The sequence below is a fragment of the Staphylococcus piscifermentans genome (assembly GCF_900186985.1).
Classification (GTDB): domain Bacteria; phylum Bacillota; class Bacilli; order Staphylococcales; family Staphylococcaceae; genus Staphylococcus; species Staphylococcus piscifermentans.
In genome coordinates this window covers 1095758-1211100 of the sequence record NZ_LT906447.1, presented here as the reverse complement: position 1 = coordinate 1211100, position 115343 = coordinate 1095758, and the positions used below count along the sequence as shown (strand labels likewise).

General features: G+C 36.3%; 102 protein-coding genes, 28 tRNA genes, 3 rRNA genes and 1 pseudogene (1 of these 134 cut by a window edge). 27 read left to right on the top strand and 107 right to left on the bottom strand.

All coding sequences use genetic code 11. From position 1 onward, the window contains the following. The 3 genes in view from CKV71_RS05580 to nadA are tightly spaced (each overlapping or abutting the next) and all read left to right on the top strand, a layout consistent with a single transcriptional unit that may run on beyond the window. On the top strand, positions 1-787 hold the end of the coding sequence (locus CKV71_RS05580; protein ID WP_095104624.1) for an L-aspartate oxidase. 788 nt of this gene lie to the left of the window's left edge; the window shows 787 of its 1575 coding nt (coding positions 789-1575); its start codon lies beyond the left edge, outside the window; the stop codon is at positions 785-787. Beyond that, the gene (gene nadC, locus CKV71_RS05575; RefSeq protein ID WP_095104622.1) at positions 738-1571 is read left to right on the top strand and encodes a carboxylating nicotinate-nucleotide diphosphorylase; all 834 of its coding nucleotides are present in this window, start codon (positions 738-740) and stop codon (positions 1569-1571) included. Before CKV71_RS05580 ends, nadC begins: the two co-directional genes overlap by 50 nt. Beyond that, positions 1572-2672: a quinolinate synthase NadA gene (gene nadA / locus CKV71_RS05570; protein WP_095104620.1), complete on the top strand. Its 1101-nt coding sequence runs from the start codon at positions 1572-1574 to the stop codon at positions 2670-2672. It abuts the gene before it with no gap. Between the two features lie 219 nt (positions 2673-2891). Here the strand turns inward: nadA and CKV71_RS05565 are convergent, their stop codons facing one another. From CKV71_RS05565 to hemE, 4 genes are all read right to left on the bottom strand, one after another. After that, a complete protein-coding gene (locus CKV71_RS05565) occupies positions 2892-3449 on the bottom strand; it encodes an RBBP9/YdeN family alpha/beta hydrolase (protein ID WP_095104618.1) in 558 nt (185 codons plus the stop codon). 215 nt (positions 3450-3664) lie between these two features. Further along, complete coding sequence (gene hemY / locus CKV71_RS05560) at positions 3665-5065, bottom strand: protoporphyrinogen oxidase (RefSeq protein WP_186824466.1); 1401 nt, start codon at positions 5063-5065, stop codon at positions 3665-3667. After that, a complete protein-coding gene (hemH, locus tag CKV71_RS05555; RefSeq protein WP_095104614.1) occupies positions 5058-6014 on the bottom strand; it encodes a ferrochelatase in 957 nt (318 codons plus the stop codon). The genes hemY and hemH overlap by 8 nt, the downstream gene beginning before the upstream one ends. 30 nt (positions 6015-6044) lie before the next feature. Then, a complete protein-coding gene (gene hemE / locus CKV71_RS05550; RefSeq protein ID WP_095104612.1) occupies positions 6045-7109 on the bottom strand; it encodes a uroporphyrinogen decarboxylase in 1065 nt (354 codons plus the stop codon). A gap of 301 nt (positions 7110-7410) precedes the next feature. Between hemE and CKV71_RS05545 the strand changes: the two genes are divergently transcribed. Continuing rightward, positions 7411-7914, top strand: a complete 504-nt coding sequence (locus CKV71_RS05545) for a signal transduction protein TRAP (protein ID WP_095104610.1) — start codon at positions 7411-7413, stop codon at positions 7912-7914. Between the two features lie 60 nt (positions 7915-7974). Here the strand turns inward: CKV71_RS05545 and ecsB are convergent, their stop codons facing one another. Then, complete coding sequence (ecsB, locus tag CKV71_RS05540) at positions 7975-9201, bottom strand: ABC transporter permease EcsB (protein WP_095104608.1); 1227 nt, start codon at positions 9199-9201, stop codon at positions 7975-7977. Further along, entirely contained in the window at positions 9198-9935 is a 738-nt protein-coding gene (ecsA, locus tag CKV71_RS05535; protein ID WP_095104606.1) for an ABC transporter ATP-binding protein EcsA, read from the bottom strand. The genes ecsB and ecsA overlap by 4 nt, the downstream gene beginning before the upstream one ends. 136 nt (positions 9936-10071) lie before the next feature. On the opposite strand from ecsA, the gene CKV71_RS05530 reads away from it, so the two are divergent. The 4 genes from CKV71_RS05530 to prsA all read left to right on the top strand — a co-directional run bounded on the left by CKV71_RS05530 (position 10072) and on the right by prsA (position 13053). Further along, positions 10072-10497 carry an HIT family protein gene (locus CKV71_RS05530; RefSeq protein ID WP_095104604.1) on the top strand — a complete coding sequence of 142 codons (426 nt, stop codon included), beginning with the start codon at positions 10072-10074 and terminating at the stop codon, positions 10495-10497. A 73-nt stretch (positions 10498-10570) separates the two neighbouring features. Then, the gene (locus CKV71_RS05525; protein WP_095104602.1) at positions 10571-11053 is read left to right on the top strand and encodes a hypothetical protein; all 483 of its coding nucleotides are present in this window, start codon (positions 10571-10573) and stop codon (positions 11051-11053) included. Positions 11054-11283: 230 nt separating this feature from the next. Continuing rightward, positions 11284-11850 (top strand): DUF3267 domain-containing protein, encoded by a 567-nt coding sequence (locus tag CKV71_RS05520; protein ID WP_095104600.1) that lies wholly within the window; start codon positions 11284-11286, stop codon positions 11848-11850. Positions 11851-12063: 213 nt separating this feature from the next. Further along, the gene (prsA, locus tag CKV71_RS05515; RefSeq protein ID WP_095104598.1) at positions 12064-13053 is read left to right on the top strand and encodes a peptidylprolyl isomerase PrsA; all 990 of its coding nucleotides are present in this window, start codon (positions 12064-12066) and stop codon (positions 13051-13053) included. Positions 13054-13140: 87 nt separating this feature from the next. Here the strand turns inward: prsA and yhaM are convergent, their stop codons facing one another. The 9 genes from yhaM to CKV71_RS05470 form a co-directional block, all read right to left on the bottom strand. Beyond that, on the bottom strand, positions 13141-14082 hold the full coding sequence (gene yhaM / locus CKV71_RS05510) for a 3'-5' exoribonuclease YhaM (RefSeq protein WP_095104596.1): 942 nt from the start codon (positions 14080-14082) through the stop codon (positions 13141-13143). Further along, positions 14079-17015, bottom strand: coding sequence for an ATP-binding protein (locus CKV71_RS05505; RefSeq protein WP_095104594.1), 2937 nt, complete (start codon positions 17013-17015; stop codon positions 14079-14081). Before CKV71_RS05505 ends, yhaM begins: the two co-directional genes overlap by 4 nt. Beyond that, positions 17012-18202, bottom strand: a complete 1191-nt coding sequence (locus CKV71_RS05500) for a metallophosphoesterase family protein (protein ID WP_095104592.1) — start codon at positions 18200-18202, stop codon at positions 17012-17014. The genes CKV71_RS05505 and CKV71_RS05500 overlap by 4 nt, the downstream gene beginning before the upstream one ends. Before the next feature lie 203 nt (positions 18203-18405). Next, positions 18406-18750, bottom strand: a complete 345-nt coding sequence (locus CKV71_RS05495) for a YlbF/YmcA family competence regulator (protein WP_095104590.1) — start codon at positions 18748-18750, stop codon at positions 18406-18408. Between the two features lie 163 nt (positions 18751-18913). Continuing rightward, positions 18914-20044, bottom strand: coding sequence for a DUF445 domain-containing protein (locus CKV71_RS05490; RefSeq protein ID WP_095104588.1), 1131 nt, complete (start codon positions 20042-20044; stop codon positions 18914-18916). A 189-nt stretch (positions 20045-20233) separates the two neighbouring features. After that, a complete protein-coding gene (xdrA, locus tag CKV71_RS05485; protein WP_095104586.1) occupies positions 20234-20698 on the bottom strand; it encodes an XRE family transcriptional regulator XdrA in 465 nt (154 codons plus the stop codon). A 421-nt stretch (positions 20699-21119) separates the two neighbouring features. After that, positions 21120-22400, bottom strand: a complete 1281-nt coding sequence (locus tag CKV71_RS05480; protein WP_095104584.1) for a dicarboxylate/amino acid:cation symporter — start codon at positions 22398-22400, stop codon at positions 21120-21122. A gap of 145 nt (positions 22401-22545) precedes the next feature. Next, positions 22546-23175, bottom strand: coding sequence for a response regulator (locus CKV71_RS05475; protein ID WP_095104582.1), 630 nt, complete (start codon positions 23173-23175; stop codon positions 22546-22548). After that, on the bottom strand, positions 23175-24305 hold the full coding sequence (locus CKV71_RS05470) for a GAF domain-containing sensor histidine kinase (protein ID WP_095104580.1): 1131 nt from the start codon (positions 24303-24305) through the stop codon (positions 23175-23177). Before CKV71_RS05470 ends, CKV71_RS05475 begins: the two co-directional genes overlap by 1 nt. A gap of 424 nt (positions 24306-24729) precedes the next feature. Between CKV71_RS05470 and CKV71_RS05465 the strand changes: the two genes are divergently transcribed. Continuing rightward, positions 24730-25839, top strand: a complete 1110-nt coding sequence (locus tag CKV71_RS05465) for an RNA-guided endonuclease InsQ/TnpB family protein (RefSeq protein ID WP_095104578.1) — start codon at positions 24730-24732, stop codon at positions 25837-25839. Between the two features lie 195 nt (positions 25840-26034). Beyond that, complete coding sequence (locus tag CKV71_RS05460) at positions 26035-26859, top strand: RluA family pseudouridine synthase (RefSeq protein ID WP_095104576.1); 825 nt, start codon at positions 26035-26037, stop codon at positions 26857-26859. Positions 26860-27039: 180 nt separating this feature from the next. Here CKV71_RS05460 and fumC read toward each other — a convergent pair whose 3' ends face one another. From fumC to bcp, 42 genes are all read right to left on the bottom strand, one after another. Next, a complete protein-coding gene (gene fumC, locus CKV71_RS05455) occupies positions 27040-28428 on the bottom strand; it encodes a class II fumarate hydratase (protein WP_095104574.1) in 1389 nt (462 codons plus the stop codon). Positions 28429-28600: 172 nt separating this feature from the next. Beyond that, positions 28601-29017 carry a hypothetical protein gene (locus CKV71_RS05450; RefSeq protein WP_095107256.1) on the bottom strand — a complete coding sequence of 139 codons (417 nt, stop codon included), beginning with the start codon at positions 29015-29017 and terminating at the stop codon, positions 28601-28603. 137 nt (positions 29018-29154) lie between these two features. After that, positions 29155-29754, bottom strand: coding sequence for a 6-phosphogluconolactonase (locus CKV71_RS05445; RefSeq protein WP_095104572.1), 600 nt, complete (start codon positions 29752-29754; stop codon positions 29155-29157). Positions 29755-29996: 242 nt separating this feature from the next. Continuing rightward, positions 29997-30467, bottom strand: coding sequence for a tRNA (uridine(34)/cytosine(34)/5-carboxymethylaminomethyluridine(34)-2'-O)-methyltransferase TrmL (trmL, locus tag CKV71_RS05440; protein WP_095104570.1), 471 nt, complete (start codon positions 30465-30467; stop codon positions 29997-29999). A gap of 6 nt (positions 30468-30473) precedes the next feature. Continuing rightward, positions 30474-31598, bottom strand: coding sequence for a tRNA epoxyqueuosine(34) reductase QueG (queG, locus tag CKV71_RS05435; protein WP_095107254.1), 1125 nt, complete (start codon positions 31596-31598; stop codon positions 30474-30476). A 130-nt stretch (positions 31599-31728) separates the two neighbouring features. Then, positions 31729-32454, bottom strand: coding sequence for an amino acid ABC transporter ATP-binding protein (locus CKV71_RS05430; protein WP_095104568.1), 726 nt, complete (start codon positions 32452-32454; stop codon positions 31729-31731). After that, entirely contained in the window at positions 32447-33922 is a 1476-nt protein-coding gene (locus CKV71_RS05425) for an ABC transporter substrate-binding protein/permease (protein ID WP_186824469.1), read from the bottom strand. Before CKV71_RS05425 ends, CKV71_RS05430 begins: the two co-directional genes overlap by 8 nt. A 186-nt stretch (positions 33923-34108) precedes the next feature. Beyond that, positions 34109-35167, bottom strand: coding sequence for a PTS sugar transporter subunit IIC (locus tag CKV71_RS05420; RefSeq protein WP_095104566.1), 1059 nt, complete (start codon positions 35165-35167; stop codon positions 34109-34111). A 436-nt stretch (positions 35168-35603) separates the two neighbouring features. After that, positions 35604-35688: transfer RNA gene (locus CKV71_RS05415), tRNA-Leu, on the bottom strand. Positions 35689-35693: 5 nt separating this feature from the next. Continuing rightward, positions 35694-35768, bottom strand: a tRNA-Gly gene (locus tag CKV71_RS12425). 10 nt (positions 35769-35778) lie between these two features. Next, a tRNA-Gly gene (locus tag CKV71_RS12420) sits at positions 35779-35853 on the bottom strand. Between the two features lie 10 nt (positions 35854-35863). After that, positions 35864-35938: transfer RNA gene (locus CKV71_RS12415), tRNA-Gly, on the bottom strand. A 10-nt stretch (positions 35939-35948) separates the two neighbouring features. Further along, positions 35949-36023 (bottom strand) — tRNA-Gly (locus CKV71_RS05410). An 11-nt stretch (positions 36024-36034) separates the two neighbouring features. After that, a tRNA-Cys gene (locus CKV71_RS05405) sits at positions 36035-36106 on the bottom strand. Between the two features lie 7 nt (positions 36107-36113). Continuing rightward, a tRNA-Gln gene (locus CKV71_RS05400) sits at positions 36114-36185 on the bottom strand. 11 nt (positions 36186-36196) lie between these two features. After that, positions 36197-36269 (bottom strand) — tRNA-His (locus tag CKV71_RS05395). Between the two features lie 2 nt (positions 36270-36271). Beyond that, positions 36272-36345 (bottom strand) — tRNA-Trp (locus CKV71_RS05390). Between the two features lie 15 nt (positions 36346-36360). Further along, positions 36361-36444 (bottom strand) — tRNA-Tyr (locus CKV71_RS05385). A gap of 4 nt (positions 36445-36448) precedes the next feature. Further along, positions 36449-36524 (bottom strand) — tRNA-Thr (locus CKV71_RS05380). A 3-nt stretch (positions 36525-36527) separates the two neighbouring features. After that, a tRNA-Phe gene (locus CKV71_RS05375) sits at positions 36528-36603 on the bottom strand. A 17-nt stretch (positions 36604-36620) separates the two neighbouring features. Continuing rightward, a tRNA-Asp gene (locus CKV71_RS05370) sits at positions 36621-36696 on the bottom strand. Between the two features lie 13 nt (positions 36697-36709). Then, a tRNA-Met gene (locus CKV71_RS05365) sits at positions 36710-36783 on the bottom strand. 16 nt (positions 36784-36799) lie between these two features. Beyond that, a tRNA-Ser gene (locus CKV71_RS05360) sits at positions 36800-36892 on the bottom strand. Between the two features lie 12 nt (positions 36893-36904). After that, positions 36905-36978: transfer RNA gene (locus CKV71_RS05355), tRNA-Ile, on the bottom strand. 28 nt (positions 36979-37006) lie between these two features. Next, positions 37007-37080: transfer RNA gene (locus tag CKV71_RS05350), tRNA-Met, on the bottom strand. 30 nt (positions 37081-37110) lie between these two features. Continuing rightward, positions 37111-37186 (bottom strand) — tRNA-Ala (locus tag CKV71_RS05345). 16 nt (positions 37187-37202) lie between these two features. After that, a tRNA-Pro gene (locus CKV71_RS05340) sits at positions 37203-37276 on the bottom strand. Between the two features lie 12 nt (positions 37277-37288). Continuing rightward, positions 37289-37362: transfer RNA gene (locus CKV71_RS05335), tRNA-Arg, on the bottom strand. Positions 37363-37372: 10 nt separating this feature from the next. Beyond that, positions 37373-37461: transfer RNA gene (locus tag CKV71_RS05330), tRNA-Leu, on the bottom strand. Between the two features lie 7 nt (positions 37462-37468). Then, positions 37469-37543, bottom strand: a tRNA-Gly gene (locus CKV71_RS05325). Between the two features lie 3 nt (positions 37544-37546). Beyond that, a tRNA-Leu gene (locus tag CKV71_RS05320) sits at positions 37547-37628 on the bottom strand. An 8-nt stretch (positions 37629-37636) separates the two neighbouring features. Next, positions 37637-37712 (bottom strand) — tRNA-Lys (locus CKV71_RS05315). Positions 37713-37717: 5 nt separating this feature from the next. Next, positions 37718-37793 (bottom strand) — tRNA-Thr (locus CKV71_RS05310). An 8-nt stretch (positions 37794-37801) separates the two neighbouring features. Further along, positions 37802-37877, bottom strand: a tRNA-Val gene (locus CKV71_RS05305). An 11-nt stretch (positions 37878-37888) separates the two neighbouring features. Continuing rightward, positions 37889-38003: ribosomal RNA gene (rrf, locus tag CKV71_RS05300) — 5S ribosomal RNA — on the bottom strand. 68 nt (positions 38004-38071) lie between these two features. Further along, positions 38072-40996 (bottom strand): 23S ribosomal RNA (locus CKV71_RS05295). Positions 40997-41161: 165 nt separating this feature from the next. Then, positions 41162-41237: transfer RNA gene (locus CKV71_RS05290), tRNA-Ala, on the bottom strand. Between the two features lie 20 nt (positions 41238-41257). Beyond that, a tRNA-Ile gene (locus CKV71_RS05285) sits at positions 41258-41334 on the bottom strand. 94 nt (positions 41335-41428) lie between these two features. Further along, positions 41429-42980 (bottom strand): 16S ribosomal RNA (locus tag CKV71_RS05280). Together the 16S, 23S and 5S rRNA genes with 28 tRNA genes alongside form the textbook arrangement of a ribosomal RNA operon. A 766-nt stretch (positions 42981-43746) precedes the next feature. Continuing rightward, positions 43747-44202 (bottom strand): peroxide-responsive transcriptional repressor PerR, encoded by a 456-nt coding sequence (perR, locus tag CKV71_RS05275; RefSeq protein ID WP_095104564.1) that lies wholly within the window; start codon positions 44200-44202, stop codon positions 43747-43749. Between the two features lie 93 nt (positions 44203-44295). After that, entirely contained in the window at positions 44296-45246 is a 951-nt protein-coding gene (locus CKV71_RS05270; RefSeq protein WP_095104563.1) for a phosphoglycerate dehydrogenase, read from the bottom strand. 5 nt (positions 45247-45251) lie between these two features. Further along, positions 45252-45707 (bottom strand): thioredoxin-dependent thiol peroxidase, encoded by a 456-nt coding sequence (gene bcp / locus CKV71_RS05265; protein WP_095104562.1) that lies wholly within the window; start codon positions 45705-45707, stop codon positions 45252-45254. A gap of 82 nt (positions 45708-45789) precedes the next feature. On the opposite strand from bcp, the gene CKV71_RS05260 reads away from it, so the two are divergent. Further along, positions 45790-47079 carry a glutamate-1-semialdehyde 2,1-aminomutase gene (locus tag CKV71_RS05260; protein WP_095104560.1) on the top strand — a complete coding sequence of 430 codons (1290 nt, stop codon included), beginning with the start codon at positions 45790-45792 and terminating at the stop codon, positions 47077-47079. Positions 47080-47188: 109 nt separating this feature from the next. Then, entirely contained in the window at positions 47189-48289 is a 1101-nt protein-coding gene (locus CKV71_RS05255) for an FUSC family protein (RefSeq protein ID WP_095104559.1), read from the top strand. 50 nt (positions 48290-48339) lie between these two features. Here the strand turns inward: CKV71_RS05255 and CKV71_RS05250 are convergent, their stop codons facing one another. The 3 genes from CKV71_RS05250 to mutY form a co-directional block, all read right to left on the bottom strand. Next, positions 48340-50076 (bottom strand): ABC transporter ATP-binding protein, encoded by a 1737-nt coding sequence (locus CKV71_RS05250; RefSeq protein ID WP_095104557.1) that lies wholly within the window; start codon positions 50074-50076, stop codon positions 48340-48342. A 170-nt stretch (positions 50077-50246) separates the two neighbouring features. After that, positions 50247-50792: a nucleoside tri-diphosphate phosphatase gene (gene ntdP, locus CKV71_RS05245; RefSeq protein ID WP_095104555.1), complete on the bottom strand. Its 546-nt coding sequence runs from the start codon at positions 50790-50792 to the stop codon at positions 50247-50249. Between the two features lie 62 nt (positions 50793-50854). After that, positions 50855-51913 carry an A/G-specific adenine glycosylase gene (gene mutY / locus CKV71_RS05240; RefSeq protein WP_095104553.1) on the bottom strand — a complete coding sequence of 353 codons (1059 nt, stop codon included), beginning with the start codon at positions 51911-51913 and terminating at the stop codon, positions 50855-50857. 101 nt (positions 51914-52014) lie between these two features. Here mutY and CKV71_RS05235 point away from each other — a divergent pair, with 101 nt between their 5' ends. Further along, the gene (locus tag CKV71_RS05235) at positions 52015-52998 is read left to right on the top strand and encodes a metal-dependent hydrolase (protein ID WP_095104551.1); all 984 of its coding nucleotides are present in this window, start codon (positions 52015-52017) and stop codon (positions 52996-52998) included. 49 nt (positions 52999-53047) lie between these two features. On the opposite strand, the gene CKV71_RS05230 is transcribed toward CKV71_RS05235, so the two are convergent. From CKV71_RS05230 to CKV71_RS12525, 7 genes are all read right to left on the bottom strand, one after another. After that, positions 53048-53899 carry a hypothetical protein gene (locus CKV71_RS05230; protein ID WP_095104549.1) on the bottom strand — a complete coding sequence of 284 codons (852 nt, stop codon included), beginning with the start codon at positions 53897-53899 and terminating at the stop codon, positions 53048-53050. A gap of 10 nt (positions 53900-53909) precedes the next feature. Then, the gene (locus CKV71_RS05225; protein WP_095104547.1) at positions 53910-55436 is read right to left on the bottom strand and encodes an ATP-binding cassette domain-containing protein; all 1527 of its coding nucleotides are present in this window, start codon (positions 55434-55436) and stop codon (positions 53910-53912) included. A 16-nt stretch (positions 55437-55452) separates the two neighbouring features. Then, positions 55453-55767, bottom strand: coding sequence for a DUF1811 family protein (locus CKV71_RS05220; protein ID WP_095104545.1), 315 nt, complete (start codon positions 55765-55767; stop codon positions 55453-55455). Then, positions 55760-56563, bottom strand: coding sequence for a recombination regulator RecX (recX, locus tag CKV71_RS05215; RefSeq protein ID WP_095104543.1), 804 nt, complete (start codon positions 56561-56563; stop codon positions 55760-55762). Before recX ends, CKV71_RS05220 begins: the two co-directional genes overlap by 8 nt. Positions 56564-56804: 241 nt before the next feature. Continuing rightward, complete coding sequence (gene sgtB / locus CKV71_RS05210; RefSeq protein WP_095104541.1) at positions 56805-57617, bottom strand: monofunctional peptidoglycan glycosyltransferase SgtB; 813 nt, start codon at positions 57615-57617, stop codon at positions 56805-56807. A 213-nt stretch (positions 57618-57830) separates the two neighbouring features. Further along, entirely contained in the window at positions 57831-58358 is a 528-nt protein-coding gene (locus CKV71_RS05205) for a type 1 glutamine amidotransferase domain-containing protein (RefSeq protein ID WP_095104539.1), read from the bottom strand. Between the two features lie 127 nt (positions 58359-58485). Continuing rightward, positions 58486-58653, bottom strand: coding sequence for an SE1561 family protein (locus tag CKV71_RS12525; protein ID WP_231917570.1), 168 nt, complete (start codon positions 58651-58653; stop codon positions 58486-58488). A gap of 226 nt (positions 58654-58879) precedes the next feature. On the opposite strand from CKV71_RS12525, the gene yfkAB reads away from it, so the two are divergent. Then, complete coding sequence (gene yfkAB / locus CKV71_RS05195; protein ID WP_095104534.1) at positions 58880-60028, top strand: radical SAM/CxCxxxxC motif protein YfkAB; 1149 nt, start codon at positions 58880-58882, stop codon at positions 60026-60028. A gap of 44 nt (positions 60029-60072) precedes the next feature. On the opposite strand, the gene CKV71_RS05190 is transcribed toward yfkAB, so the two are convergent. The 3 genes from CKV71_RS05190 to CKV71_RS05180 are packed head-to-tail and all read right to left on the bottom strand — an operon-like array spanning position 60073 to position 62113. Next, positions 60073-60570, bottom strand: a complete 498-nt coding sequence (locus CKV71_RS05190) for an acyl-CoA thioesterase (protein ID WP_164711996.1) — start codon at positions 60568-60570, stop codon at positions 60073-60075. 59 nt (positions 60571-60629) lie between these two features. Continuing rightward, a complete protein-coding gene (locus tag CKV71_RS05185; RefSeq protein ID WP_095104532.1) occupies positions 60630-61868 on the bottom strand; it encodes an aminopeptidase in 1239 nt (412 codons plus the stop codon). A 38-nt stretch (positions 61869-61906) separates the two neighbouring features. Continuing rightward, positions 61907-62113, bottom strand: a complete 207-nt coding sequence (locus CKV71_RS05180; RefSeq protein ID WP_095104530.1) for a DUF1128 family protein — start codon at positions 62111-62113, stop codon at positions 61907-61909. 235 nt (positions 62114-62348) lie between these two features. On the opposite strand from CKV71_RS05180, the gene CKV71_RS05175 reads away from it, so the two are divergent. The 4 genes from CKV71_RS05175 to CKV71_RS05160 all read left to right on the top strand — a co-directional run bounded on the left by CKV71_RS05175 (position 62349) and on the right by CKV71_RS05160 (position 65144). Beyond that, positions 62349-62813 carry a low molecular weight protein-tyrosine-phosphatase gene (locus tag CKV71_RS05175; RefSeq protein ID WP_095104528.1) on the top strand — a complete coding sequence of 155 codons (465 nt, stop codon included), beginning with the start codon at positions 62349-62351 and terminating at the stop codon, positions 62811-62813. Between the two features lie 7 nt (positions 62814-62820). Beyond that, positions 62821-63111, top strand: a complete 291-nt coding sequence (locus tag CKV71_RS05170; RefSeq protein ID WP_095104526.1) for a YtxH domain-containing protein — start codon at positions 62821-62823, stop codon at positions 63109-63111. 118 nt (positions 63112-63229) lie between these two features. After that, positions 63230-64306 (top strand): YihY/virulence factor BrkB family protein, encoded by a 1077-nt coding sequence (locus tag CKV71_RS05165; RefSeq protein ID WP_095104524.1) that lies wholly within the window; start codon positions 63230-63232, stop codon positions 64304-64306. Positions 64307-64565: 259 nt separating this feature from the next. Then, on the top strand, positions 64566-65144 hold the full coding sequence (locus CKV71_RS05160) for a beta-class carbonic anhydrase (RefSeq protein WP_095104522.1): 579 nt from the start codon (positions 64566-64568) through the stop codon (positions 65142-65144). Positions 65145-65204: 60 nt separating this feature from the next. Here the strand turns inward: CKV71_RS05160 and vraR are convergent, their stop codons facing one another. The 5 genes from vraR to map form a co-directional block, all read right to left on the bottom strand. Beyond that, positions 65205-65834: a response regulator transcription factor VraR gene (vraR, locus tag CKV71_RS05155; RefSeq protein ID WP_095104520.1), complete on the bottom strand. Its 630-nt coding sequence runs from the start codon at positions 65832-65834 to the stop codon at positions 65205-65207. After that, on the bottom strand, positions 65824-66867 hold the full coding sequence (gene vraS, locus CKV71_RS05150; protein WP_095104518.1) for a sensor histidine kinase VraS: 1044 nt from the start codon (positions 66865-66867) through the stop codon (positions 65824-65826). The genes vraR and vraS overlap by 11 nt, the downstream gene beginning before the upstream one ends. After that, entirely contained in the window at positions 66864-67565 is a 702-nt protein-coding gene (vraT, locus tag CKV71_RS05145) for a cell wall-active antibiotics response protein VraT (protein ID WP_095104516.1), read from the bottom strand. Before vraT ends, vraS begins: the two co-directional genes overlap by 4 nt. Before the next feature lie 15 nt (positions 67566-67580). Next, on the bottom strand, positions 67581-67976 hold the full coding sequence (locus CKV71_RS05140; protein WP_095104514.1) for a hypothetical protein: 396 nt from the start codon (positions 67974-67976) through the stop codon (positions 67581-67583). 133 nt (positions 67977-68109) lie between these two features. Beyond that, the gene (gene map, locus CKV71_RS05135) at positions 68110-68877 is read right to left on the bottom strand and encodes a type I methionyl aminopeptidase (RefSeq protein ID WP_095104512.1); all 768 of its coding nucleotides are present in this window, start codon (positions 68875-68877) and stop codon (positions 68110-68112) included. 256 nt (positions 68878-69133) lie between these two features. Here map and CKV71_RS05130 point away from each other — a divergent pair, with 256 nt between their 5' ends. Then, positions 69134-70120, top strand: a complete 987-nt coding sequence (locus tag CKV71_RS05130; RefSeq protein WP_095104510.1) for an FUSC family protein — start codon at positions 69134-69136, stop codon at positions 70118-70120. A gap of 48 nt (positions 70121-70168) precedes the next feature. Here CKV71_RS05130 and gatD read toward each other — a convergent pair whose 3' ends face one another. Continuing rightward, the gene (gene gatD / locus CKV71_RS05125; RefSeq protein ID WP_095104508.1) at positions 70169-70894 is read right to left on the bottom strand and encodes a lipid II isoglutaminyl synthase subunit GatD; all 726 of its coding nucleotides are present in this window, start codon (positions 70892-70894) and stop codon (positions 70169-70171) included. Continuing rightward, the gene (gene murT / locus CKV71_RS05120) at positions 70891-72207 is read right to left on the bottom strand and encodes a lipid II isoglutaminyl synthase subunit MurT (RefSeq protein ID WP_095104506.1); all 1317 of its coding nucleotides are present in this window, start codon (positions 72205-72207) and stop codon (positions 70891-70893) included. Before murT ends, gatD begins: the two co-directional genes overlap by 4 nt. Positions 72208-72374: 167 nt before the next feature. Here murT and CKV71_RS05115 point away from each other — a divergent pair, with 167 nt between their 5' ends. Further along, complete coding sequence (locus CKV71_RS05115; protein WP_095104504.1) at positions 72375-72932, top strand: 3'-5' exonuclease; 558 nt, start codon at positions 72375-72377, stop codon at positions 72930-72932. Between the two features lie 52 nt (positions 72933-72984). On the opposite strand, the gene dinB is transcribed toward CKV71_RS05115, so the two are convergent. Further along, entirely contained in the window at positions 72985-74055 is a 1071-nt protein-coding gene (gene dinB, locus CKV71_RS05110) for a DNA polymerase IV (RefSeq protein ID WP_095104502.1), read from the bottom strand. Between the two features lie 275 nt (positions 74056-74330). Here dinB and CKV71_RS05105 point away from each other — a divergent pair, with 275 nt between their 5' ends. Then, the gene (locus CKV71_RS05105) at positions 74331-74651 is read left to right on the top strand and encodes a general stress protein (protein ID WP_095104500.1); all 321 of its coding nucleotides are present in this window, start codon (positions 74331-74333) and stop codon (positions 74649-74651) included. Between the two features lie 130 nt (positions 74652-74781). Here the strand turns inward: CKV71_RS05105 and rlmD are convergent, their stop codons facing one another. The 8 genes and pseudogenes from rlmD to CKV71_RS12665 all read right to left on the bottom strand — a co-directional run bounded on the left by rlmD (position 74782) and on the right by CKV71_RS12665 (position 82071). Continuing rightward, positions 74782-76143, bottom strand: a complete 1362-nt coding sequence (gene rlmD, locus CKV71_RS05100; protein WP_095104498.1) for a 23S rRNA (uracil(1939)-C(5))-methyltransferase RlmD — start codon at positions 76141-76143, stop codon at positions 74782-74784. A gap of 59 nt (positions 76144-76202) precedes the next feature. Continuing rightward, positions 76203-77122: pseudogene (locus CKV71_RS05095) on the bottom strand (diacylglycerol kinase). A 223-nt stretch (positions 77123-77345) separates the two neighbouring features. Next, positions 77346-78773, bottom strand: coding sequence for an Asp-tRNA(Asn)/Glu-tRNA(Gln) amidotransferase subunit GatB (gene gatB, locus CKV71_RS05090; protein ID WP_095104494.1), 1428 nt, complete (start codon positions 78771-78773; stop codon positions 77346-77348). Between the two features lie 16 nt (positions 78774-78789). Beyond that, positions 78790-80247 carry an Asp-tRNA(Asn)/Glu-tRNA(Gln) amidotransferase subunit GatA gene (gatA, locus tag CKV71_RS05085; RefSeq protein ID WP_095104492.1) on the bottom strand — a complete coding sequence of 486 codons (1458 nt, stop codon included), beginning with the start codon at positions 80245-80247 and terminating at the stop codon, positions 78790-78792. Further along, complete coding sequence (gene gatC, locus CKV71_RS05080) at positions 80247-80549, bottom strand: Asp-tRNA(Asn)/Glu-tRNA(Gln) amidotransferase subunit GatC (RefSeq protein ID WP_095107250.1); 303 nt, start codon at positions 80547-80549, stop codon at positions 80247-80249. Before gatC ends, gatA begins: the two co-directional genes overlap by 1 nt. Positions 80550-80749: 200 nt before the next feature. Continuing rightward, the gene (locus CKV71_RS12750; protein WP_257213595.1) at positions 80750-81037 is read right to left on the bottom strand and encodes a transposase; all 288 of its coding nucleotides are present in this window, start codon (positions 81035-81037) and stop codon (positions 80750-80752) included. Between the two features lie 2 nt (positions 81038-81039). Next, complete coding sequence (locus CKV71_RS05070) at positions 81040-81858, bottom strand: RNA-guided endonuclease InsQ/TnpB family protein (RefSeq protein WP_095104488.1); 819 nt, start codon at positions 81856-81858, stop codon at positions 81040-81042. Between the two features lie 48 nt (positions 81859-81906). Continuing rightward, complete coding sequence (locus CKV71_RS12665; RefSeq protein ID WP_157738592.1) at positions 81907-82071, bottom strand: hypothetical protein; 165 nt, start codon at positions 82069-82071, stop codon at positions 81907-81909. A 457-nt stretch (positions 82072-82528) separates the two neighbouring features. Here CKV71_RS12665 and putP point away from each other — a divergent pair, with 457 nt between their 5' ends. After that, the gene (gene putP, locus CKV71_RS05065; RefSeq protein ID WP_095104486.1) at positions 82529-84070 is read left to right on the top strand and encodes a sodium/proline symporter PutP; all 1542 of its coding nucleotides are present in this window, start codon (positions 82529-82531) and stop codon (positions 84068-84070) included. Positions 84071-84135: 65 nt separating this feature from the next. On the opposite strand, the gene CKV71_RS05060 is transcribed toward putP, so the two are convergent. The 11 genes from CKV71_RS05060 to CKV71_RS05010 form a co-directional block, all read right to left on the bottom strand. Then, positions 84136-85173 (bottom strand): NAD-dependent formate dehydrogenase, encoded by a 1038-nt coding sequence (locus CKV71_RS05060; protein ID WP_095104484.1) that lies wholly within the window; start codon positions 85171-85173, stop codon positions 84136-84138. A gap of 159 nt (positions 85174-85332) precedes the next feature. Next, positions 85333-86535, bottom strand: a complete 1203-nt coding sequence (locus tag CKV71_RS05055; RefSeq protein WP_095104482.1) for a CamS family sex pheromone protein — start codon at positions 86533-86535, stop codon at positions 85333-85335. 20 nt (positions 86536-86555) lie between these two features. After that, positions 86556-88562 (bottom strand): NAD-dependent DNA ligase LigA, encoded by a 2007-nt coding sequence (gene ligA, locus CKV71_RS05050; RefSeq protein WP_095104480.1) that lies wholly within the window; start codon positions 88560-88562, stop codon positions 86556-86558. A gap of 3 nt (positions 88563-88565) precedes the next feature. Beyond that, positions 88566-90761 carry a DNA helicase PcrA gene (gene pcrA, locus CKV71_RS05045; protein WP_095104478.1) on the bottom strand — a complete coding sequence of 732 codons (2196 nt, stop codon included), beginning with the start codon at positions 90759-90761 and terminating at the stop codon, positions 88566-88568. 3 nt (positions 90762-90764) lie between these two features. After that, entirely contained in the window at positions 90765-91451 is a 687-nt protein-coding gene (gene pcrB / locus CKV71_RS05040) for a heptaprenylglyceryl phosphate synthase (protein WP_095104476.1), read from the bottom strand. 215 nt (positions 91452-91666) lie between these two features. Continuing rightward, positions 91667-91969 (bottom strand): YerC/YecD family TrpR-related protein, encoded by a 303-nt coding sequence (locus CKV71_RS05035; RefSeq protein WP_095104475.1) that lies wholly within the window; start codon positions 91967-91969, stop codon positions 91667-91669. A 118-nt stretch (positions 91970-92087) separates the two neighbouring features. Continuing rightward, positions 92088-93386, bottom strand: a complete 1299-nt coding sequence (gene purB, locus CKV71_RS05030) for an adenylosuccinate lyase (protein WP_095104474.1) — start codon at positions 93384-93386, stop codon at positions 92088-92090. A gap of 218 nt (positions 93387-93604) precedes the next feature. After that, positions 93605-93781, bottom strand: coding sequence for an NETI motif-containing protein (locus CKV71_RS05025; RefSeq protein ID WP_095104472.1), 177 nt, complete (start codon positions 93779-93781; stop codon positions 93605-93607). After that, positions 93771-94310: a DUF2179 domain-containing protein gene (locus CKV71_RS05020; RefSeq protein WP_371685342.1), complete on the bottom strand. Its 540-nt coding sequence runs from the start codon at positions 94308-94310 to the stop codon at positions 93771-93773. Before CKV71_RS05020 ends, CKV71_RS05025 begins: the two co-directional genes overlap by 11 nt. Positions 94311-94400: 90 nt before the next feature. Then, a complete protein-coding gene (gene nadE, locus CKV71_RS05015; protein WP_095104469.1) occupies positions 94401-95243 on the bottom strand; it encodes an NAD(+) synthase in 843 nt (280 codons plus the stop codon). After that, a complete protein-coding gene (locus CKV71_RS05010) occupies positions 95236-96705 on the bottom strand; it encodes a nicotinate phosphoribosyltransferase (protein WP_095104467.1) in 1470 nt (489 codons plus the stop codon). Before CKV71_RS05010 ends, nadE begins: the two co-directional genes overlap by 8 nt. A 247-nt stretch (positions 96706-96952) precedes the next feature. Here CKV71_RS05010 and CKV71_RS05005 point away from each other — a divergent pair, with 247 nt between their 5' ends. From CKV71_RS05005 to CKV71_RS04995, 3 genes are all read left to right on the top strand, one after another. Next, a complete protein-coding gene (locus tag CKV71_RS05005; RefSeq protein ID WP_095104464.1) occupies positions 96953-98026 on the top strand; it encodes a nitric oxide synthase oxygenase in 1074 nt (357 codons plus the stop codon). 33 nt (positions 98027-98059) lie between these two features. After that, positions 98060-98869: a prephenate dehydratase gene (locus CKV71_RS05000; protein ID WP_095104459.1), complete on the top strand. Its 810-nt coding sequence runs from the start codon at positions 98060-98062 to the stop codon at positions 98867-98869. A 128-nt stretch (positions 98870-98997) separates the two neighbouring features. Continuing rightward, positions 98998-101265, top strand: coding sequence for an ATP-binding cassette domain-containing protein (locus CKV71_RS04995; protein ID WP_095107248.1), 2268 nt, complete (start codon positions 98998-99000; stop codon positions 101263-101265). 75 nt (positions 101266-101340) lie between these two features. On the opposite strand, the gene CKV71_RS04990 is transcribed toward CKV71_RS04995, so the two are convergent. The 3 genes from CKV71_RS04990 to CKV71_RS04980 all read right to left on the bottom strand — a co-directional run bounded on the left by CKV71_RS04990 (position 101341) and on the right by CKV71_RS04980 (position 104482). Then, entirely contained in the window at positions 101341-102717 is a 1377-nt protein-coding gene (locus tag CKV71_RS04990; RefSeq protein ID WP_095104454.1) for an aldehyde dehydrogenase, read from the bottom strand. A 211-nt stretch (positions 102718-102928) separates the two neighbouring features. After that, entirely contained in the window at positions 102929-103855 is a 927-nt protein-coding gene (locus CKV71_RS04985; protein WP_095104451.1) for a manganese-dependent inorganic pyrophosphatase, read from the bottom strand. Positions 103856-103930: 75 nt separating this feature from the next. After that, the gene (locus tag CKV71_RS04980) at positions 103931-104482 is read right to left on the bottom strand and encodes a cysteine hydrolase family protein (protein ID WP_095104449.1); all 552 of its coding nucleotides are present in this window, start codon (positions 104480-104482) and stop codon (positions 103931-103933) included. A gap of 136 nt (positions 104483-104618) precedes the next feature. On the opposite strand from CKV71_RS04980, the gene CKV71_RS04975 reads away from it, so the two are divergent. After that, on the top strand, positions 104619-105731 hold the full coding sequence (locus tag CKV71_RS04975; protein WP_095104447.1) for a glycosyl hydrolase family 28-related protein: 1113 nt from the start codon (positions 104619-104621) through the stop codon (positions 105729-105731). A gap of 76 nt (positions 105732-105807) precedes the next feature. Here CKV71_RS04975 and CKV71_RS04970 read toward each other — a convergent pair whose 3' ends face one another. From CKV71_RS04970 to pglS, 6 genes are all read right to left on the bottom strand, one after another. Beyond that, a complete protein-coding gene (locus CKV71_RS04970; protein WP_095104445.1) occupies positions 105808-107370 on the bottom strand; it encodes an SLC13 family permease in 1563 nt (520 codons plus the stop codon). A 450-nt stretch (positions 107371-107820) separates the two neighbouring features. Then, complete coding sequence (locus CKV71_RS04965) at positions 107821-108159, bottom strand: winged helix-turn-helix transcriptional regulator (protein WP_095104443.1); 339 nt, start codon at positions 108157-108159, stop codon at positions 107821-107823. Positions 108160-108457: 298 nt separating this feature from the next. Continuing rightward, positions 108458-109930, bottom strand: a complete 1473-nt coding sequence (gene zwf, locus CKV71_RS04960) for a glucose-6-phosphate dehydrogenase (RefSeq protein ID WP_095104441.1) — start codon at positions 109928-109930, stop codon at positions 108458-108460. Between the two features lie 216 nt (positions 109931-110146). Next, positions 110147-111550, bottom strand: a complete 1404-nt coding sequence (gndA, locus tag CKV71_RS04955; protein WP_095104439.1) for an NADP-dependent phosphogluconate dehydrogenase — start codon at positions 111548-111550, stop codon at positions 110147-110149. A 22-nt stretch (positions 111551-111572) separates the two neighbouring features. Continuing rightward, positions 111573-112904 carry a glucose-6-phosphate isomerase gene (locus CKV71_RS04950; protein ID WP_095104437.1) on the bottom strand — a complete coding sequence of 444 codons (1332 nt, stop codon included), beginning with the start codon at positions 112902-112904 and terminating at the stop codon, positions 111573-111575. A 396-nt stretch (positions 112905-113300) separates the two neighbouring features. Beyond that, positions 113301-114335: a 6-phosphogluconolactonase gene (pglS, locus tag CKV71_RS04945; protein WP_095104435.1), complete on the bottom strand. Its 1035-nt coding sequence runs from the start codon at positions 114333-114335 to the stop codon at positions 113301-113303. 173 nt (positions 114336-114508) lie between these two features. On the opposite strand from pglS, the gene CKV71_RS04940 reads away from it, so the two are divergent. Next, entirely contained in the window at positions 114509-114910 is a 402-nt protein-coding gene (locus CKV71_RS04940) for a YolD-like family protein (RefSeq protein ID WP_231917568.1), read from the top strand. Between the two features lie 53 nt (positions 114911-114963). Here CKV71_RS04940 and CKV71_RS04935 read toward each other — a convergent pair whose 3' ends face one another. Further along, a complete protein-coding gene (locus tag CKV71_RS04935) occupies positions 114964-115137 on the bottom strand; it encodes a hypothetical protein (protein WP_095107244.1) in 174 nt (57 codons plus the stop codon). Between the last annotated feature and the right edge of the window lie 206 nt (positions 115138-115343).

Genomic DNA, 115343 nt, shown 5'->3' with positions numbered 1-115343 from the left:
ATTGCACCCTATGAAAAGTTTAGCCCCTCGCGATGTTACAAGCAGAGCGTTATACCATCAGCAACAAGAGGGACATGAATGTTTCTTAAATATCCAGGCAATTCCTCATTTCCCTGAACGTTTCCCTACTATTTATGCAGCAGTGCAAAAACATTATCCAGGAGCAATGTTGAAACAACTTATACCTGTGACACCTGGTGCGCATTATACGGTTGGAGGTATTCAAACTAAAGTCGATGGGTCAACAGCTTATGAAAATCTTTATGCTGTCGGAGAAGCAGCTTGTACCAACTTCCATGGTGCAAATCGTTTAGCAAGCAACTCGCTGCTCGAAGGACTCGTTATGGGTGCTTTAGCAGCGGATAAAGTCAACCGAACTATCCGTCCTATTGACCCGATACATTTCCAACACAGTATTCAAATACCTGTAATTACCGAAGCAGATGCTCAAACTTTGCAACATCAAAGCTTTGACGTCTTAGGTGTTGAAAGAAATGCAGTTCAAATGAAAACTTACTTGGAAAAAATTCAAGACGTTCTGACGGATGCACCTATTACAGAAAATATTACCAAATCAGCTTGGCAGCGTTACTGTACGGTTAAAATGCTGCAATTGATTTGTACATCAGCCATTGAACGTAACGAATCTAGAGGCGTGCATTATAGAACAGATTTTCCAACTCAAAATAACAGTTGGCAAAAGCAAGTTGTAGAACTTAAATCAGGAGGCAAGGAAAATGTTAAATCCATTACTCGTACGCGAGAAAATCACTCAATTCTACATTGAGGATAACCAATACGGGGACTTAGCAACACACATCTTTGATCAGACACAAATTGGTACACTCACACTAAAATCTAAAGATACCGGGATTTTTTGTGGTGAGGCTATTATCAATGAATCTTTTAAATTATTAGATTCAACGGTTGAAATTTCACTAAAAGTAAAAGATGGAGATAGCATCCATCCTGAAGATATTATTGCTCACATCAAAGGTCCGGTCTATGTCCTATTAACAATGGAACGTATTGTATTGAACTTGATTCAGCGTATGTCAGGTATTGCTACTAAAATAAGACGCATTGCCGATAAAATTGCACATACTTCTACGCGTCTTGTAGATACACGTAAAACAACTCCTGGACTTGGTATCTTTGAAAAATTTGCAGTTACTGTTGGCGGCGGATTCAATCATCGTCGTTCGCTTAATGACGGTTTAATGTTAAAAGATAATCATATCGCCTTCAGCAAATCAATGGATGCAGCCATTGAAAATGCCAAAAAAGTTGTAGGACCAATGGATAAAATAGAAGTTGAAATTGAAAATGAAGACATGTTGCAAACTGCCATTTCGAATAATGTAGATATTATTATGTTCGATAACCAAAAACCTGAATGGATTGCTGAACATATCAGTCTAGTGCCTGAAGCCATTCAAACAGAAGCATCTGGAAACATCAATGAATCAAACATAGTTGAATATGCTGAAACAGGTGTCGACTATATCTCAATGGGTTCCCTATTCTATGCGCAAAACGCGCTCGATATTTCTGCAAAGGTTGTGATTTAAATGTTTAACCCTATGTTGTCTGTGTCAAAATCTATTCCTGAAAAATATTTACAAATGTCACAAGAGGAATTAGAGAATCATATTCAAAATATTAAAGACGAGCTCGGCGATCGTTTATTTATGCCGACGCATCATTATCAAAAAGATGAAGTAGTACAATTTGCTGATATCACAGGAGATTCTTTAGAATTAGCAAGAATCTGTAAAGAAAATACAGCTGCTGAATACTTTGTTTTCAACGGTGTGCATTTCATGGCTGAAACAGCTGATATCTTAACAAGCGACTCACAAGATATCTATCTTCCAGACTTATCAGCAGGTTGTTCTATGGCAGATATGGCCAATATCACACAAGCTTTACATGGTTATGATGTCTTAACTGAACAGTTCAATTTAGATATCTTGCCATTAACATATGTAAACTCTACAGCAGCAATTAAGAAATTTGTCGGTGAACACGGCGGCTCTTGTGTTACCAGCGGAAATGCAAAATCAGTAGTAGACTGGGCCTTGAAGCAAGGTAAAGTCATTCTCTTCTTGCCTGACCAACATTTAGGAAGAAATACTGCTTATGATTTAGGTATTCCACTAGAACAAATGGCTGTCTGGGATCCGATTGCAAAAGAACTAATTTATGAAGGCAATTTAGAAGACTTACGTATTGTTTTATGGAAAGGCCACTGCTCAGTCCATGAAAAATTCCATAAAGGACATATTGATTTAGCACGTGAACGCGACCCTGAAATCAATGTTATTGTTCATCCAGAATGTGAATTCGAAGTCGTTCAAGCTGCTGATTATGCTGGTTCTACACGTTATATCATCGAAACAATTAAAAACGCGCCTAAAGGGTCACGCTGGTTAGTCGGCACGGAAATGAATTTAGTCAATCGTTTGAAAGAAACCTACCAAGATATTACTATCGATTCACTTAATCCGTTGATGTGCTCTTGTTTGACTATGAATCGAATCGACTTGCCTCACCTAGCTTGGTGTTTAGATAAAATTTTAGATGGCAACAAAGATAATATTATTAATGTTGATGCAGAAACAGCTAAATATGCGAAAGAAAGTTTAGATCGTATGTTGAGCATCACATAAAGAAGAAGGATTGGGACTTCCATAGAGGTCTCAATCCTTTTTCTTTGGATAATATATAACGAACAATTTTGTAGTGATAGTTGGTGAAGGTGAGAGTCTGGGCAAAGTATATAGGCAACCAACCCGAGTCTCGACAGTTTTACTTTAAACTCATCGTACGAAAAGAAGCGGGACAACGAAATAACATTATTTAAAGTTATTTCTGTCCCGCTTCTCTCTCTATCTCGATATTCTTTTCATCATATTATTTTTAAGTGCTAAAAATGTATCATATCCGTCATCTGTAGTAAAATGTCCGCCATTCTTGATGACACGGCTTTTTCCTCCGAGTTTGTCAATCAATTCCTCAGTATCTTTATACGGAACATAAGGGTCATCAGTTGAACATAAACCGTAGAAGTAGTCGATTCTATCTTTCAAACTTTCATAATCTAATGTCACATCATTTGCTTGAAGACTCTGAGCCACATCTTTAGCTTCTGGACCATATCCAGCAATACTGAAAAAACCTTCTATACGTTTTTCTGTATGGACATCAAGATATTTCAAACCTGCTAAAGTTCCGAATCCGTGGGTAACAAAGTACGTATCATGCTTTTCAATGTCAATTTGTTCATTGAGTTGGTCTAACCACTCATCCATATTGACAGGAGTTGAATGTTTGATATTACAAATATTCATATCATACCCTTCTAATTTCAAGGATTGTTCTAACCATTCATACCAATTGGAATGCGCATCTGCGCCTTGTGCATGAATCAAAATAATTTTAGTCATTGTGCTCACCTCTCACTCAATAGGAAAAGACCTGAATCCTCAGGTTCATCTTGTTGCATCTCTACAATGAACCTGTTTTCAGGTCATTTTTGGTTATCTATTTTTATTACAAGATACTATTCTCAAACAAGATTGAATTTCTAATAGCAATAGATTAAGCTCATAACTTTCAAAGGTCAATACAATTTTCAGAACATTCACAAATTGTATTTATTTTACTTAATCGTTTGAGCCAACTCTTCTACTGCATCTTTTCCTTGTTGAATACAATCCGGTAATCCAACTGCTTCAAAGCCTGCTCCTGTAATGCGTAAATGCGGATACGTTTGACGTATATGTTCTTGGATTTGACGAATATGGTCTATATGCCCTACATGATATTGTGGCATGCTTTTAGGCAAACGATTTACAATCGTAAATTCAGGATTGCCTTTAATAGTCATCATTTGACTTAAATCTTTTCTCACTGTAGAAACAATTTCTTCATCCGTCATTTCTTCTAAGATATGGTCTCCTGGTTTACCTACATACGCTCTGAGCAGCACTTTGCCTTCAGGTGTAGTAAACGGCCATTTCTTACTTGTCCAAGTACAAGCAGTAATGCGTGTATCCGATGTTCTAGCAATTACGAATCCAGTTCCATCATAAGTATTTTCAACATCTTTTTCATCAAAAGCCAATACTACTGTGGCAACTGAAGTACTGTCCATCGTTTTGAAGTAATCTAGTGCTGGATCTTCACTGAACCATTGCATAAAAGTTTGATGCGGAACAGTCACTAATACGCCATCATAGGAATGTTTTTCACCATTATAAACAATATCATAGCCGCGTTGAGAACCGATAATGTCTTCTACTTTAGTGTTGAATTTAATTTCAGTTCCTTGCTCAGATACAGCTTTTTCTAATGCTTCGATGAATGACGTCAAACCGTGTCTGAACTGTTTGAATTGGCCTTTCGGTGCACCAGGATATAATTTCTTCTGATTCTGTCTGAGTTGTTTCTCATAGCGCATTCCCTTAATCAAACTGCCGTATTGTTCTTCACGTTCTTTAAAGTTTGGAAATGTACTCATTAAACTCAAATCATCAATGTTTGTGCCATAAATACCGCCCATCAGAGGTTCAATTAGGTTTTCAAGCACTTCATCACCTAATCGTTCTCTGAAAAAGTCACCGACAGAGATATCCCCTTTCGGCATCTCAACCGGTTTCTTAACAAGATCCATAGCTGCTCGAATTTTGCCTTTAACAGAAATCAATTTGGTACTGATAAATGGTTTAACATCAGTAGGAATCCCCATGATAGAACCGCCTGGAATTGGATACAAACGATTGTTGGCATAGATATAAGATTGTCCTGTTTGATTAGTTATTAAATCATTACCTAAACCAATTGCTTCTGCTAGCTCAGTCATAATCTTTTTTCTGCCTAGATACGATTCTGGACCTAACTCAATAGTATATCCATCTTTACGATAAGTTTGTATTTTCCCGCCGGCACGATTCGTTGCTTCTAGCACGTCTACAGTGTACTCGGGATATTCTTTTTTTAGATAGTATGCTGCTGACAAGCCTGTGATGCCTGCCCCAATAATTGCAACTCGCTTAGTCATGCTTATCCTCTTCTTTCACTGAAAAAACTGAATAGACTTCGTCTGCCATAGCACCGATAAATAAATCATCAGTATTCGGCATAGGTGGTCGATGGTAAACTGCGCCGATTTCATCACACACTACTTTACACTCATAATCGTTATCGTAAAGCACCTCTAAATGGTTGCACACAAAGCCCACTGGTGTGTAGATAAAATGTTTATAGCCATATTCTTTATATAATTCGCGTGTTAAATCTTGAACATCAGGCCCTAACCATGGTGTACCTGTGTTTCCTTCTGACTGCCAACCTTGTGCAGTATGTTCAATATTCGATAACTCTGCTAACAAGTTTTTAGTATCTGTGAGTTGATCAGGATATGGATCGTGTGATTCCATAATCATTTTTTCAGGCAAGCTGTGAGCTGAAACAACTAGAACCGTCTCGTCATGTTCTTCTTCAGGTATCTCAGTCAAAGTTTGATTAATTTTTTTCACCCAATATTGAATGAATTTCGGTTGTTGGTAAAAGCTTTTTACGTGTGTCAGCTGAATACCGTATTTTTCCGCTTCTTCATTAGCTCTTTTATCGTAAGAACCCACTGAAAAATTAGAGAAGTGCGGAGCAAGCACAATTGTAACTGCTTCTTTAATACCGTCTTCGTTCATTTGTTTCAATGCATCTTCGATATAAGGATGAATATGTTTTAATCCAATATACAATTTAAATTCTATGTCTTGGTCTTTATACATGACATTCAATTTATCTCTTAACGCTTCAGCTTGAGCATCTGTAATTTTGGCTAAAGGAGAAATGCCCCCAATAAATTTATAACGGTCTTTTAAATCTTGTACTTCTTCAGGTGAAGGTTTTTTGCCGTGACGTATATCTGTATAGTACGCCTCTATATCACTTTCTTTATATGGCGTTCCATAAGCCATCACTAATAGACCAACTGTTTTAGTCATTTTAAACCCTTCCTTTACCATTCATTTTTCTTACTTTCTTTGAGTATAGTCATGAACATAAGCAGTCACTTTTTTCAAAGTAGCTGGATCTACTTCAGGAAATACCCCATGTCCTAAATTAAAAATATGTTTTCCGTGCTGCATACCTTCATCTAATATTTTATCTAAACGTGGTTGTATAACATCCCAAGGTGCTAATAATAAAGAAGGATCTAAGTTGCCTTGTATTGTCTTAGATACGCCTGAATCTGAAGTTTCTTTGATTGTAGTGCGCCAATCAATTCCTAAGACATCAATCGGCAATTTATTCCATTCTTCAATAAGATGTGTTGCATTCACTCCAAATAAAATAATCGGTACATCGTGTTGCGCTTTAATGCCTTTAATCAAGCGTTCCATTGATGGTTTAATATAATATTTGAAATCTGTTGCGTTTAATGCCCCAATCCATGAATCAAAGATTTGAATGAGTTCAGCACCCGCTTCTATTTGTGCACTTGCATAAGCAATCGACATATCTACTAAATGATCCATTAAAGCGAACCAAGTTGCTTCGTCTCTATACATCATTGCTTTAGTAAAGTGATAATTTTTAGAAGGTCCGCCTTCAATCATGTAGCTGGCTAAAGTAAACGGTGCGCCGACAAAACCGATTAATGGCACATTTAATTTTTCTTTTGTTAACAGTTTGATTGTATCTAATACATAAGGGACGTCACGTTTAGGATCAATCTGTCCCAACTTTTCAACGTCTTGAACTGTTTTAATGGTATTACTGATGACAGGGCCGATTCCAGATTTAATTTCGACATCTACTCCAATAGGTTGAAGCGGCGTCATAATATCTTTATAAAGTATCGCTGCATCAGTTTGATAGTTATCAACAGGCAAATGTGTAACATAGGCACATAATTCAGGTTGATGTGTAATTTCAAATAACGAGTATTTCTCTTTTAAGGCGCGGTATTCCGGTTGAGATCTGCCGGCTTGACGCATGAACCACACGGGTGTATGCGCTACCTCTTCTCCCTTAATCATTTTTAAAATTGTATTATTTTTACTATGCACCTCGGTATCCTCCCACAATAAAATCATTCTAATCTATCATAGCATATCACTAGAATATACGTATTTTAAACCTTTTAAATGTCATAAAAATGACATACTGAAAATTCATTTCGTTTCATTTTAAAACATACATTCTTCATTATGACATACTTAAGCGTTACTCTCATTCTACATACTCAGGAAATCTTCAGTTTATATTTATGAAACTCATTTGTTTTTATATCATTATTCTGTGGTATTAAGATATAATATACATACTAGCAAATATGTATGCGCTAGCATTAAAGACGTATTCGTCGTATAATTAAGAGAAAAGGGGGAATTTACCATGAAATTTTATGCATCTTATGGTACTTTCGGATACCTCAATCAAATCAGACTTAACCATCCAGACCATCATTTATATTTATATTCAGCAAAAGACACATCATTAATTTTCGAAGAAACGGATATGCCAAGCGCTTTGAAAGAACCGCTCACATATGAAATTCTTTCCAGCGTTAATGATTTGGAAGAAGATGGCTTCTTCGCTGTAGTGTTTATTCCTACTGCAGAAAATCATGCTTATCAATTAGAGAAACGTTTGCAAAGTTTATCCTTAAACTTTGATAAGTTTCCAGGTTTCAAATGCTATCGTTTCTTAAAACCGGATAAAGGCACAACTTATAAAATTTATTTCGGTTTTTCAGAGCGTCAAGCATATGAAGACTTTAAAGAATCATCTGTTTATCAAGAGAATTTCTCTAAAGCAGCTCTATCTCAATTCTTCGGCTCAAGTGGACAACATTCAAGTTACTTTGAACGTTATCTCTATCCCGTTGATGATCAATAATATTAATTAATATTCTAAAAAACGCCAATTAACTTTAGAAAGTTAATTTGGCGTTATTTTTTAATCGCGTAATAATGTTTCTTGATATTTCAGCTTTTTAACTATATTTCGGATAGTAAGCCACCCTATTATAAAGAAAATAAGTGCCGCATATAATTGTGCCGGGAATAAAATAATATATACGATACCTAATATAATTCCTATAGCGAACATAATGTGATATAAGAACTGTGCATATCCTTTTATGACATTTTCTTCAGGTACCGGCCAAACTTGCGGCCATAAGCCATAAGCTTGTTGCGTATAGAATTGAGCGGTTTGCAGCAAGATAATGTACATGAATAAACCGCCTACAATAAGCGAAATCCATACTTGCGACAACCACACCATTAATATGACCGCTATCACTACTAATCTCAAGATAATATTAAAGGCATCTTTTCCACGCAAGAAACTGCGTTTAAAAAGAAACAAATACATATGCTCAGAGTTGTAGTGCTTAGCACTCGGTCTCGTTAAGATAAAGTCTAAATAGCGACGGCGTACCGCTTGTGAACGTAAATGCTTCACATCTGTAAACATATTGACGAACTTGTAATAGTTCATGTGATGCTGCTCTTCTATTGAGATGAGCTTTTCCCATGCAAAGAGTTTCTGATGGTTTGCCTTTTTCAAAACCAAAGCTCCTGCCGCAAAAATAACCAATAGTAATACCCCTGCTATTTGATGTAAACCTAAAATCAATTCATAAGTTGCTGCAAAAATAATCCATTCTAGTAACAGGATAATCCAACTAGGCAGTTTTGCATGTATCCATTCAAGTTTTGCATGTAATCCAAGATAAGGATAAATTAGAGCTGTAATAGCGAAAATTATAAAATAAAGTATATTGCTAGAATCTAATTTGCTAAATAAAGGAAATAAAATAATTAACGCTGCAACTTGAATAAGGATTCTGCCTAAGTAGCTATAGATTAAACTATAACGGATATAAATATTCATATGACGTTCAAACGGCAATAAGAAGAGTCGATCGGCTTCTTTCAGCAACGTACGTAGTGGAAATAGAGATGTTGCTGCCACTGCCATACTTGCTAATAAGGCATAAGGAATACCGCTTGGAATATGTTTGAGCCAATTACCATAACCCATGATAAAAGCGCCAAGTAATATTAATAGGAATATTGAAAAATGCCCATTAAATATAAATTTATTATAATACGATTTTTCTTTGCTGATTGCTTGGCGTCTTTGATTGAATAATGCAATCGCACGATGATCTGTCATACTTTTTGACCACCTCGTGTCACATGGATGTAGATATCATCTAAAGTTTGGCCATGCAACCCAGTTTGTTCGCGCAACTCATCAAGATTTCCAAAGGCTACAATCTTGCCTTCATCTAAAATGATGAAACGATCGCAATAGCGTTCTGCTGTTGCTAAGATATGCGTACTCATCAAAACAGTTCTGCCCTCATTCTTCTTGTCTACCATTAAATCCAACATAGATTGGATACCTAGCGGATCTAAACCAAGAAATGGTTCATCAATGATGTATAACTCGGGATTGACGATAAAGGCGCAAATAATCATGACCTTTTGTTTCATTCCTTTGGAAAAATGACTTGGGAAAACCTTCAGTTCATTTTCTAAGCGAAACGTTTTGAGAAGCGGATTTGCCCGTTCCATCGCTGTATCTTTATCTATTCCATAAGCCATTGCCGTCATATCAATATGCTCTTGCAAGGTTAATTCTTCATAAATAACGGGTGCCTCTGGAATATATGATAATTTATGTCGATATGCTTCAATATTATCTTTAATATTTGTTCCTGAAATAGAGAGCTCTCCAGAACTTGGCGTTAATAAACCAAGCATATGTTTAATTGTGGTACTTTTGCCAGCACCATTCAAACCAATCAAGCCTACTATTTCTCCATTCTTCAATTCGAAGTTAATATCTTTAATTACAGGCTTTTTACCATAGCCGCCTGTCAGGTGTTCTACTTTTACAGTCATATCTTAAACCTCCAACTGTGTTTTATTGTACCAAAAAGTCTTTGAAAAAACCCAAAGTTTTACCCCTCTGCATGACGGTTGTTCCTATTGAATGCTATAATTAAAACTAAGTATAAAAATTAAGGAGTGAATTGTGATGTCAAAAACAATTTTCAGCAAAATCATTGATGGCGAAATTCCAAGTTTCAAAGTTTATGAAGATGAGTACGTTTATGCCTTTTTAGATATTTCGCAAGTTACTAAGGGCCACACTTTGCTTGTTCCTAAAAAACCATCACCTAATATTTTTGAAACAGATCCAGAAACCATGAAACATATTGGCGTAGCCTTGCCTAAAGTTGCGAATGCAATTAAAAAAGCTTTCAATCCAGATGGTTTAAATATTATTCAAAATAATGACGAATACGCAGACCAATCTGTGTTCCACTTACATTTCCACTTCTTACCTCGATACAAAGACGACATCGATGGATTTGGATATAAATGGATTACACACGAAGAAGAAATTGATGATGATCAAAAAGCTGAAATTGCTCAACAGATTCAAGCTCAATTTGAATGATTGTGTGAAAAAAGGGTATCATCATACTATATCAATTTTGAACATTAAACTAATTATACGAGGAGAATAACATATGAGAGTACTACGTGTATTAGCCGGATTAGCTGCTGGAACTGCTGCTGGGCTTGCTGTCACTGCTTTTAATAAAAATGAGTCTAACGTGAATCAAACTGAATTCGACAACAGTACTCGTGAATTAAAGCAGTCTACTAATAATATTTCTAATTACGTGAATCAAATTAAAGTCGAATCTAAACAAGTTAAAACGATTGTAGATGAAGTTAAGACTTTAATCAGCGACTTTATGAAGGATATTAAACCGAATATTAATCATATTCAGGAAAATATTGAAGACTTGCAAAAACGTGGAGAAGTGATTACTGAAGTGATGCAAGAACCTACTAAGAGTCCAGCTAAAAGAAATATTACACCGTATACACCGAAAACGACAGCTATAGGTTATGGCAAACAAGAAACAATTCATCATCAGCAGTCATCTCAAGCAGCAGAAGAAACAACATCACAACAGCAAACAGATAAAGCTGAAACTAAATAGATAATTCCACATTCGGTCAAGCTATTATTGCTTTGACCGAATTTTTTAGCTCTTCTGAAACAACGCTCCCTCCCCTTTTTTCTGGATGATTTGTCACCTTTTCATTTTTTTACATATTTTTATAAATTTAAGGCTTGACTCTTTACATTTAAAGATAGATAATACGTAGGTATGTTATAAGAACGGTAAATAAAACCCTTTTTATATGACTATTGTGAGGAGGTATCGTTATGTTTTTATGTGCTCGCCGAATCGACATTAAAACAAGATTCGGATTACCGCGTATTATTTTTATGGCGATAGTTACAACGATTATTACATTTTTAGTTAGTTACGAAATTATGATTTACTTTTCGGATAAACAAATCACTGACCGTTACTTTTTCGTATTTTTATTAGTAGCCATCTTGCTTTATCCAATTCACAAATTAATTCATTTAATTATCTTAGCACCTTATTATAAACATTTCAGAAAGAAACGTTTGTCTAAACGTGCTTGGATTCCAATATATAATTTGTATGTGAATAATCCTATTAATAAATATTATTTCTGCATATGCTTAGTGTCGCCGCTTATTATCATTACAGCAGCTTGTATTTATTTAGGACAAGCCTTTCCGGAATATGGTCATTACTTCATGTTCTTGCTTGCTTTGAATGCTGGTTTCTCAGTAATGGATATCATGTATTTAAAACTGATTTTGTTTTCTAATGAAGGCAGATATATTGAAGAACATTGTACCGGCTTTAATATTTTGAATAAATATGAGGATACTACAGGCAGACACTTTAATTAATCATAGCCTAGGGGGCTGGAACATTTGTTGATGTTTCAGTCCCTTCATTTTATTAAAAACCAAACAAATTTTAGAGGTATTTTTCATGTCCCCCCTCTTTCCAAATCTTTCTTTTCCAGTAGTACTTTGGTTGTAGTGGGTATGAGATTGATTTGTATAAGCCGTATAGTATGGTATATTAACATTGTTATATTTTAAAGAAGGAGTTTAGAGATGAAATCATTTAAGAAAATTATGATTCCTGTAACAGCAAGCGCTGTATTGCTTGGCGCATGTGGAAATCATGCAACTGACTCGAAGGAAGATGTATTAATTTCTTCTAAGGCCGGAGATGTCAAAGTCGCAGATGTAATGAAAAAAATTGGTAATGAACAAATTGCGAATAGTTCGTTTGAAATTCTGCTTGGTAAGTTATTAGAGAAGAAATACTCTGATAAAGTGGATACTAAAGATATTGATCAGCAGATTAAAGATGAGCAAAAGCAATATGGTGGCAAAGACCAGTTTGAAAGTGCGTTAAAACAACAAGGTATGTCATTAAATGACTATAAAGAGCAGAAGAAACTTCAGGCTTATCAAAAACAATTGTTGATGGATAAAGTTAAAGTTTCGGATAAAGATTTAAAAGATGATACGAAAAAGGCTTCTCATATTCTAATTAAAGTTAAGTCTGATGATAAAGATAAAGAAGGCTTGAGTGATAAAGAAGCTAAGAAAAAAGCGGAAGAAATCCATAAAGAAGTTGAGAAAAATCCAGATAAATTCGGTGAAATTGCTAAGAAAGAGTCTATGGATAAAGCCAGCGCTAAGAAAGACGGCAGCTTAGGTTATGTTATTAAGGGTCAAATGGTGAAACCTTTTGATAAAGAATTGTTCAAGTTGAAAGATGGACAAATTTCTGATGTTGTGAAGACTGACTATGGTTATCATATCATTAAAGCTGATAAACCGACTGATTTCTCTTCTGAGCGCAGTAAATTGAAATCTCAAATTATCCAAAATAAAGTTCAAAAAGATCCGCAAATTCTAGTAGATGCTTATAAAGATTTACTTAAAGAATACAAAGTAGACTTTAAAGACAGAGATATTAAAAAAGCTGTGGACGATTCTATCTTAAATGCTGATAAATTGAAACAGCAATCTCAAGGCGGTGCTGAAGGTGGCGCTGAAGGCAGTTCTGGCGACGGCATTTCTACACCTTAATCTAACTTAAAATTAAAACTGGAACAACGAAAAACAGGAGTTGGAACACTATCAAGTTCCAACTCCTGTTTATTTAATATATACAGTCTAATCAAGATTTTCTGGATTATAGAATTGTCGATGTTCCATTGCGAATATTTTTTCAGTAAATTGGCCTTTACTTGTCTTTTTAAAGGCTTTATCAAACATATTCATTCGAGCATCGATATTATCGATATAGCATAGAATCTCCGCTTCTTTCAACATCGGTAATTTAGGCGAACCGTATTCCAACTTGCCGTGATGAGAAAGAATCATATGTTTCAACAACATCACTTCTTCCCCTTCAATTCCTAACTCTTCAGCAGTTTGTGACACTTCTTCGCTGGCTAACGATATGTGTCCAAGCAAATTACCTTCTACTGTGTAGGAAGTTGCCACTGGTCCGCTCAGTTCTTTAACTTTCCCAATATCATGCAAGATGACACCGCTATACAGTAAGCTGCGGTTTAATAATGGGTAGATATCACATAAACTTTTAGCGATTTTCAACATAGTAAGCACGTGATAGCTCAAGCCGCTCGCGAAGTTATGATGGATTGAACTTGCTGCTGGATATACAAAGAACGCGTTGTTATATTTCTTCAATAAATGTCTTGTAATTCTTTGTAATTTGCTATTTTCAATATCCAATAAGAAATAATCAATCTGCTCTTTGATTTCATCTGGTGTTAAAGGTGCACCATCTATAAAATCTTTAGCTGCTAAATTATCTGCAGGTTCAGCAAGTTTAAACTGATTGACTTTCATTTGTTTGCGACCTCGGTAATTAATTACATCACCTTTCGCACGAATGATAGTTTCAGGTTTCAGCACTTCCATATCTTGCTTGGACACTGTCCAAAGTTTCGCTTCTATTTCACCGCTTTTATCTTGCAAAAACAATGTCATGTAGTCTTTACCTTGTGCTGTAACGCCTTGTGTTGCTCGGTGAATCAAGAAGAAATGATCGACTGAGTCGCCGGGTTGAAGCTTTTCAACATTTCTCATTTTTTGCCTCCTTCTTCTAATTTTTCTAGGATTACTTTTTGTTTAGTTGGTATAAAGTTATCTTTAGTACATGTAAAGTACAATACTTGATAAGTTTGTGCCATTTCTTTGAGATATTCCATCATAGCAGTTTTACGTTGTTTATCAAAATGAACAAACGCATCATCTATAATAATCGGCATTGAATAATAAGGTCGCAGAATTTTAATCAGACTCAAGCGTAACGCAATATATAAGAGTTCTTTTGTAGATTGACTGATTTCACTTGGTTGATACATTTGACCATTTTCATGTTTCACCATGACATTATCATTAGTATAGGTAACTTGTGTATAACGTCCTTGTGTCAAACGGCTGAAAATGCTTGTCGCTTCATCAATCACTTGTGGTAGACGTTTATCCTTGATTTGTTGAATATGAGCATCTACTAAGGATTCTAGATAGCTGAGACTCGCCCAATCTTTCGCATTTTCGTTAAATTGATTTTTCAGCATATGATAACGATGTCTTAACTGAGTTAAAGTTTCATCTGTTTCCATATGTTTGATTTGTGCATTTAAGTCACTTACTTCGCTTTGCAAAGTTAAGAATTGTTGGTTATAGTCATCAACTTGTTGTGCAAGCAAGTTATTTTCATCTTCTAATTGTACTTGTGTTTTTTCGCTTAATTTCGAAGCATCATCATACATAAAGTTTTGATTTTCCAAATACTTGTTTAAATCATGATAACGCGCATGGTTGCTGCGATATGTTTGATAACGTTGATGATAGCGATAATAAGCTTCTTCATTATCAACTTTAACATGATTAAACAACTTTTCAATCAGCGCTGTATTTTCACCTAAACGTGTCTGTAGTTGATTTAATTCATTTGAAAGTAAATCAATATTCTCTTTATTACGTGCCCATTTAGCATGATTTTCTTCTGCTTGATTTAACCAACGTCTGACATCATGAAATAGTGACAGCTGATTATAGTCTGTTACTTGATTTTCAGTTACACGCTTCGCATGTGCATAAAAAGATTCAATTTCACTATTCAAGTTGTGTTGTTGCTGTTTCAATTCTTCTATATGATGTGTTAATGTTTGAACACGTTCAATTGTTTTAATAGCATCTAAAATTAAGCTGTCTGTCATCTTAGATGAAACATGTAAATCAGATTTGATTTCTAAAATATTATCTTCTAATTGCTGATATTTGATTTCGGCTTCGTCTAGTTTTTCTTGAGTTAAAGCAAGTTTATTATCCAACACTTCCCGTGTTTTATTAATATTATGATTTTGTTCACGTAAACGATGCTGCTCATCTAGATCAAAGTTTAAATCATATTTATTTTCAAGTTCAGCATTTTGCTTTTCTAATTGTGCTATTTCTGAAGTAAAGGCTTCACTATGACCAACTTCAGTTGATTTCACCATCACAGCGCCAATAATAAAACCTATAGCTGCAATCGCAAAGATAATTGCAAACACCATAGTTTGAGTCACAAAAGAAAAGACTGCTAAGCCTGCACCGATAAGAGCTAAGATGGCAAAAGTGATACGTAGCATTTTCTGTTTACGATCTCTCTCTTGTTGCTCAATATCAAAAGCATCTTTCATTTTTTGGTATAAATTCTTTTTCTCTTTGAGTTCAAATGCCTGTTGATTATATTGCTTTTTCTTTTCAAATACTTCATCAGGAACTAAGGCGTTTTTCACTACTTCTTGCTCTTCTTGAACATTTGCTTGCTCAATCTCTTGTTCTTCTAAAGTACGTTTAAGTTGAGTAATATATGAGGCTTGTTCGTTTTTCTCTGCGATTTGATGACTAGCATAGCTTTTTACACTTTCAGAAACATCCACATCTGCATGAAATTCTTTCCACCCGATATTGGATTTTAAACTTTGCACTTCACGCTCTTTATCATTTATTTCTTTATTAATACTTTTTAAGTCATTTTCTTGTTGTCTTACTGCGTTTTCTTGTTTCGCAATTTGGTTCAGAGCATCTATGTCCGTAGTTTTAGGAACGTCAATTTGTTCGTTTTCACTCTTTAGTTGATTTAATTTTTCTTGACGCAAACCAATATCTTTCTTCAATTGATCGCTTTGTTGTTTTGAAGTCTCATATCTTTCAATTCCTTGTTCAGGAAAATCAAGCGGTTCTATATTCAATTCATGTTCGAGTGCTTTCCATTCTTGTGACTGATCATGCAAAGCGAGCTCCTTTTGTTTGGCTTCATGCATTTTAGAAAGCTGAAGTAAATTTTGATGCAAATGATTCAAGCGACGCTCTGCTTTATCTTTATCATCTACGAGTCGATGATAAGATTCGAGATGACTTTCTTGTTCGCGAATTTGATTTTCCAGTTCATTTAATTGCTTGATTTGCTGATTGATGATCGGATTCTTCCCAGAGCGTTTATAGAGTTCGTTCTTACGTTCATCCAACTGTGTGCGCATAGTTGTAAATTGAGTGGAGCCTAGCGCACCTGCTTGCAATAAATATTCTTGCAATTGGTTTTCATCCATATTGCGGTTGATATTTTGCAGACCTAATACATCAAATGAATAGATGCCTTTGTAGGTAGATTTATCAATATAATTCAATTTCTTCTGCAGCCAAGCTTCATCACGAATGCCGCCGTTTTCTAAATAAACTTTAACATCACCTTGGGCTGCACCTTTTACACGTTCAACTTCAATTTCTTGGCCATCATCTAGAACTAAATAGAGTTTACCGCCATATTGATTCCCTAGTCTCGGTTCAAATCTCGGCTCGCTTTCACGCTTTGTGGGAAATCCAAATAATATTGAGTGAATAAATGCTTGGACTGTTGATTTACCCGCTTCATTTTCACCAAACACTTCTGTTAACGATGTATTAAACTGAATTTTTCTTTCGACGAATTTACCATAGCCATAAATATCTAATGCTTTGATTCTCACTGCTTCTCACCTCTTAAGTCCGACTTCAATAAAGATTCTGCACGATTTATTAATTGCGTTTTATCAAAATCATTGTAATTGTCTAGATATTTTGATGCCTTCGGATTAAGATACAAATCACTCATCGCGTTATCAAAAACTGTTTCATCATTTTTTAATTCAGTTGAAAATTCTTGTTCAATAGGTCGCGATTCGTCATCTTTATAAGTAACAATTAAATCTTCCACATAGATAAATTGAGTTTCGTTTTCTTCATATTCACGTATCATTTCTTCTACTTGCACAATATCTTGCGCAGCCACAGGTGCATCGCTATCAATTTCTAAATGAATACGGTAGAAAGCTTTCCCTTGGTTTCTAACACTGTCTTTAAATTTTTGAATCACTTCATAAATGCCTTGCTTTGAAGTCGCTTTGGTTTCAATTTTCACTTCGTCAAATCGAATATATTGGGTTGGAATAAATTTAACATCTAATTTCAATTCGTCGCCTTCTACAAGCAAGCAGCCCTTTTCTCCTTGTTCATTAAAGTGGCGGCCTTGAATGTTACCAGGATAATAGATTGGAGGCATATCACTTAATTGCGAACGTTCATGAATATGACCCAAAGCCCAATAGTGATACAACTTTGTATTCAAATCCTCTAAGAGAAACTCTGTATAACGGTGATTGTCTGATGATTTGCTATATGTACCATGTAATACACCAATATGCAGTCCTTTTTCTCCTTGACTGGACGGGTATTCATCTAATTTATTTTCATAGCTTTCATCATTTTGATAACTGAAACCATGTAACAGTATTTTCTCTCCATGCTTCGTAATCGTTTGATATGTTTCTACATTTTTATTAAAAACAGAAACATTAGTCGGCCATTCAGAAGTAATCATTTCAGACAAAGGATCATGGTTTCCATGACAGAGATACACAAATATTTGTTCTTTTTCTAATCTTTTAAATTGTTCTTTTAAAAAGACTTCTGCTCTTAATGAACGATTTTCTTTATCAAATAAATCGCCGGCAATAACAATAAAATCGACTTCTTCACGCAAAGCATAGTCGATAATTGATTTAAAACTTTCGTATGTACTTTTTTTAACATCTTCATAAATATTAGGACTTAAATGATTATGTGATTTGAACGGACTATCTAAATGCAAGTCTGCACAATGAATAAATTTCACCATATATCGGAAGACTCCTTTTTGAGATAAAACTCTTATTTTTTTACAGAACTTTTATGTAAGAACCGATAAATTGAGTATAAAAGTATCACTTCATTTTACCATATTTCGAACTCTGTCGTCTAAAGAACATTACCTGTAAAATACCATAAAAAAACTGCTGAATATCACTATTCAGCAGTTTTGATACAACCTAATTGTCAGAATTAGTCAGCATAAACTTCGTCTAATGGTTTAACAATAATTTGGTTGATTTCTTGGAATACTTGGCTCATTTGTTGTTCTGCAGCCATTAATTCTGCAATGTTTTCGTCTTTTTCAATTGCTTGAGCTTGTTCTTGGGCTTTTTTCAAATCTTCTTCTTCGATTTGTTCGCCTTGCATTTGCATTTGTTGGAATTTCAATTGAGTTTCACGGAACTCATCGAATAATTTTTTAGATTCTTCATGCGCTTTAACTTTGTCGTAAGCATCTTTGATTGCTTTGTATTCTTCGCTGTTTCTTAACGCTTCTTCTAATTTGTGTGCATGATCATGTAAATTTACTGCCATTTAAATTCACTCCTCTTAATATTTGTGTAACTACGCCGTCATTACAATAACATAAATAAAGACCGGTGTCGAAACATTTAGTCATTGCTCAATCGCCGCTTAATTCTTGCATCTATATTTGTAACTAACTCTACCTTTTATTACATTCCTTAATTTACGAACTTTAAACAAATAATGCAATAATCCCTTGGAAACAACCAATAATTCCGCCTAATAAGAATCCAAGCAACATAATTAATTTCAATTCTTTATTAGCTATTTCAATAATCAAACTTTCGATATAATCTAAATCAAATGAATTAATTTGTTCTTCAACAATACCGCTTAAGTTAACTTGTTGCATAATTGCAGAAAGGTGCTCAGCTGCTTTCTCTACAATAAGGTTCGTAGTCCAGCTCGCTGCGTGTTGCTCAACATACTCCATTAAGTTTGGTGCTAATTCTTTTAACGGTTGATGAACACGCCCTGAAATATCAGCATAAGATAAAATCAACGGAGTAAACTTATCTTTAATATTGTTGTATTGTTCTGAGTCGATAACTTCGCCGAAAGGTTTGTTTTTCAAGGTTTCATATTCATTACTAATCAGTTGGGCCGCAATTTTACGTGCTTTCGGGTGGTTGGTTAAACGAATCAATTCCAGCTGAATACGTTCTGCGATACTTTCTTTTGTCATAAACATCTGTAGTAAGCCGACTATCTTACCTTTTTCAGTGAAAAATGTATCTAACATATTATAGATGTCTTGCTCCCCTTTTGCTGAGGACAAATAAATACGTGCGCGATCACAAAGCAACGGGGTAAGCGCTTCTACCTTTTCATCTAATTCTGCTTCTAATTCTTTAGGAATTAAATGCTTCAACGCTTCTTGTTGATGCTCGCTATAATATTGACTTAATTTATTATCAATAACCGTGCGTAACTTATCTTCAGCGGTTTGAGCTAAATCAATATCAAAATAGCGGGCAAAATTTTGCAATGTTGCATCGTCACTTTTCAATTTCTGTATTTGCTGTGAAATAAAATTCTCAATCGCTTGGCGTGCACTTAATGAACTGATTTTTTCTTTGATTAACGATTCAGTGATTAAATGCTCTTCAATTACATTCCCGATTTTATAGGCAATTTCTTCTCTGCGTTTAGGTACTAAACCTGGAGTAAATGGTATGCGCCATTTACCGATATGGTAAGCGCGCTGTGGATGAAACAACATCTTAATTGCAATAATATTAGTCACTCCACCGATTAACGCACCAATGACAATCATAAATAATATCACTAATAAAGCGTGCATTTTGGTATCTCCTTTTATTTAACACTCGTGCAATGTATTTTACAGTATTTTTGAATTTAAGACTAATTTTAAAATCGTAAAAAAAGATTGATGACCTTCTGCAGTCACCAATCTTTTTATTACTCATCTATAGTTTAAGTATATTAATCTCATTAAGAGATTCCGTTTTCACTTATGTCCTACCAAGTTTTAAGCATGTACTAATTCATCTTTAGAAATTCTTCCAAAGTAAGTTTCAGCTTCTCTTAACTTAGATGTACCGAAAATAGGTTGTTTATCTTGATTCAAGACGCGGTAGATTTCACTTACTTTATTTCCTTGTAAGATATAACCGTTGCGAGAGTCTTTTGTATCCCAGTAGATGTCGCTAGTAGTTGGGTGCTTAGGATACGCACAATGATTTCTTGAAATTGTTTGTACTATTTCTAATGGATCACAACCGAATGTGCTGTTCAAAACATCTGAATCTCTGAATAAAGCACAAATTGAAACACAAGTTGTCCAGTTCGGCAACACACGTTCTTTTTCAATTTGAACAAGTGTTTTCTTTGATAAGCCGATTGTTTGAGCCATTGTATCTTGTGTATAACCTGCTTCTATTCTAACCATCTTGAACTTTGTTTGAATTAAATCTGTAAAACTTTGTCTATCCATTATCTTATCTACCTTTCTATTGTGAAATTTCACCGGACACAAGAAATTGCAATTATACACATTTCTTGAAACACAAATTACATCTTAATACAAAATCAACAAAATTAAAAGAGTGAAAATGTAATTTTTAACGTATTTCATTAAAGCCGAAATTGTCTAAATTATCAAACATAATCACTACATTAAGAGTTGCATTTGCAATTGCCGGTGTTTCCAAACATTTTATTTATTTTTTATCGTTAAAGGGGTAAGGCTTCATACTCTATTATGGCGAATCTGTATGTTTTTTCAAGTCATTTTTTTATTTTAAGTTAATTTTACCTTAAAAAGAAACTTTTAAACCCAAGTAAGTGATTAACTCAAAAAAAGAGCGGGGTAGAAATAATAATTTAAATTATTTCGTCGCCCACTCTCTTAATATTTAATTTGCTTTTTTAGCCAACTTTTTATCTTCTTGTTTAGAAATCATAAAGGCACAAGCTGCATCCCCTGTAATATTTACTGCAGTTCTGGTCATATCCAGCAATCTATCTATACCGATAATAATACCGATAGCTGCAGGGTTTAAATCTACCGCAGTCAGTACCATTGCCAGCATGATCAGTCCTACTCCTGGAACCCCTGCTGTACCAATACTTGCGATAACTGCAATAACAATAACAGTTAAAATTTGAACAATTGTAAGATTCGCTCCTGAAATTTGAGCAATAAAGATAGTAGCCACACCTTGCATGATTGCTGTGCCATCCATATTAATCGTTGCACCTAAAGGTTGAACAAACGAAGCGATTTCTGGCCGTACGCCCATTTTTTTCGTACATTCCATAGAGACAGGCAGTGCCGCATTTGAACTTGAACCGCCGAAACCAATTGTAATAGCTGGAATGAACCCTTTAAAGAATTTAATAGGACTATCTTTAGCTATGAATTTGATGGTTCCACCATAAATGAGGAAGAAATGTAAAATTAGCGCTATCAGTACGACTATGAAATACAAACCTAACTGTTTAATAGCACCAAATCCAGCTCCAGTAAATGCATGTGCAACTAAACAGAACGTTCCTATTGGCGCAAACACTGTCATTATCATTGAAATAATATACATCAGAACGTCATTAAATTGTTCAAAGAATTGTCGAACAATTAGTGCCTTTTCCCCTATTACCATAATTCCAATTCCAATAAAAATTGAGAACGTAATGACTTGAAGCATATTACCTTGTGTCATTGCTTCAAGCGGATTTTTCGGGAAGAGGTTAATCAAGGTCTGATCGAACGTTTGCTTGGCAGGTGCCTCTGTTCCTTCATTTTGTTTATCTAATGTTTTTTGATAGGAAGCTACATCTGCGCTTTTTAATAAATCTGAATGACCAGCGCCAGGTTTGATAGCTAACGCTAGGAGAATAGCGATTGTGATAGCAATGGCCGTGGTGCACAAGAAGTAGACCAGTGTCTTTAAACCAATTCCTCCTAATAATTTCGGATCACCGACTCCCACTACCCCTAAGACGATTGATACAAATACAACAGGTACGACGAGCATAAAGATTAAATTTAAGAAGATTTGACCCACAGTATTAAAGAAATATTGGTCAACAAACTTTACCGTATTTGATTGCGCAAAAATATCACAAATAGAACCAATTACAATACCTAAAATCAGTGCAACCACAATGTTTATTGTTAAATGTTTACTTTTCATTTTGCATACCCCCTGATCCCTTTACATCTATTATAATCAGATTTTTCAGAAAAAGGAAATATTATTTTAATTGTGATGATTTTCACTAAAAATAAATAGTGGTGAAATCGCTGTCAATTAAGCTTTTCACCACTATAAAATAATATTAAATTAATTTATTTTCCATTGCATAAATAGCTGCTTGTGTTCTATCTGTGACTTGTAATTTTGAAAAGATATGACTGACATGCGTTTTTACTGTTTTTTCAGATACAAAGAGTGTTTCAGCAATTTCTTTGTTTGTCTTACCTTTAGCCATTTCTTTTAAAACCTCGGTCTCTCGGTTTGAAAGTTTATTTATATAATGCGGTTTTTTAGCCACATCATCGATTACTTTTTGTATTTCCGGATGAATCATTTTAGATCCTTGCAATACCTTATGTATTGATTGAATAAGCGCATCAGGTTCAACATCTTTCATCTCATAACCATCTGCCCCTTTATTAATTGCTGAGATGACATGTTCATCGTCTGCATAGCTTGTGAGAACTAATATTTTAATAGACGGATATTCTTTTTTTAATTTTTCAGTGACTTCGATTCCATTCATTTCCGGCATTACTAAGTCTAGTAAGACAACATCAGGAAGCTGTTGTGCGGACTCTAACGCTTCAAAGAATTCTTTTCCGTTTGAAAAACTTCCATCCACGGATAAATCATCAATGGTGGAGATTAAAAATTCTAATCCTTGCCGGACAATATAATGATCATCTACTAAAGTGACACGATACGTCATCATTCATGCTCCTTATCTCTACTGGTAACTGGTATTTGTAATTGTATGCTTGTACCTTGATTAATTATAGAATTTATTTCAATCTGTCCATGTATTTGTTTAATACGTTGTTTCATATTATGAATACCATGTGAAGTTTCACCGATTAAGTCAGAGTTAAATCCTTTTCCTTCATCCGCAATGGTTACGTTAAAATGATGTTCAGTTTGCGTCAAGCTGAGACGAACTTGGTGAGTATTGGTGTGCTTTTTAATATTATTTACCGCTTCTTGCACAATTCTATACACATGTTCTTCAATACTGCTGGACAAATCAATTAAACCCTCTACTTGTATTTCAGGTTCGATGCCAATCAACTCACAATAACGTTTAATGGCATTTACAAGTCCATGTTCCAGACCTACAGGCTTTAATTGCCATATCAAGGCACGCATTTCATTCACCGCTTGCTGACTGGTCGTTTCAATGGTTTGAAAAGCTTTTTTAGACACTGGTTCTTTAGTCATACCATATGCCGCATGAGCAGTCAGTTTTAATGAAAAAAGCATTTGGTTGACCGAATCATGTAAGTCGCGTGCTAAGCGATTACGTTCGTTAAGTCTGGCAGCTTCTTTCTCTTGGTTCGTAAGCTCGATACGCTTAATCGTTGAACCTATTTGAAAGGCTACAGATTCTAACAACTCTAAATCTTCTTCTGAATATTTTACTGTCTTAGGAGAAGCTACATTCAATAACCCGAACTTTTCAGATCCTGAGCGCAGCGGCACCGTAGCATGATGCGTAATATCTGCAGATTCGTCCTGATACTTCTGATTAGCCGCACTGATTCTGGAACAATGAATAATGTTCGAAGCTTTGGTCAATCGCTCGCTATTATAGGCTTGTACACACCAACAAGTCCCTTCGTTCATATTCTTGCAATCTTCTTTCATTAAAGATGGCGGAAGATGATAATCTGCTACCATTTCTTGAATGCCGTCCTCATTAATAAAGAAAATCCAACCTGTAGAAAATGAACTGCCTTCAATCAAACGCTTTAAAGCACCGTGCATCATGGCATAAATTTCAGTTTCTTCATTCAAATATTCAGCTATTTCTTTTAATAAAGCTAAGCGTGTAGGTTGGACCATGCGTACACTCCTTATCATCAATACTTTACTTTATTATACATTCTCATCACAATGAACGATAGCATTCTACTTATTTCCAAGCGTTTTTATGCCCTAATTATGTTATGATTAGTATTAATGATTGAGGGAGGAGTAGGACAGTTACTAAAAATATAATCAAACGTTTATAGACATACCCAAACCTATTTATAATTGAATTGAGGCGACAATCATGTATAAGACTAAAGAAATAAATGGAAAATTAGGAAGTGCAGTTTCCTACCCATCTAATCGTATATATATAGCATACAGTCGGACTACGAACCCATCGCAACCTATTACATTACAAAATCAATTGGAAGTTTTAACACAACACCGTAACTATCCTTGTTTTTAGCGGTTGTATCTATGGTTTTGGTCCATTGAAAAAAGAGGGTGGCAGAATATGCTGAGAGCATATAAAACCGAAATCAATCCTTCTTTTGAACAACGTCAGACCATCAACCAAACCATCGGCACATGCTGTTGGATTTACAATAAATTTATCGAAACTAACCAAAATTTCCATAAAACGGGACAATCATACATGAACGGTTTTGCCTTCAGCAAATGGATGAACAATGTATATCTTCCAAGTCATCCGGATAAACATTGGATTAAACAAAGTGCCAGCAAAGCTGTCAAACAATCTATTATGAATGCACATCGTGCTTATCAGACGTTTTTCAAAAAACAAAAAGGTTATCCGAAGTTCAATAAGAAATCGGGTGTCGGAAGCTATTATTTGATCGGTACCATTCATATACAACGACATCGAATCCAATTGCCGAAGCTGGGATGGATTAAATTAAAAGAAAAAGGATACATTCCCACAAATAATATAAAATCTGCCACCATTGTTAAAGAATATGACAGATATTATGTGTCGGTATTAGTTGATCAACCGCCTCCCCCTATTTTCAAACCGAAACAGACAGAGGGAATCGGTATTGATCTAGGGTTGAAAGAAGCTGTATTCACACCCTCCGGTGTAAAAATCAGAAGCTTCAAAACGAATCAAATTATCATCAAACTTGATAAATCTTTGAAACGACAGCAGCGAAAATTATCCAGAAAGAAAAAAGGTTCTCGCAATTGGTATAAACAGTTGTTGAAAGTACAAAGATTATATAAACGTATTAAAAATATTAAAAAAGATATCAAACGCAAAGGCATACTCTCTATTGTTCGCACCAATCCGCAATTTATTACCGTTGAAAATTTGAACATCAAAGGCATGATGAGAAACAAAAGATTGGCCAATAGTTTTCAACAGATTGGATTGGGTTATATCATTGAATGGTTGAAAATCAAATGTCGAGATTATGGTATTGAATTACGCCAAGTCGACAGATTTTATCCATCCAGTCAAATATGTTCTGATTGCGATCACATACAACCTATGCCTTTGAATCAAAGAAAGTATTATTGTAATCATTGCGGAATGAAGAAGGACAGAGATATCAATGCCAGTATAAATTTGAAACAAGCAACAGATTACACCGTGATAGTGTAATAAAACAATGAAAGGAAAACTACTAAAAGGTTATCACACAATTTAAATGTATAGATAAAGTTTCAAACTACGGTGGGCTACATCGGAAGTAACGCTCTGGGAGAGGTTCATAGACCTGATTTCAAATGAAATCAACCTCAGTGAAAAGAGAAATTCTCTAATGACGTTTGAATATGTTTTTAGTAGCAGGAAACTATGGAATTTAAAGTACCTGAACAATATAATGATTATTCTTTAAGAGAAATTTTTCAAGATGTTAAATTACCGAAAAAAGAATTGCATCAACTGAATATGTCTAAAGAAATTAAAATTAATAATAACGAAGCTAAATTAACGGATAAAGTGCATAAAGATGATCTTGTTTTCATTCCGACTCCTGATGAAAAAAGCAATTATTTGCCAAGTTACCGTTATGCTGAAGTGTTTTATGAAGATAATGATCTTGCCATTATTAAGAAACCTAAAGGTGTCAAAACCCATCCTAATGACTTAAAAGAAAGTAATACCTTGATGAATCATGTGATTTACACTCTCGACAGCGACTATGCTGAACCGATTCATCGTTTGGACCAAGAAACTGTCGGCTTGTTGATAGTTGCTAAAAATCCATTGATGAAAAAATTACTCGATCGGATGTTGGAAGAGAACCAAATTTCTAGAATTTACAAAGCACGTGTTAAAAGCCAACTACCGTTGAAGCCTCAAACGATTGATCAACCTATAGGCAAAGATAAATTTCACGCTAATCGCAGACGTGTTTCGTCAACTGGTCAACGCGCAATCACTCATATTTTAGATTCTAAAATGATAAAAGAGAATGAATGTGAGCTAGATATTAAACTTGATACAGGACGCACACACCAGATTCGTGTACACTTGGCAGCGATTGGCCATCCTGTATTAGGAGATCCACTGTATGGTGATTCTAAATTAAGACAATTACAATTGCACAGTCACCAAATTGAATTCACACATCCGCTTACTAAAGAAAAAATTTCCGTTTCTTTAGATGATAAGTAAAAAGGGAGCAGAACAGAAATAACATAGTCTAAAATTATTTCGTTGTTCTGCCCCGGCAAGGCTAACTAGGATAGAAAAAAGCTTGGAACAAGCGCATTTTCTATTCAGATAGCTACTGCCAATTCAGAAAAAAAAGGGAGTCTTGGACAAAATAATATCCAAGACTCCCTTTAATGTATCCTATTCTTTAGGTTCAACCATGTTTTCCGGTTTGATCCATTCGTCAAATTGTTCTTCTGTTAAATAGCCAGAATCAATTGCAGATTGTTTCAATGTAATGCCTTTTTTATGTGCATTTTTAGCAATTGAAGCTGCTTTCTCATAACCGATATGTGGATTTAAAGCAGTGACTAACATCAGTGAACGATTTAAGTATTGATCAATATTTTCTTCAATAGGTTCAATACCTTGTGCACAGTTTTGATCAAATGTTCTCATTCCATCTGCTAAAAGATAAATAGATTGTAATGTATTATCCATAATGACTGGTTTGAATACATTCAATTCAAAGTTACCTTGTGAAGCAGCGATTCCGACAACTGTGTCGTTACCCATCACTTGTACAGCAACCATTGTCAACATTTCACATTGTGTCGGATTGACTTTACCTGGCATAATAGATGAACCTGGTTCGTTTTCTGGAATGCTGATTTCTGCAAGCCCAGCACGTGGACCAGAAGCTAACCAACGTACATCATTGCCAATTTTCATTAAGTCAGCAGCAAGTGCTTTTAATGAACCATGTAATTGCACAACTTCATCATGTGAAGTTAATGCGTGGAATTTGTTTTCTGAAGAAACAAATGGATAACCTGTATTTTCTTTGATTTTTTCAGCAACACGATCACCGAATTCAGGATGCGCATTAATACCTGTCCCTACTGCAGTTCCGCCGATTGCTAAATTTAATAAATGTGCTTTGGATTCTTTTAATAATTCATCACATTTATCTAACATATAGCGCCATCCGCTGATTTCTTGGCCTAAACGAATCGGTGTCGCATCTTGCAAGTGCGTACGTCCGATTTTGATGATATCGTGGAAGTCTTTTTCTTTTTTCTCAAAAGTATCGCGTAGTTGCTTCAATGCTGGCTCAAGATTTGATTCAATTTCATGATACAAAGCAACGTGCATTGCTGTTGGGAAAGTATCGTTTGAACTTTGAGATTTATTCACATCATCATTTGGATGTACAGTTTCGTCACTGCCGTGTTTTTTCAAATAGTCATTCGCAACGTAACTTACAACTTCATTCACGTTCATATTGCTTTGTGTACCGCTTCCTGTTTGCCATACAACTAACGGGAAGTGTTCATCTAATTCCCCTTTAATTACTCGGTCACATGCAAATACAATCGCATCTTTTTTTGCTTCGCTAAGTTTGCCTAAATCAAAATTGGCTAAAGCTGCTGCGCGTTTTAATTGTGCAAATCCATAAACAACCTCAATAGGCATACGTTCTTTACCTACTGGGAAATTACGTTTGCTTCGTTCTGTTTGTGCACCCCAGAATTTATCTCCAGGTACTTCAATTTCTCCAAAAGTATCATGTTCAATTCTTACTGACATTTGACTTTTCTCCCCTTTATGAGTGGTGTTTAACCTCAGTATAGCATTAAATTATTTTAAATAAAATCTCTATTGCGTTAACGCTTTCATATATGGTTCAAAATGCTCTGAAAATTGCATTTTGTAACAAAAAACTGAGCCGAAACCTGTAAGTTTCAAACTCAGTTGATCATTATTCTACATTCTGTGCATTGGCAAAATGAATTTTCACTGCTTGTATTACAGCTATTGCAGAGATAATATATAAGATAATACTAATCGCCAGAGTTACAGGACTGATAGCAACTAAAGCACCTAAAAATCCAGTCAGACCAGCGTAAAAATCACTTATCGCTTTCATCAAAATATAGGTAATTGCAATGCAGCACACGACACTGATAACAACCCCTTTTTGGTTACTTTTAATAAAAATTTTCGGATCTCTTTCATTAATCAATCCTTTAGATAAATTCATTTGTAGTTTCACTACTCGGAATAAAACAGGCAAGTAGAGTGCGCCTAATGCTATTGGAAAACCTTTGATAGAGATCAAACCTAATATCACAGTCAATATCATTAAAAGTTTCCAATATCTATGTAAGTTTTGCATTACTTTCATAATTCCTTTCTCTAAATAATCACTTCTTAAAATATAAACGAAAAATGTAATGAACACAAATAAAAATCCGGCAATTGCTTAGATGGGTTCATCAAACAACTGTCGGATAATTACCGTTAAATCTAATATTATGCGAAACGTTCAGTGAAATATTGACGTACATCTTCAGGTAAACCTTCTGCTGCCGCTTCATCTAAAAGTACATTAACCATACGATGTGCTTTTAAGTCTGAAGGTACATAGCTTGAGTTACCATTTTCTCCATATAACTTTTTAACAAGTTCTGCCTTTTCAGCACCTGTCACAACAAGCACAATTTCTCTAGCAGGCATTAAACCTGTTTTAACAGATACATCTAATTTACCTTTGGTATTGATAGAAACCACTTGCATAGTGAATTTAGCTTTATTTTCTTTAGATTTAATATCTTCTTCAATTTTTTCAACCGGATTATCATTATATGATAATTCATAAATTTGAGTTGCAGGAACACCTAAAGTTTCATAATATGACTTGTTGTCATCATAATCAAAAATATTAATTTGACTGAAATCTACTGGATGACGTAAAACATTTTGTTTTAAATCTTCAAGTACAGGTGCATGGTCGTCTGCTAAATGTACACCCATAATAGTAGTAGGATTGTTATTGAATTGTTTTCTAATTATATCTGCAGCATAACGTGCAGTTGTATCTGCTGTTGGAAATACTTTAAAGTTCATTGCCATAAATGTACACTCCTCTAATTGTTCTCGGTTAGTTGATAGATTCTATCTAATGATTATCATAACGGCGAACGGCATCATACCGATACTCCAATGATTAATAACGCGAGAGTGAGTCTCGCAAGTATATTCATTGATATTTCATTTACCCTATCAGAATTATATATAAACTCCTAACGTACTTAACACGTTCCTCTTAATTATAACGATAACACTCTAATATTGCATTAGATTCAGTGTTTTTATTATTGCATATTTGGATAATGCTGTTGTCTTAACGCTTCATAAACTAAAATTGCTGCTGTATTAGATAAATTTAAAGAACGTATATGATCATTCATTGGAATTCTTAAAGCAGTGTCGTGATACTTTTCCTTCACCCAATCAGGTAAGCCAGTTGTTTCGCGACCGAATACAAAATAATGTTCCTCATCTGGATTTGAATAATCAAAATCTGTGAATGTAGTTGATCCAAATTTCGTAATTAAATAATAATGACCTTCAGTCTGTTCAAAGAATTCTTCAATATTTTCATAATAAGTAATATTAACGTGTTCCCAATAGTCTAATCCTGCACGTTTCAACATTTTGTCATCTGTACTGAAACCTAATGGCTTGATCAGGTGCAGATGCGTATCTGTTCCTGCACACGTTCTTGCTATATTTCCTGTATTCGCAGGAATTTCCGGTTGAAATAATACAACATGATTTGTCATTCTTACTTAATTCCTCTTTTCTAATCCTTTTAGCATTTCTGCTCGTACTTCTTCAATTTCTGTTTCAAGCTGTGCTTCTATAAATTCACGTTCTGCCTCACCAGCAATTTGTCCAATTGCCCAATAAGCTGTTCCCCTAATCATCGGCCTTGCATCATTCAAGGCTACTTCTTTCAACTCTGGAACTGCAGCTTCTTCTTTAAAGTGTGCTAAGGCAATAATCGCATTACGTTGTATCGGTTTTTTGCCACGCCAAGCTCCTGCCAAATGACCATAGGTGTTTTTAAATTCTTTATTACTCATTTGCAATAGAGGAATCAGTCGTGGTTTCAAAATTTCAGGTTCCAATACAATATCATCATGCTCTGTGTTGATACCTCGATTTCTAGGACATACTTGCTGACAAGTATCACAGCCGTAGAGTCGATTACCTATTTTAGAACGATACTCGTCAGGAAGGTAACCCTTTGTCTGTGTTAAAAAACTGATGCACTTCTGGCTGTTCAGTTGACCATCGCCTACTAATGCTCCCGTTGGACATCTGTCTACACAAATGGTGCAATCACCGCAACTGTCTAGCAATGGGTCATCCGGTTCAAAAGGAATACTGACAAGCATTTCTCCTAAATAAGTCCATGTTCCTAAATCAGGATTAATGACGAAACCGTTTCTGCCTGTATAACCAAGTCCTGCTCTTTCAGCTACAGCTCTATCTGATAGCACACCCGTATCTACCATCGACATCATTTCAACGTCCGGCACACGTTCTTGTATATATTCAGAAAGTTTGTCCAAGCGTTTACGCATTATCGTATGATAATCTTGACCCCATGAAGCTCTTGCAAACATTCCTCTGCGGTCTCCTCGGGTACTACGCGGCGCACCTTTCAATTTATTCGGATACCCTACTGCAATTGCAATAATAGAGCGTGCAGTCGGCATAGATAGTTTAGGGTCTACACGTAAATCGATATCAGACTCTTCAAAACCTGAAGCATAACCTTTAGCGTGATACTCTACTAACTTTTGCTTTAATTCATCAAATGGATCTGCTGTTGTGAATCCTATGCTGTCAATTCCAATCTGATAGGCATATTCAATAATATCTTTTTTTAATTGTTTATAGTCCAACATAGTGCCTCCATTTAAATCGTCCATTTTGTATTTTAACACATCTTGCAATACTTCGAGGAATTAATTCAAAAACAAACTGAGACATTTATTTTATGTCTCAGTCTTTATGAAAAATTATTTTATAAACTTAATTAAGTACGCGTTGCAAAAATTGCTTTGTTCTTTCGTGTGTAGGATGCTCAAAGATTTCTGATGGTGATCCTGATTCTGCAACTACCCCATCTGCCATAAATACTACCTTGTTACTGACATCGTGAGCGAATCCCATTTCATGTGTTACAACTACCATGGTCATTCCCTCTTTAGCTAATTCTTTCATAACTTGTAATACATCACCAACTACCTCTGGATCTAATGCTGAAGTAGGTTCATCAAATAGTAAGACCTCTGGATGCATTGCTAAAGCTCTGGCGATTGCAACCCTTTGTTTCTGTCCACCAGATAACTGAGATGGATAACTGTCGCCTTTATCTTCCAGACCTACTTTTTTCAATAGTTCCAAAGCTTCTTTTTTCAGATTTGCAGTTGAGTCCTTTTTTAATAAATGAGGAGCTAGCATCACATTTTCAATTACTGTTTTATGTGGAAAAAGATTAAAGTTTTGAAATACCATTCCCATTTTTTGACGTAAATCATTGAGTTTAACATCTTTATTCAAAATATTATTGCCTTCAAAGATAATCTCTCCATCGTCTGGTTGTTCAAGCAAATTAATACATCTTAATAATGTACTCTTACCGCCTCCAGAAGGTCCAATGATAGCCACAACCTCACCATTGTCGACCTCTAAATCAATTCCTTTTAATACTTCATTGGTGCCATAACTTTTTTTGAGTTTCTTAATATTAATCACTGACTTTCATTCTCCCTTCAAAGAAATACATCACTCTAGACAATACAAATGTCAAAATGAAGTATAAGATTGCTGCAACTAACAAAGGTGTAAATGGATCGAAAGATGCTCCTTGAACCACTTGCGCATTGAACATAATTTCACTTACACCAATAACAGATACAATTGACGATTCTTTAATTACAGTTACAAATTCATTACCTAAAGCCGGCAAGATGTTCTTAATAGCTTGAGGCAAAATAATAGTTTTCATAGTTTGACCATAACTTAATCCTAAGCTTCTTGCCGCTTCGGTTTGCCCTTTATCAACAGCATTAATACCCGCTCTTATAATCTCAGCGATATAAGCTGCACAGTTAACTACCATCGCTATCATCCCGCATATCATCGCAGATATATTCAATCCAAGAGCTGCTGTTGTTCCGAAGAAGACTAAGAATACTTGTACCAGCAACGGTGTACCTCTGATAAACTCAATATAAATAGTTGCTAACCATTTTAAAGGTTTGAAGGAGCTTAATTTCATTAAAGCTAGTAAAGCACCAAAGAATGCCCCTAAAACTACTCCCACAATCGAAATCAATATCGTGTTTTTAATACCAGTTATAAAGAAAGAACTATATTTAGTGAAGAAATTCCCGTCCTCATCCATAGCTTGTGCCGCTGTATCTTTATATTTTTCAATCAATCCTTGATCTTTAATATTCTTAATTGAAGTATTCAAATGATCTAGAAAAACCGGTGAGTCTTTTGCTACAGCTATACAAGTATCTTTGTCAGGTTCTGAAAACTTAACTTTAGCAAACCCTAATTCAGGATTTTGCTTTAAGTAAGCTTCGGCAACCGGTCCCTCGATAATAGCTCCGTCAATTTTATTGCTTTTCAGTGATAATATGACTTCTGGCAGACGGGTCATTGATTGAACATCTGCATTTTCAATTTCGGTTTTAGCCAGTTGTTCTTGCGTCGTTTGTTTTTGAGCGCCGATTCGTTTATTTGCAAAGTCCTTTAAAGATTTGTACTTATCGATATCTGTTTTTTTCACGACCATTGTTTGCGAAGATTTTAAATATGAATCAGAAAAGTCTACTTCTTTTTTACGATCAGGTGTCGGTGTCATTCCTGAAATAATCATATCTATTTTCCCAGTCTTTAAAGCACCTAACAAACTGTCAAAGTTCATATTTTCAATTTTTAATTTCAAACCGTTATCTTTTGCGATTTTCTTAGCAATTTCGATATCAATACCTGCATATTCACGTTTACCATTCTTATGACTTTCAAATTCTAATGGTGCATAATCAGCAGAAAGCCCTACTCTTAAAACTCCTCTTTCCTTAATTTTGTCCCAATTCTTATCCTGCTCTGCAGCGTTTGCTTTCACTCCAAATGTTGAAAAAACAATTGTAAATATCAAAAGCAAACTCGTTACAATTTTCAATGTGTACATTACTTGTTTACTTCCCATAGTTGCAAGCCTCCTTGTTCTTGGAATTATTATACATTTATGCGTATTATTATGCAATACTATTTTTAAAATTTTCTGACAAATAATTGTGATGACCTTTCCGTAAAAAGAAAATAAGCTAGAATTAATAATAGACAGACAACATAAAAAGCCGAGACATTGATATAATGCCTCAGCTTCCAAGCTCTAATTTTTAGGTAATTCAAATTTATAAATTTCATCACTATAGCCAGGAATTACTTTTTTGCAAATTTGGTGTACTACAAAGCCAAGTACAAATGGAATAATGAAGTAACCGAACGCTAATAAAATAATATTCATTGTAGGGTCACCTTTCATTCTGGCAAATGCATTAATAGGTCCTACTAAACCAGTGTAGCCAAATCCAGCCGACATTGGTGTTCCCTGTACTTTAAGTAAGTACGCAATGATACCGGTAATCAAACCATTTATCGCTAACGGCACCGCAATAATCAAATGCTTGAAATAAACAGGTATCATCATTTTAGCAGCCCCAATAATTAATATGAGATTCACTCCTAATTTGTTAACACGTAATGATCCCCATAAGAATGTGATACAGGCAGCAACAATACCTAAGTTAGCTGCACCACTTCCAAGACCAGTCAATCCAATCGCCGTTGCAATAGCCACTAATGAAATTGGAGTTACCATCAATAATGAATATGTAATTGAAATTAAAATACTCATTAATAATGGATTTAATTCTGTAAATGAATTAATTAAACTACCAATCGCTTTAGTAATATGAGAAATATAAGGTAACGTTACTAATCCTATAAATCCAGAAACTACAGGTATAATAACTGGTAGTAAAATCATTTCAAGTGACCCTAATCTGCCAGAGAAAATTAAAAACAATAGACAAGCAATCATAACTACAAGAATGATGTTAATAATATCTCCAATACCTTTAAGCGCAACTCCTTGTTTGCTGATAACTACTGCACCGGATCCAATCATAGCAGAAGTCCCAATCATTGCTGCTCCAGCTCCATTAAACTTAAATTGATGTGCAGCTAATATCCCAATTATAAACGCCATAAATGATTGAATCGTAATTACAATTTGATAAATCGTTTCTAAATATTCATTTCCATCTTTAAAAAACTTCAAAAGTTCACCTAATAAAGCGTTAGGCAGTAATGCAATCACCACACCCGCTCCAACGGCATTTAAAATATTACTAAAAAATACTTTCACATTCATTTCTGATTTAGCCATAAGTTGTTAATATATCCTCCGTTCTTAAACTATGTATAATATTCTATAACAAAGTAACCTCAGCTACAATGTAAATTTTCATTATTGTACTTGATTAAATTGGGCCTAAAAGAAAACTGAGAATACTAAGAAACAATGATAGTAGACGCATATTTGTAAAAAGAATAAAGAATGTGTTAACAAAATGAAGGAGTGTTGTAAGAAATTAATGATAAAAGATTATTGTCATTTATAAAAGAAACGCATTAAATCGACAAAAAATCCCAAAAAGTATTAGCCAAATATGACCAAAATTGTGGCCAAAGTACACTTTTAAATGTGTCCAATGTGACCACCGTGTGGCCAAAAAGTTTCTTCTTTATGCGCATAAAAAAAGTAGAAACCTTGATTTAACAAGATTCCTACTTTTAAAACACTCTAAATGTTTTTATCAAAATACCGGCGGTCGGGGTCGAACCGACACTCCATTGACTGGAACGGGATTTTGAGTCCCGCGCGTCTGCCAATTCCGCCACGCCGGCTAAATTGGAGCGGAAGATAGGATTTACACCTATACCTCGTTCCGGGAAGGAACGTGTTCTGAAAGTTGAACTACTCCCGCAAAATTTTAATGGAGCGGAAGATAGGATTTACACCTATATCTCATTCCGGGAAGGAATGTGTTCTGAGAGTTGAACTACTCCCGCATATTATATATGGAGCGGAAAATAGGATTTACACCTATACCTCGTTCCGGGAAGGAACGTGTTCTGAAAGTTGAACTATTCCCGCAAAATTTTAATGGAGCGGAAGATAGGATTTGCACCTATATCTCATTCCGGGAAGGAATGTATTCTAAGAGTTGAACTACTCCCGCATATTTCATGAAGGCGGCAACCGGATTTGAACCGGTGAATAAAGGTTTTGCAGACCTTGGCCTTACCACTTGGCTATGCCGCCAAAATAACTGGGCTAACTGGATTCGAACCAGTGAGTGACGGAGTCAAAGTCCGTTGCCTTACCGCTTGGCTATAGCCCATTAATATTAAGGGCGACTGATGGGAATCGAACCCACGAATGTCGGAACCACAATCCGATGTGTTAACCACTTCACCACAGTCGCCATGGCAGGGGCAGTAGGAATCGAACCCACATCAAAGGTTTTGGAGACCTCTATTCTACCGTTGAACTATGCCCCTATTAAATTATTAAGATGGTGGAGGGGGGCAGATTCGAACTGCCGAACCCGAAGGAGCGGATTTACAGTCCGCCGCGTTTAGCCACTTCGCTACCCCTCCAAGATGGTGCCGGCCAGAGGACTTGAACCCCCAACCTACTGATTACAAGTCAGTTGCTCTACCAGTTGAGCTAGGCCGGCAAATGGTGGTTCAGGACAGAGTCGAACTGCCGACACATGGAGCTTCAATCCATTGCTCTACCAACTGAGCTACTGAACCATAATTATTAAATATAATGGCGGTCTCGACGGGAATCGAACCCGCGATCTCCTGCGTGACAGGCAGGCGTGTTAACCGCTACACTACGAGACCAGACATAATAAAATTGCGGGAGGCGGATTTGAACCACCGACCTTCGGGTTATGAGCCCGACGAGCTACCGAACTGCTCCATCCCGCGGTAATAAAATTTATAATGGCGGAGGAAGAGGGATTCGAACCCCCGCGGGCCATTAAGCCCCTGTCGGTTTTCAAGACCGATCCCTTCAGCCGGACTTGGGTATTCCTCCTAAAAAATTATATGGACCTTGCAGGACTCGAACCTGCGACCGAACGGTTATGAGCCGTTAGCTCTAACCAACTGAGCTAAAGGTCCAATATATAATGCTACAACTAATAATGAGTGGCGGTGGAGGGGATCGAACCCCCGACCTCACGGGTATGAACCGTACGCTCTAGCCAGCTGAGCTACACCGCCATTGTAAAGTTATGTTGTAAATAATAAATATGGTGGAGACTAGCGGGATCGAACCGCTGACCTCCTGCGTGCAAAGCAGGCGCTCTCCCAGCTGAGCTAAGCCCCCATATTTTCTAAGGTTATCGGGAAGACAGGATTCGAACCTACGACCCCTTGGTCCCAAACCAAGTGCTCTACCAAGCTGAGCTACTTCCCGTAGAAATAAAAGCGCGCCCGATAGGAGTCGAACCCATAACCTCTTGATCCGTAGTCAAACGCTCTATCCAGTTGAGCTACGGGCGCATAATTTAATTGGTGCCGAGGACCGGAATCGAACCGGTACGATAATCACTTATCGCAGGATTTTAAGTCCTGTGCGTCTGCCAGTTCCGCCACCCCGGCAAAATAATGGAGCAGAAGACGGGATTCGAACCCGCGACCCCGACCTTGGCAAGGTCGTATTCTACCGCTGAACTACTTCTGCAAATGCGGGTGAAGGGAGTCGAACCCCCACGCCTTGCGGCGCTAGATCCTAAGTCTAGTGCGTCTGCCAATTCCGCCACACCCGCTATTTAAATGGTGAGCCATAGAGGATTCGAACCTCTGACCCTCTGATTAAAAGTCAGATGCTCTACCAACTGAGCTAATGGCTCTGAGATGGTGCCGGCCAGAGGACTTGAACCCCCAACCTACTGATTACAAGTCAGTTGCTCTACCAGTTGAGCTAGGCCGGCTATTTAAATGGTGGAGAATGACGGGTTCGAACCGCCGACCCTCTGCTTGTAAGGCAGATGCTCTCCCAGCTGAGCTAATTCTCCATTTAATAATTGCCTGGCAACGTCCTACTCTTGCGGAACGTAAGTCCGACTACCATCGGCGCTAAAGAGCTTAACTTCTGTGTTCGGCATGGGAACAGGTGTGACCTCTTTGCCATTGTCACCAGACAATAGAATGCTTATACATTCAAAACTAGATAGTAAGTAAAATCAATTTACCAATCAAAACTTGAAATTGGATTAAGTCTTCGATCGATTAGTATTCGTCAGCTCCACATATCGCTATGCTTCCACCCCGAACCTATTAACCTCATCATCTTTGAGGGATCTTATAACCGAAGTTGGGAAATCTCATCTTGAGGGGGGCTTCATGCTTAGATGCTTTCAGCACTTATCCCGTCCATACATAGCTACCCAGCGATGCCGTTGGCACGACAACTGGTACACCAGAGGTATGTCCATCCCGGTCCTCTCGTACTAAGGACAGCTCCTCTCAAATTTCCTGCGCCCACGACGGATAGGGACCGAACTGTCTCACGACGTTCTGAACCCAGCTCGCGTACCGCTTTAATGGGCGAACAGCCCAACCCTTGGGACCGACTACAGCCCCAGGATGCGATGAGCCGACATCGAGGTGCCAAACCTCCCCGTCGATGTGAACTCTTGGGGGAGATAAGCCTGTTATCCCCGGGGTAGCTTTTATCCGTTGAGCGATGGCCCTTCCATGCGGAACCACCGGATCACTAAGTCCGTCTTTCGACCCTGCTCGACTTGTAGGTCTCGCAGTCAAGCTCCCTTATGCCTTTACACTCTATGAATGATTTCCAACCATTCTGAGGGAACCTTTGAGCGCCTCCGTTACACTTTAGGAGGCGACCGCCCCAGTCAAACTGACCGCCTGACACTGTCTCCCGCCATGATCAATGGCGCGGGTTAGAAATCCAACACAGCTAGGGTAGTATCCCACCAACGCCTCCACGTAAGCTGGCGCTCACGTTTCCAAGGCTCCTACCTATCCTGTACAAGCTGTGCCGAATTTCAATATCAGGCTACAGTAAAGCTCCACGGGGTCTTTCCGTCCTGTCGCGGGTAACCTGCATCTTCACAGGTACTATGATTTCACCGAGTCTCTCGTTGAGACAGTGCCCAAATCGTTACGCCTTTCGTGCGGGTCGGAACTTACCCGACAAGGAATTTCGCTACCTTAGGACCGTTATAGTTACGGCCGCCGTTTACTGGGGCTTCGATTCGTAGCTTCGCAGAAGCTAACCACTCCTCTTAACCTTCCAGCACCGGGCAGGCGTCAGCCCCTATACATCACCTTACGGTTTAGCAGAGACCTATGTTTTTGATAAACAGTCGCTTGGGCCTATTCACTGCGGCTCTTCAGAGCGTGAACCCTAAAGAGCACCCCTTCTCCCGAAGTTACGGGGTCATTTTGCCGAGTTCCTTAACGAGAGTTCTCTCGCTCACCTTAGAATTCTCATCTTGACTACCTGTGTCGGTTTGCGGTACGGGCGCCAAATCTCTAGCTAGAGGCTTTTCTCGACAGTGTGAAATCAACGACTCGAGGAAAACATGTTTCCTCTCCCCATCACAGCTTGACCTTATGAATGGCGGATTTGCCTACCATTCAGTCTTACTGCTTGGACGTGCACTCCAACAGCACGCTTCGCCTATCCTACTGTGTCCCCCCATCGCTTAAAACGATTATTGGCGGTACAGGAATATCAACCTGTTATCCATCGCCTACGCCTGTCGGCCTCGGCTTAGGACCCGACTAACCCAGAGCGGACGAGCCTTCCTCTGGAAACCTTAGTCAATCGGTGGATGGGATTCTCACCCATCTTTCGCTACTCACACCGGCATTCTCACTTCTAAGCGCTCCACATGTCCTTGCGATCATGCTTCGACGCCCTTAGAACGCTCTCCTACCACTGTCCGAAGGACAGTCCACAGCTTCGGTAATATGTTTAGCCCCGGTACATTTTCGGCGCAGTGTCACTCGACTAGTGAGCTATTACGCACTCTTTAAATGATGGCTGCTTCTAAGCCAACATCCTAGTTGTCTGGGCAATACCACATCCTTTGCCACTTAACATATATTTTGGGACCTTAGCTGGTGGTCTGGGCTGTTTCCCTTTCGAACATGGACCTTATCACCCACGTTCTGACTCCCAAGTTAAATTGATTGGCATTCGGAGTTTGTCTGAATTCGGTAACCCGAGAGGGGCCCCTCGTCCAAACAGTGCTCTACCTCCAACAATCATCACTTGAGGCTAGCCCTAAAGCTATTTCGGAGAGAACCAGCTATCTCCAGGTTCGATTGGAATTTCTCCGCTACCCTCAGTTCATCCGCTCACTTTTCAACGTAAGTCGGTTCGGTCCTCCATTCAGTGTTACCTGAACTTCAACCTGACCAAGGGTAGATCACCTGGTTTCGGGTCTACGACCAAATACTCAACGCCCTGTTCAGACTCGCTTTCGCTGCGGCTCCGCATTCGCTGCTTAACCTTGCATCAGATCGTAACTCGCCGGTTCATTCTACAAAAGGCACGCCATCACCCATTAACGGGCTCTGACTACTTGTAAGCACACGGTTTCAAGTTCTCTTTCACTCCCCTTCCGGGGTACTTTTCATCTTTCCCTCACGGTACTGGTTCACTATCGGTCACTAGAGAGTATTTAGCCTTGGGAGATGGTCCTCCCGGATTCCGACGGAATTTCACGTGCTCCGTCGTACTCAGGATCCACTCAGGAGAGAATTGACTTTCGACTACAGGACTCTTACCTTCTCTGGTTCGACTTTCCAGTACGATTCGTCTAATCAATTCTTTTGTAACTCCGTATAGAGTGTCCTACAACCCCAATGAGCAAGCTCATTGGTTTGGGCTCTTCCCGTTTCGCTCGCCGCTACTCAGGGAATCGAGTTTTCTTTCTCTTCCTGCGGGTACTAAGATGTTTCAGTTCTCCGCGTCTGCCTTCGGACATGCTATGTATTCACATGTCGATAACACAACATAACTTGTGCTGGGTTCCCCCATTCGGAAATCTCTGGATCAACGCTTACTTACAGCTACCCAAAGCATATCGTCGTTAGTAACGTCCTTCATCAGCTTCTAGTGCCAAGGCATCCACCGTGCGCCCTTAATAACTTAATCACGTTATTAATTATGTGAGTAATCTTCTTTGCCGTAGGCAAATCGATTACTAGCGATTCATTTAAATGAATAAAGCTTTTAAAACTCTAATTCACTCGGTTTTGCTTGGTAAAATCTATTTTTACTTACTTATCTAGTTTTCAATGTACAATTTAAAATCTTATATGGTGGAGACTAGCGGGATCGAACCGCTGACCTCCTGCGTGCAAAGCAGGCGCTCTCCCAGCTGAGCTAAGCCCCCATACATGTATTAAATTTAAATGGTGGGCCTAAGTGGACTCGAACCACCGACCTCACGCTTATCAGGCGTGCGCTCTAACCAGCTGAGCTATAGGCCCATTTAATAATGAATGAATAAACATTCAAAACTGAATACAATATGTCACGTTATTCCGTCAGTTTCTATTGAAACTGTTCCGTATATATCCTTAGAAAGGAGGTGATCCAGCCGCACCTTCCGATACGGCTACCTTGTTACGACTTCACCCCAATCATTCGTCCCACCTTCGACGGCTAGCTCCTAAAAGGTTACTCCACCGGCTTCGGGTGTTACGAACTCTCGTGGTGTGACGGGCGGTGTGTACAAGACCCGGGAACGTATTCACCGTAGCATGCTGATCTACGATTACTAGCGATTCCAGCTTCATGTAGTCGAGTTGCAGACTACAATCCGAACTGAGAACAGCTTTATGGGATTTGCTTGACCTCGCGGTTTCGCTGCCCTTTGTACTGTCCATTGTAGCACGTGTGTAGCCCAAATCATAAGGGGCATGATGATTTGACGTCATCCCCACCTTCCTCCGGTTTGTCACCGGCAGTCAACTTAGAGTGCCCAACTTAATGCTGGCAACTAAGCTTAAGGGTTGCGCTCGTTGCGGGACTTAACCCAACATCTCACGACACGAGCTGACGACAACCATGCACCACCTGTCACTTTGTCCCCCGAAGGGGAAGACTCTATCTCTAGAGCGGTCAAAGGATGTCAAGATTTGGTAAGGTTCTTCGCGTTGCTTCGAATTAAACCACATGCTCCACCGCTTGTGCGGGTCCCCGTCAATTCCTTTGAGTTTCAGCCTTGCGGCCGTACTCCCCAGGCGGAGTGCTTAATGCGTTAGCTGCAGCACTAAGGGGCGGAAACCCCCTAACACTTAGCACTCATCGTTTACGGCGTGGACTACCAGGGTATCTAATCCTGTTTGATCCCCACGCTTTCGCACATCAGCGTCAGTTGCAGACCAGAAAGTCGCCTTCGCCACTGGTGTTCCTCCATATCTCTGCGCATTTCACCGCTACACATGGAATTCCACTTTCCTCTTCTGCACTCAAGTTTTCCAGTTTCCAATGACCCTCCACGGTTGAGCCGTGGGCTTTCACATCAGACTTAAAAAACCGCCTACGCGCGCTTTACGCCCAATAATTCCGGATAACGCTTGCCACCTACGTATTACCGCGGCTGCTGGCACGTAGTTAGCCGTGGCTTTCTGATTAGGTACCGTCAAGGTGCGCATAGTTACCTACGCACTTGTTCTTCCCTAATAACAGAGTTTTACGATCCGAAGACCTTCATCACTCACGCGGCGTTGCTCCGTCAGGCTTTCGCCCATTGCGGAAGATTCCCTACTGCTGCCTCCCGTAGGAGTCTGGACCGTGTCTCAGTTCCAGTGTGGCCGATCACCCTCTCAGGTCGGCTACGTATCGTTGCCTTGGTAAGCCGTTACCTTACCAACTAGCTAATACGGCGCGGGTCCATCTATAAGTGACAGCAAAACCGTCTTTCATTGCGGAACCATGCGGTTCCGCATATTATCCGGCATTAGCCCCGGTTTCCCGGAGTTATTCCAGTCTTATAGGTAGGTTACCCACGTGTTACTCACCCGTCCGCCGCTAACGTCAGAGGAGCAAGCTCCTCGTCTGTTCGCTCGACTTGCATGTATTAGGCACGCCGCCAGCGTTCATCCTGAGCCAGGATCAAACTCTCCATAAAAGTTTATGATTTGTTTGACTAGCTCATAAAAACTAATTTGTTTTAAAACGTCTTAAGACGTTTGTTAATTGGAATTAACGTTGACATATTGTCATTCAGTTTTCAATGTTCATTTTTTCGTGTTACATTTAACTATTATATCAAACTTGAAAAGCGAAGTCAAGAACTTTTTTAATTTGTTTTTTTCGTTCTGTCTCGTTCGTTTTTCTCAACAATAAACATTCTATAATGTTTGCAAGCGAGAATCAATAGTAAAATTTACACTTTGTTAAAGTTTTTAATTAGAACTTTTAAAACTCAATCTGAAATTTACTGTGCCGTTTCAACGACCTATTCATCATATCAAGATGCAATGAATGAGTCAATAAAAATCTTAAATAATTTTCGTATAATATTACCTCTTGTGTGATTGATTGCATTGTTAGATGTGCAATGGTGCAATTCGTGTAATTCAGTACTCCTCTTCTTTTCAAATTTTGTGTACTTATTCATTTCCTTTCAAAAATGAATACTTTCATATGCCTCCCTTTTTATTAAAAAGCTGTTAACTTCCTTCAAATTCATTAGAAAACGAAATATAAAAAGAAGCAGTCTGAGATATTTATGTCTCAGACTGCTTTTTGAATAGGCAGCCACTGTTTGAATAATTGTTTACTTGTATCAAACTAAACTCTATTCTGATCAGCTTTACCTATATAGGCACTAAATAATTCTTAATCAATTATTTTTTCCTATTTCTTCTTTAATGAATCGAGTATTCACCTTTTTATTGATCTTCTTTTTCTTGGCATTCTGGACATAGTCCATAGATTTCCATTCTATGATGGGAAATTTTGAAACCTGTTACATGTTGGGCTAAATGTTCTACTTCGTGAAGTTGCGGATAATGAAAGTCAACAATCTTTCCGCAGTTTTCACAAATTACGTGATAATGATTATGTGTATTAAAATCAAAGCGACTAGATGCATCTCCATATGTCAGTTCGTTGACAATACCTGTTTTCTTAAACACACGCAAGTTATTATAAATTGTCGCAACACTTATGTTTGGAAAATCTGGTGACAGTGCCTGATAAATTTCATCTGCAGTTGGATGAGTATCACTTGAAATCAAAAATCTTAAGATAGCTTGTCTTTGCGGTGTAATTCTGATTCCGGCGTTTCTTAAAGATGCAATCGAGTCCTCTAATTGATGTTCAATAGATTCCATTTCTGCACTCATCTAATCCACCGTCTTTCTACTTAATAATAATTATTACTTAATATTAATATAACGGTTAAGATAGCGAAATGTCAATGATTGTACAATTTTTGCTTAATATCCTTTATCTAGATCCACCTTATTCTCAACTACATCACCGTTATTGAGAAAATGCTTGAAATTTTTGATAAATATATTACTAGCATCTTTAAAGTTTTCTCTATAATTACCAGTAATATGCGCTGTAATTGTTATATTTTCAACATCATATAAAGGACTATCGCTTGTTAACGGTTCATTTTCAAAAACATCTGCATAAGCATGACGGATTTGATGATTCTTCAATGCTTCTATCAATGTTTGTTCTGAAGTAATAGTGCCTCTTCCTACATTAATAAACAACGCGCTATCTTTCATAGCTTTAAATTCCTTATCACCTAGTAAATGATAGGTATCAGCAGTTGAAGGTAAAACATTGACTACAATATCTGCATTCGGCAATACTTCATCTAAATCTTTAATTGGATAAACATGATCAAAATCTTTAACTGGATGTCCTGTCGTATTCACACCTTCAACAGTCATACCAAAAGCTTGAGCCAAGTGTGCTGTTGCTTGAGGAATAGTACCAGTACCTAACATTAAAATAGTTTGTCCATCTACTCTTTCACCCGTCAATTTAGAATCATATATTTTCTGATCTTGATTGCGTCTTGAAATTGCCATTTTTTTATAGTCATCTAAAATATAGGCAAAGATAAATTGACTCATCTGTTTAGCATGTACTCCAGAGGCATTAGTTAATAGAATATCCTTCTCCTTAAAATAGTCTAACGGAAGATTATTCACACCTGCTGCATACCATGCTACCCATCTTAACTTCGGCATCCCTTCAAAGAATGCTTGGTCAGCTTTGCCACTGTATCCAATCACTATTTCAGCGTCTTTTTTATCCGCTTCATCTATTTCCTCTACATTTTTACGAAAAACAAATTCTACATCAGGAAAAGTATCTTCTAAAAGCTTTTCAGCATCTTTCAATCTATTTAATGAAAGAACTTTCAAATTTCTCACCCCAGCATTTCTTTTAATTGATTCATTTGTTCTTTAACTTTTACCTTTTCAATTACATGGGTTACTGTACCATTTTCGTCAATCACAAATGTAGTTCTCACGATACCCATTGATTCTTTACCAAAACTTTTCTTCAATTGATACACACCAGTTTTCTCCGCTAATTTATAATCTTCATCCACCAATAAATCAAAATTCAAATCATGCTTAGCAATAAAATTCTGATGCTTTTTCTTAGAGTCTCCGCTAATTCCATAAACAGCGATGTCTAAATCATTGAACATAGCCATATTATCTCGGAAGTCACATGCTTCTGTTGTACAACCTGGTGTATTATCTCTAGGATAAAAATAAAGAATTGCTTTGCTGCCTTTTAATGTTTCATTAGTAATGACTTCACCATCTTGATTTTCTAATGCAAATTCTGGAAATTTTTCTCCTTTTTCTAACATATGCTCACCCTTCTTCTTGTTATAGTTAATTATATGATACGATAAGAGACGTAAATATTAAATTAAAAGAGGTTGATAAATCATGGAATTTACTGAAAGCGAACGACTTCAAAGCTTATCAGACGAGTATATTTTAGGAGGTGTCAATTCACCTTCTCGTTCATATAAAGCTGTAGGTGGAGGTGCACCTGTCGTAATGAAAGAAGGTAAAGGTCAATATTTATATGACGTAGATGGAAATCGCTATATTGACTACCTGCAAGCATATGGCCCTATTATCACTGGACATGCACATCCTCATATCACTAAAGCAATTCAAGAACAAGCAGCTAAAGGCGTGTTATATGGTACTCCGACAGAACTTGAAATCGAATTTGCTAAAAAATTACGTGAAGCTATTCCATCATTAGAAAAAATGCGTTTTGTGAACTCAGGTACTGAAGCTGTAATGACTACTATCCGTGTAGCACGTGCTTATACTAACCGCAATAAAATTATTAAATTTGCTGGTTCTTATCATGGGCATTCAGATTTAGTATTAGTTGCTGCAGGAAGCGGCCCTTCTCAATTAGGTTCTCCAGACTCAGCTGGCGTGCCTAAAAGCGTTGCTCAAGAAGTGATTACAGTACCTTTCAATGATATCGAAGCATATAAAGAAGCAATGGAACATTGGGGTAATGAAGTCGCTGCAGTATTAGTAGAACCAATCGTCGGCAACTTCGGAATGGTAGAACCTAAACCTGGTTTCTTAGAAGCAGTTAACGACATTACACACGAATACGGCGGTTTAGTTGTATATGATGAAGTTATCACAGCTTTTCGTTTCCATTATGGCGCAGCTCAAGACTTGCTAAACGTCTATCCTGACCTAACTGCTTTCGGCAAAATTGTAGGTGGAGGTTTACCAATCGGCGGTTACGGCGGTCGTCAAGATATTATGGAGCAAGTCGCACCATTAGGACCTGCATATCAAGCTGGTACAATGGCAGGAAATCCTCTTTCAATGAAAGCTGGCATCGCGCTATTAGAAGTATTAGAACAAGATGGCGTTTATGAAGAATTAGATCGGTTAGGTAAAAAATTAGAAGACGGTTTAAACGAATTAATTGAAAAACATGGTATCACTGCCACAATTAACCGAGTTTATGGTTCATTAACACTTTATTTCACAGATGAAAAAGTCACACACTATGACCAAGCAGAAAATGCAGACGGCGATGCGTTTGCTAAATTCTTCAAATTAATGCTGCATCAAGGTATTAACCTTGCACCTTCAAAATTCGAAGCATGGTTCTTAACAACTGAACATACCGATGCAGATATCGAAGAAACATTACGTGCTGCTGACTACGCTTTTTCACAAATGAAATAAACTTGAAATTCATATCCAATCATTGTATAACTTTATTATACGTTATTATTGTTGAAAGGAATTTCGGCATAACACCGTGCATAAATAGTAAAAAAGGAGCACAAATAATTTGAAATTAGGTGCCAGAATATTTAAGACCGGTATTGCAATTGTCCTTGCGATGCTGATTGCATCTTTACTTCCAAAAAGTGCTGGGTTACCTACCGTAGCAGGTATTGGTGCAATTGTTGCCATGCAACCAAGTGTTTATCGTTCCTATAAAACTATTAAAGACCAATTTCAAGGTAATGTCATCGGTGCGATTCTAGCTGTAATCATGGTGGCCTTGTTCGGAGATAATATTATTATAATGGGAGCAACGGTAATTATACTTATTGCTATGTTGTTCCAATTTAAACTTCAACATGTGGCAACCTTAGCTACCGTAACCGCGCTGATCATCATGGGACAAGGCGGTACTACAGGCAATTTCTATGCTGCAGCGTTCTTTCGCTTCGTTCTAGTAATGATAGGGGTTTTCAGTTCATTTATTGTTAATGTAGCTTTCTTTCCACCTAAATATGAGACTAAACTCTATTATAATTCTATGAATATCGCTAATGATATTTTCAAATGGATTAAACTGGTGTTGAATGATACGACAGAATATCATCACGTTAAAGAAGATACACAGTCTATCAAAAATCGCATACAAAATTTAGAACAGCTTTTCGATTATTACAAAGAAGAGCGCACGATGTTTAAAAAGAACTTGCCTGAATTGAATCGTAAAAAGATTATCTTTAGACAGGTCGTTATTACTACAAGACGCGCATACGATGTATTAAGAAGAATGCATCGCTATCAAAATGATTTGCATCAAGTCAGCAATGATTTAATGCTGCAAATTAAATTAGAGCTCGATGATTTAATGACTTCGTATGACCAGATAATGTTGAGTATCGCCCAAAAAGCGCGTTATGATTTCGAAAACTTCCAATCATCTGTAGATAATCCTCAGAAATTAGAATTAATGGAAGCTTTCAGACGTGAAATGGTGGATAAGAAAAACGAGTCAGATTACTCTGTTTCCAATTTGTTACAGATTATCTCAGCCATTGAAGAGTTCAGTTATGATTTAGAACATTTAGATCGTCTTGTATTAAGTTATTTTGAATATCATCGAGATGATTCAGATATTGATATTGATGATGAAGATTTAGATTTATAGAAGCAAAAAGGAGTATGCCCCCTTTAACCAGGTGGTCATACTCCTTCTTTTTATAAATCTTGAATTGTGTAAAGGTGGTGATAAGCACCTTGTTTTGCGAGCAATTCTTGATGCGTGCCAGTTTCAATAATACGTCCGTTTTCAACTACTACTATTTTATCAGCGTGGGTAATAGTTGAAAGACGATGCGCAACAATTAAAGTAGTTCTATTTTCACTAAGATGTGCTAAAGCTTCTTGAATAATAGCTTCACTTTCTAAGTCTAAAGCACTTGTTGCTTCGTCTAGTATAATGATTGGCGGGTTATTCAAGAAAATTCTTGCAAGAGAAATACGTTGTTTCTGTCCTCCTGAAAGTTTGACACCGCGTTCCCCTACTTCAGTTTCATATCCATCAGTTAAACTCATAATAAAGTCATGAGCATTGGCTAGTTTAGCTGCCTCAATCACTTCTTCATCACTGGCACCAGGCTTACCAAGTAAAATATTTTCTCTGATAGTATCTGAGAATAAAATATTATCTTGCTGCACTAGTCCTATCTGATTACGTAAGCTGGAAAGCAAGAAATCTTTAACAGGATGTTTGTCGATGGTAATGACACCTTCTGTGGCATCATAAAATCTAGGAATTAAATTAATTAAAGTTGATTTCCCGCCACCAGACATTCCTACAAAGGCGACTGTTTCACCTTGATTTACTTTTAAGGAAATATCATCCAATACTTTCGGTGCGTATTGATTATAGCGGAATGAAACATTCTGAATATCAATATTACCGTGTTCAATTGTAATAGGTTTCGCATACGGTTCATCTTTCACATCATAATCTTCATCAAGCAATTGGAACACACGGTCCATCGAAGCAAAACTTTGCGTTAAAGTAGTAAATGATGAAACCAGACGACGAAGCGGACCGAATAATTGTTCTAAGTATCCTACAAATGCCGCTAAAGTCCCTACTGTAATTGAACCATTGACTGCTAAATAACCTCCGACACCTATTACGATAATAGGACCTAAATCGGTAACAGTATTGATTGCTGCGAAAGAATAAGCATTCCAACGTGTATGTCTGAAGGCACGATGTAAGAAATGTCTATTGCGTTTATCAAAATTCTCCGCTTCATTTCGTTCTATCGCAAAACTTTTAATTACTGAAATTCCTTGGACTCTTTCATGTAAAAAACCTTGAACTTCTGCTAAAGCTTGAGAACGTTCTCTAGTTAATCCACGTAATCTTCCAAAGAAGTAATATACAGTTAAAATATAAAACGGGAAGATGAACATTGCAGCTAATGTTAGTTTGACATCTAAAAAGAACATAATAGAAAGTGCAATGATAATGGTCACGCAATCTAACCAAATATTCATGAGCCCAGTCAAGATAAAATCTTTAGTCTGCTCTACGTCATTAATGACACGAGAAATAACTTCCCCTGCCTTATTATTTGAATAGAAGCGTGCACTCAATGCTTGCAAGTGATCGTAAAGTCTCTTACGTATATCGTAAAGTATCTTATTACTTGTCCATTGTGCTAAATATTGTCTTGCATATTCAATAGGTGGTCGTACCACTGCAAAAATAAATAAAGCGATACCTATTGAAATAATTAAACGCATTCCTTTGTCATGCATTGATAAATCATGATTATTGATAACACCATCAATAACATACTTGATTAATAGTGGTATCAACATCGGAATACCGAATTTGATAATCCCAATGATTATTGTCGCTACGATACGCCATTTATAAGGTTTAACAAATTTAAGATATCTGCGTATCATTATAGTTTTATCCTCCCTTGACCTACTTTTCTAAACATATGATTCCAAAAATCAACGAGGTAGAACTGCGCTTTGCTAAGCTATAGTTCATACCCCGTTAAATTACCGTAAGCAATAATGATATCATTATAATGAAATATTAGATACAGAATAAAGAAATCTGCTTTGCCTTATGATTTTTGACGCAGCTTTTTATATCTGTCCCTCCATACCTTAATAAAGTCTGGAGCAAAAGGTCCCTTTTTCTGTTCAATCCATTGCTGCAGTATATCTACATTTCTGCGTAAAATAACATCAATATCTTTAGGATAGTTCATTTGCTGCATATGCTGCTGGTATTCATCTTCGTCTAATAAGTGATATTTACCATTAGGATAAACTTTGATATCTAAATCATAATCGATGTATTTCAGCGCTTCTTCATCACATACAAAAGGAGAGGAAAGGTTACAGTAATAATACACGCCGTCTTCTCTAAACATACAAATGACGTTAAACCAGTATTCAGAATGAAAATATACAATTGCTGGTTCTCGTGTAATCCAAGTACGCCCGTCACTTTCAGTTACAAGTGTATGATCGTTTCCGCCTATAACTACGTGATCTGTTCCTTTTAAAATAGTAGTTTCTGACCATACCCGATGAATATTACCGTCGTGTTTATAACTTTGTATTTTAATGTTTTCTCCCTCTTTCGGTATGGTTTCTTTTACCATGCTCCACACCTCCTCGTTAGCTTTTTACACAAAACCAATTATAACATAAAGGTGGGTTCAACTCAGTTTTGGGTGTTTCGGCCCTCAAAATGATTGAGTATTTTATGCATAGAAGCGGGGAAATTAAATTGATTTCTGTCTTTTAAGTCCATCCAGCAATAATGTTCATCGGTATTAATCTGATTAGATTGAACAGAATTCGCCAGTTCGTAGACGTTAATATTCCAAGTTAAGTGCGTAAATTGATGTTTTAATTGATAAGCCGCTTTAGCAGGAAGGTTAATATTACTTCCTAGTAATGCTTCAAGTTTTTCTTGGCTGCTGCCTTTTTCAAACATAGGAAACTCCCACATTCCATTAAGTAATTTGGCTTGTCTTTGTTCAATTAAGTATTCATTATTTTCATTTTTTATCACAAAGCAATCTTGTTGAATCGTTTTCTTTTTAATTTTTTTAGTCTTTATCGGAAGTTCTTCCACAGTACCCTCATTAAAGGCTTCGCAATGAGACTGTACAGGACAAAATAAACATAACGGTGACTTAGGCGTGCAAATCAAAGCGCCCAATTCCATCATGGCTTGGTTGAATTGACCCGCCTGCGTTTCCACATAGGGTAACAATTCGCTTTCAAATGCCTTTCTAGTTGATTGTTTAGCTGTATCACTGAAATCATTATTTAAGCGAGACCACACACGAAAGACATTTCCGTCAACAGTAGGCAAAGGCAAATCGAATGCAATGCTCATAACCGCTGCTTTCGTATAGGGACCTACTCCTTTTAATTTTTCAAATTCTTCGGGATTATCTGGAACTTTCCCGTTATATTCAGCAGCTACTTCTTGAATAGCAGTGTGGAAGTTGCGGGCTCGACTATAATAACCTAGTCCTTCCCAGTATTTAAGCACCTCATCTTGCTTGGCTTCACTTAAGTCTTCAACAGTTGGAAATCTTTTTGTAAAGCGGTGATAATAGTCGATTACTGTTTTAACTTGTGTTTGCTGAAGCATAACTTCGCTGATCCAAATATAATATGGATTGGTGGTCTCTCTCCAAGGCATGGCTCTTTGATCCGTTTCAAACCAATTTAATATATCTTCTTTAAAAGTTTTCTGATGCAACATCTCTTTGTACGGCTCCTTTTGATAATACAGGTTTATCAATTTTGTTATTCAAGTTTATCATTTATAATAGAAGTAAGACTATTTGAAATGAGTGAACAATTATGGATACTGGAACACATATAGTTATGGGTATTGGCCTCACTGCTTTAGCGATGCATGACCCATCTATGTCAGGTCATTTTGGAGTGGCCGCAACTACATTAATTGCCAGTTCTCTAGTTCCTGACAGCGATACTGTATTAAAATTAAAAAATAACGCTGCCTATATATCTAATCATAGGGGAATTACACATTCAATCCCTTTCACAATTCTATGGCCAATATTAATTACTTTATTAATATTTACCTTTTCACAAGGTGTCAACCCTCTGCATATTTGGCTTTGGGCACAATTAGGAGTGTTTCTCCATGTTTTCGTGGATATTTTCAACTCCTATGGTACCCAAGCATTACGGCCATTTTCGAATAAGTGGATTCAGCTGAGTGTTATCAATACATTTGACCCTTATATCTTTATCTTATGGTGTCTCGGTATTGTGCTGTGGGCTTTCGGTTTAAATGCATATGCAGTATTTATTCCAATCTTTGTAATTCTTTTCTTTTATTATGTGGTCCGCTTTATTTTTCGCTCTGCGATTAAAAAGCAAGTACTGCGTATGGTCAGCAGCCAAGACAAAGCTCATTTAGTTAAAGTCTTTGTCGCTCCGACCATTAAATTTATGGAATGGCGTGTAGCTGTACAAACGGCTACTCATGATTATGTCGGAAAAAGTTACGGCAGAAACATTGTCTTTGCTGATAAAGTAAAGCGTCAAGAGTTTCCGGATGAAGCATTAATGACTGCTTTAAGAAAAGATCCTAATATCAAAGCATTTTTAAACTTTTCCTCAATTTATCGTTGGGATGCTAAAAAGCTTAGTGATAACATTTATGAGGTAAGATTTATTGATTTAAGATATCTCAAAAATGACCATTATTCCTTTGTAGCGATTGCCCATTTAGATAAAGATATGCACATTACCCATTCCTATACAGGTTGGGTGTTCAGTGAACAGAAATTAATGAAAAAACTCTATGCACATTAACTAGTTCAACAAATTGGGCTGGGACATGAATTTGTCCCAGCCCAATTTTTTAGTCTGTAATATTTGTGGATTTTACTTTTTCCGGTTCTGCTGTATTTTTTAAATGAATAGAACGTGTGCGTGTCATTCTGAATTTCTCGTATGCAATATATGGACGGAAAATATATAATAATAAAGCAGCGATACCGACCCAAACCAAGAAATAAAAATGATATGGTAAATTGCCTAAACTATTAATTCCTATAATTACCGCTTCTTCTATTCCTGAAACCAAGTAGAACAATGGATTCAACATAAGAATATGCATCACTAATGAAGGTTTTTCAGATGGTATATACAGAATCGGTACCGTAACAACCATTAAAGCGAACACAAAATATAAAGTGATGTCAAATATACGATAATGGCTAATCATCCGTATTAAGCCCAATACTTGCGATGTAAGTATGATAAAGATATTCCACATTATCCAGTAGAAGGCGAGTGCTATAAATGAACTATCTAAGTTCACTGGTTTGACTATTACCACAATACTGATGGAAATAATCATACCTACTGAGAATATCAGTGTATAAATAATTGTTTTAAACGAAGCTGGATAATCGAAATTTTTATATTCAAAGTAATCTCTGCGATAACGCATGGTATTGAAATAAAGTGTAGCGAGTGTCCAAATAAGTGTAATCAATCCGATGTATCGATAGTACCAAATTGCTTGTGTCTCTTCAGTCGTTTTACTCGCTTTAAAGCCTATCAACATAGCAATCAATAAAATAATCGATGTTACTAATGGAATAACTAACCATTTCCAGTTTCTTTTTAAACTGCCGCTAAGATGTCTCAATAATTGCGGTAAGCTGTGGTAAAAGTTAATTGTATTATTAATCATTTTATCTATCATAACGCTTCACCTACAATTCTATATAAATCCATTTGTTATTTTTCATATCAGCTACAAAATAACCTTTTCCAGATTTGCAAATCCAAATATCGTTTTGAACATTAAATTCTTTTTTAAATTTATCTTTGTTCACCATTGGATAGACAAACCCAGTTAAATGTTTCGAATCATTATAAAGCATGCTGACTGGTTGTTGTGTGACTTGCTCAACAAAGCGGCTTTCTTTTTCAGGTACTAAAGATTTTTCGGCTTTATTCTTAGACTGACCTAAATGACTATTGTAGAAATCAATATAATTAATATAATTCGATTTCATATATTTTTCTAAGCTGTCTTTGCTATGTGTTTCATATAAACCAGCGGGATTAAAATAGCGAATATCCCCTTTTTTCGTGATGTAATTATGATCATCTACTACAATACGATATTTATTATCGTTTTCACCCGTAATCGTTAACAAAGCATATCTAGGAATTTTTAATTCGCTATCTCCATTTTCAGCTTTTACATTGAGTTCTGACTCAGTCACAATACCATATGACAGCTTATCTTCAAATGTTTGCTTTTTATTTGCTTGCAACTTGGTTTGTTCAGCATTCTGAGAGAAATGTACAATACCTTGATTCGTAAATAATAGCGCTGCTGTAATAATAAATCCGATTGCCAGTGCAATACTCCAACCGATGATTCTAGATAGAAATTGCGTCGGCTTTGCATGTTTGTAACGTTCTACTCTTCGGAAATTATAAGACATCTCTGGTATGCGTGTACGTTTCTTTTTCCAATCGACATCAAAATTTTTCTTTTCCTCTTCAGTTTCTAAAGATTTTCTGTCATTTTCATGTTCTGTAAAGGCCGGAAGTACTCTGCTCAACGCCCCTTCCATACGCACTTGACCATGTGAAATCCACACCACATAATTGCTGACATTGCGAATAACATCTAAATCATCATCAATCGTGATAAGAGTCAAATCGTTATCAATATAGTCGTCAGACAGCTCTGAAGCACGCTCTAGGAAGGTTTCATCTAAACAATGAAGCACATGATTGAAAATGATAATATCTGCTTTTGAGGTCCTGGCTAAACTGAAAATCAATTGTGCATATTGCCGATCCGATAATTTGAACACCGAGGTTTCTTTTAAATCTTGAAGGCCTGCATATCGGATAATTTGCTCTGTTTTATGACCAGATTCTTTATATGTAAATAATTCTACTGCATTTTGAACATAAGCTTCAACCGATTCTTCATGCAGATGTTTGTCTTCCAAATCTCCGAAAAATAAACTGCCTGAACGACTTATACGCCCTTTATCGGGGACAACTTCTCCAGCTAAGATTCTGCCGATTAAGGTTTTGGAAGCCCCTGGCTCACCAATAACACCTAACGATTCCCCTTGATACAGATAGAGTGACACGTTGTTCAACTCGATATCTTCAGCATCATAACCATAAGGCAGATACCATTTTTTTCGATTCTTTTTGCGATAGTAATGCGTAATATTCAGTAACTTTAATACAATTGAACTCGCCATATCTGCTTACATCCTTCTATAATTTTAATAATGCGACTGGGATGCCTGTTTCTCGCTCAGCGCTATGCAAAATTTTTCCCCAAGCAAAAATGCCTTTCATGCGATCTACACGCATATAGCGTTTCGTGCCGTCATTTAATTCATATAATTTACCAAATTCAATTTTACTTTGATCAACTAAATAACTTTCAGCAATAATAACCTTTGTGCGATAAACATCGTATTCATTAAGTATGCCATTCATTTCGGCTTTACGCATTTTTTCTTTGTATTTTTGTATTTCATCTAGTATTTCGCTTTTCTCCATCTTGCTTAAACTTTTCTCACTCATCGCCTATCCCACTTTCTGTCAGTTTATCCTTAATTGTATCATATTCATACCCTTTACGAATTAATGCTTCAATCGTTTTCATTTCTAACTGTTTGCCTTCGTATTTACGTTCATACTTACGATACACTTTCTCGAGTTCTCGTTGAAGCAACATGTCAACCTCTTCTGAATCAGGTTCAAAATCAAGATCTTGCATTGCTTCGTTAATAACTTCAAATGAATACCCTTTTTGTAAAAGTGACTGTTTGACCTTCTCACTTCTTTTCTTAAGCGGCCCTTTTTTCTGATTCATTAATTTATCAGCCAGTGTCACTATATCTTCTAAAGGTTGTTCTGCTTCGTATTTAGCAGTATAGTGCTCTGCTAAATCTTTCTCAATACCTGCTTTAATCAGTTTTTGTCGATAAATTTCAGGTCCCTTGTCGGTAGTACGTATCATGGTATTCTTTAAACTTTCTGCATAATCATCATGATCAATATAGCCTTCACGATTGCAATACTCAATGACCTCTGCAATGGCTGTTTCACTGATTTCATGTTTCTGTAAATGTTGAACGACTTCTTTTTCTGTTCTTTTACGATAAGATAAGTATTGAATAGCTAAATGAAGTCCGAATCTGAAATGTTCATACTTTTGTACTTCTGCCATATCAGCCGGCGTCAGTACGTCCCCTTTTTTTAAATTGAAATGAACTAAAGTATCCATATCAATACCCATTTCAAACGCTTCATCCAGGTATAAATTAAATCTTTCTTTATTCTTTTTTTGAACTTCAATTTTAGTTACTTTAGGCATAATTTCAACTCGCTTTGATTTCAATAAATTCTATTCGCTACTTATTGTAAAACAAATTTGCTGACTTTTATAGCGTTATACTTTATAGAATTGCAGAGAATGTTGAGATATAGAAACACGGAATATTAAAAATAGAAAAAGCTGTAATGAGAGCATTTTTCTGCAGAAAGTAAGGGTTGAAACAACTTAATGTCCCAACCCCTTAAGTCTAGCGCTTTTAAGTTCACTTATTTACTTGGCTTTATACGCCTAATTGCGCAAGTGCCGTTTTATATTGACTTTCATCAATATAGCCTTGTTGTTTCATTTTTTCCAAATTTATCTTCACACGATTTACATAATTCTGCGACATATCATTGACATCATACACACTTGGCGCGTTAATCTTACTAGCTAAAATAGCACTTTGTAATACCGTTATGGTCGGCATGTTCTGACTGTTTTTAACCGTAGTCGTACCAAAATAATGGTTTGCAGCACCTTCAATAGTATATTGATTATCACCGTAATAGATATTGTTAATATAGAAACTTAATATGTCATTCTTTGAATACTGACGCTCCATTCGGCTAGCAACAATAATTTCTTTAATCTTCCGAGTAAAACTTTTTTCGTTGTCGTAATAATAATTCTTAACCACCTGCTGACTAATCGTACTTCCTCCTTGAACATTATGGTCACTTAAAGTTGAAAATAATGCTCTGAAAATACCTTTAACATCAAAAGCGCCATGATCATAAAAACGTTCATCTTCCATAGAGATAAAAGCACCTTTGGTATAAGAAGGCATGTCAGACACAGGTACATAGGTAGATTTATCTTTAATCGTATTCAAATCATCTACATTCGCTTTTGATGATAATGCATACATGAGTCCGAAAAAGAGCGCGGCAATAATAATAAGACCTATTACAATTTTAAAAAATATTCCTTTGCCTCTACGTTTTTTCGGTGGAGCGCCTACAGGTTGATAATACGTATTATAATGTGGTGTATTCTGTGTGTTTGATCTAGCAGTTTTCGACTCTCTAGATAGCCTTTCGCTTCTTTTCATATTGACACACATTCTCCTCAATCGTAATTTTTTACTTCATACATATTATAAGTGAGAATCTGCATTCTTAAAATAAGAATATATTAAATAAAGTAAAAATCAGTCTCAAGGAGTATATTAGCTTACGCCTAACTAAGTAAGAAAGCAGAGCTGCAATAAAAAAAGACTGAGACCTCATTTGAAGTCTCAGCCCTTCTGCACTAAATGTGAACTTTATTTATATTCTTTATTTAACAATTCAACGATAGCATGATTGAAATCATCCAAGTCGTCTGGAGTACGGCTTGTTACAAGATTACCATCCACTACTACTGATTCATCTTTAACATGTGCTCCAGCATTCGATAAATCTTTACGTACATTTAATACTGCAGTTAATGTACGGCCATTTAAGTCATCAGTATCAATTAATACTTGTGGACCATGGCAGATAGCGAAGATAGGTTTATTATCTTTCATAAATGATTTGGCGAAAGTGCCATAACGGCCATCTACATCGCCACGTAAGTGATCTGGTGAGAAACCGCCTGGAATGAGTAAACCTGAGTATTCAGAAGGTTCAGCTGAACCGATACCTACGCCTACTTTAGCTTTAGTACCATGTTTACCTACAAGTTCTTCACCTGCTTCATGACCGATAATGACAGTTTTATAACCTGCTTCTTCAATTGCCTCTTTAGGGCTAGTTAATTCAATATCTTCAAAATCATTAGCTAAAATAATTGCTACTGGTTTAGTCATAAAATATAATCACCTTTCTATTGATTGAAATTTAGTTTATAAATCTAAATTCAAATTCTTAATAATCGATTGATAGTTATTATATAGACTAAAGCCGGTGAATTTAAACATATCTTATTTATCGGAATTATTTTTCATGTTGAACAGTTTTCACTTTTTCCTCTAATTGGTCTAATAAACCAATCCACTCATCCACATCTTCAACGCTTACTTTGTCAGGGTCTACATGATTGATTTCATCTACAAACTCCGATAATCTTGTTTGGACGTGGGAAATTAATTCTTTTTCGCTCATTTTCATTATTGAGACGCTCCTTTTTAAAATATAACAACATTCTAACATGAATTTGACAAACACCGTTAAACTATTAATAATGTAGCAGAGTTGAAATTAACTGTACATATGAAATATCTGTGTCATTTAAAGAATAGGTTCCTACAATGTTCACTTACCCCTTTTCAACTTCGCCATTCGAAAAGTATAATGATAAACAGAATGAAAATAGAAAGAAGGCAAACTGATGATTGATTATTCAACTCGCATCAAGCAACCTATTTCAATATTGAACGATCCATGGGAAGCTTATAACGATGTAGAAGAATTTGGAGATCTTCAATTAAGTAATATTGAATTTACGACTACAAATTTGTGCAATATGCGCTGCAGCCACTGCGCTGTAGGTTATACATTACAAACAAGAGACCCTGAGCCTTTGCCGATGGACTTGATTTATCGTAGATTAGATGAAATTCCTCATTTACGCACATTATCTATTACAGGCGGGGAACCTATGTTTTCAAAAAAATCTATTCGCAATGTTGTTAAACCTTTATTAAAATACGCTCAAAGCCGCGGTATCTATACGCAAATGAACTCTAATTTAACTTTACCGCAAGATCGTTATCTAGATATTGCTGAATATATAGATGTTATGCATATTTCTCATAATTGGGGCACTACTGATGAATTTGCTGAGGTAGGATTTGGAGCTATGGAAAAGCAACCTCCTTTAAAAGCTAAATTAAAACTTTATGAGCAAATGATTGATAATTCACGTACTCTATCAGAGCAAGGCATGTTTGTATCAGCAGAAACCATGTTGAACCAAAATACGCGTCCTTATTTAGAAAAAATACATAATGAAGTGGTTCATGATATGAAATGCAGCCGTCATGAAATCCATCCGATGTATCCTTCTGATTTTGCCAGCCAATTAAGTGTGTTGAGTTTAAAGGAAATTAAAGATACAATCCGTCATTTATTAGACATACGCGATAAGGACACTTGGATGTTGTTTGGTACTTTGCCGATTTATCCTTGTATCCAAGACGAAGACGATGCTGCTTTATTTGATGCCTTACGTACAGCTAAGAATGTAACTTTACGTAATGACCCAGATGGACGCAGCAGATTAAATGTAAATGTCTTTACTGGTAATGTAATTGTGACGGACTTCGGCGATGAAAATGGTACGATTTCTAATATCCAAACAGATAAACTTACTGATGTTTACCATCAATGGCTGCAATCTGATTTAGCACAAAGCTTAAATTGTCATTGTGCCCCCGTTCATTGTCTTGGACCTAATGTGTTAGTTAAGAATATGTACTACCCTCATACAGATTTTCGTGAAAAAGAAAAAATGATGCATCAAATTTTCCAACAATAATAATAAGGCGGTTGCGACATGTCTACGTCGCAACCGCCTTATTATTATTGAATATGTCTTGTTCTTGTTAAGAATTCTAAAGTATCTTTACTTTCTTGTCTTCTTTCTTTTCTGCGTTTCACACGTGCAGGAGCAGTACTATGGAACCATTCTTGAATTTCATTTTCCGGATAGACGCCAGGCACTTTTTTCGGCTTGCCGTCATCATCCAAAGCAACAAATGTTAAGAAGCTTAAAGCTGCCATATATTTCTTGTCTTCCATAATATCTTCTAGAATTATCTGTACACAGACTTCCATCGAAGTAGAACCTGCATAAGATACCATCGCTTCATATGAGATGACATCACCCGTTCTGATTGGCAATAAAAAGTCTACTGAATCGGTTGAAGCAGTAACTACAGGTGCACTGCTATGCTTCATTGCACAAATAGCAGCAATTTCATCGATGTTGGCCATTAACAGGCCTCCGAACATTGTATGGTGATGATTTGTATCTTGAGGGTATACTTGACGATCTTTAATGCTTAATGAAGCAGACATCGGTCTTTTTTCTCTGTCTTCCACAATAGGTCTCCTTTTTAATCATTATTTTTTTAAAATTAATAAGCCCAGTTTCCATCTTTAAATAAGATTTCTTCTTTTCCATCTTCTGTAATACCATAAATTGTTAAGTCTGAACTTCCAATCATAAAATCTTCATGGATGAAAGCATCGTTTAAGCCTTCAGAGCTTAATTCTTCTCTAGACATTGAGGTACCATCTTTTATAGTAAATGGATAACCTGCACCTAATGCAATATGGCAAGAAGCATTTTCATCTAATAAAGTGTTATAGAAAACACGATTTCGATTTGAAATCGGGGAATCATCTGGTACTAAAGCAACTTCGCCTAAATATTTAGAACCTTCATCTGTCTCAAGTAAGTTGCGTAATACATCTTCCCCTTTTTCAGCAGTAAAATCAACTACTTTGCCATCTTTAAATGTTAAAGTGAAACCGTCAATCAAGCTGCCGTTATAACTTAATGGCAATTTATTTGTAACATGGCCATTGACGCGATTTCGGTCTGGTGCAGTAAACACTTCTTCGGTAGGAATATTAGCTATAAATTCTTGACCGTCATTTGTAAAGCTTGTAGCGTCTTGCCATAAATGATTCTCAGGCAGACCGATTGTTAAATCTGTGCCTTCAGAAATGTAATGCAATGCTGAATAATGTTTATCTTGTAAATATTTCGCATGCTTACTTAAATTTTCAATATGTTGATTCCAATTTTCAACTGGATTATTACCATCTACACGCACAATATCCAATAATTCATCAATGAATTTTTCGTAAGCTTCGTCTTCGCTTAATTCCGGGTATACACGTTGTGCCCATGGTTTATTAGGATAAACAACTACACACCAAGGGAAATCATTATTTTGACTTGCTTCCATGTAACCTTTGAAACCTTTAGAGTAAGCACTGCTGTAGGCAGCCTTTTTATCACTCTCTACGCCGCTTAGTAAATCTGGATCACTGCTGATTAAAGCTAAGTTTGCAGCTCCGCGTTCGACGTAATCCATACGTTCGTCCACATCATATTGTTTTAAGCTTCTTTCAGCAAAATACTCAGCATCTTCATATTCAAACTTTAAGCGTGTCAACGTATCATCAGCATATTTAACACGTACATCAGAAGCACCACGTTCGTAAGCCGCTTCTACGATATCATGTGTTAATTCTAATGCATCGACTGAAGAACGTATAAATACTGGTTGACCTTCTTGTACATTCATCCCTACATCTACGATTAATTGTGCATACTGTTTTAATTTGTCTTGTAATTGTGTCATGAATCAATTCCCCCTTGAATTCTATTAGTTGTTATTTCTTATGATTGGCGTAATTCACCGAGCTCAGAAGCAATAGCTGTCACTTCACTAGGTGAAAAATTATCTTTAGATGTCACAAAGTCATGAATTTCTTTAACCTTTTCTTCGTCAGCATCTTCAAATTTATCAGGATCAATCAGTTGCACATTGACAACATTTAATTGTTTACGGATTTCTTCAATCATTTCTCTATTATTTGACTCCATTTTTTTCACCTCTTTATTTTTTTATTCTATCAAAGTACGGTTTTAATGAAAACTTTTAACGAAAAAAGAGAAATTCTCTCTTTAGATATGTCACAAAAACCGATAATATAGTGATATACAGGTATATTTTATAAATGTTCGGGTAAATACAATCTATGGAACGATAGGTATACCTTATATAAGCTAACATATGTATTTAATATTTACCCGGCAAAATATCATTTGGAGGTAAAACATGGTTACAGTTGCATTTGTCTGCTTAGGCAATATTTGCCGTTCACCTATGGCTGAGGCTATTATGAAACAGCGTTTAAAAGACCGTAACATCGATGATATTGAAGTGACTTCTCGCGGTACAGGTAAATGGAATCTAGGTGAACCGCCACATGAAGGGACACAAAGTATTCTAAGAGAACATAATATTCCATTCGACGGTATGATCAGCGAACTCTTCAAAGCATCTGATGACTTTGATTACATTATTGCAATGGATCAAAGTAATGTGGATAATATTAAACAGATTAATCCACATTTGAAAGGCCAATTATATAAATTGCTGGATTTCAGTGATATGGATGAACAAGATGTACCTGATCCTTATTACACTAATAACTTTGAGGGTGTCTTCGATATGATACAATCATCTTGTGATAATTTAATCGATTATATTCTTAAAGATTCAAAATTAAAAGAGGGGTAGATGAATTATGAATAACAAACTTGTACCAGGAATTCTTTTAGGCGCAGTTATCGGCGGCGCGATTACTCTTGCTGATAAAAATACTCGTACAGCTCTTAAAAACAGCTATACAAATATGAAAGAAGGTAAACGCAGCAACCAACCTTCTAAATTTAACGTCATCAAAGATGAAATCATGTATTGGAAAGATGCAGTCGAAGAAATTCGCCGTAATAATCCAGAATTAGAACGTGCGCTTAAAGATGCAAAGAATACATTCCAAGAGCGTAAAAACAATGATAAACATTTAAACGGCTAATTCATTGCCAATTTAATATGGTTTATTTCAAGGGATAAGCACACCTAGCACTTAGGGGTGGCGCTATCCCCCTTTTTTCAACTAAAAAATTTATTTATGTCACGAAGGAGTCAGTGTTATGTCAAAGAAAAATGACCATAACAAAGAAAGTAACTCTGGTTTATTAAATAAGGTGAAAGAGAAATCGGCACAAGTGACGCATCAGCAGGATAATAAGTATGTGCCGCCGCAAGAATTTCAATCCAAAACACCAAAGAAACCAAATCAAACTTTCTTTGTCGCTAAAAATAATAAACCTGCAAAATATACAAAAGATTCAAACTTTTTATCTTATCTGATTTATAGAATCGGTAAAGATGATGCATCGGGATTAGCAGCACAACTTTCCTATTATTTCATGTTGTCGCTCTTCCCTATGTTGTTATTCTTGATGTCACTATTGCCATTATTTAAAATTGACCGCAATAAAATTGTGGATATGATTGCTAAGAATGCGCCTGCTTCTACAGCAGATTTGTTAACTGGCATTATCGGCGATATTATGAAAAATGCAAGTGGCAGTATTTTATCTGTTGGTTTGATTTTAGCATTATGGTCCGCTTCCAATGGAATGACAGCATTAATGAATGCTTTTAATGTTGCTTATGATGTTGAAGACGGCCGTAATCCTATTCTCTTAAAATTAATCAGTGTGCTCTTTACAGTTATCATGGGTGCGGTATTTATCGCAGCAATGATCTTCCCTGTATTCGGTCAGCAAATCGGACACTTATTGTTTGGTCCGCTAGGCTTGGATAGTCAGATCAAATGGATATTTAATGTCTTGAGTTATGCCTTGCCGTTCGTCGTCATATTCTTATTATTTGCGACGCTCTATACCTTGGCACCGAATATTAAAATCAAATGGAAATCGGTACTTCCAGGAGCCTTATTTGCTTCAATCGTCTGGATTGTAGGGACTGCAGCATTTGGTTTGTACGTAAGCAACTTTGCTAACTACTCTAAAACATATGGCAGTATCGGAGGTATTATCGTGTTAATGTTATGGCTCTATATCACAGGCTTTATTATCATTGTAGGTGCTGAAATTAATGCGATTATCAATCAAAGACGTACACTAAAACACGCTGATTCACTAGAAGAACATGAGTTCAATACATCTGAACTACAAAATCCTCATAGTGAACGTTCATAATTACTAGCGAAAGGCTGGGACATTAAGTTGTTCCAGCCTTTATTCTCTGCATGCACAATAGCTATCTGAATAGACAATACCCATGGTTTAAGAAGTTTTTTGAAAAAACAGTTCATAAAATGTTCAAACTCTAAATATTTGGGGTATACTATTCATTGGTTGAAAGATTTGAATGATACATAGCTTTTTCAACTGTAAGAGCTTACAACTTGAGAAAACATAAACTTAAACAATTACAAGGAAACAGGAAGTGTAAACAATGACATTATTAGAAAGCATTCTCGCTTATAATAAAGATTTCGTAGACAATAAAGAATTTGAAAACTATTCTACGAGCAAAAAACCAGATAAAAAAGCCGTGTTATTCACATGTATGGATACACGTTTACAAGATTTAGGTACGAAAGCATTAGGATTTAATAATGGTGACTTAAAAGTTGTTAAAAATGCTGGTGCAATTATTACGCATCCCTATGGTTCTACAATTAAAAGTTTATTAGTAGGCATTTATGCATTAGGTGCAGAAGAAATAATCATTATGGCGCATAAAGATTGTGGTATGGGTTGTCTTGATGTCAGCACTGTTAAAAATGCAATGAAAGAACGCGGTGTATCAGAAGAAACATTTAAGATTATCGAACACTCTGGAGTAGACGTCGATAGCTTCTTACAAGGATTTACAGACGCTGAAGAAAACGTTCGTCGAAATATTGATATGGTTTATAATCATCCATTATTTGATAAATCTGTACCAATTCACGGATTAGTGATTGATCCGCATACAGGTGAATTAGATTTAGTACAAGACGGCTATGAAATTGCTGCTCAAAATAAATAATAAATAAATATGAATAGAGCAAGGAGCTGGGACAACATCATATGTCTCAGCTCCTTGTTATTATTGGATTAAATCATGTTGGAAAGCATAAATAACAGCTTGTGTTCTATCTTGCACTTCCAATTTGCTTAAAATATTGCTCACATGGGTTTTAACTGTCTTAATTGTAATATGCGATGCACTTGCAATCTCTTGATTGGAATAACCTTTAGCAATCAGTAATAAAATTTCCATTTCACGTTCTGTGAGCATTTCGTATAACTCAGCACGTTGATTCATGCGATTGCGCATCTTAACCAGCACTTCCGCTTCAAACACAGATTCATTATGCTGCGTCTTTCTAATTGCTTCTGCAATATCGCTTGCACTCGTAGTTTTAAGTATATAGCTGTCTACGCCTGCATCTAAAGCACGATAAACTTCATTATCTTCAATATAACTCGTTAACATCAATACTTTAATCTTAGGCAAGTCTTTCTTTATTTGTTGCGTAGCTTCTACGCCATCCATATCCTCCATCAATAAATCCATCAAGATTAAATCCGGTTGCAGCTCATGCGCTTTTTCAATCGCTTCCTTTCCAGATTTACCTTCCCCTACTACTTCAATATCAGGTTGTGTTGACAGATAACTTGAAATGCCGATACGAACCATTTCATGATCATCCACAAATAGCACTTTAATCGTCATCAAATTCCTCCTTATTCAGCGGAGCTTTCACCTCAATTCTAGTCCCTGCACTTGGCAAGGATACAATATGCAGTGTTGCTCCGATTTCTAATGCGCGTTCTCGCATATTTTTTAATCCATAACTTTTTTCCATTTTTTCATCGACATCAAAACCTTTGCCGTCATCTTGAATCCGCAAAAGCAAGTAGTCATCTTTGTTAAATAAATCGATGGTTAATTTTGAACCTTCTGCATGGCGTAATGTATTGGAGATTCCTTCTTGTGTAATACGAAAAAGATGGTCTTCGATTCCTTTAGGCACTTCAAAATCTTCAATATCATAAACCACTTTCATCGGCACCTTTTTCTGCAAATCGATAACTAAATCTTTAATCCCTTCACCTAAAGAACGGTCTTTTAATCCCAAAGGACGTAAATGCAGCAGCAAAGCACGCATTTCTAGCTGAGAGTCTTGAACCATTTTTTCTAATGTCGGAATTTGCTGGTCTAGCGGAGGCTCTAATTTAGTTTCTTTAATAGCTGATAACATCATACTCGCCGCAAACAGTTGCTGGCTTACAGAATCATGTAATTCTCTTGCTAAGCGTTGTCGCTCATCTTCTATTATTTTCTTTACCTTCGTATCATTCAAGTTATAAGTTTCGTTAGTCAAATCTTGAGTTTTTATCCGCAAGCGATGCAATTCTTGGTTCAATGGTGCCAACATATGATAAATTTCCAACGTTTCTTGATAGAGTTCGATATTCTGATCATTAATACCGACAACTTCACCCTCAATAGAGTGCTCAATTTGATCTTTAATCCAGTGATTTTGCTGATTCACTTTATAGGCTAATACTGAACCTACAATAATACTCATGAGTATTACAATGATATTTAGAAACAAAAAAACTGGAATACCAAAGATTTGTGTATAAAACATACCTTGGAAGAAAATAATATTTACAAAGACTTTATCTATGAAAAAGAAGATGGCTAATATACTGTAAACTAATATCAACATTGAACCTATCGCTCGTATATAGTGATTCATCGATAGACCACCTCTACATCTCCGATAAATGTAGACGCGTAGATATTAATGTTGTAATTCTCTGCTTTCGTTTCTTCTTTCATTTGTATATGATTATTTTCCACTTTAATAGTTTCGTGATTAATAGATGCATTACCATAAAATGCAGCTACATGTAAGTTAACATTATAATTTGTTGGAACAATAATTAATATTTTTCCGATGAAATGTCTGACCACAATCGTATTATTTTCTTTAATATTGGCTGCTTTAGTTAAATCAATATGAATATCACCGATTCCATGTTGAATCTGCATATCTTCCCATTTATAAACATAAACAGGGGTACGTTGATTACCAAACCACTTCTGTTTAATAAATGCAGGTGAAGTCACTTCTTTATCTGAAGCAATTATTTTAAGTGGTTTAAATTTAAAGACAATATAACGGATTATCAATAAAATCATGAAAATGAACAGGATGATAATCGTATATTTATTAGAAAATAACGTAAAGGCAACCAGTAACACACCTATCCAGAAAGCAAGCAATCCTCTTACTTTGTGGAAATACAGGTAGCCGACATAGATTAAGATAATTCCTAATAACAAGACGAGCAAAAAGCCAATTTTTTCAAAGAAAATATAGTAAAAATTGGCTATTATCATTAATGCTGTGAAAATAATCAACATCTCAGTCGAGATATATTTATTTGTCATTTTTCGCCACCTTTTCTACGCAACTAAACTCATTTGTGCAATCATATCACATTCTCTTTCTAAAGTAATTCGTGTTTTATTTTGATAAGATAAATCCGCTTCAATTCTTGCACAGTCAGACTCTGCTGCATTTAATTCTTTCATCAATGAATTTAATTCTGCGTTTTCAATATTCTCCATACGTTGAATATTAGAGATTTGATATTGATCTAATAAATCAATATATTTATTTTCAATTTCAATCGTTAATCTTTCAATCAACTCTACGATATTGACTCTTTTACGATTCAAGTAATGAATATATTGTTTCGTAGAATGTAGTTTTTTATTTAAACTTTCTTGGCAATGCACAATACTACTTTGAATCGTATGTTGATATATCTTTTCTAGATATACTGTAAACAAGTTCATGGAATCACCTCATTTATTATTGATTCCATTATAAAAGAAAGCCGGAGACATAGGGATAGTCTCCGGAACCATCTTTCATTCATACTTTAGTCCTAAGTTGCTTTAGGAGGATTACAGTACGATTTCAATAGTATTATGATTCTTTATCATAGTCGATTTTAGTTGTAAGTAATGGACCATCTTTTGTCACTATCACAGTGTGTTCAATTTGTGCAACATAGCTTTTATCGCTCGTTTCAAACGCCCATTCATTTTTGCCTTCTGTTACAAATGTTGCATTAGAAGAAATGAAAGGTTCTACTGCTAAGACAAGCCCTTCTTTAAGTAAAGTTTTTTCTTTTGGATCGTAATAGTTCAAAACATAGCTTGGTGCTTCATGTAACGAGCTGCCTACACCGTGTCCTGTTAAATTACGAATGACTTTCAAATCATTTTTACGTGCTGTCGCATGCACCGCTTTTCCGATTTGACTTAATTTGCTGCCCGGTTTTACTTTTTTCATAGCATTATCAAAGGCTTCTTCCGCTACTTCACATACCTTTTGTTTCATAGGATCAGAAGCTTCTCCAACTACGAAAGATATACCAGTGTCTGCATATAAGCCGTTTTTTAAAGCAGAAACATCAATATTGACTAAATCGCCTTCGCGGATTTTGCGTTTACCTGGAATACCATGTGCAACTTCCTCGTTTACACTGATACATGTTTGGCCAGGGAATTTTTCATCATGAATCGGTGCTGATAACGCGCCGTGTTCTTCAAATAATTCTTTTGCGATATCATCTAATTCTTTAGTTGTTACACCTGGTTTGGTTGCTGCTTGCATTTTATCTCTGACTAAGGCACAGATATAACCGATTTCTTTTAAACCTTGTAATTCTTCTTCTGTTTTTACAATCATGTCTAAATCCCTTTCCTTTTTTAAAAAAATTAATTCGTAAAAAGTAAGCCCGTACCAGAAAGTACGGTTAGACTTTATCTTTTCACTGCCGCCATGCAATTTACTCTATTCGAACATCACATTTTGGTACTCATTCCATCTTATTATACCAAAATTAATCTGATATACTAAACGTAGGAAATTTTAAATTGAACTTATAGCTTTACGAATTTGAAAATTGTTGTTGTAAGTGCATCATCCAAGCGAGGTTTTAATTATGAAAAACGACAAATGGTATACCAAAATTATCGGAGCGAGAACCATCAAAACAGGCTTAGCAACTTTCTTAACTGCTTTCTTTTGTATGGCGCTTCACTTGAATCCTATTTATGCAACACTCACAGCTATTGTAACCATAGAACCGACAGCCAAAGCTTCCTTGAAAAAAGGATACAAAAGATTGCCTGCCACCGTTATTGGTGCATTGCTCGCAGTCCTCTTTACATATATATTCAGTGATAAATCTGCTTTAGCCTATGCATTAAGTGCGACTTGTACTATCTTCATTTGTGCTAAATTGAAATTACATGATGGTATCACCGTTGCGACTTTGACTGCTATGGCTATGATTCCAGGGATTGGAGATGCTTATTTATTTAATTTCTTCTCACGCTTACTCACAGCCGTTATCGGTTTGGTAACAGCAGGTCTAGTCAATCTGATTATTTTGCCTCCGCGTTATTATTACCAAGTGGAATCATCAGCTTGGCAAACGGAAACAGACATGTATCAATTATATAGCGAAAGATTGCATGAACTCGTTATTGGTAAATTCGTTTCCGCTAAAAGTAATAAAAAACTGGAAAAGCTGCTGACTAAAAGTATGCATGTCGAAACTTTGCTTCGTTATCAAAAGGACGAATTATCTTATCATAAACATGAAGAAGATTGGGTGTTATTGAAAGCTTTAACGAATCGCGCACATATTGATCGGTTATTTATCACTCATCTCTCTAATATTATTTACTTACCGAAAGATACATTTGTAGTGTTCAATTCAGAAGAACGCGAAGCGATTTTAAAAGTCGCACACAGTATTTCTGAAATTATTGCGACAGGTTATTTTGAACGCGAAACACAATCGATTAATTTATTAAAAGCAACCGTTACGCATCTAGATGAATTTGATAAAGAACAATTGAAAAGTCATTTAATTTATGAAATTCTGCTCACGTATCGTATTCTCGATAATCGTTATGCATGAGAAAAGCAGCGGCTTGCCGAGCAATCGTCGGTAAGCCGCTGCTTTATATTATTTATGCTGTTTCTCTAAACGTTCTACAATCGCTTGTTTAGCTGCTTCTTCTTCAGTGTTATCTAAGTTATGAGGCTCAAATGGAATACCTTTTCTCTCACAGGCTTTCTTTAACAAATAGTCTGTGATTTCATGGTTCTTCGGTAAAACGGGTCCATGTAGATAGGTGCCGAGCAAGTTTTTATAATGAATGCCTTCGCGTCGGTCTTCTTCGTTGTTGCCATAGCCGTATTTGACTTTGCCGAATGTTCCGAAGTCATGATAAGTACGTCCCCCATGGTTCTCGAAGCCGACAATTGTCCCGAACGTTTCGCTTTCGATAACAATGTCGCCTGTTAAACGTTCTTTTTGCGATTGTGTATAGAAATCTAAGATGCCGAGTCCTTCTAATTCTGTACCGTCTGGCGTGATATATTTTGTGCCTAGGAACTGGTACCCTCCGCAAATAGTAAGTCCTGGCATACCATCTTCAATGGCTGCTTTAAGCTGATCTTTAATCTTGCTCAGTTCTTCTGTTGCAAGTGCTTGTTCACGGTCACTGCCGCCACCGATAAAGAAGATATCGCAATTATCAAGTGTCACACCTTCTGTTTCATTGACTTCTACGACGTTCAGTTTAATATTGCGCCATTTCGCACGTTGTTTTAATGCAATAATATTGCCGATATCACTGTATAAATTCAGTTTGTCTGGCATAAAGTGATAGACTGTTAATTCATTCATTGATTTTCCCTCATTTCAAATGAACGGTTCAATTGTTCAAGCATCGGTGCAAGTGATGTATAGTTCGGAATCGCAACTGTTTTACCAGTATAATCCATTGTCTGAGCAGTTGCTTTATAGATATCCTTTTCGACAATAACAGGCACGTCTACTTCAGCTAATTTCAAGCGTAACTGCAATTCTTCAGCACGAGAACCTGTCACGATTATCGCTTCGATATCTTGATTGCTTAATTTTTCAAAATCCGCATCGTAAATCCAAGAAATATCGCGACCATCTGCTGGTTTATCATTTAAACTGATGACATAAACTTTCTTGCCTTCTAATTGTTCACCCATTGATAAGCTGGCATTCATACCGGCCGGGTTCTTCGCTAAATTAATCATTGCTTCTTTGTTGCCAGCTTTGAAATATTGCATACGTCCATTATCAGAAGTATAAGTTTCAAAACCTTTGCGAATCGATTCGTCATTTAAACCGAGTTCTCTTAATACACTATAAGCTGCAATGGCATTATAAGCATTGAAGTCCCCTGCTATTTTCATATCGAAAGTGGTATCACCGATTGTTAAATGAATAAATGGAGATACTGTAAATTTGGATACTTCGTATTTGGGTGCTTCACGTTTAAAACCGCACACACAATGATAATGACCGATTTGATTATAATGTATGTAATCGTAAGCAAGCAATCGTCCGCAGTTCGGACAGTATTTACTTTCGTTCATTGTACTTTGTTCGAATTCGTGAGCATGAGCTTTCATGCCGTAATATACATTAGATTCACTGGCGATTTTTAAGCGGCTGACGAAAGGATCATCGGCATTTAATATCAATTTAATACCTTTATGGCTGATTGCTTCTGCAATATTGTTCACCATAATATCAATTTCACCAAAGCGATCCATTTGGTCTCGGAAAAAGTTGGTGAACACCATCATTGTTGGTGTCATTTCTTTTAACACACGCGGAATTGAACCTTCATCAATTTCAATCACTGCAATTTTAGTATTCGGATTAGATTGCACAATAAACGCAGATGTAATACCTGCAGCCATGTTTGCACCTTCATTATTATGCACAATATCTATATGATTCGCTCTTAAAGTATGACCAATTAAATTTGAAGTTGTTGTTTTACCATTTGTACCACTGATAAATACGACGTCGTCTACTTTTTCAGCTAAATTTCTTAAAATGTCTTTATCAATTCTTCTTGCAACTTGACCTGGCAGATCTGTACCGCGTTTACCGACAGCACGGCTTGCCTTACGGGCTAACTTTGCCAAGTTGATTGCCGTCCATTGTCTCATCCACTTCACTCCTCTAAATTTCCTAAATTATTATAACATGCTATAAGGTAAGATAAAAAAATTATCTACAATAAATTTTACGTATATCAATTTCTTGACTCAGACAGTGATTTAAAGTAACATTTTACTATTCTAAATGATTATACGAATGAAAGGTCGATTAAGCAATGAATGATAAAAATGCTTTTGTAGCGTTGGATTTTGAAACAGCGAATGGCAAACGTACTAGCATTTGTTCTGTGGGTATGGTAAAGGTCGTCGATAATGAGATTGTTGAAACCTTTTATACGCTCGTAAATCCTAATGATTATTTTTCACAGCAAAATATTAAAGTCCACGGTATCCATCCTGAAGATGTAGAAACGGCGCCTGACTTTAACTTTGTGCTTCCCTATATGTTGCAATTTATTGCAGACTTGCCTGTAGTGGCTCATAATGCCGCATTTGATATGACAGTACTGCATGCAAGCATCCAGGCATTAGGCGCTGCAACGCCAGAAATGACATATTTTTGTTCCTTACAGCTGGCAAGACGTACAGTCAATGCACGACGATACGGCTTAAATCATATGATGGAATATTATCACCTTGATTTTCATGGACACCACGATGCATTAAATGATGCGAAAGCGTGTGCGATGATTACCTTCCGCTTGCTAAAAAATTATGATAGTCTAAATGCGATGCTGGCAGTATACGGTAAAAATTTAATAGATAAAGGTTGAACAGGAGTTAGGACAACGAAAAATTTATTTTTTGTCCCCGCTCCTGATTTTTTTATAAAAAGTCGTAAATCGACATATTTTCGTATTCAGTTTCTTCCAAATTACCGACTGTCACACCAATCAAGCGAATCGGAACATCCGGATCCTTTAATTCATTATATAAAGTATAAGCTGTATTATAAATATCAATTTCACTTCTGACAGGATCTCTTAAGCTGCGTTGTCTAGAGAGCGTTTCAAAGCGGTGTGTTTTAATTTTGACAGTAACAGTTTTTCCAGATTTTTGGATTTTATTTAACCGTTCTGCAGTCTTTTCGCTCAATTCTCTTACTTTTAACAAAATCACTTCGTCATCATTCTCATCTGTAGTAAAAGTTCTCTCTGTCCCTACTGATTTGCGAATGCGAAATTGTTTCACTGGTCGTGTGTCGATGCCTCGCGCTTTCTCATAAAGACCATGTCCTCTTTTTCCGAAGATACGAATCAACTCTCTCTCACTCGTATCATACAAGTCTTGTCCATTATAAATATTATGTTCATGCATGACTTCTTTAGTTGCTTTACCTACTCCTGGAAAGTCACCTATCTCGAGGTTCATTAAAATCTCATTGACATTATTATAGTTGATGATTTTCATTCCATTCGGCTTGTTCATCCCGCTCGCTAATTTAGCAAGATATTTATTGTATGAAACACCAGCGGAAGCGGTGAGACCTGTTTTTTCAAAAATATCCCGCCGTATATATTGGGCAATTGTTGAAGTCGGCAAGTCACGACGAACCAAGTGCGTCACATCTAAATAAGCTTCATCTAAGGCTAATGGTTCTACCACTTCAGTGTAGCTGCGGAAAATTTCCATAATTTGACTGGAGACTTCACGATAATAATCAAAACGAGGTTGAATATAATATCCATTTGGGCACAGTTTATGCGCTTGAGCCATGGGCATTGCAGAGTGAACACCGAATTCGCGCGCTTCATATGAGGCAGTTGTGACCACCCCTCGTCCACTGGCTTTCCCACCTACAATAACCGGTTTACCTCGTAAAGCAGGTCGATCACGCACTTCAACTTGTGCGTAAAAATAATCCATATCCACATGAATAATACGACGCTCTTTCACAGGAATCACCTCGCTTTCTAGCTATTTCTATATAGGTTAATTATATTACACTTGGCAAGTAGTACAGAATAAAATGATTGAGTTTTCTATCGGATCAGAGGAAATGTTAATTATTTATTCAAAAATTATTAAAGTAATAATAAGATACATTTTGCTGCTGTAAATAAATGTGTATTTATCGTTTATTTCATATTTAAAGAGGTATAACTTAGCAGACATGAAAACATTAGCTTGTTTCAAGTCTAGTATTCTAAAATTCTTAGGAGGTTTTGTAAATGGCTGAAAAAGATAACAAAATGAGTCATTCAGAAGCGGGTAAACTAGGAGGAGAAGCAACTTCAAAAGAATACAACAAAGATCATTACCAAGAAATCGGCCGTGAAGGCGGAGATGCTACAGCTAGTGAAAAAGGGAAAGAATTTTACGAAGAAATCGGCAAAAAAGGCGGAGACAAAACAGCAAGCGAACACGACAAAGAATATTATGAAAAGATTGGTAAAGAAGGCGGAGACGCTACAGCTAACGAAAAAGGCAAAGATTTTTATAAAGAAATCGGCAAAAAGGGCGGAGAAGACAACTCTAAATACGATAAGTAATTGAAATATTTTGAGGGCTGAACTTTTAAAGTTCGCCCTCTTTTTATTTTGGGGAGCGGAGCAGAATAGATATATCGGACAAGATTGCAATCATCTTGTCCGTTATAATTTCCTACCTATAACCTCAACCTTATTTTCTTTCGAATAATGCGACCGTTTCGATATGTGTAGTTTGCGGGAACATATCCACAGGAGTAATTTCTTTCAATTGATATTGTTCTGTTAAAATACCAGCATCCCTTTGTTGAGTAGAAGGATTGCAAGAAATATAAACGATACGCTTAGGGTTCAATTCTAATAATGTTTTTAAGAATTGTTCATCGCAACCTTTACGGGGAGGATCCACCATTACCACATCCGGTTGAATTCCATCTGCTTTCCATTGCATAATCACATCTTCTGCTTTTCCGCACACAAAGGTCGTATTGTCATAACCATTTAACTCAGCATTTTGTTGAGCGTCCTTGATAGCTGCAGGTACTACTTCCACTCCATAAACATGTTGAGCTTTTTCAGCCATATATAAACCTATTGTTCCAATACCGCAATAAGTATCCAACACTGTTTCATTGCCATTCAATTGTGCATACTCCAAAGCTTTATTATATAATTTAACCGTTTGTTCTGAATTAATTTGATAAAATGATTGATCACTGATTTTAAAGGCTACGGAATCTAAATCATCTATAATTTCATCCTTGCCATAAAGCGTTTGAGAGTTTCGACCCATAATCACATTTGAATGGGATTCATTAATATTTTGAATCACACTTTTTATATTTGGCACCGCTTCAACCAACTTCTCAATTATAGCTGGCGCTTGTTTGAATTTCTTCCCATTCGTAACAAAAACGACCATTACCTCACGTGAGACATGTCCTACGCGGATAATAACGTGACGCAACAATCCCTCTTTTGATTTTTCATTATAAATTGAAACCTTATGTTGGTTGAGCAAATCTTTAATCATAACCATCAAGCGATTTTGCACACTGTCTTGAATGATACACTCGTCCATGTCAATAATATCGTGACTGCGCTGTCTATAGAATCCCATAACGGCTTTGCCAGCTTTATTTTTGCCGACAGGGATTTGAGACTTATTACGATAATACCAAGGATTCTTCATGCCGATTGTTTCGTTAATTACAGTATCGGTATACTTCCCTCTTCTATGGAAAAGATTAACGACTTGATTGCGCTTCATTTCAAGTTGAGCATCATAGGCAAGGTGCTGCAACTGGCATCCACCGCATTTATAATAATAAACACAAGGAGGCTCTACACGTTCAGGACTGTCTTCAAAAATCTGCAATAATTTTCCAATCGCAAAGTTCTTATTGACTTTAATCAACTTATATTCGATTTCTTCACCCGTTAATGCTTGGGGAATAAAGACGGGATATCTATCAATTTTCACTACTCCATGTCCTTCATGAGTCAGGTCGATAACACGCCCTTTTCTTACTTCATTTTTCTTTAACGCTTCCACTTTCTTACCTCCATAGAAAAAAGGTCAGGAGTGGCATATTCCTTCCTAACCTTTGATTATCAATCTTGATCAATTAATTCAGTATTTTTACATCTTTAGGTGTATATACCTCAATATGCTGTTTCAAATTCAAGAAATTGGCAGGCAATTGGCCACCGTATTCACCGTCCACATTAAGGGGCATTTGTTCAAAAGAAGAAACATTAACAGATTTGGCCTTTTCATAAGTCACTTTCGGATGTTTAATATGTTCCCCTCTTGAAGCCAATGTCATAATGTGACCTAATTCTGCCAGATTAGCTTTCTCTACAATAATTAAAGTAAAATATCCATCATCTAGACGAGCATCTGGCACTAATTTTTCAAAACCAGCCATTGAATTTGTCAGGCCTAACAAGAATAATAAGATTTCGCCTTGGAATACTTTGCCATCGTATTCAATACGAACATCAATATTTTTCATTTGCGGCAGCATTTCCATGCCTTTAATGTAGTAAGCAAACGGACCTACAAAAGTTTTCAACTTACTCGAAGTCTCATAAGAAACTTCCGTAATGCGTCCTCCTGCTGCTAAGTTGATGAAATAACGGCTATTCATCTTACCAATATCTACTTTTACAGTATGACCTTCTGTAATGACATCTACAGCCTTCAGAATATCGGTCGGCAAATGAAGTGCGCGCCCAAAATCATTTACTGTCCCCATCGGAATAACACCAATCTTAGGGCGGTTAGGATGTTCGGCAACACCATTCACGACTTCGTTCAATGTGCCGTCACCGCCAGCGACCACTAACATTTCATAGTCTTCATGTAAAGCGCGTTTGGCTTCTATTGTAGCATCTCCAGCTTTTTGTGTAGCATATGCACTTGTTTCAAAACCTGCTTTTTCCATTTTTACCAAAACTTCAGGCAGCATCCGTTTAAACAATTCCTTACCTGAAGTCGGATTATAAATAATTCTTGCGCGTTTTCTCATAAATAATCCCTCATCATTTTTACTCACATTCAATTTTATATGATTTCCTTGAGAGTTAAAAGTATTAATGGCTGGATTTGACAAATAAACTTTTAAAAACCAAGCTCGTCTAAAATTACTCCAAAAAATCCACTCAATCATCTCTCTTAATAAAAAAACAAAAAATCCTGTTATCAATTGTCTTTCAACATACTTGATAACAGGATTATTTTTAAAGTCAGACTCAGCGTTTATCTAACTCTTGTTGTAATAATTTATTAACCATTTGCGGATTAGCTTGTCCTTTAGAAGCTTTCATGATTTGTCCAACTAAGAAGCCTTTCGCACGGCCTTTACCGTTTTTAAAGTCTTCAACAGATTGAGGGTTATTATCTAATGCTTCGTTTACGAAGTTTAATAATACAGACTCATCTGAGATTTGGACTAAACCTTTGTCTTCCATAATTTGTTTAGCGTCGCCGCCATTTTCAGCTAATTCTGGGAAGACTTTTTTCGCAATCTTACTGCTCATTGTGCCGTCTTCAATTAACTTAATCATACCGGCAAGATTTTCAGGTGTTAATTTAGTATCTTGAAGTTCAACTTGGTTTTTGTTCAAGTACTCATTGACACCGCCCATTAACCAGTTAGAAGTTAATTTTACATCTGCACCCGCTTCAACTGCACCTTCAAAGAAATCGGACATTTCTTTAGTTAAAGTCAACACGTGTGCATCGTATGCAGGCAAGCCATATTCGTTCACGTATTTTTCTTTACGTGCATCTGGTAATTCTGGAATCGTTTGACGAACGCGTTCTTTCCACTCTTCATCTACGTACAATGGTACGATATCTGGTTCTGGGAAGTAACGGTAATCATCTGATCCTTCTTTAACGCGCATCAAAATAGTTTTACCAGTAGATTCATCGAAACGACGTGTTTCTTGCAATACTTCTCCGCCGTTCAATAGTTCTTCTTCTTGGCGTTTTTCTTCGTATTCAAGACCTTTACGCACATAGTTGAACGAGTTCAAGTTTTTCAATTCAGCTTTTGTACCGAATTCTTCTTGACCATACGGACGTAATGAAATATTGGCATCACAACGCAATGAACCTTCTTCCATTTTACAGTCAGAAACGCCTGTATATTGGATAATTGAACGTAATTTTTCAAGGTAAGCATACGCCTCTTGAGGTGAACGGATATCTGGTTCTGAAACAATTTCAATTAATGGCGTACCTTGACGGTTCAAGTCTACTAATGAGTAACCGTCTTTATGTGTTGATTTACCAGCATCTTCTTCCATATGAAGACGTGTAATACCGATACGTTTTGTTTCGCCGTCTACTTCGATATCAATGTAACCATGTTCTCCGATTGGTTGGTCAAATTGTGAAATTTGATACGCTTTCGGGTTATCTGGATAGAAATAGTTTTTACGGTCGAATTTAGATTCAGTCGCAATTTCCATATTTAAAGCCATAGATGCACGCATTGCCCAGTCTACAGCGCGTCTGTTTACAACTGGCAAGACACCTGGGTATGCTAGGTCGATTACATTTGTATTTGAGTTAGGTTCTGCTCCGAAATGTGCAGGTGATGGAGAGAACATTTTAGAGTCTGTTTTCAACTCAACATGGACTTCAAGTCCAATCACTGTTTCAAAATGCATGATTCTTTAACACTCCTTATAAATTTTGATATTGGTCATGTAAGTTATATTGTTGTTCGAATTGATAAGCAACACGGTAAAGTGTTTTTTCATCGAATGGTTTGCCGATAAACTGCAATCCGATTGGTCTGTCATTTGATTGGCCGCAAGGTACTGAGATACCAGGTAAGCCGGCAAGATTGACTGGAGTTGTTAATAAATCGTTTGCATACATTGTTAACGGATCATTGATTTCTTCGCCTAGATTGAAGGCTGGTGTAGGTGTTGTAGGTCCAACTACTACATCATAGTCTTCAAAGACACGTTCAAAGTCTTGACGGATCAATGTTCTTACTTTTTGAGATTTCTTGTAGTAAGCATCATAGTAACCAGAACTTAATGCGAAAGTACCTAATAAGATACGACGTTTAACTTCTTTACCGAATCCTTCGCTACGAGATAATTTATATAATTCATCTAATGTTTTCGCCTCTTTAGAATGGAAACCATAACGGATACCATCAAAACGTGATAAGTTAGATGAAGCTTCAGAAGATGCGATAACATAATAAGAAGGAATACCATAACCTGTATTTGGTAAGGATACTTCTTCAACAATAGCGCCTTCCCCTTCTAAAATTTCAACAGCATTTCGAACTGCTTCTTTTACTTCATCATTTACACCTTCACCTAAATATTCTTTAGGCAATGCAATTTTCATACCTCTGATATCTTTGCCGATATCTGAAGTAAAATCATTATCTTCTACAGGCGCACTTGTTGAATCGTGTTTATCTTCACCTACAATTGTTTCTAAAACAATCGCATTGTCTTTAACGTTGCGTGTTAAAGGTCCGATTTGGTCTAATGAAGATGCGAAAGCAACTAAACCAAAACGAGATACACGACCATATGTCGGTTTCATACCAACAATACCGCAATAAGCTGCTGGTTGACGGATAGAACCGCCAGTATCAGAACCTAAGCTGAATGGCACTAAACCAGCTGCCACCGCTGCTGCTGAACCGCCTGAAGAACCGCCTGGTACTGCTGTGTGGTCAAATGGATTCACTGTCTTTTTGTAATAAGAAGTTTCAGTTGAACCGCCCATTGCGAATTCATCCATATTTAATTTACCGATTAATACGGCATTTTCATTATGCAATTTATTCATAACAGTAGATTCATAAATTGGAACGAACCCTTCCAGCATTTTGCTGGCACAAGTAGTTTCAAGACCTTCAGTGATAATGTTATCTTTAATTCCCATAGGAATACCGAATAACTTGCCTTCCATTTGGTCTTTCGCTTGCAATTCATCTAATTCTTCTGCTTTTTTAACTGCATTTTCTTTATCTAATGCTAAAAATGATTGAATAGTCGGATCAGTTTCTTCAATAGCGTCATAGATATCTTTGACAACTTCTGAAGGTTTGATTTCTTTGTTCTTAATCATTTCGCTTAATTTTTCAACTGATTCATAACGAATAGACATTACGCATCCTCCCCGCTGATGATTGATGGTACTTTAAATTGGCCATCTTCTGTTTCTTTTGCATTTTTAAGTGCAAGTTCTTGAGGAATGCCTTTGATTGCTTTGTCCTCTCTTAAAACATTTTGCAAATCTAATACGTGATACGTCGGTTCAACTGAACTTGTATCTGCTGTATCAATTTGTTGGGCAAAGTTTAAAATAGTTTCTAATGTGTCTTGCATTTCAGTAGTTTCTTCCGGTGAAATATGAAGTTTAGATAAATTTGCAATATGTTCAACTTCTTCACGTGATACTCTAGCCATTAATGAATTGCCTGCTGCTAAAAACATATTCAAATGTCATTAGAGAATTTCTCTTTTCAACGAGGTTGATTCCATTTGAAATCAGGTCTATGAACCTCTCCCAGAGCGTTACTTCCGATGTAGCCCACCGTAGTTTGAAACTTTATAAATACATTTAAATTGTGTGATAACCTTTCAGCAGTTTTCCTTTCGTTATTTTATTACACTATCACGGTGTAATCTGTTGCTTGTTTTAAATTAATACTGGCATTGATATCTCTGTCTTTAATCATTCCGCAATGATGACAATGATACGTTCTTTGATTCAAAGGCATGGGTTGTGTATGTCCGCAATCAGAACATATTTGACTGGATGGATAAAATCTGTCGACTTGGCGCAATTCAATACCATAATCTTGACATTTGATTTTAAACCAGTCAACAATGTTACCTAGTCCAATCTGTTGAAAACTATTGGCCAATCTTTTGCTTCTCATCATGCCTTTGATGTTTAAATTTTCAATCGTAATAAATTGCGGATTTGTGCGAACAATAGAGAGTATGCCTTTGCGTTTGATATTTCTTTTTTGTTTTTAATACGTCGGTATAATCTTTGTACTTTCAACAATTGTTTATACCAATTATGAGACCCTTTTTTCTTTCTGGATAATTTTCGCTGCTGTCGTTTCAAAGATTTATCAAGTCTAACAATAGTTTGATTCGTTTTGAAGCTTCTGATTTTCACACCGGAAGGTGTGAATACAGCTTCTTTCAACCCCAAATCAATACCGATGCCCTCTGTTTGCTTCGGTTTAAAGAGGGGGGATGGTTCACAATCAATCAGTACAGATACATAATAACGATCGAATTCTCTGATAACAGTTGCCGATTTTATATTATTTGTTGGAATGTAACCTTTTTCTTTTAATTGAATCCATCCCAGCTTCGGTAATCGGATGCGATGCCGTTGGACATGGATGGTACCGATCAAATAATAGCTTCCAATGCCTGATTTCTTTTTAAACTTCGGATATCCTTTTTTGTTTTTGAAAAATGTCTGATAAGCACGATGTGCATTCATAATAGATTGTTTGACGGCTTTGCTGGCACTTTGTTTAATCCAATGTTTATTAGGATTATTGGGAAGATATACATTGTTCATCCATTTGCTGAAGGCAAAACCGTTCATGTATGATTGTCCAGTTTTATGGAAATTTTGGTTAGTCTCGATAAATTTGTTGTAAATCCAACGGCATGTGCCGATAGTTTGGTTGATGGTTTGTCGTTGTTCAAAAGAAGGATCGATTTCGGTTCTATACGCTCTCAGCATATTTTGCCACCCTCTTTTTTCAATTGACAAAAATCATAAATACAACCGCTAAAAGTATGGATAGTTACGGTGATGTGTTAAAATTTCAAATTGATTCTGTAATACATCAGGTTGCGAAGGGCTCGCAACCCGACTGTATGCTGTATATTTACGATTAGACGGGTTGGAAATAGCACTGCCTAATTTTACAATTATGTCTTTAGTCTTATACATCATTGTCACCTCAATTCAATTATAAATATGTTTGGATATACTTGTAATCGTTTGATTATATTTTAATAACAGTCTTGCTCCTCCTTAATAATACTTCATCACTAAATTGTATCAAAAAACTGGTTGAAAATCTAAAGTTTTTAGCTTTCAAAACCATAATATCAGTAACTTCGTCCCTTTTAACTTAATCATAATCATGTTCGAATGCAAGCTTTTATATATCCCGAAAATACACTTGAATTACCTTATTATAATTTTATACATTCAAAATTATAAAAATACTGATTATAACGATTGGAATTTTTGCTTTTACACAAAATATGTAAGCGCTTCACTAACTGTCATCACGCCTTTAAAAATTTTCACAACATTTAAAATTTTTATACCCCATTTTTCAGAATTATTGTATAATAATGCGTATACATTGAAATTTCAATGAGAAAAGGGGGAAACCACGATGTTTATTTTAGGTACTTCAGTAAGCAGTCAAATTGATGCAGACTGGCAAACGTACATTATGATTGGTGTTTATTTCTTGATACTTGTAATCATCGGGATTTATGGTTATAAGCAATCAACAGGCAATCTGAGCGAATACATGTTAGGAGGACGTAACATCGGACCGTACATCACTGCCCTGTCTGCAGGTGCATCTGATATGAGTGGTTGGATGATTATGGGCTTACCAGGTTCTGTGTATTCTACTGGCTTGTCCGCCATTTGGATTACAATTGGTTTAAGTTTGGGAGCGTATTTAAACTACTTCATTGTTGCTCCAAGATTGCGTGTTTATACAGAACTTGCAGGAGATGCTATTACATTGCCGGACTTCTTTAAAAATAGATTAGATGATCATTCTAATATTATTAAAATTATCTCTGGTGCAATCATCGTCATCTTCTTCACTTTATATACACACTCTGGATTTGTTTCAGGCGGAAAGTTATTTGAAACAGCATTTGGTTTAAACTATCGTTACGGTTTAATTATGGTAGCTGTTATCGTTATTTTCTATACCTTCTTAGGTGGTTACTTAGCGGTTTCAATTACAGATTTCTTCCAAGGTGTCATCATGTTAATCGCGATGGTTATGGTACCTATAGTTGCACTCTTGAAATTGAATGGTTGGGACACATTCCATCAAGTTGCAGATATGAAGCCTACTAACTTAGATTTGTTCCGAGGTACTACGGTGTTAGGTATTATTTCATTATTCTCTTGGGGACTGGGATATTTTGGACAGCCGCACATCATCGTGCGTTTCATGTCGATTAAATCATTTAAACTCTTGCCTAAAGCACGTCGCGTCGGGATTATTTGGATGATTATCGGACTTGCAGGTGCCTGTTTAGTAGGGTTGACAGGTATTGCATTCGTACCTGCTTATCATATTACACTCAAAGATCCTGAAACGTTATTTATCATCATGGGTCAAGTTCTTTTCCATCCATTAGTTGGCGGTTTCTTACTTGCGGCAATTTTGGCTGCTATCATGAGTACGATTTCTTCTCAATTACTTGTAACTTCTAGTTCATTGACAGAAGATTTCTATAAATTAATTCGTGGTAAAAAGGCAAATACTAAAAAGCATGAAAAAGAATTCGTACTTGTAGGTCGTATTTCTGTAATGGTAGTTGCGTTTGTAGCAATCTGGATTGCTTGGACTCCAAATGATACTATTTTAAACTTAGTTGGTAACGCTTGGGCAGGCTTCGGAGCAGCATTCAGTCCACTCGTTCTTTTCTCATTGTATTGGAAAGGCTTAACAAGAGCTGGCGCAATCAGCGGTATGATTGCTGGGGCAGCCACAGTTATTGTTTGGATTGTATTCATTAAGCCATTAGCAGATATCAATGAAATATTTGGTTTATATGAAATTATTCCTGGTTTTATTATGAGTGTGATTTTCACTTATGTAGTAAGTAAATTAACTCAAAAACCAAGTGCACGTACGATCGGAGAATTAGACGAAGTCAAACAAATTCTTCATACTAAATAATTCACATTAAAAAGCCTCATCGCTACATATTTGTAACGATGAGGCTTATTTGTTATCTTAAACGATTATTTTTTATCATGTTTTGCATATGATTTACTAGTGATTTGTCCGCCATTTACAATCACATCTTTTTCTGGGAATGGTTTTTCTTCAAAGAAATTTGTTAATAAGTTTTTAACGCCGTCTTCAATACGATGTTGTGCTTCAATTACCATACCTGAATAATGAATTGTCATAGCATTACGTGGCATTTTTCTCCAAGGATGATCAGCTGGTGCAGGTTGAGGATACCAAACATCGCCACCGTAACCTTGAATATGATTTTCTTCTACCATTTGGACAATTTCATCTTTGTTCACGATTTTACCACGTGCACAGTTAACAATATAACTGCCGTCTTTCATCTTGCTGATAGTATCATAATCAAATAAGTTATCTGTCTCAGGAGTCAATGGTGATGTGATAATAATAACATCACTCGTAGCGACTAATTCATCGAAATCAACATATTTCGAGAAGTCAGTATCTTCTTGGCTAGAACGTCTAAAGTGTTGAATATTAACATCAAACGGTTTCAAACGTTCACCAACTAAACGTCCGATTCTGCCTAAACCGAAGATACCGATTGTTTTATGTTGTAATTCAAATGCATGGTTAGTCACTTTAGTAAGATTCCAAGTACCTTCTTCTGACTGATGGTGTCCTTCTTCATAGTTACGCACTAGAATCAAAGTTAACATTACAATATGTTCTGCCACACTGACAGTGTTTGAATCTGTTACTTCAACAACTGAAATATCATGTTTGCTGGCCGCTTCTAAATCAACATGGTCAGAACCTACCCCTGCTGTTACAGCGAGTTTCAAATTGGGTGCTTTTTCAATACGTTCTGCAGTCATATAGGCTGGATAGAAAGGTGCACTGATTACAACATCCATATCTTTAAGATGTTGATCTAAATCTTCCTCTCCGTTTTTTAAAACTACTAATTCATGTCCTCTTTCTTCTAAAAAAGGACGTAAATTTAATGCAGATTGATCATCTAATATATTATTTTCAGTTTCCCCTTCAGTTGCTTCAGGAAATAATGCTACAATTTTCATTTATAATCACCTTTATTCTTTATATTTTATATTTTGAAAAGTTAGTCACATTAATTCTAAATTTCCCTTATTGCACTTACCTAAACAATTCAACATGTTTTATCACATTTTTGTCATAAAAAAAGACACCTTTTTCAGGTATCTTTTTTAATTATATCTTTAATTTTTATAAATATGAACTTGCGGTTTTTTATCATCTTTCGTCTTAGTAATTAAAGCTCTTGCATTATTTCCATCTTTAATATGAATTTCATATTCATCGATACTGCTGAAATATTTTTCAGCTTGTTCTGTTACATATTGCGTAATACCAGTCAATTCTGCTTTACCATAATAATCAATCGGTAAATCGATAGAGACTTGTTGTGGTTTTTTGTTTACGAATTTTGCTTTACCTACTGCTTGCGTAAAGTTCGTAAAATATGATTGCAAGTTGTCATTGAATTGCTTGAAATTATTATTCAAACTTTCATCTAAATCGCCCGCTTCTTGAGAAGGCAGCAACACTGTTTTCTCATTAATCGATTTCCAATCATTAATACGCGTCTGACCATCATCAGCTGTAGCACCTGCTACAAATTCCCCAGGAATGATGTCATCTTCTCCGGATTGAAGATAAATCGCAAAGTGAATTGGAATGTCTTTCAATGCTTTGTTTTCACGTAAACGCGATAAGATTTCATCCGACATGCGTTTACCTTCTTTTTCTACTTTCGCTCTATCTAGTTTCTTACTGAAAGTAGCACCATCTTTTTCTTTTTGATAGTAGTAAACGCTGTTCATTGCTAGACCGATTGTCATTCCTTTAATCTTTTTACCTTCAGTATCTCTGTTGCCGTAGAAGTCTTGTTCTAAAATATTGGATAGATAAGCTGGTGACTTTTCTGCAATTTTCTTTTCATCTTTTTCACCATTATGTGAAGGATTTAATCCTAAATTTTCATTAGCATTTTTGTCTTCTTTATCATCGGCAGACATCTTATCGATTTCAGATTTCGTGTATTTCGGTTCAAGATAGGAATTGATTGTCTCTTTGTCTAGATATTGACCGTCTTGATAAAGATATTTATCAGTAGGAAAGACTTCTTTGCTTTGTTTCAGCAAACCATCCTCAAAATCTTCGCCGTTGTAGCCGCTTGCCATGTTTTGCTGCAGCAGACCTCTTGCTTGGCTTTCTTTAAAAGGCAGAATTGTACGGTAATTATCCCCTTGCACATCTTTATCCGTAGCAATTTGCTTAACATTATTAGAATCTGTTTTCTGACTGCTTTCATTTTTCTCTGATTTATCTTGCTCATTCTTATTGCCACACGCTGTGAGAATCAATAAGAGAGAGATGAGTAATACAAATGTCCGCTTCATGCCCCGATCTCCTCTATTGTTTATTTGTTTTCAATTTCTTTTTGTTTTTCCATAAATTCTTCTTCAGACCAGACTTCAGTACCAAGTTTTTCTGCCTTAGTTAATTTAGAACCTGCATCTTCTCCAGCGATTACAAGATCTGTATTTTTAGTCACACTGCTTGTTGTTTTGGCACCTTGTGCTTCAAGCCATTTTGAAGCTTCAGTCCGTGTCATGTTTTGCAGTTTGCCAGTTAACACTACTGTTTTACCGTTAAACTCAGAATCAGTCTGGATTTCTGTTATTTTTAGACCTTCATATGTCATATTAACATTTTTTCTGCGCAGTTTTTCAATTAAAGCGATAATATCTTCGTTATTTAAATACGTAATTAAAGAAGTCGCTAATTTATCACCGATATCATGAATTTCCAGCAACTCTTCTTCTGTAACTCTAAATAATCTATCCATTGTTTCAAAGCGCTCAGCAATTACTTGGCTGGCTTTCACACCTAAATGTCTGATACCTAATCCAAATAAAAGATGTTCGAGTGAATTATTTTTCGAAGCTTCAATTGCGTTTAATAAATTATCTGCTTTCTTTTCACCCATTCTTTCAAGTGGCAATAAATCATCTTTAGTTAAATAATAAAGATCGCCGACGTCTTTGATAATTTCATTTTCATAGAGCTGCATAATAATCTTTGTGCCTAATCCATCGATATTCATAGCTTGTCTAGATACAAAATGAATCATACCTTCTACTAATTGTGCAGGACATTTAGGGTTGATACAACGCAAAGCCACTTCGCCATCTAATCGAACTAATTCGTGACCGCAACTTGGACAATGCGTCGGCATGTGATAAGGCTCAGTGCCTTCTGGTCGACGTTCAGGTAAACTGCGGATAACTTCAGGAATAATATCTCCTGCCTTTTTAATCACTACGCTATCACCAATACGTATATCCTTCTCATGAATTAAATCCTCATTATGCAAAGAAGCACGAGAAACCGTCGTACCTGCAACTCTTACAGGCTCTAACACGGCAGTCGGCGTAACTACTCCTGTTCTGCCGATACTCAACTCTATATCTAATAATTTGGTCACTACTTCTTCAGCAGGGAATTTATAAGCAATCGCCCATCTTGGCGATTTCTGTGTGAACCCAAGTTCATCTTGTTCTTCTAAATCATTGACCTTAATTACAATACCGTCGATATCATAAGGTAATTCTTCACGATGTGCTGTCCAATATTTAATGTACTCTAACACACCCTCAATATCGGCCACACGTTTACGATTTTGATTCGTTTTGAAACCGAGTTCATCTAATTCATCGAGTGCTTCACTTTGTGTCTCAGCGTGGAAATTCGTAAAGTCATTCACACTGTATAAAAAGACGCTGAGTCGGCGTTTAGCTGCAAGTTTCGAATCTAACTGGCGTAATGAACCTGCTGCTGCATTTCTAGGATTAGCAAAAGCTTGCTCGCCCGCTTCTTCCTTTTGCTGATTTAAATGTTCAAAAGATTTCTTCGGCATATATGCTTCACCGCGCACTTCGAATGTCAACGGTTTATTGATACGCAATGGAATTGCACGAATCGTACGTAAATTGGCAGTAATATCTTCTCCGATTGTACCGTCCCCACGCGTTAATCCTTGGACGAAGCGACCGTCTTCATATTTCAAAGAAACAGCTAAACCATCAATTTTCAATTCACACATGTATTCCACTTTGCCTGCTTTTTCGCGTACACGTGCATCGAAGCGACGCAATTCTTCTTCGTTAAACGCGTTGCCCAAACTGAGCATGGGTGTATCATGACGCACTTTGTTAAAAGTCGCTTGTGCTTCTCCACCTACTCTGACTGTCGGAGAGTCTTCTGTTTTATATTCTGGGTGTGCCTTTTCTATATCAATCAATTCACGCAGCAACTTATCGTATTCACTATCAGGAACTGATGGATTGTCTTGAACGTAATATTCATGACTGTATTTATTTAAAAGATGATGTAACTCTTGTACTCGAGCTGCAAGTTCGGCCATCTATTAATCCTCCTTCTTCTCAATCGGAGCAAAATTCGCTAGTAATCGTTTAGGTCCTTGTGATTTGAAAATAATATCTAATTCTACAGAACCATTTTTCTCATTCACATTGCTGACCATACCTTCGCCCCATGCTTTATGCATCACTTTATCTCCAACATGCCAATCGTTAGAAGCAACAGCTGCGTTTCTAGAAACACGTCGGCTAGGTCCGCGTTTAGCAGGTTTTTTATTACCGAAGGAACTACCGATTCTGCTTTCTTTCTTTTTACCCTTATCCAGCAAATCTTCTGGAATTTCTCTTAAAAATCTAGAAGCCGCATTAGATTGGATACGTCCGAATAAAGTTCTAGAAGTCGCATGAGTCAGATATAACTCTTCTTCAGCACGAGTAATAGCTACATAACAAATACGACGCTCTTCTTCCATTTCATGTTCATCATCGCTTTTGATGGAGCGTATATGCGGGAAGATAGATTCTTCCATACCCATAATAAAGACGATTGGGAATTCCAAACCTTTTGCCGAGTGCATTGTCATTAAAGTTACACCATTTTCAATATCTGCTTCATCAATATCAGCAACTAGTGATAAATCTGTTAAGAAGTTGATTAATGATTGCTCTTCTAACGGGGTATTTTTCTCATAATCCATTGGTACAGACATGAACTCTTCAATATTTTCCAAACGGCTGCGTGATTCGAGTGATTGATCACGTTCCAACATTTCTTTATAACCAGATTTTTCCAAGATTTCCTCCACAATTTCAGTGATTTCTAGGAATTCTTGTTCTTTAATCAAGTTAGAGATTAAATTGTAAAATCCTAAAGCTTCTTTAACTACTTTTTTAGAAAGTCCGATAAAGTCTGCTTCTGCCAAGGCATCAAACATACTGATATCATTTTGTTGTGCGTAATTTTGGATTTTTTCTACAGAAGTTGGACCGATACCGCGTTTCGGTACATTAATCACACGTTGTAAGCTGATGTCGTCGTTACTGTTGGCAACTAAACGTAAATAACTCAACAAGTCTTTGATTTCTTTACGGTCATAGAACTTATGGCCACCGACCATTGTGTATGGGATATTAGCTTTCATAAATGTTTCTTCAAGCACACGAGATTGGGCATTCGTACGATATAAAATGGCCATATCATTGAAGCTTTTATTATTTTCGCGTTGCTGACGCATGATTTCTTTTACCACGTATTGTGCTTCATCTTTTTCAGTTACCGCTTCATAATAATTGATTTTCTTGCCTTCATTATTGGCTGTCCATAAGCCTTTAGGTTTACGTTCTGTATTATTTTTTATCACTTCATTTGCAGCATTTAAAATCACTTTCGTTGAACGATAATTCTGTTCCAAGAAAATCGTTTTAGCATTCGGATAATCTTCCTCAAATGATAAAATGTTTTGGATATCAGCACCACGCCAACCATAAATAGATTGGTCTGAATCCCCTACGACGCATAAGTTTTTAAATTTACGAGCGAGTAATTGCACTAAAGTATATTGCGCACGGTTGGTATCTTGGTATTCATCAACATGGATGTATTGGAATTTATTTTGATAATATTCTAAGACATCTGGAACCCGTTTGAATAAAGTGATTGTAGTCATAATCAAGTCGTCAAAATCTAATGCTGCATTTCGGGACAATTGACGTTGATAACCTTCATAAACACGTGCGACCATGTCAGACATGAAATCTGTCGCTTCAGCTACTGCATCTTCAGGTGTTTTCAATTCATTTTTCAAATTACTGATTTGACCGATGAACATTCTTGGTTCATAACGTTTCGGATCGATATTTTCGCGTTTTAATACATCTTTTATCACTGATTTCTGGTCAGTTGGATCAATGATCGTAAAGTTGCGTTCAATCCCAATGCGGTCTGCATCTCTACGTAAGATTCGTACGCACATGGAGTGGAAAGTCGACATCCAGATTGCTTGTGCCTCTTCGCCTACAAGTTTCTCTACACGTTCTTTCATTTCACGTGCGGCTTTATTTGTAAAAGTAATAGCTAACACATTATAAGGAGAAACTCCCTTTTCATCTAACAAATAAGCAATTCGATGCGTTAAGACTCTCGTTTTTCCTGAACCTGCTCCGGCCATGATTAAAAGCGGGCCTTCTGTTGTGCGCACCGCTTCGCTCTGTTCCGTATTCATATTGTTTAATAACGCATTCATTTATTATTTCTCCTTTATTTTTACAGTTTTCAATGCTTGCTTTACATCCTCATACACTAAATTACCTACTACAATCGTGTCGGCAACTTCCGCAGCTGCTTTCGCTTCGCTGATTGAGGATATACCTCCTCCATAAAAGACATGTGCCTCTTCTAAGGTTTCTTTGGCGGAACGCACCTTTTCCATATCACCAAAGGTACCGCTGTATTCTATGTACATAATTGGAAATCTATAGACTTTATCTGTCATCAAGGCATAAGCTTCAATATCTTCGGTCTCTAAGTTGGTTTGAGCTTGTGTCTTTACTGCTACTTTCGAATCAGGATTCAAGACGAGATAGCCTTGGAATATGACCTCGTCGAAATCCATCATGTGCCCGTATTCTTTCAACGCTTCTAGTAAAATGCCATTTTGGTAGGTCACATCCGGACTATTCAGCACTATCGGAACGAAGTAAAAATCAAAGCCTGGCATCGTACTTTCAAGATTAGAAATCTCGAGCACTAAGGGAAGCGGGTAGCGGCGGACGCGGCTCATTAATTGAATCACATTATCTTCAGTTACATTATCTGTTCCGCCGATAATAATGGCGTCTGTTTCTGACATGCAGATTTTGTCTAAATCCTCATCGTTAATTGTCTTTGCAGGATCTAATTTAAACACATGTTTCCACTTTTTAATGTCGTACATATCTACGCTCTCCTTCTCTTAACATACCTTTGATTATATCATTTTTAGGGTCTATATTCTAAGTTGATGTATATGAAAACCTTTAACACTTTGTAAAAAATATTCTCTAAAGTCCAAGAAAAATATGTTTCCGCTTACTTCTTATTGTAAGTGTTTTACGGCGCATAAAACCCATTCGCACTAAATCTAATGGAATGGGTTGTGTATATCAAACGTTATTCATTTGTTTCAATATTCATTCTGTCTAATACTACTGTGTATGCATCATTGCCCCATTGTAATGAGCGTTTCACTCTGGAAATAGTCGCTGTTGATGCCCCAGTTTCTTTTTCGATTGTTGCGTATGTGTATCCTTGTTTAATCATTTTTGCGACTTGGAGTCTTTGAGATAACGATTGAATTTCGTTGACTGTACATAAGTCGTCAAAGAATTGGTAACATTCTTCTCTATTTTCAAGCGTTAAAATCGCATCAAACAACTCATCTAATGCCTTGCCTCGTAATTTCTCAATTTGCATATCAAACAACTCCTGTTCTATATATTCATACCTATTTTAACGTACTAATACGTTAAAGTGTAGTAATCCTATACGAAAAGGAGTTGTTTTTTTATTATATCAAATTATAACATACAAATTAGTCAGCTAATCCTGCACGTTCAAAGATAGTATCTACTTGGTTCAAGTGATGTTTAGGATCAAAGGCTTTATCTAAGTCTTCTTTGCTTAATACATCTGTAATTTGTGAATCTTGTTCAAGTAATTCGCGGAATGGCGTTTTAGTTTCCCAAGATTCCATAGCTTTAGGTTGAACTAAATCGTATGCTTGTTCACGTACCATACCTTTATTGATAAGTGTTAATAGTACACGTTGTGAATAAATCAAACCGAAAGTTTTATTGATATTTTCCATCATATTATCTTCGAAAACAGTTAAACGATCAATGATGTTTGTGAAACGATTCAAAGCATAATCTAAAGCAATTGTCACATCTGGCAACATAATACGCTCTGCTGAAGAGTGAGAAATGTCACGTTCATGCCATAAAGGTACATCTTCGTAGGCAGTTGTGATATAACCACGAATGACACGAGAAATACCAGTGATGTTTTCAGAACCAATTGGGTTACGTTTATGCGGCATTGCTGAAGATCCTTTTTGACCTTTAGCAAATGCTTCTTCTACTTCACGTGTTTCAGTTTTTTGTAATCCACGCACTTCAACTGCAAATTTTTCCATAGAAGTAGCAATTAAAGCAAGTGTTGCAATATAGTAAGCGTGACGGTCACGTTGCAATGTTTGTGTGGAAACTGGAGCTGCACCAAGTCCTAAATGTTCTGTAACATAAGCTTCGATTTCAGGTGGAATATTGGCAAAAGTTCCAACTGCCCCGCTCATTTTACCTACTTCAATTTCTTCTCTGACTGCTTTGAAACGTTTCAAGTTACGTAACATTTCTTGATACCATAATGCCATTTTCACACCAAAAGTAGTCGGTTCAGCGTGGACACCATGTGTACGACCCATCATTAATGTATATTTATATTTTTTTGCTTTAGCAGCTAATACTTCGATAAAACGTTCAATGTCTTTTTCTAAAATATCGTTCGCTTGTTTGATTTGATAACTTAAGGCAGTATCTACCACATCTGTAGAAGTTAAACCGTAATGTACCCATTTACGTTCTTCGCCTAATGTTTCAGAAACTTGACGTGTAAATGCTACTACATCGTGACGTGTTTCTAATTCAATTTCTTTTGCACGGTCTACATCTACGCGTGCATTTTCACGAATTTTCTTAACGTCTTCCTCTGGGATAAATCCTAATTTACTCCAAGCTTCGCATGCTAGAATTTCAACCTCTAACCATGCTTCATAACGATTTTGGTCTGTCCAAATTTGAGACATTTCTTCTCGAGAATAACGTTCAATCATTTCATAAACTCCTATCTTAAAGTTTGATTTTTAAATATTCATCGTTCGCTTTATATGTACATTATCATTAAAATTTTGAAAAACGTTCGACTTTTTATCCTTATACTCTCTATTTTAACAGAATATTTTTCAAATGTATAAAGGTTTTCAGAACTTTTTCAAGAAAAGAGACTAGAACATCAATCTGTCCTAGCCCAAACTTTCCTGCATCCGCAGCTTTACTCTTCTATTTTTTTACCGACAAATTGAATAAACTGCCGTTCTACTTCAATACTGCCGTCTTTATTTTCACGATAGACAGGTTTTTCGAAACGCTTCACTGGCATATATTCCGCTTCTCGCATACGTTTCAAACAATCTTGTATAGTTTCATCTTCTCTGACTTCAAATTTCATCTGTATCATACGCCTTTAATTTTTTACTTCGTACGCCTTTAACCCAGAATCCGCCATGGAGGGTACGGGCTTCATATGCGATAACGAATGCTTTTTCATCAAGTTGTTTAATGGTATCCATCAACTTCAACTCAAAACGTCTAGGTGTAAGAATTTGCATTACAAGACGTTCGCCATCTCTTCCATATGCGGGGAAATGCGTGACGCCATAACCTAAATTTCTTAACTGTGTAGGCAAATCTAACTCATAATTAGCGGTCGTCACATTGACCACTGAATATCCCAAAGCAAGTTTCTCTTCAATTTTCATACCGACAATGATACCGATAGAGAATCCTAAAGCATAAGCAATAATATTTTGGAATTTATCTAAGTTCGCCATAACAAGTCCTAAGCCGATAATGTAAATCAATACTTCCACAAAGCTCACCGCTGCAGCGATGTAGCGGTAACCTTTCAATGTAAGGATGGTACGGACTGTTAAGCATGTGACGTATGCCACGTTAATGACAAAGATTGCAAGCAACATCAGCCAAGGATTCGCTGATATAACTGACAATATAACATACCTCTTTTCAAATTTTGATTCACATTATTTTATCAGTCGCTCAATAATTTGTCACTCTTTTTCTTTATCAGAGTCAGTTTTAGGCCACGTAAATCGTGTATAAGCAAGCTCTCTTTTATGGGCATTACGTAAATAATGCTGTTCGATTTTTTTCTGATCTGCTTCAGACACCGGACGACCTTCTAGATAATCGTCAATAGCTTGATAAGTTACACCCAACGCTTCTTCGTCCGGCAATTGCGGTTTATCATCCTCTAAATCGGCAGTCGGTATTTTTTCGTATAAATGCTTCGGTGCACCTAAATATTCTAATAACTGTCTGCCTTGGCGTTTATCTAAACCGAAGAGCGGTGCAATATCTGCTGCACCATCTCCGTATTTTGTAAAGAAACCTGTGATGTTCTCGGCTGAATGATCGGTACCGATAACAATTCCGCTTGTATTCGCAGCAATCGCAAATTGTACTTTCATGCGCTCACGTGCTTTTTCATTACCGCGCTGAAAATCAGTTAAACGAAAGCCCGCTTCTTCCAAAGCTTTCACGCCTTGATCAACAGCTGGTTTAATATTGACCGTTACCGTTTGATCAGGCTGGATAAATTCTAAAGCATCTTCTACTTCATCTGCATCTCTTTGTACACCGTAAGGAAGTTTCACTGCGATAAATTTGCAGTCGCGCCCTTCTGAACGTAACTCGCTCACCGCGATTTCTGCCAAACGTCCTGCTAACGTAGAATCTTGTCCTCCTGAAATACCTAATACCAAAGTTTGAATAAAGCTATGTGATTGTACATAAGTTTTAATAAAACGAATGATATCGCGTATTTCTGACTCACTGTCGATTTCAGGTTTCACTTTCATCTCATTTAAAATGATATCGCGCAATTCACTCATGACGCTCCTCCATTTCTTTGACATTTTCAGCCACTTCGAAAATTTTCTGTTGTTTGTTATCCCAACAAGCTTGACTCAAGTCGACTGGATATTCTTGAGGGTTCAAGAAACGTTTGTTTTCTTCCCATAAATGACTTAAATTGCTTTCTAAGAATTTTTGAGCGGTCTTTTCATCCGGTAAATCATAAACTAACTTGCCATCTTTATAAATATCTTTGTGCAAGTCAATCGCCTCGAATGATTTAACAGTCTTGCTCTTATACGTATGCACAGGATGGAATAATTTCAACGGTTTTTCATCATATGGATTTTCATAAGCCATAGTAATATAATCGCCTTCAGCTTTGCCCGTTTTCTTATTAATAATGCGATAGACATTTTTCTTGCCAGGTGTCGTAACTTTTTCAGCATTATTAGAAAGTTTAATGCGGTCTTGATATTCGCCGTTTTCATCCTCTACTGCTACTAATTTATACACGGCACCGAGTGCAGGTTGATCATGACCTGTAATTAATTTTGTACCGATGCCCCAAGAATCGACTTTAGCTCCTTGTGCTTTCAAACTCATAATTGTTTGTTCATCAAGGTCGTTAGAAGCAATAATTTTAGCATCTGTAAATCCAGCATCATCAAGCATTTGACGTGCTTTTTTAGATAGATACGCAATATCACCTGAATCTAAACGAATACCGATAAAGTTGATTTTATCACCTAATTCTTTTGCAACTTGAATCGCAGAAGGCACGCCTGATTTCAAGGTATGGAAAGTATCAACTAAGAAGACACAATCTTTGTGACGTTCTGCATATTTTTTGAAAGCAATATATTCATCACCATAAGTTTGAACAAAAGCATGTGCATGTGTACCAGAAACTGGAATGCCGAATAGTTTGCCTGCACGAACATTACTTGTCGCATCAAATCCGCCGATAATGGCTGCTCTCGCTCCCCATAAGGCTGCATCTTCTTCTTGAGCACGACGTGTACCGAATTCCATTAAAGTATCGTTAGGTGCTACTTGTTTGATGCGGCTTGCCTTAGTTGCAATCAAAGTATGGAAATTGACAATATTCAAGAGAATAGTTTCTACTAATTGCGCTTGAATTAAAGGTGCTTCCACTCTGACTAGCGGTTCATTATTGAAGCAGACCTCTCCTTCTTCCATCGCTCTGACATTACCAGTAAAACGTAAATCTTTTAAGTAATCTAAGAAATCATCTTTATAGCCGATAGATCTTAAATACTCGATATCTGATTCTGTAAAATGGAAATTTTCAATAAATTGAATTGCTCTGCGTAAGCCGTTAAATACAGCGTATCCGCTATCAAATGGCATTTTACGGAAGTATAAATCAAAGACTGCCTTTCTTTCGTGCACATTATCATACCAATAGCTTTCCGCCATATTTATTTGATATAAATCATTATGAAGCATTAAGCTATCATCTTTGTATTGATACATAACTTTCTCCCCAATCAACCGTTTTGTGTTTAGTTTATCACAATACCTGTTGCTTTAATACGTTAGCACCCTCTTTATCTTACTTTTCAGTAAATCAAAATAAACCATGAGGCCTTTTATTTGTAAATAGTATATTAGTGGATGTAAAAATTTTGTTGAATTTGTGAAAAATTCATGCATGATTAATGGAATTTTATTAGGGCTTTTTAGTTAAAAATTCTATAATAATAGATGAGGTGAATGCGGAATGTTATTAGAAAAAGCGAGAGAATTTATTAACACGATGTATCGCGAATTAAACTATTCACAAAGCGCAATTGATAGTCGCTTGGACGAAATTAAAAATGAAATTGCTGAAACAGGAACATATCGACATACAAGTGAAGAACTCACATATGGAGCACGAATGGCTTGGCGTAATTCCAACAGATGTATCGGGCGCTTATTTTGGGAAACATTGATTGTCCAAGATGCCAGAGATGTCGAAACGAATGAAGCTTTTATAGAAGCGATTAATACGCATTTAAAAGAAGCCACAAACGGAGGTAAAATCAAATCTTACATTACTATTTTTTCTCCAGATCAGCCGCCCACTATTTATAATAATCAACTTATACGTTATGCCGGTTATGAGGATAAAGGCGATCCGGCTGAAAGAGAGATTACAAAGCTTGCCCAGCATCTCGGTTGGCAAGGCGCTGGTACAGACTTTGATGTCTTACCGTTAATTTATCAATTGCCCCATGAAACTCAAATGCGCATGTATGAACTACCTCCAGAGTTAGTGCTCGAGGTACCTATCGAACACCGCAACTTTCCTAAGTTAAAGGAATTAGGTATTAAATGGTATGCAGTGCCGATTATTTCAAATATGGATTTAAAAATCGGCGGTATTACGTATGGAACCGTACCTTTTAATGGTTGGTATATGGTTAATGAAATTGCGGTGCGAAATTTCACAGATAGTTACCGCTATAATTTGATAGAAAAGGTTGCAGAAGCGTTCGAATTTGATACACTTAAAAATACTTCATTTAATAAAGATCGTATCGTCGTTGAGCTGAACGATGCTGTTTATCATTCATTCAAAAAGCACAATGTTTCGATTGTTGATCACTTAACAGCTGCGAAACAGTTTGAGCATTTTGAACGCAATGAGAAACAAGCAGAGCGTCAAGTAACCGGAAAATGGTCATGGCTAGTACCGTCTCTTTCACCTACACTCGTGTCAAACTACCATCATGGGTATTCAAATGAGATGAAAGAACCGAACTTTTTTTATAAAAAGAAAGCTGAAAAAACAGGCTGCCCTTTCCATTAATCAGTGACTGAGATCACCAAAGGGGAATTGCTGATGAATTTATATTATTTAGGTCCGAAAGGCACATTTTCATACCTTGCTTCTCAAAAGTACCTGCCTGAAAACGAAGCAGATTATATACCAAAATCAAATCTATATGAGGTTGTGCAATCTGTACAAGATTATCCAGGCAGTATCGGTATTGTGCCAATTGAAAACTCAATCGAAGGTACAATTAATATTATTGCCGACGGTTTAGCGAATCAAAATATCTACGCCTTAGATGAAATACATTTGAATATTCAATTTGCATTGTATGGTCTGCGAGGTACAGAATGTTCTCAACTCGACAAAGTGTATTCAATTGCACCAGCCATCAGTCAAACGAGCAATTTTATAGCTGAGCATGATTATCAAATTGGTTACACAGAAAGCACAGTGCAAAGCTTAGATTACATTGATGCGCACACTGGCGCTATTGCTCCGATGGGATTGACCGATATTCATAATCACAATATTTCAGCTTTAGCTCAAAATATTGAAGATTTCCCACATAATGTAACGCGCTTTCTAGTCATCGGCAGTCAATTGGAACTGTCAGAAACTGCGACAGATACTATGTTGCTCATTACACCTAAAGAAGACCGCGCCGGGTTATTAGCAACAATATTGAATACCTTTGCTATCTTTAATATCAACTTATCGTGGATTGAATCACGTCCTTTAAAAACACAGCTTGGTATGTACCATTTCTTCGTACAAGCCGACACACCGCTAAATGATGAATTGCATAAGGTGATCAAAATATTGGAAACTTTGGATTATCAAGTTAAACTTATCGGATCCTTCAACAAAAGCATATAAAGAGGCCGCCCTTTTAAAGTAGCTCACTAATGAAGCCACTTTAAAAGGGCTTTATCATTATTTTTCAATACTTAGTACAATTATGTTACGGGTATATAGCTCAATGAGAGGTGAAACTAATGGCAAAAATGGATACTATCCGTGTACACGGAGCGAAGCAAAACAATTTAAAGGATATTTCTGTCGATATCCCAAAACATGAAATTACTGTCTTTACAGGACGTTCTGGATCTGGCAAATCATCATTAGTATTTAATACACTCGCAGCTGAATCTGAACGCTTGCTCAATGAAACTTATTCAACCTATATACAGCACCAATTGACACAATACGAAAAACCAGATGTCGATTTAATTGAAAATCTGCCTGTGGCAATGATTATTAATCAAAAACGCTTAGGTGGAAACTCACGTTCTACTGTCGGAACTATTTCTGATATTTACGCATCTGTGCGTTTATTATGGTCTAGAATCGGCGAACCTTTCGTCGGTTATTCTGATATTTTCTCCTTCAATAATCCTAAGGGGATGTGTGAAACTTGCTCTGGATTAGGTTATGTAGAAGATATTGATTTGAATGAATTGCTTGATTATGATAAATCACTGAATGAAGATGCGATCAAATTTCCATCGTTTCGTCCAGACAGCTGGCGCGGCAAACGTTATTTGTACTCAGGACTGTTTGATAATGATAAAAAGTTAAAAGATTATACTGAAGAAGAAATGAATACTTTCTTATATACAGAACCTACTAAATTAAAAAATCCGCCTAGCAATTGGCCGCGCACTGCTAAATTTGAAGGATTGATTCACAGATTCAGACGGTCTTTTTTATTAAATGATAACTTTGAAAAAAATAAATTCCGCAGTGATGTCGATCGTGTGGTAACTTCTAAAGTCTGCCCTACTTGTCATGGTAAACGACTAAATCAAAAGGTATTAAGTTGTAAAATCAACGGCTTAGATATTGCAGATTTCACTGCGTTACCTATTGATGAAGCAATCGAGTTCTTAGAACAAATCGATTCACCAAAAGCAAAATTTATTATTGAACCTTTACTGCAACAAATGAAATCATTAAGTTATATCGGTTTAAATTATTTATCACTTTCTAGAGAAACAACGACTTTATCAGGCGGCGAATCACAAAGAATTAAATTAATCCGCCACTTAAACAGTCCGCTCAGCGATTTGGTTTATATCATTGATGAACCAAGCGTTGGACTGCATCCTGAAGATATACAACGTATCAATGAAATTATTATATCTTTAAAGGATAAAGGCAATACCGTTCTAGTGGTAGAACATGATCCCGATGTAATCAAAATTGCAGATTATATTATTGATTTAGGTCCCTTTGCGGGAAAAAATGGTGGCGAAATCACTTTCGAAGGAACTTATAAAGCTTTACTTTCTTCAGATACCAGTACTGGAAAAGCTTTAAGACGTAAACATGCTTTGAAACAGCACCCTATTCAAAATGAAGATAAAATTCACTTATCACATATTTCTAGAAATAATTTACAAGATGTTTCTGTTGAGCTACCAAAACATGTTATGACGGTCGTGACAGGCGTTGCTGGCTCAGGAAAAAGTTCTTTGATTCATGCGGGATTTGAAAATCAAGACAATGTTACTTTTATTGACCAAAAGCCTGTGCATGCTTCCAGTCGTTCTAATCTACTCACCTACTTAAATATTTTTGACGATGTCAGAGACTTTTTCAGTAAAGCAACTGGCATGAAGAAAAGCATGTTCAGTTATAACTCTGAAGGTGCTTGCCCAGAATGTCACGGCAAAGGCGTTTTAAAAACTGAGTTAGCTTTTATGCCTGACTTTACACAAGTATGCGATGTGTGCGGAGGTACACGTTATCGTCCAGAAGTATTAGAAGCTAAAGTAGATGGTTATTCTATCGCGGATATTTTATCTTTGACTGTGGATGAAGCAATAGACTTCTTTAGCAGTAACCCCAAAATTGCAGAACCGCTTCAAGCTTTAAAAGCTACCGGCCTTGACTATATGACCCTCGGACAGTCTCTTGATACACTTTCCGGCGGTGAAATCCAACGTGTCAAACTAAGTCGTTATTTAACAGAATCAGCTTCAGTAGAAAATCAAATCTTTATCTTTGATGAGCCGACAACTGGTCTGCATGAAGATGATATTCCGATTCTGATAGAGAGCTTTAATCATCTTATCCAACGCAACAATACAGTAATCCTAATAGAACATAATTTGACGATGATGACAGAAGCGGATTGGATAATCGATATTGGTCCTTACGCCGGTTCCCGTGGCGGAAAATTATTATTCGAGGGATTGCCGAAAGATTTATTGAAAGAAGATCAATCGGTAACCGCAAAACATTTACGTCGCTATCTTAATCAAGAATAAATCATTATGAATATAAAGAAGAGACCCTATGGAAGCGGTATATTCCGCTCCTTAGGGTCTCTCTTATTTTAAAATTCATTTAAATAAGTTTTTGACATATGAAAATTTCCCTTTATATGGTGGGAAGATAAGGCCAGATTCTAAACGCGTGGTTTTATAAATATAGGATTTTTCATGCGTAAATGTAGAGAACGAATATTTGCCATGATATTTTCCAAATCCTGAAGCACCAACGCCCCCAAACGGTAAGTTCGGGTTAGCTAATTGCATCATCGTATCATTTATAGCGCCTCCCCCAAAGGATAACTCATTTAGCACACGGTCTGTACAATTTTCATCTTCACTAAACAAATATAATGCTAATGGTTTAGGTCGCGCTGCAATAAAGTCGATTGCTTCATCTAACGAATCATATGATAGCAACGGTAAAATCGGCCCGAAAATTTCTTCCTGCATCAACGGATCGTCTGTTTTGACATCTTTGACAATTGTCGGTGCAACATAACGGTTCTCCGCATTGACTTCTCCGCCGATTACAATATCTCCGGTGCTGTCTTGCAATAAATGCTGCAATCGCGCAAAATGTTTGTGATTCACAATTCTGCCGAAGTCCGGACTATTTTCTGGAGTTTTGCCATAAAACTCTTCTATAGTTTTACGTAAAGCTTGAATAAATTCATCTTGAACTGACTTTTGAACCAGAATATAATCTGGTGCTACGCAAGTTTGACCAGCATTAGTGAATTTTCCCATCGCTATACGCTCACTTGCAACTTTCAAATTCGCTGTTTCATCAACAATAACTGGTGATTTGCCGCCTAATTCTAAAGTTACCGGCGTCAGATGTTTGCTGGCTGCTTCATAGACAATTTTGCCCACTTTTTCACTGCCCGTAAAGAACATATAATCAAAAGGCAGATTTAATAAAGTCTGCGTTTCATCGATACCGCCTTCTACAGTGGTAACATAAGCTTCTTCAAAGGCATCTTCAATAATCTTAGCAATGACATTCGACACATTCGGCGTCAATTCAGATGGTTTGACGATGGCTGTATTCCCTGCCGCAATTGCACCGATTAACGGTTCAAATACAAGTTGTACCGGGTAATTAAACGGTCCGATAATCAATACAGTTCCAAGCGGTTCTTTTTTAATATAACTTTTAGCCGGGAATAAATATAAAGGTGTGTTGACTTGTTTCGTTTTTGCCCATTTATGTATTTCCTTACGTGCATTACTAATACTTTTTAAGACCATTCCTATTTCAGTCGCATATGCTTCAACTTTATTTTTTCCTAAATCTAAATGCAATGCTGCCAACAATTGCTTTTCATGTTGATTAATAGCCTTTTTTAAATTTTTTAATTGCTTGCGACGATACTTGATATCCTTTGTAATTTGGGTTTTATAATAACCTTGGCAGTTATTAAATCGTTCTTGAATCGTTTTCAATGATTTTAATACTCCCTTCGTTTTGCATTCCTGATATGTTTATTTTATTTACCCTTTTTAACTATCTTTTATTTTTCTTATTTTTAAAAAATAAAAAAACTAGAATAAGTCAGCGCGCAAGAATGCAATTACTCATTCTCATCATCTTAACTTATCCCAGTTTATAAATCTAATAATATTTATCGTTACCTATCAGACCATAATTCAATTCTTATGATAAGGCTGCAGTAATCGGTGGAACAATTTGTTTCTTACGTGATACCACACCTGGTAAGAAAGCAGTATTATTATCTAATTCCACATCAAATGCCTTTGCAATTTTATCTTTATCTTTGCCGAGCACAAGAATTGTTGAATCACTGTTTAAAATATCAGTCGCTACCAATACGAAAATGTCATATTCTGCGCCACTTAAAGTTTCAGTGATTGCTTGTTCTAATTCTGCTTGACGTGCAAGAATTTCATTCACATCTACTGTGTTGACTTGACCGATTCTTACAGAATAATCGCCCATTTCGAATGTTTTAGCATCCGCATTGATAATTTCAACTGGAGATTTATCCACTGTTGAAGCGCCTGCTTTCAACATTTCCAAACCGTATTCTTGAGCGTTGACACCAGCAAGATTTTCTAATGCTTGTGCTGCTGCTTTGTCTTGCTCAGTACAAGTTGGTGATTTGAATAATAAGCTGTCAGAAATAATTGCAGATAACATTAAACCAGCAATTTGCGGTTTAATTTCGAACCCTTGTTCTTTGAACATTTTATACAAAATCGTAGCTGTGCAGCCTAGTGGTTCAGCGCGGTAGTATAAAGGTGCAGCAGTATGGAAATTTGCAATTCTATGGTGATCCACTACGTGAAGAATATTCGCACTTTCAATTGAGTCTGCGCTTTGTTGGAATTCATTATGATCAACTAAGATAACATCTTTATCTGTTAAGTCATCTGATAATAATTCAGGTGCTTCTGCTTTAAAATAATCTAAAGCATATTGTGTTTCTGGATTTAATTCCCCTAAACGATATGCTTTCGCAGAATCGTTTCCATTTAATCTTTCAAATTCAGCCATAATAATTGCTGAGTTGATTGCATCAGTATCTGGACTTTTATGCCCGAAAATATAAGTACTTGCCATGTCCTGAGACACTCCTTGTCATTAAATTTTATAATTCATATCTAATTAATTCTATTTTAGCACGATTTGAAACTGTTATTCTACCTTTACACCTAATACATTTTTAAAATGTTCTAGTGCAAATTCATGACCTGCCGGATTAAAGGAGGCCACTCCCTTTTCAGGTATAGTCGTATTATACCCTTTATTATACGCTGAAACAGCAGTATGCAATACACAAATATCCGTACAAACTCCAACAATTTCGATATCTTTGATACCACGCTCACGCAATAAGCTATCTAAAGGCGTACCAAAGAAAGAATCATAACGACGTTTATCTAAGAAATGAACATTTTCATGCTCCTTGATACTGTCATACACCTCTTTAACTTTGCCATATAACTCTCTTCCCGAAGTCCCTTCAATATTATGCGGCGGGAACAACTTGCTTTCAGGATGATAGTCATCATTTTCATAATGCAAATCCATCATGATAAATATTTCATCACTCTCTGCATCAAACGCTTCCATACGTTCAGCAATAAAGTCATCAATCGCTTGCCCCGGTTCACCGCAAGTCAGCTTGCCATCTGGCGCTACAAAATCATACGAATAATCTACAACAATCAAAGCTTGCTTTGCCATTATGCATAACCCCCATTTTTGTTTATACTAATACTATCTCGTTTATACTTAGAATAACCTACTTCACAGAATTTATCGACCATACATACCCTACTATTTTTTGAAAAAGAAACCTTTGGAAAGCAGGTGGCAGCAAATGATTATCAACCCCGTTCAATTCGGGCTCGCCGGAAAACATAAACATAAAGATACTAAAGCTATACAACAAGCGCTCAACTTAGCTAAAAAGCATCCAGGCAGCATTGTTTATATTCCAGCTGGAACCTATCATATTAAACGCGCTTTAACAATCTTTGAAGGCACTACTTTATTTTTAAACGAAGCGGCAGTGCTGCAACGTCATGGCAAAGATGCTTTGTTGAAAAATGGCTATCGTTATGGTCAATATCATGGCTATCGCGGAAATGGACACTTACGTATTATCGGCGGAACTTTCGATATGAACGGTTCACGCATTCCAGATAACAATACAGCGATGTGTATAGGGCACGCAGAAGATATTGTATTATATAATGTTACAATTAAAGATGTAGTTGGCGGCCATGGCATCGATGCCTGTGGTGTAGATGGATTAATAATTACACGTTGCAACTTTGAAGGCTTTTTAGATATTAATGGCGATCGCAGTTTTTCAGAAGCCATTCAGTTAGATATCCAAGTTCCTGGCGCCTTTCCGAAATTCGGTACACGCGATGGTACTATTACTAAAAATGTCTCCATTTCTGAATGTTATTTCGGTCCTTCCGAGACACCGAGCTTTAATAGTTGGAATCGCGCTATCGGCTCTCACGCCACACGCCATAATCAATATTATGAACATCTTTCTATTTTTAAAAATACGTTTCACCAAACCGGCGATTATGCATTAACACCGCTTAAAGCCAAAGATGTTTATATTATGGATAATCACTTTATTGATTGCACTGGCGGTATTCGTTTTCTCGGAACTAAAGATGATAAAAATACTGCTGACATCCAATCAGGTTGGATTACAGGTCCCCAAAGCGGAACACACGTGAATATCATTAATAACCGCTTCGACGGTAATATGAAAAAAGATGCTGTCCATATCCGCAATTATAAAAATATTCAACATCAAGATGTCGTTGTTGCAGATAATGTCTTTAATGAAGCGCACCAGCACTTACATTTAGAAGATATCGATCAACTTATAGTGCAACAACCTTCACTATCAGCCAAGCAAGTCAAACTTAAAAACATTACAAACGAAATATTAATCTTAAAATAAATAACAGGGTTGGGTATTATTTACCCCAACCCTGTTGCGCTATTTAGCATGAGACATCAAACAATGTCTCAATTCCTTATTTAACTAATTTTAATGGTTCGCTGATATCAATACCTAAGGCAAACGGCATTAAGAAGTAAACGACTAAGATAATGAGTATCGCACTAATCATATTGACCCAGAACCCGACACTAGCCATTTTCTTAATAGAAATCAAACCTGTACCAAATACGATAGCGTTCGGTGGTGTACCGACTGGCATCATATAAGCACAGTTCGAAGCCATAGCTGCCGGAACCATTAATAATAATGGATGTACGCCGATAGCTACTGAGAGTGTTGCTAAGATCGGCAGAATCATAGTTGCTGTCGCAGTATTAGAAGTCACCTCAGTTAAGAATAAAACAAACATCGTAATAACAATAACGATGAGAAGCGGGCTGACGCCATTCAACGCTACTAATTGCTGACCTAACCATTTAGCTAAGCCACTTTCCGAGATACCTTTTGCAAGTGCTAAACCGCCCCCGAAGAGGATTAAAACGCCCCAAGGCAACTCTTTAGCAACTTCCCAATCAATAATTCTTTTATATTTTTTAGTATTTTTAGCTGGAATAATGAAGAGCAGAATCGAAACAAACATCGCAATCGTTCCATCTTGCACTAAAGATGTCGGTCCCCATTGCTTTAACACAAACTCGCGGATAATCCACAGAATACTGGCTGTAGTAAAGACAGTGAATACAACTTTCTCTTCATATGAGACCTTTCCTAATTCTTTCAACTTCGTTTTAATAAGTGCATCTCCGCCAGGCAAATATTTTAACTCTTGTTTAAATGCCACATAGCGCAAATATAACCATGTTAAAAATAACAGAACAATGACTGTCGGCACACCGATAATCATCCATTTAGCGAAACTGATTTCATGTCCGAAAGCTGCATGATATTGTCCTTTTAAAATAATCAATGGCGGCGTCCCGATTAACGTTCCCATACCACCTATAGTACCGGCATATCCGATTGCCAACACTAAGGATTGTTCAAATTTCGATAAACTTTTCTCATGATGTTCTTTCTCATTTAATTTTTTAGCTTCAGCAATGATTGCTAATCCAATAGGAATCATAATCATTACTGCTGCTGTATTGGATACAAACATAGATAAACCGCCTGTTGCTAACATAAACCCAAGTAATATTTTACCTGTACTTGTTCCAATACTATTAATAATAATTAAAGCTACCCGTGTATGTAAGTTCCATCTTTCCATTGCTATTGCTAGGATAAATCCTCCTAAGAATAAGAAGATAATATCATTGCCGTATTCTGAAGTAACTTGAGCCGGATCCATTACATGTCCAATCGGCATCAGTACTAGCGGCATTAAGCTGGTCGCCGGTATGGGTATAGCTTCGGTAATCCACCATACAGCAATCCATGCTGTACTCGCCATTACAAATACCCCTTTGTAACCTAAACCTTCTGGATGTACAAATAATAAAATTAAAGCAAATAAAACAGGTCCTAATATAAGCCCAATCAATTGTCCTAAATTATAAGGCTTATTTTTCTTCTTATTGGAAAAGAATGTCAGACTGCCTGTCATGAAAAAATTGCTGTTATGTTGTTTCAGCATAACAATCCCCCCTTATTTCAATAGCTGTGTATCTATTTAAATAAAATAAATATATCTATTGCTTAGATATGCTATTGTTTTATTAAGTTTATCATAATTTTCTGTATATTTAGATGTTTTTGTGAAAACGAATACATAATTTTAGATTATGTATTTTGATAACTTATATTTATCGTTAAGAATGGCGGGAATTTCGAGGATGAAAAGTAACATTGGACATTTTGTTCTTATCCTTATTCCTTTTAAATATCCTCTCGCTTTTGAGTTATTCCAATTAAATATGACCTTCACAAATTTTTCTCAAATCTAAAAAGAAAACTTAAAAGGCAAGACTCCTGTTAAATGCAGGAATCTTGCCTTAGAAAAAATAACTCAATTAAAAAGTTCAGTTTAATGAGTTCACTCTATATTATAATCTTTTGAACGGACTGGTTTAAATTGGGCAAAAATTTATTTAACGATTTCCTCTAGAAATTCGTCTCCCCAATCGCAAATCGCATATACTACTTTATCAAGTGCTCTTCCAATATTAGTTAATTTATATTCAACTTTTGGTGGTACTACAGGATATTCTTTTCTTTCAATAATATTATCATGCTCTAACTCTCTCAACTGTCTAATGAGCATTCTTTGATTAATATCAGGCATTAATTTTTCAAGTTCACTGAGTCTTAATACTTCTGATTGTAATAAATGATATATAATAGGTATTTTCCACTTTCCCCCAATAACAGATAGTGCTAAATCTTTAGATGTATAAAATTCTCTGTTTTTATATTCAATTAACATTTTATTCCTCCTTTATTTTTTGTATTATTCTTGGAAATAAATGAATATCAGAAATATAAACTAGATGGTAAAGTTTTGGCCATCATGTTGACTTAAGGAGGTTATCTATAATTAAGCAACATACAACTTAATTCAATTTGAAGTTGATTTACAGTTAACTTTGATTGCCGATTTAAATGAAATTGAATATAGCAAAGTGTATTTTTAATAGCTGTTGAAATTCAACAACTAAACTGCTAAATTCCAACCAGTTTTATTTTGTAAGCCATAAATAGAAAGATAATTTACTCAAATAGTATTATAAATTATTCCACCAGCTCAACCCATCTCTTTCAAGTAACTCATCACTTTCTTCAGGTCCGTTAGTTCCCGCTTTATAGTTAGGGAAGTTCGGTTGCTCATAACTCCATACTTTTTCAATTTCATCTATAAATAACCAAGAGTACATTAATTCATCCCAGTGTGTAAAGTTTGTTTGATCTCCAAGCAATACATCAAAGATAAGGTTTTCATAGGCATCAACAGTATTCATCTTATCATTGATTGGCATTGTGTAAGGAAGTTTAACACTTTGCATTTCATTATTTTGATCACTCTTCTTACCGTTAACACATAATGAAAATCCTTCGTTAGGTTGTACATCGATGACTAATAAATTCGCCGCATTATCTTCATTATTTTCATAGTATAAATTTCTTGGGTTTTTCTTAAATTCTATAACGATTTGTATAGATTTTTTACTCATGCGTTTCCCTGTACGCACATAAAATGGAACACCGGCCCATCTAACATTATCAATTTCTATTTTTCCTGCCACAAATGTTTCTGTAGTTGAATTTGGGTCCACATTAGGTTCACTTCTATACGCTTGGACAGGTTCATTATTAATTATACCTTTATCATACTGTCCACGTACAAAGTTCCGCTTAATTTCAATAGGTTTTACATTTTTTAATGCTTTTAACACTTGAACTTTTTCTCTTCTTATATCATTACTATTTCTACTATTCGGTGTTTCCATTGCAAGTAAAGAAACCATTTGTAATAAGTGATTTTGTACCATATCTTTCAATGCGCCACTCGATTCATAGTAGCCCCCGCGATCTTCTACTCCTAATGTTTCAGCAGAAGTAATTTGTATATTAGAAATATACTTATTGTTCCAAAGAGGTTCAAATATAGTGTTACCAAAGCGCAATCGCTCAATATTCTGTATCATTTCTTTGCCTAAATAATGATCGATTCTAAAAATTTCATCCTCTTCAAATGAATTTCTTATTTGATTATTTAATTTTTCTGCAGATTTTAAGTTATCCCCAAATGGTTTTTCAATAATAATTCTTTTAAATCCTTTGGTATTTGTAAGACCTGAATCTTTTAAATTTTTTGCTACTATTCCAAAAAAATTCGGCGACATAGCTAGATAAAATAATCGATTTCCTTCTAAATTAAATTGATCCTCTAATTTTTGACTTAATTGCAATAATGATTCATAACTTGCTGTGTCATTAACATCTTGTTGTTTATAAAATAGATGCTTTAAAAAAGATTCAACTTTTTCTGGATTATCAATATGGTTTTGTATCGCTGCTTTCACTTGTTTTCTGAACTCTTCTGTAGTCAGTTGATCTATTCCTGCGCCTATAATGGCAACAGATTCAGCAAAGTATCCTTTTTGGAATAAATTATATATTGATGGAAATAATTTGCGATAACTTAAATCCCCCGTTGCTCCAAATATTGTAATTAAAGCTGAAATATTCTTTTTCAAAATCAACCCTTCTTTCTGATTTGATGCTTAGATTGGGACTGAGACATAATTATGTCTCAGCTCCTCACTCTAAACTTGTAGTAGCTATCTTAATAGCTTTGTTGGGGCAGAACGACGAAATAATTTTTGCTTAAAATCATTTCGCCGTCCTGTTAACAACCTATACGGTTACCTATTTTCCATTTAGTTCATAATTGAATTACATAAATATTTTTCTTAAAGATCAGACCATTGTGTATGGAATACACCTTCACGATCTTTACGTTCGTATGTGTGTGCACCAAAATAATCACGTTGAGCTTGAATCAAATTTGCAGGTAGATTTTCTGAACGGTAGCTATCATAGTAATTGATACTCGCTGAAAAACCAGGTGTTGGGACACCATTTTGCGCACTAGTTGCTACTACATCTCGTAATGCATGTTGATAATTGATAACAATGTCTTTAAAGTATGAATCCAACAATAAATTTTGCAGGTTTGCATCTTTATCAAATGCTTCTTTTATTTTTTGTAAAAACTGTGCTCGAATGATACAACCTTCTCTCCAAATCATTGCTAAGTCGCCGAGTTGTAAATTCCAGTTATATTCTTCACTTGCTTTACGCATTTGAGCAAATCCTTGAGCATATGAACAAATTTTACTCATATATAATGCTTGACGAATTTTTTCTAAAAACTCATCTTTATCACCATTAAATTTAGGTGATGGTCCTTCCAAACGTTTAGAAGCTTCGACACGTTCTTCTTTCATTGAAGAAATAAAGCGTGCAAATACTGACTCTGTAATAATTGTTAATGGAACTCCCAATTCTAATGCGTTGATAGAAGTCCATTTTCCTGTACCTTTTTGTCCTGCTTTGTCCATTACTTTTTCAACTAATGGTGTACTGTCTTCATCTAATTTATTAAAGATTTCACCAGTAATTTCGATTAAATAACTGTCTAGCTCACCTTTATTCCATTCTTTAAATGTTTTAGCGATTTCAGAATGAGACATGTGCAATACATCTTTCATCATTGCGTAACTTTCTGCAATTAGTTGCAAGTCAGCATATTCGATACCGTTATGCACCATTTTAACGTAATGCCCTGATCCATCAGGTCCTATATAAGATACACAAGGTGTGCCATCTTCTGTTTTAGCTGAAATTGCTTGTAAAATATCACTCACTTTATCGAAAGCTTCTTTTTGGCCACCTGGCATTAATGATGGTCCATTAAGCGCTCCTACTTCTCCTCCAGACACGCCCATACCTATAAAATTAATACCATCATCAGCCAAAACTTTGCTTCTATGAATTGTATCTTGGTAATTTGTATTACCACCATCAATAACTATGTCGTCTTTATCTAGCAGCGGAACTAATTTTTCAATTGTTTTATCGGTGGGTTCGCCGGCTTTTACCATTAATAATATTTTGCGTGGTTTTTCAAGTGAATTGACAAATTCTTCCATAGTATAAGTCGGTGTTATTTCATTCTCAGTTTCGTCCATCAATTTATGAATTTCGTCAGTTGATATACTGTAAACGGAAACACTATAACCATGTGACTTAATATTTCTAGCTAGATTTCTGCCCATTACTCCTAGCCCGAGAACACCTATATTATGTTTCACTATTTTTCATCCTTTCTGTATATTATAGTCTTTTTTCTAATTCCTGTTTTCTTTCTTCGAATCCTGGTTTACCTAATAGCGCAAACATATTTTGTTTATACGCTTCTACACCAGGTTGGTTAAATGGATTCACTCCTAGTTGATAACCACTCATCGCACAAGCAAGCTCAAAGAAATATACCAAATAACCAAATGTTTCTTCGTCTAATTTAGGAATGTTAACCACTAAATTAGGCACGCCTCCGTCAGTGTGTGCTAATATTGTACCTTCGAAAGCTTTAGTATTAACTTCATCGATTGTTTTTCCAGCTAAATAATTTAGTCCATCCAAGTCGTCACTATCTTTTTCAATTGCAATGTCGTATTTAGGTTTTTCTACTTTCACTACAGTTTCAAATAAGAAACGACGACCTTCTTGAACATACTGACCTAGTGAATGTAAATCAGTTGTATAGTTAGCACTTGAAGGATAGATACCTTTGAAATCTTTACCTTCTGATTCACCAAACAATTGTTTCCACCATTCATTAAAATATTGCATTGAAGGTTCGTAATTAATAAGCATTTCTGTTGTATAACCTTTTGCATATAAAATATTGCGGATAGTCGCATATTGATATGCAATATTATCTTCTAATATGCCTGAAGACAATTCATTTCTTGCTTTAGCAGCACCCTGCAGCATTGTGTTAATATCAATACCTGCTGCAGCAATCGGTAATAAACCTACTGCTGTTAATACAGAGTAACGTCCGCCAATATCGTCAGGAACGACAAATGTTTCATAACCTTCATTTGTAGCTAATTGTTTCAAAGCACCTTTTTCTTTATCAGTTGTCGCAAAGATACGTTGTTTTGCTTCTTCTTTGCCATATTTATCTTCTAATAGTTGTTTAAAGAGTCTGAATGCAACTGCTGGTTCTGTAGTAGTACCTGATTTAGAAATGACATTGACTGAATAATCTTTGCCATCTAAATATTGAATCAAGTCATTTAAATAAGTAGATGATAAATGGTTGCCTGCAAAAACAATTTCAGGATATTCGTCACTTGTTCTGAATGCAGAGCTTAACATTTCAATTGCAGCACGTGCGCCTAAGTAAGAACCGCCAATTCCGACTACTACTAATACATCAGAATGTTCTTTGATACGTTTCACTGCTTCTAAAATACGTGAAAATTCTTCTTTATCATAATCAACCGGAAGATCTATCCAACCTAAGAAATCATTTCCTGCACCTGTACCTTCGTGCATCATATCGTGTATTGTTTTAACTATTTCTCTTTGTTGTTCTAATTCATGTTCATTAAAAAATTCTAAAGCTTTACCGTAGTCTAGCTGTATATGAGTCATGATTATTTGCCTCCCTGTTATTCATACTCTTTACAAAAATAAGTTTTAAATTTTTCGGAACTTCCTAATAACTATTACAAATATATTTATAACAATAATTAATTCCTTTGTTAACACTGCAATTTTTGTCACCTTGCAACATTAACAATGGCATTAATTGCGAATTAGTAAAGCAAAGGAAAATGTCTTGAAACTAAAGTAAGAAGTTAAAGCATTTGATGATGGAGTAAAAATGGAGTATCACTTATTATTCAAATAGTTATTTAGTAATTAGTATTTTATTATTACAGCAGAGAAAATTTAAAATAAAAAAGTCGATAAAAACCCTCGAAGTTTTCACCGACTTTTAATTAAATTTATATTTATAATTTAACCTAGCTCAAAACTGTTTTCTTTTTAATCGAAAATAACACAAACACCTTCTGCTGCATGATGTTGGCCATCTGTTAAACTCAACTTGCCGCTTTCAGGGTGACGTTCGAAAACAGTAACTTTATACTTGCCTTCTTGGTGAGCACACACTAAGTAGTTATCATCTTCTGTGATGTTGAAATCACGTGGAAATTCATCACCGCTCGGTACAATTTCTACAAATTCCAGCTCATCACCTTTTTCATTGACTGCAAAAACTGCAATACTATCATGACCACGATTGCTAATATATAAGTAATGTTGATCATGTGATAAATGGACGCCTGCCAACTTGCTTTCACCTTTGAATTCTTCAGGTAATGTAGAATAATTGGCAATTTCTTCAAAATGACCATTTACATATTGAGTTACGCTGACTTTATTGGCTATTTCATGTACCACATATGCGAATTTGCCATTTTCATGAAATTCAATATGGCGTGGACCAAAACCTGCTTCAAACTCTGAAATGGCTGCTACATCATATCCATTTTCATTAAAGGAATAACTTACAATACGATCTGTCCCTAAATCACAAGCAGCCACAAACTTTTTATCAGGCGTTTGATGTGCATAGTGTACATGCGGATGATCTTGTCTCTCATGTGGTCCTGTTTTATAGTTATGTTTCAGTTCTTCTATTAAACTTACTACTTCACCTGTTGCAGAATCCAACTCATATAAACGAATGATGCCTGCTCCGTAAACCGCTTCAAATAAATATTCTCCATCATCAGATACAGAAATATAACATCCTGTTCCTTCAACAGAATCTAAACATTTATTCAGCAATACTAATTCCCCATCATTTTCAACGCGGAAACTAGCAATGCCGCAGCGCTCGCCTTCTTTTGTAATGGCATATAAGAATTGATTTTTTCTTGCTAAGTATGTCGAAGCTTCAATTTCAAATCCTGTTTCTACTTTTTCAATTGCAGCTTTCGATTCATCCAATACGAAACGGTAAATCCCCTTTCCTTCTTTTTTCGTATAAGATCCAATGTAACCTGATTTAGTCATTGTTTAACCTCCTTTATTACTATTCATTGTAAGATATTCCCGCTAAAAAAGATAATACTTCAGTTATTTCTCTCTATTTTCAGTTTCAAAAAAAGTTAAGAATTAAACTTGCAAATACGAACGAACGTTCGTATAATGAAATTATCAACTTGAACCACAAGCAGGTGATATCTTTGAAGGACTCACAATCGGAAACAGATTATCGAAAAATCCCACGCAGCCAATTAGAAACAAATATCCCTCAAGGAAGAGGAATGGTGAAATGGGCCCCTTTCGCAACTTTGCCAGAGCAATTTGAACGCTTACATCAATATGCTGTAGATCAAACCAAAGTAGAACGTCCCGTCTTATCTGAAGATCAAATCTACGAACTCAATCAACAGATTCAAACGGCATTCCATACTCAAACTGCTATTAAGGTACGTTACTTTAAAAATGGTTGGATACATGCTTTAAATTTAATGCCGACAAAGATAGATTACTTAGAGCAACTTCTCATCGGCAAAGATTTAAAAGCATTACAACCAGTACAGCTATCTTTATTAGATATCGTTCACATCACTTTGCTCCTCTAGTAAAAACGAAAAAAGCACTTGCCGATTAAATCGACAAGTGCTCCATCTCTTAATTATTCATTTCCAGATTCGATATCTGAAACGATTTCTTTCGTTCTTCTTTCAATGTCTTCAAAATCTTTCTTAAAGACATAAGCGAATACTGCTACACCTACGCCGACAACAACTGACACGATAAGTGCTAAGCTGAAGAAGAATTTGAAAAAGCCTTTAATAAAGTCTAACATTTTATTTTCACCTCTATAAAAATAATAGCCTGCATATTGTAATAATAGCACACTTAAATTCATCATTAAAACATATACCCTGATATGTTTGAATTCAAGCATTCAATCTAGAATTTATTTTACTGAAATATAGAGAAAATATATGTAAAAAAACGAAATAAGAAACCTGCTGCAATCAAGTTTACTATTTCGTTTTATATAAAGAT

Excerpts from the sequence above, each read along its gene's own strand:
- nadC (WP_095104622.1), top strand. The coding sequence starts at position 738 with ATGTTAAATCCATTACTCGTACGCGAGAAAATCACTCAATTCTACATT.
- nadA (WP_095104620.1), top strand. The coding sequence starts at position 1,572 with ATGTTTAACCCTATGTTGTCTGTGTCAAAATCTATTCCTGAAAAATAT.
- CKV71_RS05565 (WP_095104618.1), bottom strand. The coding sequence starts at position 3,449 with ATGACTAAAATTATTTTGATTCATGCACAAGGCGCAGATGCGCATTCC.
- hemY (WP_186824466.1), bottom strand. The coding sequence starts at position 5,065 with ATGACTAAGCGAGTTGCAATTATTGGGGCAGGCATCACAGGCTTGTCA.
- hemH (WP_095104614.1), bottom strand. The coding sequence starts at position 6,014 with ATGACTAAAACAGTTGGTCTATTAGTGATGGCTTATGGAACGCCATAT.
- hemE (WP_095104612.1), bottom strand. The coding sequence starts at position 7,109 with ATGATTTTATTGTGGGAGGATACCGAGGTGCATAGTAAAAATAATACA.
- CKV71_RS05545 (WP_095104610.1), top strand. The coding sequence starts at position 7,411 with ATGAAATTTTATGCATCTTATGGTACTTTCGGATACCTCAATCAAATC.
- ecsB (WP_095104608.1), bottom strand. The coding sequence starts at position 9,201 with ATGACAGATCATCGTGCGATTGCATTATTCAATCAAAGACGCCAAGCA.
- ecsA (WP_095104606.1), bottom strand. The coding sequence starts at position 9,935 with ATGACTGTAAAAGTAGAACACCTGACAGGCGGCTATGGTAAAAAGCCT.
- CKV71_RS05530 (WP_095104604.1), top strand. The coding sequence starts at position 10,072 with ATGTCAAAAACAATTTTCAGCAAAATCATTGATGGCGAAATTCCAAGT.
- CKV71_RS05525 (WP_095104602.1), top strand. The coding sequence starts at position 10,571 with ATGAGAGTACTACGTGTATTAGCCGGATTAGCTGCTGGAACTGCTGCT.
- CKV71_RS05520 (WP_095104600.1), top strand. The coding sequence starts at position 11,284 with ATGTTTTTATGTGCTCGCCGAATCGACATTAAAACAAGATTCGGATTA.
- prsA (WP_095104598.1), top strand. The coding sequence starts at position 12,064 with ATGAAATCATTTAAGAAAATTATGATTCCTGTAACAGCAAGCGCTGTA.
- yhaM (WP_095104596.1), bottom strand. The coding sequence starts at position 14,082 with ATGAGAAATGTTGAAAAGCTTCAACCCGGCGACTCAGTCGATCATTTC.
- CKV71_RS05500 (WP_095104592.1), bottom strand. The coding sequence starts at position 18,202 with ATGGTGAAATTTATTCATTGTGCAGACTTGCATTTAGATAGTCCGTTC.
- CKV71_RS05495 (WP_095104590.1), bottom strand. The coding sequence starts at position 18,750 with ATGGCAGTAAATTTACATGATCATGCACACAAATTAGAAGAAGCGTTA.
- CKV71_RS05490 (WP_095104588.1), bottom strand. The coding sequence starts at position 20,044 with ATGCACGCTTTATTAGTGATATTATTTATGATTGTCATTGGTGCGTTA.
- xdrA (WP_095104586.1), bottom strand. The coding sequence starts at position 20,698 with ATGGATAGACAAAGTTTTACAGATTTAATTCAAACAAAGTTCAAGATG.
- CKV71_RS05480 (WP_095104584.1), bottom strand. The coding sequence starts at position 22,400 with ATGAAAAGTAAACATTTAACAATAAACATTGTGGTTGCACTGATTTTA.
- CKV71_RS05475 (WP_095104582.1), bottom strand. The coding sequence starts at position 23,175 with ATGACGTATCGTGTCACTTTAGTAGATGATCATTATATTGTCCGGCAA.
- CKV71_RS05470 (WP_095104580.1), bottom strand. The coding sequence starts at position 24,305 with ATGGTCCAACCTACACGCTTAGCTTTATTAAAAGAAATAGCTGAATAT.
- CKV71_RS05465 (WP_095104578.1), top strand. The coding sequence starts at position 24,730 with ATGCTGAGAGCATATAAAACCGAAATCAATCCTTCTTTTGAACAACGT.
- CKV71_RS05460 (WP_095104576.1), top strand. The coding sequence starts at position 26,035 with ATGGAATTTAAAGTACCTGAACAATATAATGATTATTCTTTAAGAGAA.
- fumC (WP_095104574.1), bottom strand. The coding sequence starts at position 28,428 with ATGTCAGTAAGAATTGAACATGATACTTTTGGAGAAATTGAAGTACCT.
- CKV71_RS05450 (WP_095107256.1), bottom strand. The coding sequence starts at position 29,017 with ATGCAAAACTTACATAGATATTGGAAACTTTTAATGATATTGACTGTG.
- CKV71_RS05445 (WP_095104572.1), bottom strand. The coding sequence starts at position 29,754 with ATGGCAATGAACTTTAAAGTATTTCCAACAGCAGATACAACTGCACGT.
- trmL (WP_095104570.1), bottom strand. The coding sequence starts at position 30,467 with ATGACAAATCATGTTGTATTATTTCAACCGGAAATTCCTGCGAATACA.
- CKV71_RS05425 (WP_186824469.1), bottom strand. The coding sequence starts at position 33,922 with ATGGGAAGTAAACAAGTAATGTACACATTGAAAATTGTAACGAGTTTG.
- CKV71_RS05420 (WP_095104566.1), bottom strand. The coding sequence starts at position 35,167 with ATGGCTAAATCAGAAATGAATGTGAAAGTATTTTTTAGTAATATTTTA.
- perR (WP_095104564.1), bottom strand. The coding sequence starts at position 44,202 with ATGAGTGCAGAAATGGAATCTATTGAACATCAATTAGAGGACTCGATT.
- bcp (WP_095104562.1), bottom strand. The coding sequence starts at position 45,707 with ATGTTAGAAAAAGGAGAAAAATTTCCAGAATTTGCATTAGAAAATCAA.
- CKV71_RS05260 (WP_095104560.1), top strand. The coding sequence starts at position 45,790 with ATGGAATTTACTGAAAGCGAACGACTTCAAAGCTTATCAGACGAGTAT.
- CKV71_RS05250 (WP_095104557.1), bottom strand. The coding sequence starts at position 50,076 with ATGATACGCAGATATCTTAAATTTGTTAAACCTTATAAATGGCGTATC.
- ntdP (WP_095104555.1), bottom strand. The coding sequence starts at position 50,792 with ATGGTAAAAGAAACCATACCGAAAGAGGGAGAAAACATTAAAATACAA.
- mutY (WP_095104553.1), bottom strand. The coding sequence starts at position 51,913 with ATGTTGCATCAGAAAACTTTTAAAGAAGATATATTAAATTGGTTTGAA.
- CKV71_RS05235 (WP_095104551.1), top strand. The coding sequence starts at position 52,015 with ATGGATACTGGAACACATATAGTTATGGGTATTGGCCTCACTGCTTTA.
- CKV71_RS05230 (WP_095104549.1), bottom strand. The coding sequence starts at position 53,899 with ATGATAGATAAAATGATTAATAATACAATTAACTTTTACCACAGCTTA.
- CKV71_RS05225 (WP_095104547.1), bottom strand. The coding sequence starts at position 55,436 with ATGGCGAGTTCAATTGTATTAAAGTTACTGAATATTACGCATTACTAT.
- CKV71_RS05220 (WP_095104545.1), bottom strand. The coding sequence starts at position 55,767 with ATGAGTGAGAAAAGTTTAAGCAAGATGGAGAAAAGCGAAATACTAGAT.
- recX (WP_095104543.1), bottom strand. The coding sequence starts at position 56,563 with ATGCCTAAAGTAACTAAAATTGAAGTTCAAAAAAAGAATAAAGAAAGA.
- sgtB (WP_095104541.1), bottom strand. The coding sequence starts at position 57,617 with ATGAAAAGAAGCGAAAGGCTATCTAGAGAGTCGAAAACTGCTAGATCA.
- CKV71_RS05205 (WP_095104539.1), bottom strand. The coding sequence starts at position 58,358 with ATGACTAAACCAGTAGCAATTATTTTAGCTAATGATTTTGAAGATATT.
- CKV71_RS12525 (WP_231917570.1), bottom strand. The coding sequence starts at position 58,653 with ATGAGCGAAAAAGAATTAATTTCCCACGTCCAAACAAGATTATCGGAG.
- yfkAB (WP_095104534.1), top strand. The coding sequence starts at position 58,880 with ATGATTGATTATTCAACTCGCATCAAGCAACCTATTTCAATATTGAAC.
- CKV71_RS05190 (WP_164711996.1), bottom strand. The coding sequence starts at position 60,570 with ATGTCTGCTTCATTAAGCATTAAAGATCGTCAAGTATACCCTCAAGAT.
- CKV71_RS05185 (WP_095104532.1), bottom strand. The coding sequence starts at position 61,868 with ATGACACAATTACAAGACAAATTAAAACAGTATGCACAATTAATCGTA.
- CKV71_RS05180 (WP_095104530.1), bottom strand. The coding sequence starts at position 62,113 with ATGGAGTCAAATAATAGAGAAATGATTGAAGAAATCCGTAAACAATTA.
- CKV71_RS05175 (WP_095104528.1), top strand. The coding sequence starts at position 62,349 with ATGGTTACAGTTGCATTTGTCTGCTTAGGCAATATTTGCCGTTCACCT.
- CKV71_RS05170 (WP_095104526.1), top strand. The coding sequence starts at position 62,821 with ATGAATAACAAACTTGTACCAGGAATTCTTTTAGGCGCAGTTATCGGC.
- CKV71_RS05165 (WP_095104524.1), top strand. The coding sequence starts at position 63,230 with ATGTCAAAGAAAAATGACCATAACAAAGAAAGTAACTCTGGTTTATTA.
- CKV71_RS05160 (WP_095104522.1), top strand. The coding sequence starts at position 64,566 with ATGACATTATTAGAAAGCATTCTCGCTTATAATAAAGATTTCGTAGAC.
- vraR (WP_095104520.1), bottom strand. The coding sequence starts at position 65,834 with ATGACGATTAAAGTGCTATTTGTGGATGATCATGAAATGGTTCGTATC.
- vraS (WP_095104518.1), bottom strand. The coding sequence starts at position 66,867 with ATGAATCACTATATACGAGCGATAGGTTCAATGTTGATATTAGTTTAC.
- vraT (WP_095104516.1), bottom strand. The coding sequence starts at position 67,565 with ATGACAAATAAATATATCTCGACTGAGATGTTGATTATTTTCACAGCA.
- CKV71_RS05140 (WP_095104514.1), bottom strand. The coding sequence starts at position 67,976 with ATGAACTTGTTTACAGTATATCTAGAAAAGATATATCAACATACGATT.
- map (WP_095104512.1), bottom strand. The coding sequence starts at position 68,877 with ATGATTGTAAAAACAGAAGAAGAATTACAAGGTTTAAAAGAAATCGGT.
- CKV71_RS05130 (WP_095104510.1), top strand. The coding sequence starts at position 69,134 with ATGAAAAACGACAAATGGTATACCAAAATTATCGGAGCGAGAACCATC.
- gatD (WP_095104508.1), bottom strand. The coding sequence starts at position 70,894 with ATGAATGAATTAACAGTCTATCACTTTATGCCAGACAAACTGAATTTA.
- murT (WP_095104506.1), bottom strand. The coding sequence starts at position 72,207 with ATGAGACAATGGACGGCAATCAACTTGGCAAAGTTAGCCCGTAAGGCA.
- CKV71_RS05115 (WP_095104504.1), top strand. The coding sequence starts at position 72,375 with ATGAATGATAAAAATGCTTTTGTAGCGTTGGATTTTGAAACAGCGAAT.
- CKV71_RS05105 (WP_095104500.1), top strand. The coding sequence starts at position 74,331 with ATGGCTGAAAAAGATAACAAAATGAGTCATTCAGAAGCGGGTAAACTA.
- gatB (WP_095104494.1), bottom strand. The coding sequence starts at position 78,773 with ATGCATTTTGAAACAGTGATTGGACTTGAAGTCCATGTTGAGTTGAAA.
- gatA (WP_095104492.1), bottom strand. The coding sequence starts at position 80,247 with ATGTCTATTCGTTATGAATCAGTTGAAAAATTAAGCGAAATGATTAAG.
- gatC (WP_095107250.1), bottom strand. The coding sequence starts at position 80,549 with ATGGCTAGAGTATCACGTGAAGAAGTTGAACATATTGCAAATTTATCT.
- CKV71_RS05070 (WP_095104488.1), bottom strand. The coding sequence starts at position 81,858 with ATGCTGAGAGCGTATAGAACCGAAATCGATCCTTCTTTTGAACAACGA.
- CKV71_RS12665 (WP_157738592.1), bottom strand. The coding sequence starts at position 82,071 with ATGTATAAGACTAAAGACATAATTGTAAAATTAGGCAGTGCTATTTCC.
- putP (WP_095104486.1), top strand. The coding sequence starts at position 82,529 with ATGTTTATTTTAGGTACTTCAGTAAGCAGTCAAATTGATGCAGACTGG.
- CKV71_RS05060 (WP_095104484.1), bottom strand. The coding sequence starts at position 85,173 with ATGAAAATTGTAGCATTATTTCCTGAAGCAACTGAAGGGGAAACTGAA.
- CKV71_RS05055 (WP_095104482.1), bottom strand. The coding sequence starts at position 86,535 with ATGAAGCGGACATTTGTATTACTCATCTCTCTCTTATTGATTCTCACA.
- ligA (WP_095104480.1), bottom strand. The coding sequence starts at position 88,562 with ATGGCCGAACTTGCAGCTCGAGTACAAGAGTTACATCATCTTTTAAAT.
- pcrA (WP_095104478.1), bottom strand. The coding sequence starts at position 90,761 with ATGAATGCGTTATTAAACAATATGAATACGGAACAGAGCGAAGCGGTG.
- pcrB (WP_095104476.1), bottom strand. The coding sequence starts at position 91,451 with ATGTACGACATTAAAAAGTGGAAACATGTGTTTAAATTAGATCCTGCA.
- CKV71_RS05035 (WP_095104475.1), bottom strand. The coding sequence starts at position 91,969 with ATGCAAATTGAGAAATTACGAGGCAAGGCATTAGATGAGTTGTTTGAT.
- purB (WP_095104474.1), bottom strand. The coding sequence starts at position 93,386 with ATGATTGAACGTTATTCTCGAGAAGAAATGTCTCAAATTTGGACAGAC.
- CKV71_RS05025 (WP_095104472.1), bottom strand. The coding sequence starts at position 93,781 with ATGAAATTTGAAGTCAGAGAAGATGAAACTATACAAGATTGTTTGAAA.
- CKV71_RS05020 (WP_371685342.1), bottom strand. The coding sequence starts at position 94,310 with ATGTTGCTTGCAATCTTTGTCATTAACGTGGCATACGTCACATGCTTA.
- nadE (WP_095104469.1), bottom strand. The coding sequence starts at position 95,243 with ATGAGTGAATTGCGCGATATCATTTTAAATGAGATGAAAGTGAAACCT.
- CKV71_RS05010 (WP_095104467.1), bottom strand. The coding sequence starts at position 96,705 with ATGTATCAATACAAAGATGATAGCTTAATGCTTCATAATGATTTATAT.
- CKV71_RS05005 (WP_095104464.1), top strand. The coding sequence starts at position 96,953 with ATGTTATTAGAAAAAGCGAGAGAATTTATTAACACGATGTATCGCGAA.
- CKV71_RS05000 (WP_095104459.1), top strand. The coding sequence starts at position 98,060 with ATGAATTTATATTATTTAGGTCCGAAAGGCACATTTTCATACCTTGCT.
- CKV71_RS04995 (WP_095107248.1), top strand. The coding sequence starts at position 98,998 with ATGGATACTATCCGTGTACACGGAGCGAAGCAAAACAATTTAAAGGAT.
- CKV71_RS04985 (WP_095104451.1), bottom strand. The coding sequence starts at position 103,855 with ATGGCAAGTACTTATATTTTCGGGCATAAAAGTCCAGATACTGATGCA.
- CKV71_RS04980 (WP_095104449.1), bottom strand. The coding sequence starts at position 104,482 with ATGGCAAAGCAAGCTTTGATTGTTGTAGATTATTCGTATGATTTTGTA.
- CKV71_RS04975 (WP_095104447.1), top strand. The coding sequence starts at position 104,619 with ATGATTATCAACCCCGTTCAATTCGGGCTCGCCGGAAAACATAAACAT.
- CKV71_RS04970 (WP_095104445.1), bottom strand. The coding sequence starts at position 107,370 with ATGCTGAAACAACATAACAGCAATTTTTTCATGACAGGCAGTCTGACA.
- CKV71_RS04965 (WP_095104443.1), bottom strand. The coding sequence starts at position 108,159 with ATGTTAATTGAATATAAAAACAGAGAATTTTATACATCTAAAGATTTA.
- CKV71_RS04950 (WP_095104437.1), bottom strand. The coding sequence starts at position 112,904 with ATGACTCATATACAGCTAGACTACGGTAAAGCTTTAGAATTTTTTAAT.
- pglS (WP_095104435.1), bottom strand. The coding sequence starts at position 114,335 with ATGACTAAATCAGGTTACATTGGATCTTATACGAAAAAAGAAGGAAAG.
- CKV71_RS04935 (WP_095107244.1), bottom strand. The coding sequence starts at position 115,137 with ATGTTAGACTTTATTAAAGGCTTTTTCAAATTCTTCTTCAGCTTAGCA.